Source organism: Streptomyces coerulescens (assembly GCF_042657965.1).
In the GTDB taxonomy this organism is placed as follows: Bacteria; Actinomycetota; Actinomycetes; order Streptomycetales; family Streptomycetaceae; genus Streptomyces; species Streptomyces coerulescens.
This window is the reverse complement of the sequence record NZ_JBHSKM010000022.1, coordinates 57,672-169,604: the sequence shown is the minus strand read 5'-3', so window position 1 is coordinate 169,604 and position 111,933 is coordinate 57,672. Positions and strand designations below refer to the sequence as shown.

Annotated in this window: 101 protein-coding genes, 2 tRNA genes and 1 riboswitch (2 of these 104 running past the window's edge); of the genes, 56 read left to right on the top strand and 47 right to left on the bottom strand. The window is 70.9% G+C overall.

Annotated elements, in window-relative coordinates; all coding sequences use genetic code 11:
* Positions 1–579, top strand: the 3' portion of a protein-coding gene (locus tag ACFPQ9_RS28175; protein WP_380859130.1) for a helix-turn-helix transcriptional regulator. It extends 114 nt beyond the left edge of the window; 579 of the gene's 693 nt are visible here — the last part of the coding sequence; the start codon falls outside the window, past its left edge; it ends in the stop codon at positions 577–579.
* Positions 580–719: 140 nt separating this feature from the next.
* On the opposite strand, the gene ACFPQ9_RS28170 is transcribed toward ACFPQ9_RS28175, so the two are convergent.
* Together ACFPQ9_RS28170 and ACFPQ9_RS28165 are read right to left on the bottom strand one after the other, a co-directional pair.
* On the bottom strand, positions 720–1,061 hold the full coding sequence (locus tag ACFPQ9_RS28170) for a hypothetical protein (RefSeq protein ID WP_380859127.1): 342 nt from the start codon (positions 1,059–1,061) through the stop codon (positions 720–722).
* A gap of 18 nt (positions 1,062–1,079) precedes the next feature.
* Positions 1,080–2,777: a sodium:solute symporter family protein gene (locus ACFPQ9_RS28165; protein ID WP_380859124.1), complete on the bottom strand. Its 1,698-nt coding sequence runs from the start codon at positions 2,775–2,777 to the stop codon at positions 1,080–1,082.
* A 159-nt stretch (positions 2,778–2,936) separates the two neighbouring features.
* On the opposite strand from ACFPQ9_RS28165, the gene galT reads away from it, so the two are divergent.
* From galT to galK, 3 genes are read left to right on the top strand one after another with little or no spacing between them, the layout of a single operon-like run.
* On the top strand, positions 2,937–4,022 hold the full coding sequence (gene galT, locus ACFPQ9_RS28160) for a galactose-1-phosphate uridylyltransferase (RefSeq protein ID WP_380859121.1): 1,086 nt from the start codon (positions 2,937–2,939) through the stop codon (positions 4,020–4,022).
* On the top strand, positions 4,019–4,981 hold the full coding sequence (gene galE / locus ACFPQ9_RS28155; RefSeq protein WP_380859118.1) for a UDP-glucose 4-epimerase GalE: 963 nt from the start codon (positions 4,019–4,021) through the stop codon (positions 4,979–4,981). Before galT ends, galE begins: the two co-directional genes overlap by 4 nt.
* Before the next feature lie 31 nt (positions 4,982–5,012).
* Positions 5,013–6,176 carry a galactokinase gene (galK, locus tag ACFPQ9_RS28150; RefSeq protein WP_380859115.1) on the top strand — a complete coding sequence of 388 codons (1,164 nt, stop codon included), beginning with the start codon at positions 5,013–5,015 and terminating at the stop codon, positions 6,174–6,176.
* Between the two features lie 118 nt (positions 6,177–6,294).
* Here galK and ACFPQ9_RS28145 read toward each other — a convergent pair whose 3' ends face one another.
* Positions 6,295–6,756 (bottom strand): GNAT family N-acetyltransferase, encoded by a 462-nt coding sequence (locus ACFPQ9_RS28145; protein ID WP_380859483.1) that lies wholly within the window; start codon positions 6,754–6,756, stop codon positions 6,295–6,297.
* Between the two features lie 270 nt (positions 6,757–7,026).
* Here ACFPQ9_RS28145 and ACFPQ9_RS28140 point away from each other — a divergent pair, with 270 nt between their 5' ends.
* Positions 7,027–7,800 carry a LuxR C-terminal-related transcriptional regulator gene (locus ACFPQ9_RS28140; RefSeq protein ID WP_125529549.1) on the top strand — a complete coding sequence of 258 codons (774 nt, stop codon included), beginning with the start codon at positions 7,027–7,029 and terminating at the stop codon, positions 7,798–7,800.
* A 151-nt stretch (positions 7,801–7,951) separates the two neighbouring features.
* On the opposite strand, the gene tamR is transcribed toward ACFPQ9_RS28140, so the two are convergent.
* Positions 7,952–8,449 carry a MarR family transcriptional regulator TamR gene (gene tamR, locus ACFPQ9_RS28135; protein WP_103779353.1) on the bottom strand — a complete coding sequence of 166 codons (498 nt, stop codon included), beginning with the start codon at positions 8,447–8,449 and terminating at the stop codon, positions 7,952–7,954.
* Between the two features lie 95 nt (positions 8,450–8,544).
* Here tamR and ACFPQ9_RS28130 point away from each other — a divergent pair, with 95 nt between their 5' ends.
* The 3 genes from ACFPQ9_RS28130 to ACFPQ9_RS28120 all read left to right on the top strand — a co-directional run bounded on the left by ACFPQ9_RS28130 (position 8,545) and on the right by ACFPQ9_RS28120 (position 9,957).
* Positions 8,545–9,354 carry a trans-aconitate 2-methyltransferase gene (locus ACFPQ9_RS28130; protein ID WP_380859111.1) on the top strand — a complete coding sequence of 270 codons (810 nt, stop codon included), beginning with the start codon at positions 8,545–8,547 and terminating at the stop codon, positions 9,352–9,354.
* Complete coding sequence (locus ACFPQ9_RS28125; protein ID WP_380859108.1) at positions 9,354–9,722, top strand: VOC family protein; 369 nt, start codon at positions 9,354–9,356, stop codon at positions 9,720–9,722. Before ACFPQ9_RS28130 ends, ACFPQ9_RS28125 begins: the two co-directional genes overlap by 1 nt.
* A 61-nt stretch (positions 9,723–9,783) precedes the next feature.
* Positions 9,784–9,957, top strand: coding sequence for a CsbD family protein (locus ACFPQ9_RS28120; protein WP_271664250.1), 174 nt, complete (start codon positions 9,784–9,786; stop codon positions 9,955–9,957).
* Positions 9,958–9,996: 39 nt separating this feature from the next.
* On the opposite strand, the gene ACFPQ9_RS28115 is transcribed toward ACFPQ9_RS28120, so the two are convergent.
* Positions 9,997–10,674, bottom strand: a complete 678-nt coding sequence (locus tag ACFPQ9_RS28115) for a TetR family transcriptional regulator (RefSeq protein WP_380859105.1) — start codon at positions 10,672–10,674, stop codon at positions 9,997–9,999.
* A complete protein-coding gene (locus ACFPQ9_RS28110; RefSeq protein ID WP_380859102.1) occupies positions 10,671–11,681 on the bottom strand; it encodes an acyl-CoA desaturase in 1,011 nt (336 codons plus the stop codon). Before ACFPQ9_RS28110 ends, ACFPQ9_RS28115 begins: the two co-directional genes overlap by 4 nt.
* Positions 11,682–11,988: 307 nt before the next feature.
* Between ACFPQ9_RS28110 and ppc the strand changes: the two genes are divergently transcribed.
* Positions 11,989–14,721, top strand: a complete 2,733-nt coding sequence (gene ppc / locus ACFPQ9_RS28105) for a phosphoenolpyruvate carboxylase (RefSeq protein WP_380859099.1) — start codon at positions 11,989–11,991, stop codon at positions 14,719–14,721.
* A gap of 73 nt (positions 14,722–14,794) precedes the next feature.
* Here the strand turns inward: ppc and ACFPQ9_RS28100 are convergent, their stop codons facing one another.
* The 7 genes from ACFPQ9_RS28100 to ACFPQ9_RS28070 all read right to left on the bottom strand — a co-directional run bounded on the left by ACFPQ9_RS28100 (position 14,795) and on the right by ACFPQ9_RS28070 (position 20,339).
* Positions 14,795–15,469 carry an LPXTG cell wall anchor domain-containing protein gene (locus tag ACFPQ9_RS28100; protein ID WP_380859096.1) on the bottom strand — a complete coding sequence of 225 codons (675 nt, stop codon included), beginning with the start codon at positions 15,467–15,469 and terminating at the stop codon, positions 14,795–14,797.
* A gap of 136 nt (positions 15,470–15,605) precedes the next feature.
* Positions 15,606–16,094 (bottom strand): hypothetical protein, encoded by a 489-nt coding sequence (locus ACFPQ9_RS28095; protein WP_380859093.1) that lies wholly within the window; start codon positions 16,092–16,094, stop codon positions 15,606–15,608.
* Between the two features lie 65 nt (positions 16,095–16,159).
* Positions 16,160–16,762: an aminoacyl-tRNA hydrolase gene (gene pth / locus ACFPQ9_RS28090; protein WP_380859090.1), complete on the bottom strand. Its 603-nt coding sequence runs from the start codon at positions 16,760–16,762 to the stop codon at positions 16,160–16,162.
* A gap of 97 nt (positions 16,763–16,859) precedes the next feature.
* The gene (locus ACFPQ9_RS28085; protein WP_380859087.1) at positions 16,860–17,456 is read right to left on the bottom strand and encodes a 50S ribosomal protein L25/general stress protein Ctc; all 597 of its coding nucleotides are present in this window, start codon (positions 17,454–17,456) and stop codon (positions 16,860–16,862) included.
* A 182-nt stretch (positions 17,457–17,638) separates the two neighbouring features.
* Entirely contained in the window at positions 17,639–18,619 is a 981-nt protein-coding gene (locus ACFPQ9_RS28080) for a ribose-phosphate diphosphokinase (RefSeq protein WP_380859084.1), read from the bottom strand.
* A 75-nt stretch (positions 18,620–18,694) separates the two neighbouring features.
* Complete coding sequence (glmU, locus tag ACFPQ9_RS28075) at positions 18,695–20,143, bottom strand: bifunctional UDP-N-acetylglucosamine diphosphorylase/glucosamine-1-phosphate N-acetyltransferase GlmU (protein WP_380859081.1); 1,449 nt, start codon at positions 20,141–20,143, stop codon at positions 18,695–18,697.
* A gap of 124 nt (positions 20,144–20,267) precedes the next feature.
* Positions 20,268–20,339, bottom strand: a tRNA-Gln gene (locus ACFPQ9_RS28070).
* Between the two features lie 222 nt (positions 20,340–20,561).
* Here ACFPQ9_RS28070 and ACFPQ9_RS28065 point away from each other — a divergent pair.
* Positions 20,562–21,893: a sensor histidine kinase gene (locus tag ACFPQ9_RS28065; protein ID WP_380859078.1), complete on the top strand. Its 1,332-nt coding sequence runs from the start codon at positions 20,562–20,564 to the stop codon at positions 21,891–21,893.
* A 128-nt stretch (positions 21,894–22,021) separates the two neighbouring features.
* Here ACFPQ9_RS28065 and ACFPQ9_RS28060 read toward each other — a convergent pair whose 3' ends face one another.
* Together ACFPQ9_RS28060 and ACFPQ9_RS28055 are read right to left on the bottom strand one after the other, a co-directional pair.
* Positions 22,022–22,516, bottom strand: coding sequence for an SUKH-3 domain-containing protein (locus tag ACFPQ9_RS28060; protein WP_380859075.1), 495 nt, complete (start codon positions 22,514–22,516; stop codon positions 22,022–22,024).
* Positions 22,517–22,577: 61 nt separating this feature from the next.
* Positions 22,578–23,102 carry a YwqJ-related putative deaminase gene (locus ACFPQ9_RS28055; protein WP_380859072.1) on the bottom strand — a complete coding sequence of 175 codons (525 nt, stop codon included), beginning with the start codon at positions 23,100–23,102 and terminating at the stop codon, positions 22,578–22,580.
* Positions 23,103–23,411: 309 nt separating this feature from the next.
* Between ACFPQ9_RS28055 and ACFPQ9_RS28050 the strand changes: the two genes are divergently transcribed.
* The 3 genes from ACFPQ9_RS28050 (at position 23,412) to ACFPQ9_RS28040 (ending at position 29,130) form a co-directional block, all read left to right on the top strand.
* Positions 23,412–24,407: an SMI1/KNR4 family protein gene (locus ACFPQ9_RS28050; protein WP_380859069.1), complete on the top strand. Its 996-nt coding sequence runs from the start codon at positions 23,412–23,414 to the stop codon at positions 24,405–24,407.
* 8 nt (positions 24,408–24,415) lie between these two features.
* The gene (locus tag ACFPQ9_RS28045) at positions 24,416–27,913 is read left to right on the top strand and encodes an SUKH-4 family immunity protein (RefSeq protein WP_380859066.1); all 3,498 of its coding nucleotides are present in this window, start codon (positions 24,416–24,418) and stop codon (positions 27,911–27,913) included.
* Between the two features lie 329 nt (positions 27,914–28,242).
* Positions 28,243–29,130: a coiled-coil domain-containing protein gene (locus ACFPQ9_RS28040; RefSeq protein WP_380859063.1), complete on the top strand. Its 888-nt coding sequence runs from the start codon at positions 28,243–28,245 to the stop codon at positions 29,128–29,130.
* 27 nt (positions 29,131–29,157) lie between these two features.
* Here the strand turns inward: ACFPQ9_RS28040 and ACFPQ9_RS28035 are convergent, their stop codons facing one another.
* From ACFPQ9_RS28035 to ACFPQ9_RS28015, 5 genes are all read right to left on the bottom strand, one after another.
* Positions 29,158–30,768: a sodium/solute symporter gene (locus ACFPQ9_RS28035; RefSeq protein ID WP_380859060.1), complete on the bottom strand. Its 1,611-nt coding sequence runs from the start codon at positions 30,766–30,768 to the stop codon at positions 29,158–29,160.
* Positions 30,765–31,292 (bottom strand): DUF485 domain-containing protein, encoded by a 528-nt coding sequence (locus tag ACFPQ9_RS28030; RefSeq protein ID WP_380859057.1) that lies wholly within the window; start codon positions 31,290–31,292, stop codon positions 30,765–30,767. Before ACFPQ9_RS28030 ends, ACFPQ9_RS28035 begins: the two co-directional genes overlap by 4 nt.
* 249 nt (positions 31,293–31,541) lie before the next feature.
* Positions 31,542–31,754, bottom strand: a complete 213-nt coding sequence (locus tag ACFPQ9_RS28025) for a DUF397 domain-containing protein (protein ID WP_380859054.1) — start codon at positions 31,752–31,754, stop codon at positions 31,542–31,544.
* Positions 31,726–32,565 carry a helix-turn-helix domain-containing protein gene (locus ACFPQ9_RS28020; protein ID WP_380859051.1) on the bottom strand — a complete coding sequence of 280 codons (840 nt, stop codon included), beginning with the start codon at positions 32,563–32,565 and terminating at the stop codon, positions 31,726–31,728. Before ACFPQ9_RS28020 ends, ACFPQ9_RS28025 begins: the two co-directional genes overlap by 29 nt.
* Positions 32,566–32,842: 277 nt before the next feature.
* Complete coding sequence (locus ACFPQ9_RS28015) at positions 32,843–33,337, bottom strand: GNAT family N-acetyltransferase (RefSeq protein WP_380859048.1); 495 nt, start codon at positions 33,335–33,337, stop codon at positions 32,843–32,845.
* Positions 33,338–33,468: 131 nt separating this feature from the next.
* On the opposite strand from ACFPQ9_RS28015, the gene ACFPQ9_RS28010 reads away from it, so the two are divergent.
* The gene (locus tag ACFPQ9_RS28010) at positions 33,469–34,662 is read left to right on the top strand and encodes an alpha/beta hydrolase family protein (RefSeq protein ID WP_380859045.1); all 1,194 of its coding nucleotides are present in this window, start codon (positions 33,469–33,471) and stop codon (positions 34,660–34,662) included.
* On the opposite strand, the gene ACFPQ9_RS28005 is transcribed toward ACFPQ9_RS28010, so the two are convergent.
* Positions 34,643–36,139 carry an MFS transporter gene (locus ACFPQ9_RS28005; protein WP_380859481.1) on the bottom strand — a complete coding sequence of 499 codons (1,497 nt, stop codon included), beginning with the start codon at positions 36,137–36,139 and terminating at the stop codon, positions 34,643–34,645. The genes ACFPQ9_RS28010 and ACFPQ9_RS28005 overlap by 20 nt on opposite strands.
* A gap of 483 nt (positions 36,140–36,622) precedes the next feature.
* Between ACFPQ9_RS28005 and ACFPQ9_RS28000 the strand changes: the two genes are divergently transcribed.
* Both ACFPQ9_RS28000 and ACFPQ9_RS27995 read left to right on the top strand, forming a co-directional pair.
* Positions 36,623–37,411: an ABC transporter ATP-binding protein gene (locus ACFPQ9_RS28000; protein WP_380859042.1), complete on the top strand. Its 789-nt coding sequence runs from the start codon at positions 36,623–36,625 to the stop codon at positions 37,409–37,411.
* Positions 37,408–39,999 (top strand): ABC transporter permease, encoded by a 2,592-nt coding sequence (locus ACFPQ9_RS27995; protein WP_380859039.1) that lies wholly within the window; start codon positions 37,408–37,410, stop codon positions 39,997–39,999. The genes ACFPQ9_RS28000 and ACFPQ9_RS27995 overlap by 4 nt, the downstream gene beginning before the upstream one ends.
* Positions 40,000–40,179: 180 nt before the next feature.
* Here the strand turns inward: ACFPQ9_RS27995 and ACFPQ9_RS27990 are convergent, their stop codons facing one another.
* Positions 40,180–41,637, bottom strand: a complete 1,458-nt coding sequence (locus tag ACFPQ9_RS27990; protein ID WP_380859036.1) for a DUF2079 domain-containing protein — start codon at positions 41,635–41,637, stop codon at positions 40,180–40,182.
* Positions 41,638–42,139: 502 nt separating this feature from the next.
* Between ACFPQ9_RS27990 and mfd the strand changes: the two genes are divergently transcribed.
* Positions 42,140–45,670: a transcription-repair coupling factor gene (mfd, locus tag ACFPQ9_RS27985; RefSeq protein WP_380859033.1), complete on the top strand. Its 3,531-nt coding sequence runs from the start codon at positions 42,140–42,142 to the stop codon at positions 45,668–45,670.
* 8 nt (positions 45,671–45,678) lie between these two features.
* On the opposite strand, the gene ACFPQ9_RS27980 is transcribed toward mfd, so the two are convergent.
* Both ACFPQ9_RS27980 and ACFPQ9_RS27975 read right to left on the bottom strand, forming a co-directional pair.
* The gene (locus ACFPQ9_RS27980; RefSeq protein WP_380859030.1) at positions 45,679–46,143 is read right to left on the bottom strand and encodes an SgcJ/EcaC family oxidoreductase; all 465 of its coding nucleotides are present in this window, start codon (positions 46,141–46,143) and stop codon (positions 45,679–45,681) included.
* A 137-nt stretch (positions 46,144–46,280) separates the two neighbouring features.
* Positions 46,281–46,862, bottom strand: coding sequence for a TetR/AcrR family transcriptional regulator (locus ACFPQ9_RS27975; RefSeq protein ID WP_380859027.1), 582 nt, complete (start codon positions 46,860–46,862; stop codon positions 46,281–46,283).
* A gap of 170 nt (positions 46,863–47,032) precedes the next feature.
* On the opposite strand from ACFPQ9_RS27975, the gene ACFPQ9_RS27970 reads away from it, so the two are divergent.
* The gene (locus ACFPQ9_RS27970) at positions 47,033–47,914 is read left to right on the top strand and encodes an SCO6745 family protein (RefSeq protein WP_380859024.1); all 882 of its coding nucleotides are present in this window, start codon (positions 47,033–47,035) and stop codon (positions 47,912–47,914) included.
* A gap of 119 nt (positions 47,915–48,033) precedes the next feature.
* Here the strand turns inward: ACFPQ9_RS27970 and ACFPQ9_RS27965 are convergent, their stop codons facing one another.
* Positions 48,034–48,216, bottom strand: coding sequence for an Rv0909 family putative TA system antitoxin (locus tag ACFPQ9_RS27965; protein ID WP_380859021.1), 183 nt, complete (start codon positions 48,214–48,216; stop codon positions 48,034–48,036).
* 298 nt (positions 48,217–48,514) lie between these two features.
* Here ACFPQ9_RS27965 and ACFPQ9_RS27960 point away from each other — a divergent pair, with 298 nt between their 5' ends.
* The 13 genes from ACFPQ9_RS27960 (at position 48,515) to ACFPQ9_RS27900 (ending at position 61,875) form a co-directional block, all read left to right on the top strand.
* On the top strand, positions 48,515–49,282 hold the full coding sequence (locus ACFPQ9_RS27960) for an HNH endonuclease family protein (RefSeq protein WP_380859478.1): 768 nt from the start codon (positions 48,515–48,517) through the stop codon (positions 49,280–49,282).
* Between the two features lie 43 nt (positions 49,283–49,325).
* Entirely contained in the window at positions 49,326–50,069 is a 744-nt protein-coding gene (locus ACFPQ9_RS27955) for an N-acetyltransferase (RefSeq protein WP_380859018.1), read from the top strand.
* Between the two features lie 213 nt (positions 50,070–50,282).
* The gene (locus tag ACFPQ9_RS27950) at positions 50,283–50,906 is read left to right on the top strand and encodes a hypothetical protein (RefSeq protein WP_380859015.1); all 624 of its coding nucleotides are present in this window, start codon (positions 50,283–50,285) and stop codon (positions 50,904–50,906) included.
* 38 nt (positions 50,907–50,944) lie between these two features.
* The gene (locus ACFPQ9_RS27945) at positions 50,945–52,438 is read left to right on the top strand and encodes a protein kinase domain-containing protein (RefSeq protein ID WP_380859475.1); all 1,494 of its coding nucleotides are present in this window, start codon (positions 50,945–50,947) and stop codon (positions 52,436–52,438) included.
* Positions 52,439–52,608: 170 nt separating this feature from the next.
* Positions 52,609–53,253, top strand: coding sequence for a SurA N-terminal domain-containing protein (locus ACFPQ9_RS27940; RefSeq protein ID WP_380859012.1), 645 nt, complete (start codon positions 52,609–52,611; stop codon positions 53,251–53,253).
* A 124-nt stretch (positions 53,254–53,377) separates the two neighbouring features.
* Positions 53,378–54,358 (top strand): nucleoside triphosphate pyrophosphohydrolase, encoded by a 981-nt coding sequence (locus ACFPQ9_RS27935; RefSeq protein WP_380859009.1) that lies wholly within the window; start codon positions 53,378–53,380, stop codon positions 54,356–54,358.
* 98 nt (positions 54,359–54,456) lie between these two features.
* Entirely contained in the window at positions 54,457–55,734 is a 1,278-nt protein-coding gene (locus ACFPQ9_RS27930; protein WP_380859006.1) for a cytochrome P450 family protein, read from the top strand.
* A 166-nt stretch (positions 55,735–55,900) separates the two neighbouring features.
* Positions 55,901–56,980, top strand: coding sequence for a transglycosylase family protein (locus ACFPQ9_RS27925; RefSeq protein WP_380859003.1), 1,080 nt, complete (start codon positions 55,901–55,903; stop codon positions 56,978–56,980).
* A gap of 208 nt (positions 56,981–57,188) precedes the next feature.
* A riboswitch (cyclic di-AMP (ydaO/yuaA leader) is annotated at positions 57,189–57,387 on the top strand.
* 4 nt (positions 57,388–57,391) lie between these two features.
* Complete coding sequence (locus ACFPQ9_RS27920; protein WP_380859000.1) at positions 57,392–58,057, top strand: transglycosylase family protein; 666 nt, start codon at positions 57,392–57,394, stop codon at positions 58,055–58,057.
* Between the two features lie 304 nt (positions 58,058–58,361).
* Positions 58,362–59,648: a phosphopyruvate hydratase gene (gene eno, locus ACFPQ9_RS27915; RefSeq protein ID WP_380858997.1), complete on the top strand. Its 1,287-nt coding sequence runs from the start codon at positions 58,362–58,364 to the stop codon at positions 59,646–59,648.
* A gap of 110 nt (positions 59,649–59,758) precedes the next feature.
* A complete protein-coding gene (locus ACFPQ9_RS27910; protein WP_380858994.1) occupies positions 59,759–60,232 on the top strand; it encodes an FtsB family cell division protein in 474 nt (157 codons plus the stop codon).
* 25 nt (positions 60,233–60,257) lie between these two features.
* Positions 60,258–60,776: a DUF501 domain-containing protein gene (locus ACFPQ9_RS27905; protein ID WP_380858991.1), complete on the top strand. Its 519-nt coding sequence runs from the start codon at positions 60,258–60,260 to the stop codon at positions 60,774–60,776.
* A 133-nt stretch (positions 60,777–60,909) separates the two neighbouring features.
* Positions 60,910–61,875 (top strand): Ppx/GppA phosphatase family protein, encoded by a 966-nt coding sequence (locus tag ACFPQ9_RS27900; RefSeq protein WP_380858988.1) that lies wholly within the window; start codon positions 60,910–60,912, stop codon positions 61,873–61,875.
* 83 nt (positions 61,876–61,958) lie between these two features.
* On the opposite strand, the gene ACFPQ9_RS27895 is transcribed toward ACFPQ9_RS27900, so the two are convergent.
* Positions 61,959–62,174 (bottom strand): hypothetical protein, encoded by a 216-nt coding sequence (locus ACFPQ9_RS27895; protein ID WP_380858985.1) that lies wholly within the window; start codon positions 62,172–62,174, stop codon positions 61,959–61,961.
* A gap of 547 nt (positions 62,175–62,721) precedes the next feature.
* Between ACFPQ9_RS27895 and ACFPQ9_RS27890 the strand changes: the two genes are divergently transcribed.
* On the top strand, positions 62,722–64,101 hold the full coding sequence (locus ACFPQ9_RS27890; protein WP_380858983.1) for an NAD(P)/FAD-dependent oxidoreductase: 1,380 nt from the start codon (positions 62,722–62,724) through the stop codon (positions 64,099–64,101).
* Between the two features lie 194 nt (positions 64,102–64,295).
* Entirely contained in the window at positions 64,296–65,600 is a 1,305-nt protein-coding gene (locus ACFPQ9_RS27885) for a class I SAM-dependent methyltransferase (protein WP_380858980.1), read from the top strand.
* Between the two features lie 69 nt (positions 65,601–65,669).
* Here ACFPQ9_RS27885 and ACFPQ9_RS27880 read toward each other — a convergent pair whose 3' ends face one another.
* Both ACFPQ9_RS27880 and ACFPQ9_RS27875 read right to left on the bottom strand, forming a co-directional pair.
* Positions 65,670–68,201 carry an ABC transporter permease gene (locus ACFPQ9_RS27880; RefSeq protein WP_380858977.1) on the bottom strand — a complete coding sequence of 844 codons (2,532 nt, stop codon included), beginning with the start codon at positions 68,199–68,201 and terminating at the stop codon, positions 65,670–65,672.
* Positions 68,201–68,971 (bottom strand): ABC transporter ATP-binding protein, encoded by a 771-nt coding sequence (locus ACFPQ9_RS27875; RefSeq protein WP_030950468.1) that lies wholly within the window; start codon positions 68,969–68,971, stop codon positions 68,201–68,203. The genes ACFPQ9_RS27880 and ACFPQ9_RS27875 overlap by 1 nt, the downstream gene beginning before the upstream one ends.
* Before the next feature lie 393 nt (positions 68,972–69,364).
* Between ACFPQ9_RS27875 and ACFPQ9_RS27870 the strand changes: the two genes are divergently transcribed.
* The 3 genes from ACFPQ9_RS27870 (at position 69,365) to ACFPQ9_RS27860 (ending at position 71,892) form a co-directional block, all read left to right on the top strand.
* Positions 69,365–69,448 (top strand) — tRNA-Leu (locus ACFPQ9_RS27870).
* Positions 69,449–69,605: 157 nt separating this feature from the next.
* Positions 69,606–70,781, top strand: a complete 1,176-nt coding sequence (locus tag ACFPQ9_RS27865) for a 4-hydroxybenzoate 3-monooxygenase (RefSeq protein ID WP_380858974.1) — start codon at positions 69,606–69,608, stop codon at positions 70,779–70,781.
* Positions 70,782–70,995: 214 nt separating this feature from the next.
* Positions 70,996–71,892 (top strand): Bax inhibitor-1/YccA family protein, encoded by an 897-nt coding sequence (locus ACFPQ9_RS27860; protein ID WP_380858971.1) that lies wholly within the window; start codon positions 70,996–70,998, stop codon positions 71,890–71,892.
* Between the two features lie 72 nt (positions 71,893–71,964).
* Here the strand turns inward: ACFPQ9_RS27860 and ACFPQ9_RS27855 are convergent, their stop codons facing one another.
* Complete coding sequence (locus ACFPQ9_RS27855; RefSeq protein ID WP_380858968.1) at positions 71,965–72,195, bottom strand: DUF4287 domain-containing protein; 231 nt, start codon at positions 72,193–72,195, stop codon at positions 71,965–71,967.
* Between the two features lie 92 nt (positions 72,196–72,287).
* Between ACFPQ9_RS27855 and ACFPQ9_RS27850 the strand changes: the two genes are divergently transcribed.
* The gene (locus tag ACFPQ9_RS27850) at positions 72,288–72,599 is read left to right on the top strand and encodes a hypothetical protein (protein WP_380858965.1); all 312 of its coding nucleotides are present in this window, start codon (positions 72,288–72,290) and stop codon (positions 72,597–72,599) included.
* Positions 72,600–72,602: 3 nt separating this feature from the next.
* Here ACFPQ9_RS27850 and ACFPQ9_RS27845 read toward each other — a convergent pair whose 3' ends face one another.
* From ACFPQ9_RS27845 to ACFPQ9_RS27835, 3 genes are all read right to left on the bottom strand, one after another.
* Positions 72,603–73,385 carry a hypothetical protein gene (locus ACFPQ9_RS27845; RefSeq protein ID WP_380859472.1) on the bottom strand — a complete coding sequence of 261 codons (783 nt, stop codon included), beginning with the start codon at positions 73,383–73,385 and terminating at the stop codon, positions 72,603–72,605.
* Between the two features lie 295 nt (positions 73,386–73,680).
* Positions 73,681–74,901 carry an acetyl-CoA C-acetyltransferase gene (locus ACFPQ9_RS27840; protein ID WP_380858962.1) on the bottom strand — a complete coding sequence of 407 codons (1,221 nt, stop codon included), beginning with the start codon at positions 74,899–74,901 and terminating at the stop codon, positions 73,681–73,683.
* A gap of 151 nt (positions 74,902–75,052) precedes the next feature.
* Positions 75,053–76,078 carry an SGNH/GDSL hydrolase family protein gene (locus ACFPQ9_RS27835; RefSeq protein WP_380858959.1) on the bottom strand — a complete coding sequence of 342 codons (1,026 nt, stop codon included), beginning with the start codon at positions 76,076–76,078 and terminating at the stop codon, positions 75,053–75,055.
* Positions 76,079–76,254: 176 nt separating this feature from the next.
* Between ACFPQ9_RS27835 and ACFPQ9_RS27830 the strand changes: the two genes are divergently transcribed.
* Complete coding sequence (locus ACFPQ9_RS27830; RefSeq protein ID WP_380858956.1) at positions 76,255–77,643, top strand: cystathionine beta-synthase; 1,389 nt, start codon at positions 76,255–76,257, stop codon at positions 77,641–77,643.
* A gap of 348 nt (positions 77,644–77,991) precedes the next feature.
* Here ACFPQ9_RS27830 and ACFPQ9_RS27825 read toward each other — a convergent pair whose 3' ends face one another.
* Positions 77,992–78,822 (bottom strand): helix-turn-helix transcriptional regulator, encoded by an 831-nt coding sequence (locus tag ACFPQ9_RS27825; protein WP_380858953.1) that lies wholly within the window; start codon positions 78,820–78,822, stop codon positions 77,992–77,994.
* Between the two features lie 158 nt (positions 78,823–78,980).
* On the opposite strand from ACFPQ9_RS27825, the gene ACFPQ9_RS27820 reads away from it, so the two are divergent.
* A complete protein-coding gene (locus ACFPQ9_RS27820) occupies positions 78,981–79,742 on the top strand; it encodes an SDR family oxidoreductase (protein ID WP_093746280.1) in 762 nt (253 codons plus the stop codon).
* Positions 79,743–79,764: 22 nt separating this feature from the next.
* Here ACFPQ9_RS27820 and ACFPQ9_RS27815 read toward each other — a convergent pair whose 3' ends face one another.
* From ACFPQ9_RS27815 to ACFPQ9_RS27795, 5 genes are all read right to left on the bottom strand, one after another.
* Positions 79,765–80,211 (bottom strand): hypothetical protein, encoded by a 447-nt coding sequence (locus ACFPQ9_RS27815; protein WP_380858950.1) that lies wholly within the window; start codon positions 80,209–80,211, stop codon positions 79,765–79,767.
* A 72-nt stretch (positions 80,212–80,283) separates the two neighbouring features.
* Positions 80,284–81,216: an ABC transporter substrate-binding protein gene (locus tag ACFPQ9_RS27810; protein WP_380858947.1), complete on the bottom strand. Its 933-nt coding sequence runs from the start codon at positions 81,214–81,216 to the stop codon at positions 80,284–80,286.
* 22 nt (positions 81,217–81,238) lie between these two features.
* Complete coding sequence (locus ACFPQ9_RS27805; RefSeq protein WP_380858944.1) at positions 81,239–81,907, bottom strand: ABC transporter permease; 669 nt, start codon at positions 81,905–81,907, stop codon at positions 81,239–81,241.
* A gap of 1 nt (position 81,908) precedes the next feature.
* Positions 81,909–82,550: an ABC transporter permease gene (locus tag ACFPQ9_RS27800; RefSeq protein ID WP_380858941.1), complete on the bottom strand. Its 642-nt coding sequence runs from the start codon at positions 82,548–82,550 to the stop codon at positions 81,909–81,911.
* Complete coding sequence (locus tag ACFPQ9_RS27795; protein WP_380858938.1) at positions 82,547–83,581, bottom strand: ABC transporter ATP-binding protein; 1,035 nt, start codon at positions 83,579–83,581, stop codon at positions 82,547–82,549. The genes ACFPQ9_RS27800 and ACFPQ9_RS27795 overlap by 4 nt, the downstream gene beginning before the upstream one ends.
* 141 nt (positions 83,582–83,722) lie before the next feature.
* Between ACFPQ9_RS27795 and ACFPQ9_RS27790 the strand changes: the two genes are divergently transcribed.
* The 3 genes from ACFPQ9_RS27790 (at position 83,723) to ACFPQ9_RS27780 (ending at position 86,763) form a co-directional block, all read left to right on the top strand.
* The gene (locus ACFPQ9_RS27790) at positions 83,723–85,231 is read left to right on the top strand and encodes an aromatic amino acid ammonia-lyase (RefSeq protein WP_380858935.1); all 1,509 of its coding nucleotides are present in this window, start codon (positions 83,723–83,725) and stop codon (positions 85,229–85,231) included.
* The gene (locus ACFPQ9_RS27785) at positions 85,228–86,088 is read left to right on the top strand and encodes a MurR/RpiR family transcriptional regulator (protein WP_380858932.1); all 861 of its coding nucleotides are present in this window, start codon (positions 85,228–85,230) and stop codon (positions 86,086–86,088) included. Before ACFPQ9_RS27790 ends, ACFPQ9_RS27785 begins: the two co-directional genes overlap by 4 nt.
* A gap of 87 nt (positions 86,089–86,175) precedes the next feature.
* The gene (locus ACFPQ9_RS27780; RefSeq protein ID WP_380858929.1) at positions 86,176–86,763 is read left to right on the top strand and encodes a hypothetical protein; all 588 of its coding nucleotides are present in this window, start codon (positions 86,176–86,178) and stop codon (positions 86,761–86,763) included.
* A gap of 1 nt (position 86,764) precedes the next feature.
* Here ACFPQ9_RS27780 and ACFPQ9_RS27775 read toward each other — a convergent pair whose 3' ends face one another.
* From ACFPQ9_RS27775 to ACFPQ9_RS27755, 5 genes are all read right to left on the bottom strand, one after another.
* The gene (locus tag ACFPQ9_RS27775) at positions 86,765–87,139 is read right to left on the bottom strand and encodes a roadblock/LC7 domain-containing protein (RefSeq protein ID WP_380858926.1); all 375 of its coding nucleotides are present in this window, start codon (positions 87,137–87,139) and stop codon (positions 86,765–86,767) included.
* Between the two features lie 14 nt (positions 87,140–87,153).
* The gene (locus ACFPQ9_RS27770; RefSeq protein WP_380858923.1) at positions 87,154–87,651 is read right to left on the bottom strand and encodes a roadblock/LC7 domain-containing protein; all 498 of its coding nucleotides are present in this window, start codon (positions 87,649–87,651) and stop codon (positions 87,154–87,156) included.
* 79 nt (positions 87,652–87,730) lie between these two features.
* A complete protein-coding gene (locus ACFPQ9_RS27765; RefSeq protein WP_380858920.1) occupies positions 87,731–88,525 on the bottom strand; it encodes a transcriptional regulator in 795 nt (264 codons plus the stop codon).
* Positions 88,522–88,914 carry a hypothetical protein gene (locus ACFPQ9_RS27760; protein ID WP_147999679.1) on the bottom strand — a complete coding sequence of 131 codons (393 nt, stop codon included), beginning with the start codon at positions 88,912–88,914 and terminating at the stop codon, positions 88,522–88,524. The genes ACFPQ9_RS27765 and ACFPQ9_RS27760 overlap by 4 nt, the downstream gene beginning before the upstream one ends.
* 182 nt (positions 88,915–89,096) lie before the next feature.
* Positions 89,097–90,509 carry a type III PLP-dependent enzyme domain-containing protein gene (locus ACFPQ9_RS27755; protein WP_380858916.1) on the bottom strand — a complete coding sequence of 471 codons (1,413 nt, stop codon included), beginning with the start codon at positions 90,507–90,509 and terminating at the stop codon, positions 89,097–89,099.
* A gap of 128 nt (positions 90,510–90,637) precedes the next feature.
* Between ACFPQ9_RS27755 and hutU the strand changes: the two genes are divergently transcribed.
* The 4 genes from hutU (at position 90,638) to hutI (ending at position 96,247) form a co-directional block, all read left to right on the top strand.
* On the top strand, positions 90,638–92,302 hold the full coding sequence (hutU, locus tag ACFPQ9_RS27750; protein ID WP_380858913.1) for a urocanate hydratase: 1,665 nt from the start codon (positions 90,638–90,640) through the stop codon (positions 92,300–92,302).
* A 104-nt stretch (positions 92,303–92,406) separates the two neighbouring features.
* The gene (locus tag ACFPQ9_RS27745) at positions 92,407–93,609 is read left to right on the top strand and encodes an allantoate amidohydrolase (protein WP_380859469.1); all 1,203 of its coding nucleotides are present in this window, start codon (positions 92,407–92,409) and stop codon (positions 93,607–93,609) included.
* The gene (locus tag ACFPQ9_RS27740) at positions 93,606–94,967 is read left to right on the top strand and encodes a formimidoylglutamate deiminase (protein ID WP_380858910.1); all 1,362 of its coding nucleotides are present in this window, start codon (positions 93,606–93,608) and stop codon (positions 94,965–94,967) included. The genes ACFPQ9_RS27745 and ACFPQ9_RS27740 overlap by 4 nt, the downstream gene beginning before the upstream one ends.
* Positions 94,964–96,247 (top strand): imidazolonepropionase, encoded by a 1,284-nt coding sequence (gene hutI / locus ACFPQ9_RS27735; RefSeq protein ID WP_380858907.1) that lies wholly within the window; start codon positions 94,964–94,966, stop codon positions 96,245–96,247. The genes ACFPQ9_RS27740 and hutI overlap by 4 nt, the downstream gene beginning before the upstream one ends.
* A 27-nt stretch (positions 96,248–96,274) precedes the next feature.
* Here hutI and ACFPQ9_RS27730 read toward each other — a convergent pair whose 3' ends face one another.
* Positions 96,275–97,876, bottom strand: coding sequence for a ricin-type beta-trefoil lectin domain protein (locus ACFPQ9_RS27730; RefSeq protein ID WP_380858904.1), 1,602 nt, complete (start codon positions 97,874–97,876; stop codon positions 96,275–96,277).
* A 230-nt stretch (positions 97,877–98,106) separates the two neighbouring features.
* Complete coding sequence (locus tag ACFPQ9_RS27725) at positions 98,107–99,057, bottom strand: RNA polymerase sigma factor SigF (RefSeq protein WP_380858901.1); 951 nt, start codon at positions 99,055–99,057, stop codon at positions 98,107–98,109.
* A 237-nt stretch (positions 99,058–99,294) separates the two neighbouring features.
* On the opposite strand from ACFPQ9_RS27725, the gene ACFPQ9_RS27720 reads away from it, so the two are divergent.
* The 7 genes from ACFPQ9_RS27720 to ACFPQ9_RS27690 all read left to right on the top strand — a co-directional run bounded on the left by ACFPQ9_RS27720 (position 99,295) and on the right by ACFPQ9_RS27690 (position 106,355).
* Complete coding sequence (locus ACFPQ9_RS27720; RefSeq protein ID WP_380858898.1) at positions 99,295–99,681, top strand: STAS domain-containing protein; 387 nt, start codon at positions 99,295–99,297, stop codon at positions 99,679–99,681.
* Positions 99,682–99,917: 236 nt separating this feature from the next.
* The gene (locus tag ACFPQ9_RS27715) at positions 99,918–100,520 is read left to right on the top strand and encodes an ATP-binding protein (protein WP_380858895.1); all 603 of its coding nucleotides are present in this window, start codon (positions 99,918–99,920) and stop codon (positions 100,518–100,520) included.
* 351 nt (positions 100,521–100,871) lie between these two features.
* A complete protein-coding gene (serS, locus tag ACFPQ9_RS27710) occupies positions 100,872–102,140 on the top strand; it encodes a serine--tRNA ligase (protein ID WP_380858892.1) in 1,269 nt (422 codons plus the stop codon).
* 146 nt (positions 102,141–102,286) lie between these two features.
* Positions 102,287–102,958: an LPXTG cell wall anchor domain-containing protein gene (locus ACFPQ9_RS27705; protein ID WP_380858889.1), complete on the top strand. Its 672-nt coding sequence runs from the start codon at positions 102,287–102,289 to the stop codon at positions 102,956–102,958.
* 96 nt (positions 102,959–103,054) lie between these two features.
* Complete coding sequence (locus ACFPQ9_RS27700; RefSeq protein ID WP_380858886.1) at positions 103,055–103,888, top strand: hypothetical protein; 834 nt, start codon at positions 103,055–103,057, stop codon at positions 103,886–103,888.
* A complete protein-coding gene (locus ACFPQ9_RS27695) occupies positions 103,885–104,970 on the top strand; it encodes a hypothetical protein (protein ID WP_380858883.1) in 1,086 nt (361 codons plus the stop codon). Before ACFPQ9_RS27700 ends, ACFPQ9_RS27695 begins: the two co-directional genes overlap by 4 nt.
* Positions 104,971–105,032: 62 nt before the next feature.
* Positions 105,033–106,355, top strand: a complete 1,323-nt coding sequence (locus ACFPQ9_RS27690) for a hypothetical protein (protein WP_465269586.1) — start codon at positions 105,033–105,035, stop codon at positions 106,353–106,355.
* A 105-nt stretch (positions 106,356–106,460) separates the two neighbouring features.
* Here the strand turns inward: ACFPQ9_RS27690 and ACFPQ9_RS27685 are convergent, their stop codons facing one another.
* Entirely contained in the window at positions 106,461–107,957 is a 1,497-nt protein-coding gene (locus ACFPQ9_RS27685; protein WP_380858877.1) for an oligopeptide:H+ symporter, read from the bottom strand.
* Between the two features lie 515 nt (positions 107,958–108,472).
* Here ACFPQ9_RS27685 and ACFPQ9_RS27680 point away from each other — a divergent pair.
* Together ACFPQ9_RS27680 and ACFPQ9_RS27675 are read left to right on the top strand one after the other, a co-directional pair.
* Positions 108,473–109,150 carry a response regulator transcription factor gene (locus ACFPQ9_RS27680; protein WP_107905766.1) on the top strand — a complete coding sequence of 226 codons (678 nt, stop codon included), beginning with the start codon at positions 108,473–108,475 and terminating at the stop codon, positions 109,148–109,150.
* 73 nt (positions 109,151–109,223) lie between these two features.
* On the top strand, positions 109,224–110,495 hold the full coding sequence (locus tag ACFPQ9_RS27675) for an ATP-binding protein (RefSeq protein ID WP_380858872.1): 1,272 nt from the start codon (positions 109,224–109,226) through the stop codon (positions 110,493–110,495).
* Positions 110,496–110,503: 8 nt separating this feature from the next.
* Here ACFPQ9_RS27675 and ACFPQ9_RS27670 read toward each other — a convergent pair whose 3' ends face one another.
* Entirely contained in the window at positions 110,504–111,064 is a 561-nt protein-coding gene (locus ACFPQ9_RS27670) for a GtrA family protein (RefSeq protein WP_380858869.1), read from the bottom strand.
* 171 nt (positions 111,065–111,235) lie between these two features.
* On the opposite strand from ACFPQ9_RS27670, the gene ACFPQ9_RS27665 reads away from it, so the two are divergent.
* Positions 111,236–111,933: the 5' portion of a 5-(carboxyamino)imidazole ribonucleotide synthase gene (locus tag ACFPQ9_RS27665; protein ID WP_380858866.1), read on the top strand. The gene runs 442 nt beyond the window's last position; only the first 698 of its 1,140 coding nucleotides appear in the window; the start codon lies at positions 111,236–111,238; its stop codon lies beyond the right edge, outside the window.

Here is a 111,933-nt window from a genome sequence, read left to right as displayed (position 1 = left end):
GCGGCGGAGCTGGTGATCACGCGGGCGCCCGAGGTGTGCCTGCTCGGGACGGCGACGCCCGCGGAACCGGGGATGTTCGACCCGGTGGCGAAGATCAAACGGGAACGTCCGCAGGTGGCGGTGCTGGTGCTCGGCCCGGTGCCGAGCCCGCGCGGCATAGCGGCGGCGTTCGCGGCCGGGGCCTCCGGCTATGTCCGGCACGACGAACGCATAGAGGGCGTCGAGCGGGCGATCATGAAGGCACGGGCGGGGGAGGCGGCGGTGGCGCCGCAGCTGCTCCAGGGCGCGTTCAGTGAACTGCTCAACCCCGCGGCGCAACCGGACGACGAGGGCCAGCGCCTGCTCCAGTTGCTCACCCCGCGCGAGGTCGAGGTCCTGGTACGGGTGGCCGACGGCGAGGACACCCGCCTGATCGCCGCCGGTATGGGCATCGCCCCGTCCACGGCCCGCACCCACGTCCAGCGGGTCCTGATGAAACTCGGCGTCGGCTCCCGCCTGGAGGCGGCGGCCCTGGCGGCCCGCACGGGATTGCTGGACCGGGCGGGACCGGTGCCGCAGACGGAGACACAGGGGGAGTAGCTGCCCCAGCTTCCAGCCCGTCCGGCGTTTGAGGACGAGGCCGTTCAGGCCGAAGCGGGGGTCCGGGGGCGGCAGCCCCCGGGGACGGGACGGGAAGGGGCGGCGGGGGCGAAGAGAGACCCGCCCGCCCCCACCCACCGTCAGCCCTGGGGCTCCTCCCCCGCCTCGACATCCGGCGGCGGCGGAGCCGTGGGCCGCAACTTCAGCCAGACCAGGAAGAAGAGGCCCAGCAGCAGCATCCCCAGCCCGGTCCAGAGATTGATGTTCACGCCCTCGGCCTTGTCGATCGTGGCGTCGTCATCGGTGAGCCCGGCGATCGTGACGATCACGCCGTAGAGCACGAAGAGGCCGCCGATGATGCGCCGGATGTCGAAGAGCCGCGCGGCCGTGGCCGACTTCTCCTGAAGCTCGGTGACCTCGCGCTGGACGTCCTGCTCGGAGTACCCGGAGGACCCGGGGTGTTCGGAGTGTGGGTCGGTCATGATGTCAGCCCTCCGTCGTCAGAGCGAGAACGAGAACGGGATGTAGCAGGCGGCCGCCAGCACGATCGCACCCCAGCCCAGCAACGCCGGCTTGCGGTACCACGCGTCGTCGCCCTCGGCCGGCGGCTCGGCCATCCCCGGGGAGCGGGTGCCGTAGACCAGGCCCTGGAGCTCCTTCGTCGGCTTGGGGGCGGTGAACAGCGAGACGGCGACCATGACGACCGCACCGGCCACGAATCCCGCGATCGCGGAGACGAAGTTGGCGCCCTGGTCGGAGGGGATCGAGATGATGTCCTGCTTGTAGAAGACGAAGTAGTTCACCATCGCCGCCGTCGTGCCGGCCAGCAGACCCCAGAAGCCGGACTTCATCGACGCCCGCTTCCAGAACATGCCGACGATGAAGACCACGAACATCGGCACGTTGAAGAAGGAGAACAGGGTCTGGAGGTAGCTCATGATGTTCGAGAACGACGATGCCAGGAACGCCGTGCCGATCGACGCCAGCACACCGATCGCCGTGATCAGCCGGCCGAAGCGCACGTAGTAGGCGTCCTCGCGGCCCTGCACCACGTACTTCGCCCAGATGTCCGTGGTGAACACCGTGTTGAAGGACGACACGTTCGCCGCCATGCCGGCCATGAACGCGGCCAGCAGGCCGGTCACCGCGATGCCCAGCACGCCGTTGGGCAGCAGCCCCTCCATCAGATAGGGGATGGCGTCGTTGTACTGGTAGCCCGACTCCTCCGTGCCGAAGCCGGGGACCAGGGCCGCGGCGGCCAGGCCCGGGATCATCACCAGGAACACGATGAAGATCTTCGGGAAGGCCGCGATCAGCGGGGTGCGCTGGGCCGCCGAGAGGTTCTTCGCGGACAGGGCCCGCTGGACCTCGGCGAAGTTCGTCGTCCAGTAGCCGAACGACAGCACGAAGCCGAGGCCGAGGACGATCGTCAGCCAGTTCGCGCCCAACGGGTTCGCCTCCCCGATACCGGTGCCGCCCCACGCGGTGACGAAGTTGTCGCCATGGGTCTGGGTCAGCTTGTCGCTCAGGCCGTCCCAGCCGCCGACCTTCTTCAGCGCCAGCACGGTGATCGGGATCAGCGCGGCCAGGATCACGAAGAACTGCAGGACCTCGTTGTAGATCGCGGACGACAGGCCGCCGAGGGTGATGTACGCGAGGACGAAGAAGCCGGCGACCACGATGGCCACCCACTGCGGCCAGCCCAGCAGGGCCTCGACGACGATCGCCAGGGCGTACAGGTTCACGCCGGCGATCAGGATCGCGGCGAAGGCGAACAGGATCGAACTGAGCAGGTGTGCCCATTTGTCGAAGCGCAGCAGCAGGAACTCGGGGACCGAGCGGACCTTGCTGCCGTAGTAGAAGGGCATCATCACCAGGCCCAGGAACACCATGGCCGGGATGGCGCCGATCCAGTACCAGTGGACGGTGTAGGCACCGTACTGGGCACTGTTGGCGGCCATGCCGAGGATCTCGGTGGCGGCCAGGTTGGCGGAGATGAAGGCCAGACCGGTGACCCAGGCGGGCAGGGAGCGCCCGGAGAGGAAGAAGTCGAGGGTGGTCTTCACCGAGCGGCGGGCCGCGAAGCCGATACCCAGCACCACCACGAAGTAGATGCCGAGCAGCGTGTAGTCGAGCCAGTTCGTGGGGAGCCGTAGCTCGGCTGCCAGATAGGTGGGGGAATTTGTGGGGGTTTGCATATGTGCTCGCTTCGTCTCGCGAATCGATACCCAGCGGAACCTACGCCCCTGCGTTCAGTATTTGAACACGTCAGATGGTGCTCTTTGTTTGATTGTGATGTTGACGACGGTGGTGAGTTGTGTTTCTCTGTGTTTAGTTCTGTTTGATGGGAGTCCGGTGTGAAGAAGACCTCGACCCGACTGGCCGACGGTCGTGAGCTCATCTACTACGACCTGCGCGACGACACCGTGCGGGACGCGGTCGACCGCCGCCCGCTGGAGCGCACCGTCACATCGTCCGAGGTCCGTCATGACGTGCTGCTCGGCGACGCCGTCGCCATCGCCTCGCACCGGCAGGGCAGGACGTATCACCCGCCCGCCGACCAGTGCCCGCTGTGCCCCTCCGAGGGCGACCGGCTGAGCGAGATCCCCGACGCGTCGTACGACGTCGTGGTCTTCGAGAACCGCTTCCCCTCGCTGGCCGGCGACTCCGGGCGCTGCGAGGTCGTCTGCTTCACCCCCGACCACCAGGCGTCCTTCGCCGATCTCTCCGAGGAGCAGGCGCGGCTGGTTCTCGACGCGTGGACGGACCGGACGTCGGAACTGTCCTCCCTCCCCTCCGTCGAGCAGGTGTTCTGCTTCGAGAACCGCGGCGCCGAGATCGGTGTCACCCTCGGCCACCCGCACGGGCAGATCTACGCCTACCCCTTCACCACCCCGCGTACCGCCCTGATGCTGCGGTCGGCCGCCGCGCACAAGGAGGCGACCGGCGGGGAGAACCTCTTCGACACCGTCCTGGAGCGTGAACTCGCCGACGGGCGGGTCGTCCTGGAGGGTGAACACTGGCTGGCCTTCGTGCCGTACGCCGCGCACTGGCCGTACGAGGTCCACCTGTACCCCAAGCGCCGTGTGCCCGATCTGCTCGCCCTCGGTGAGGACGCGCGCTCAGAGTTCCCCAAGGTTTATCTGGAACTCTTGAGGCGCTTCGACCGGATCTTCGATGGGCGGGACGGAGGGGAAAGCTCTGTCGGTGAGCCTCCGACGCCGTACATCGCCGCCTGGCATCAGGCGCCGTTCGGCACACTGGAGGACTTCGAGGGCGTCGTGCGGGACGATTTCGCGCTTCACCTCGAGCTTTTCACCATCCGCCGCACTTCCGGCAAGCTGAAGTTCCTCGCGGGTTCCGAGTCCGGCATGAACGTGTTCATCAACGACGTGCCGCCGGAGCGCGCGGCCGAGCGACTGCGAGAGGTAGCGAGTAGATGAGTGGGAAGTTTCTGGTCACCGGCGGGGCCGGCTACGTCGGCAGCGTGGTCGCGCAGCACCTGATCGAGGCGGGTGACGAGGTCGTCGTGCTCGACAACCTCACCACCGGCTTCCGCGAGGGTGTGCCGTCCGGGGCGTCCTTCATCGAGGGCGACATCCGCGACGCCGCCAAGTGGCTGGACTCCTCCTTCGACGCGGTGCTGCATTTCGCCGCGTCCTCGCAGGTCGGCGAGTCGGTCGTCAAGCCCGAGAAGTACTGGGACAACAACGTCGGCGGCACCATGGCGCTGCTCGGCGCCATGCGCGAGGCGGGCGTGCGCAAGCTCGTCTTCTCCTCCACGGCGGCCACCTACGGCGAGCCGGCCGAGGTGCCGATCGTCGAGTCGGCGCCGACGCGGCCCACGAACCCCTACGGCGCCTCCAAGCTCGCCGTCGACCACATGATCACCGGCGAGGCGGCGGCCCACGGCCTGGGCGCGGTCTCCCTGCGCTACTTCAACGTCGCGGGTGCCTACGGCTCCTACGGCGAGCGCCACGACCCCGAGTCGCACCTGATCCCGCTCGTCCTCCAGGTCGCCCAGGGCAGGCGCGACGCGATCTCCGTGTTCGGCGACGACTACCCGACGCCGGACGGCACCTGCGTGCGGGACTACATCCACGTCGCCGACCTGGCCGAGGCCCATCTGCTCGCGGTGAAGGCCGCCGAGCCGGGCGAACACCTCATCTGCAACCTCGGCAACGGCAACGGCTTCTCCGTGCGCCAGGTCATCGAGACCGTCCGGCAGGTCACCGGGCACCCGATCCCCGAGGTCGTGGCCCCGCGCCGGGGCGGCGACCCGGCGGTCCTGGTCGCCTCCGCCGACACCGCCCGCGACCGGCTCGGCTGGAACCCGTCCCGCGCGGATCTCGCGGGCATCGTCTCGGACGCGTGGGAGTTCGCGCAGCGGCGCGGCAACTAGAACGTAGCGAAAGGTCAGGGTGGGGCAGGGCATGAACGTCGACACGGCAGCCGCGGTCGCCGAGCGGTTCGAGGAGCTGTACGGGGCCGCGCCGGAGGGGGTGTGGGCCGCGCCGGGCAGGGTCAACCTGATCGGCGAGCACACCGACTACAACGACGGCTTCGTCATGCCGTTCGCGCTGCCGCACACCGCGGTCGCGGCGGTCTCCCCGCGCACCGACGGCGTGCTGCGGCTGCACTCGCAGGACGTCGAGGGCGGCGTCGTGGAACTGCGCGTCGACGACCTCGAACCCGAGTCGGACCGCGACTGGACGGCGTACCCGTCGGGTGTGGTGTGGGCGCTGCGCCAGGCCGGCCACGTGGTGGCCGGCGCCGACGTCCACCTGGCCTCGACGGTCCCGGCCGGGGCCGGCCTGTCCTCGTCGGCGGCCCTGGAGGTCGTCGTGGCGCTCGCCCTGAACGACCTGTACGACCTGGGGCAGAAGGGCTGGCAGCTGGCCCGGCTGTGCCAGCGCGCGGAGAACGTGTACGTCGGCGCCCCGGTCGGGATCATGGACCAGACGGCGTCCGCGTGCTGCGAGGTGGGCCACGCGCTGTTCCTCGACACCCGCGACCTCTCCCAGAAGCAGATCCCCTTCGACCTGGCGGCGGAGGGCATGCGCCTGCTGGTGGTGGACACCCAGGTCAAGCACTCGCACAGCGAGGGCGAGTACGGCAAGCGCCGCGCGGGCTGCGAGAAGGGCGCGGCGCTCCTGGGCGTGGACGCGCTCCGCGACATCGCCTACGACGACCTGGCGGCGGCCCTCGACGGGCTCGGCGACGAGGAGGAGGTCCGCCGTCTGGTGCGCCATGTCGTCACCGAGGACCAGCGTGTCGAGCGGGTCGTGGCCCTGCTGGAGTCGGGCGAGACGCGCGCGATCGGCCCGGTGCTGACCGAGGGGCACGCCTCCCTGCGGGACGACTTCCGCATCTCCTGCCCGGAGTTGGACCTGGTCGTGGACACGGCTCTGGCCAGTGGCGCCCTGGGCGCGCGGATGACGGGCGGCGGCTTCGGCGGCTCGGCGATCGTGCTGGCCGAGGCGGCGGACGTGGAGACCATCACCAAGGCGGTCGAGGAGGCCTTCGCCACCGCCGGGTTCACGGCGCCGAGGGTCTTCGAGGCGGTGCCGGCGGCCGGCGCGCGACGCGTGCGCTGACGCTCCGCCGGGAGCCGATGCCGCGTGGGGTCGTCATCCGTACGCGGCGCCGCCGTGGCCGGTCGCGCCCACGCGGCGGAGCCGCACATCGATACAGCCCCGCGCCCCTGGGGCGGCGCTACGCGCCGGCCAGATGTTTGGTCAGGGTGTACTCCGTGATGCCCGGCGGATAGTCCGGGATCACGCAGACCACGTCGTACCCCTGCTTCCGGTAGAACCCCGGCGCCTGGAAGTCCCAGGTCTCCACGCGCGCCGAGGTGCAGCCCCGCTCGGCACGGGCCACGCCCTCCGCGTGTGCGAGCAACTGCGAACCCAGACCGGCCCCGCGGGCGCGTTCGTCGACCCAGAGATACGTGACGTGGAGCCAACTGGTCCAGGTGTGCCCGACGAGACCGCCGGCCAGCGTGCCGGAGCGGTCCAACGCCCAGACCTGGAGCGGAAGTTCACGTTCACCTGGGGTTCCCCGCAGGGCGCGCAGGATCGGGGAGGCCGCGGTGTTGGCGTCCCGCAGCCGACGGCGGAGCAGATCCAGCCGTGATTTGTCTACTTCTGTCTCCAGACGAAACATGCGGCTCACCATAAACGCGTTGGCCAACCAGTTCTGCAAATTGCCTTCCACTCCTGCCCCCCGGCCGTACCCTGATGAACAGCACCGGTGGGGGCCGGTGCTGATCAGGGGGCGAGACAGGTCGGGTTCGACGCCCGAAGTGGGGGTAACTGTTTCTGCGCGGCGGCGGCCGTGCGCCATCCCCGCTTCGGGCGTCGTGCCCGCGACGGTGTTCGTCTCCCGGTGTCGTCCTTTGACGATGGGGTATCCCCTGCTCTTCGAGAGCTTGGGGAAGGGGGTTTCGTGGTTCGCATCCGAGTGCTGGTCGTCGACGACCATCGCATCTTCGCCGAGTCGCTCGCCGCCGCCCTGGCCGCCGAGCCCGACGTCGACGTCTCCGCCGCGGGCAGCGGTCCGGCCGCGCTGCGCAGTCTGGAGCGCGCCGCCGCCGAGGGGCGCCGGTTCGATGTCCTGCTCGTCGACGCCGACCTGGGTGGCAACGTGCCAGGTGTCCGGCCCGCCGTGCCCGTCCAGGAGGTGGGCGAGGACGGGCTGGTGGACGGCATTTCGCTGGTCGCCGGGGTCCGCTCCGCGCAGCCGGCGGTACGGACCGTCGTGCTCGCCGAGAAGGACGATCCGCGCCGGGCCGCGCTGGCGCTCCAGGCCGGTGCGTGCGGCTGGGTGGCCAAGGACTGCTCACTGTCCCGGCTGCTCACCGTCATCCGAGGAGTGCTGCGCGACGAGACACATCTGCCGCCCGCCCTGCTCACCGGCGTCCTGCGGGAGCTGACCGCGGCCCGCAAGCACCGCACCGAGAGCGAGCGTCTGGTGGAATCCCTGACGCCGAGGGAGCGCGAAGTGCTGCGGTGCATGGTGGCGGGCCTGGGGCGCAAGGCCGTCGCCGAGCGCCTGTATCTCTCCCCGCACACGGTCCGCACCCACATGCAGAACGTCCTGGGCAAACTGGGCGTCCACTCGACGCTGGCCGCGGTCGCGCTGGCGCGACGGGCGGGGGTGGGCCCGGTGGACCTGGGCCCGACGGGCCGAATCATCCCGGAGGAAAGCAGCAGCGCCTGACGGACGCACCCGAGCCCAACCCTCAAGGCACGGGGGCTGTGCCGACAGCCCTGACCGGCACCGCTGAGCCGCACCCCCAAGGGGCGCGGGGAACTGCGCGACCGGCCACGACGGAGCCGCGGACGGCAAATGGCAGGTCGCGGCTCTCGGCTCAGCCGGGAATGTTGTCGAACGGCGCCGTCAGCTGACGCAGCAACCCGGCCAACTCACCCCGCTGCGCCCGCGACAGCTCCGCCAGGATCGCCCGCTCCTGGTCCAGCAGCCCGGCGAGCGCCTGATCCGCCCGATCGCGTCCCTCGTCCGTGAGACGGACGAGGACCCCGCGCCGGTCGCTGGGGTCGGGAAGGCGCTCGACCAGGCCCTTCTTGGCCAGCCGGTCGATGCGGTTCGTCATCGTGCCCGAGGTGACCAGGGTCTGGGTCAGCAGCTGTCCCGGCGAGAGCTGGTACGGCGATCCCGCGCGTCTGAGCGCGGTCAGCACGTCGAACTCCCAGGGCTCCAGGCTGTGCTCGGAGAAGGCCAGCCGGCGTGCGCGGTCCAGATGCCGCGCCAGTCTGCTGACGCGGCTGAGCACCTCGAGCGGTTCCACGTCGAGGTCAGGGCGCTCCCGGCGCCACGCTGCGACCAGCCGATCGACCTCGTCCTCCATGACGATCAGTGTAGTGGTTGTGTCGACGTGAAGTCTCTTGACGTCAAGATATCTATCGGGGCAGGCTGGTGAGCGAGTCGAGACAGGAGGCCCTCATGTCCGCTGCCGCCACCCCCACCTGGGACCCCGCCCAGTATCTGCGTCACGCCGGCCACCGCGCCCGCCCCTTCGCCGACCTGCTGGCCCGCGTCCCCGGCCTGCCCGCCGAGCGGCCCCGTATCGCCGACCTCGGCTGCGGCCCCGGCAATGTCACCGCCCTGCTCGCCGAGCGCTGGCCGACCGCGCACATCACCGGCTACGACAACTCCGCCGAGATGCTCGACAAGGCCCACGTCGAGCACGAGGGGCCGACGGCCGGCGGCGGCCGGCTCGACTTCGCCCCGGCCGACGTACGCACCTTCACGCCCGCCGAGACGCACGACCTGATCATCAGCAACGCCACCCTCCAGTGGGTGCCGGGGCACGCGGACCGGTTCGCGCACTGGGTGAGCGCCCTGCGGCCCGGCGGCACCTTCGCCTTCCAGGTCCCCGGCAACTTCGCCGCCCCCAGCCACCGCCTGATGCGCGACCTCGCCCCCCGCCACGGCCTCGCCGACGTCCTGCGCCACGACGACGCCGTGCTCGACCCGCGCGACTATCTGGCCCGGCTGGCCGACCTGGGCTGTACGGCGGACGTGTGGGAGACGACGTACGTCCACCTCCTGACCGGCGATGATCCCGTGCTGGACTGGGTGAAGGGGACGGGACTGCGGCCGGTCCTCACCGCGCTCGCCGACGAACCCGAGCGGCGCGACGCCTTCCTGGACGAGTACCGGACGGCCCTGCGGGAGGCCTATCCGGCCGGGGCGCACGGCACGCCCTTCCCGTTCCGCCGCATCTTCGCCGTGGCCCGCAAGGAGGCCTGATGATCACCGCTGTCGACCATGTGCAGCTCGCGGCCCCGCCCGGCTCGGAGGAGCGGCTGCGGAGGTACTACGTGGACGCCCTCGGCATGACCGAGATCCCCAAGCCACCGGTGCTCGCCGCGCGCGGGGGCTGCTGGTTCCGGACGGGCGGTGTACAGCTGCATCTCGGCATCGAGGCGGACTTCCGTCCGGCGAGGAAGGCGCACCCCGGGCTGCGGGTCGCCGACATCGAGCGGTACGGCTCCCGGCTCCGGGCGCACGGGGCACCGGTGGAGTGGGACGAGAACCTGCCCGGGCACCGGCGGTTCTACTCGCAGGACCCGGTCGGCAACCGGCTGGAGTTCCTGGAGCCCCTGACCGCTGTTTGAGCGGTGCCACGCAGGGTCACCCGCTGGGTGACACGAAGTCGGACCTTACGGAGTGAGGAACGTGGCGAAGGAAGAGAAGACCCGGGCCATGAAGGAACAGGCCAAGGGCAAGGCCAAGGAAGCGGTGGGCCGCGTCGTCGGCAACGAGCGCATGACCGCCGAGGGCAAGGCCGACCAGATGAAGGGTGACGCGCGCCAGGCGAAGGAGAAGGGCAAGGACACCTTCAAGCACTGAGCGCGCCGGCCGAGGGCACGGGCACCGGCGGCCGGGGCGTCAGCTCTTGCGGCGCCCTATCAGGTGCGGCTTGGCCTCCAGGCCGTCCAGCCCGTGCCAGGCCAGATTCACCAGATGGGCCGCCACCTCCGCCTTCTTCGGGCGGCGCACGTCCAGCCACCACTGGCCGGTCAGGGCGACCATGCCGACCAGGGCCTGCGCGTACAGGGGAGCCAGCTTGGGGTCGAAGCCGCGGCTCTTGAACTCGCGGCCCAGGATGTCCTCCACCTGGGTGGCGATGTCGGAGATGAGGGAGGCGAAGGAACCCGTCGACTGCGGGATGGGGGAGTCGCGGACCAGGATGCGGAAACCGTCCGTGTTCTCCTCGATGTAGTCCAGGAGGGCGAAGGCGGCCTGCTCGCACAGTTCCCGGGGGTGGCCCGCCGTCAGGCTGCCCGTGACCATGTCGAGGAGCCGGCGCATCTCACGGTCCACCACGACGGCGTACAGCCCCTCCTTGCCGCCGAAGTGCTCGTACACCACCGGCTTCGAGACGCCCGCCTTCGCGGCGATCTCCTCCACCGACGTGCCCTCGAAGCCCTTCGCGGCGAAGAGGGTGCGACCGATCTCCAGCAGCTGCTGGCGGCGCTCCGCACCGGTCATCCGGGTACGGCGGGCCCGCCGCTGCTTCTCATTGCCGGGGGTGCTGCTGGAGTCGGTCGCCACGGCGTCAATCATGCCGCCTCTACGGGTTCCTTCCGGCGCCGGGAGCCGCCTTCCCCGGTGTTCCGGCGCGAATCGATACGCGAGCGTGACGGCCAGCGCACGTCATAGGCCCAGCCGAGCATCTCGCACCAGCGGATGATCCGCGCCGAGGAGTCGATCTGCCCGCGCTCCACACCGTGCCGCGCGGACGTCGGGTCGGCGTGGTGCAGGTTGTGCCAGGACTCGCCGCAGGACAGGATCGCCAGCCACCACACGTTGCCGGACATGTCACGCGACTTGAAGGGGCGCTTGCCGACCGCGTGGCAGATCGAGTTGATCGACCAGGTCACGTGGTGCAGCAGGGCCACCCGGACCAGGGAGCCCCAGAAGAAGCCGGTGAAGGCGCCCCACCAGGACATCGTCACCAGACCGCCGATCAGCGCCGGCAGGGCCAGCGACAGCACCGTCCACCAGATGAACTGACGCGAGATCGTGCGGATCGCCCGGTCCTTGATCAGATCCGGCGCGTACTTGTCCTGGGGGGTGCGCTCCTCGTCGAACATCCAGCCGATGTGCGCCCACCACAGGCCCTTCATCAGCGCCGGGACGGTCTCGCCGTAACGCCACGGGGAGTGCGGGTCACCCTCCGCGTCGGAGAACTTGTGGTGCTTGCGGTGGTCGGCGACCCACCGCACCAGCGGGCCCTCCACCGCCATGGAACCGGCGATCGCGAGGGCGATACGCAGCGGACGCCTGGCCTTGAACGAACCGTGGGTGAAGTAGCGGTGGTAGCCGACCGTGACGCCGTGGCAGGCGAGGAAGTAGAAGAAGACCAGCAGACCGAGGTCCAGCCAGCTCACGCCCCAGCCCCAGGCCAGCGGCACCGCGGCGGCGAGAGCCAGGAACGGGACGACGATGAAGAGAAGAAGCGCGAACTGTTCGAGCGACCCCTTCTTCTCGCCGCCGAGCGTGGCAGAGGTCAACGGGGTGTCGTCGTTCGCCTTCGGGGCGTCTTCGATCACATCGGAGCTCGTGGTCATGGGGCGTCCCCTGTGGGGTCGAGGGTTTTGGCAGGTGCCGGGGTTGCCGGAACCATTCCCGGATTTCGTTACGACGGTGCCTACGGTTCCGTAACCTACGGCGTCGTAAGTATGGCAGTGCGTCGCCCGGCGGCAAGAGCCCGAGAGTCTGCGCGTCCGCGTGGACACCTATCCTGGTGTCGGTCGGACAGCGCGGTCCGCTCTGATTTCTTCCCGGATGTCAGGAGCCGTATGCGGCACCCGCCGCGCGGCGCCTGCGACCGGGTTCCCTCCCGGACGAGCTTCAACACTGCAAGGAGCCGCACCTGTGAGCAGTGCCGACGACCAGAACACGACGACCGGCAGTGAGCTGCGAGCCGACATCCGCCGACTGGGTGACCTCCTGGGCGAGACCCTCGTCCGCCAGGAAGGGCCCGAGCTGCTCGATCTCGTCGAGAAGGTCCGCCGTCTCACCCGCGAGGACGGCGAGGCAGCCGCCGAGCTGCTGAGGGGCACCGAGTTGGACACCGCGGCCAAGCTGGTCCGCGCCTTCTCCACCTACTTCCACCTGGCCAACGTCACCGAGCAGGTCCACCGCGGCCGTGAGCTGCGGGCCCGGCGCGCGGCCGAGGGCGGCCTCCTCGCCCGTACGGCCGACCGGCTCAAGGACGCCGACCCCGAGCACCTGCGCCAGACGATCGAGCACCTCAACGTCCGCCCGGTCTTCACCGCACACCCCACCGAGGCCGCCCGCCGCTCGGTCCTCAACAAGCTGCGGCGCATCGCCGCCCTCCTGGAGGCCCCGGTCCTCGAAGGGGACCGCCGCCGGCACGACACCCGACTGGCCGAGAACATCGACCTCGTATGGCAGACCGACGAGCTGCGCGTCGTACGCCCCGAGCCCGCCGACGAGGCCCGCAACGCCATCTATTACCTCGACGAGCTGCACGCCGGCGCCGTCGGCGACGTCCTGGAGGACCTGACCGCGGAGCTGGAGCGGGTCGGCTACAAGCTGCCCGACGCCACCCGCCCGCTCACCTTCGGCACCTGGATCGGCGGCGACCGCGACGGCAACCCCAACGTCACCCCCCAGGTGACCTGGGACGTCCTGATCCTCCAGCACGAGCACGGCATCAACGACGCCCTCGACCTGATCGACGAGCTGCGCCAGTTCCTGTCGAACTCGATCCGCTACACCGGCGCCACCCAGGAACTCCTGGACTCCCTCCAGGCCGACCTGGACCGGCTGCCCGAGATCAGCCCCCGCTACAAGCGCCTCAACGCCGAGGAGCCCTACCGGCTCAAGGCCACCTGCATCCGGCAGAAGCTGGAGAACACCAAGACCCGGCTGGCCAGGAACATCCCGCACGAGCCCGGCCGCGACTACCTCGGCACCGGCGAGCTGCTGCAGGACCTGACGCTGATCCAGACCTCGCTGCGCGAACACCGTGGCGGGCTGTTCGCCGACGGCCGCATGGACCGCACCATCCGCACGCTGTCCGCGTTCGGTCTCCAGCTCGCCACCATGGACGTCCGCGAACACGCCGACGCCCACCACCACGCCCTCGGTCAGCTCTTCGACCGGCTCGGCGAGGAGTCCTGGCGCTACGTCGACATGCCCCGCGAGTACCGTGCCAAGCTGCTCGCGAAGGAACTGCGCTCCCGCCGGCCGCTCGCGCCCACCCCGGCGCCGGTCGACGCGGCGGGAGAGAAGACCCTCGGCGTGTTCCAGACCGTGAAGCGGGCCCTGGAGGTCTTCGGACCCGAGGTCGTGGAGTCGTACATCATCTCCATGTGCCAGGGCGCCGACGACGTGTTCGCCGCGGCCGTCCTCGCCCGTGAGGCGGGCCTGCTCGACCTGCACGCCGGCTGGGCGAAGATCGGCATCGTGCCGCTCCTGGAGACCACCGACGAGCTCAAGGCCGCCGACACGATCCTGGAGGACATGCTCTCCGACCCGTCCTACCGGCGCCTCGTCGCGCTCAGGGGCGACGTCCAGGAGGTCATGCTCGGCTACTCCGACTCCTCCAAGTTCGGCGGCATCACCACCAGCCAGTGGGAGATCCACCGCGCCCAGCGCCGGCTGCGTGACGTCGCGCACCGCTACGGGGTGCGGCTGCGCCTCTTCCACGGCCGCGGCGGCACCGTCGGCCGCGGCGGCGGCCCCTCGCACGACGCGATCCTCGCCCAGCCGTGGGGCACGCTCGAGGGCGAGATCAAGGTCACCGAGCAGGGCGAGGTCATCTCCGACAAGTACCTCGTGCCGTCCCTGGCCAGGGAGAACCTGGAGCTGACGGTCGCGGCGACGCTGCAGGCCTCCGCGCTGCACACCGCCCCGCGCCAGTCGGTCGAGGCGCTCGCCCGCTGGGACGCCGCGATGGACGTCGTCTCCGACGCCGCCCACGCCGCCTACCGCAGGCTCGTCGAGGACCCCGACCTGCCGACGTACTTCCTCGCCTCCACGCCGGTCGACCAGCTCGCCGACCTGCACCTGGGCTCGCGGCCCTCCCGCCGCCCCGGCTCGGGCGTCTCGCTCGACGGGCTGCGCGCCATCCCGTGGGTCTTCGGCTGGACCCAGTCCCGGCAGATCGTGCCCGGCTGGTTCGGCGTCGGCTCGGGCCTCAAGGCCCTGCGCGAGGCCGGCCTGGACACCGTGCTCGACGAGATGCACGAACACTGGCACTTCTTCCGCAACTTCATCTCCAACGTCGAGATGACGCTCGCCAAGACCGACCTGCGGATCGCCGGACACTACGTCGACACCCTCGTCCCGGACGAGCTCAAGCACGTCTTCGACACCATCCGCACCGAGCACGAACTGACCGTCGCGGAGGTCCTGAAGGTCACCGGCGAGGACGAACTCCTCGACGCCCAGCCCGTCCTGAAGCAGACGTTCGCCATCCGCGACGCCTACCTGGACCCGATCTCCTACCTTCAGGTCACCCTGCTCAAGCGCCAGCGCGACGCGGTCGCGAGCGGCGCCGAACCCGACCCGCTGCTCGCCCGCGCCCTGCTCCTCACGGTCAACGGCGTGGCGGCCGGCCTGCGCAACACCGGCTGACCGCAGGGCAGTCGACACCGGTGCCCCCGTGCTGCCTACGAGCACGGGGGCACCGTTCGTCATTCGTCGGGCGTCAGGCCCTGCGACGCCGGAACGCCAGGTAGCCGCCCGCGGCCAGCAGCGCCGCGGCCGCCGTCGACAGCAGGCCCACCGGGGCACCGTTGCCGGTCTCGGCGAGATCGCCCTCGGCATCGCCCTGCGCCGACGGCGACGATGACGGGGCCGCCTCACCCGCGGACGTGGACGGGCTCGGGGTCGGCTCGGAGCTTTCCCCGCCCGGCGTCTGGGACCCGGGCTCGGAGGCGGACGGCGTGGGCGTGCCGCCACCCGGCTCCTCGTCCTCGCAGTCCGTCCAGAACACCTTGTGCTTCGCGGCCCCCTTCTCGCCGTCGAAGTTCCAGAACAGCTTGTAGTGGCCGTCGGGCAGTGTCATGTCCGCCGTACGGCCATGACCCTCGCCGTCCAGCGTGATCGCGCCGGACTTCACGGTCTCGCCCTTGACGGCGGCCGTCGGGGCCCAGGCCTCGATGTGCCAGGAGACTTGCTGCACGGAGTCGAAGCCGAACGCGTCGAGGTAGAACTCGCACACGTGCGGCTCGTTCTTGCGCAGTTCTTCGCCGGTGGTGGCGTCATGGATCTTCACGGTGCCGTTGTCACCAGGAGCGGTGGCGTGCGCGGCGGCCGGGGCGGACAGCAGTGCTGCCGCGGCGACGGCGGACAGGGCACCGACGCGGTTGAGGGTACGCATGGGGCAGTAGTCCATCTTCGAGAAGGAACGGGAAGATGTGGAGGGGGCGGCTCAGCTTCCTGCCAGGACTGAACCCAGGTCAATCACGAACCGGCCACACTCAGATCCTCCACAGAATGGAGAACGCGCCGGGGCGTCAGACCATCAGGAACGCCGCCGTCAGCAGGGCGACTCCGGCTCCGGCCATCACCCACGCCGACCGCATCCGCTGCAGCCCTCCCGCGACCACGACGGACGCCAGCAGCAACGCACCGCCCAGCGGCACCCACGCGTACAGCACCCCGGCGGGACCCGACCGCACGACCTCATCACTGCCCGGCTTGATCACGACCGTGTACGTCTGCCCCTTGCGCACGGCCACGTTCTTCTCGATGACGACCGACTTCCGCGCCCGGGAACCCTCCGAGACGGGCGTGTACGGCCCGCTGCACGTGTCCGCACCACACCGCGTCACCGCGATCGTGCCGCTTTCCCGGCCCTTGGTGAGCATCACGTGATGAGCGGTGCCCCACGACGCCCACACCCCCGCGATCAGGATCAGCACCGCGACCGTACCCATCGACGCGAACCGCCCGAACCGCAGCGCCGAGGCAGCGCCCTGACTGGAGACAACGGCAGAAGGCATGGCCGCGATCCTTGGCCATGCCCCTGCGCCCGGTCAACCTCGGCCCGACCGGGCGGGCGGACAAGTCAGGAGTTGTACGTGCTTTGCGCCCGCTCCAGCCCCTCGATCACCAGACACTCCACCGCGTCCGCCGCACGGTCCACGAAGTAGTCCAGCTCCTTGCGCTCCGCCGAACCGAAATCCTTCAGCACGAAGTCCGCGACCTGCATACGCCCCGGCGGCCGCCCGATCCCGAACCGCACCCGGTGATAGTCCGAACCCATCACCTTCGTCATCGACTTCAGCCCGTTGTGCCCGTTGTCCCCGCCACCGAGCTTCAACCGCAGGGTGCCGTAGTCGATGTCCAACTCGTCATGAACGGCGACGATATTGCCGAGCGGCACCTTGTAGAAGTCCCGCAGCGCGTTCAACGGCCCGCCGGACAGATTCATGTACGACATCGGCTTCACCAGGATCACCCGCCGGTTCAGCGGCCCCGGCGGCCCGATCCGCCCCTCGACGACCTGCGCCTGCGCCTTCCCGGCCCGCTTGAACTTCCCCCCGATCCGCTCGGCCAGCAGATCCGCCACCATGAACCCGACGTTGTGCCGGTTCATCGCGTACTCGGGTCCCGGGTTACCGAGGCCGGCAACCAGCCACGGCGCGCTCGGATCGGTCGTCACGTCCATTCTCCTTGTGATACACGCCAGCCGCTGCCCCCAGCGGGAACAGCGGCTGACGAAGCGATGACAGAGCCGAGGATCACGCCTCTGCCGGAGCCGGGGATCAGGCCTCGGCGACTTCCTCGGCCTCGGTCTCCTCGCCCTCCGGGGCCTCCTCGGCCTGCGCGGCCAGGACCTGGAGGACCACCGTGTCCTCCTCGACGGCCAGCGTGGTGCCCTTGGGCAGCTCGATGTCCTTGGCGAGGACGGAGGCGCCGGCCTCCAGGCCCTCGACGGACACGGTGAAGGACTCGGGGATGTGCGTGGCCTCGGCCTCGACCGGCAGCGCGTTCAGCACGTGCTCGAGCAGGTTGCCACCGGGGGCCAGCTCGCCCTCGGCGTGCACCGGAACCTCGACCGTGACCTTCTCGCCACGCTTGACCAGCAGCAGGTCGACGTGCTCCAGGAAGCCCTTGATCGCGTCACGCTGCACGGCCTTCGGGATCGCCAGCTCGTTGGTCTTGCCGTCGATGTCCAGGGAGATCAGGACGTTCGGCGTACGCAGCGCGAGCAGCAGGTCGTGGCCCGGCAGGGTCAGGTGCAGCGGGTCCGAGCCGTGGCCGTACAGGACGCCGGGGACCTTGGAGTCACGACGGATACGACGGGCGGCACCCTTGCCGAACTCGGTACGGGTCTCGGCGGAGATCTTGACCTCGGACATGATCACTCCTCGTAGAAAATCTGGGGCGGACGTGGTCACCCGGCCACGAACGGCCTGCTACGAAGAGCGCGTCGATAACGGACCACCGCATCCCACAACGGGAAACGGCCTCCCTCGCCGAGCAACTGAAGCAGTCTACTCGGACAGGGAGGCCGGACCCAAAAGGATCTCCAGCGGCGGGCTTACTGCTCGTCGAACAGGCTCGTCACCGAACCGTCCTCGAACACCTCACGCACCGCGCTCGCGATCGTCGGCGCGATCGACAGCACCGTCAGCTTGTCCAGATCACGGCTCAGCTCGCCCGGCGTCGGCAGGGTGTTGGTGAACACGAACTCGCCCACGCGGGAGTTCTTCAGCCGGTCCGCGGCGGGGCCGGAGAGCACGCCGTGGGTCGCCGTCACGATGACGTCCTCGGCGCCGTGCGCGAACAGGGCGTCCGCGGCGGCGCAGATGGTGCCACCGGTGTCGATCATGTCGTCGACCAGGACGCACACCCGGCCCTTGACCTCACCCACGACCTCGTGGACGGTCACCTGGTTCGCCACGTCCTTGTCGCGCCGCTTGTGCACGATGGCGAGCGGCGCACCGAGCCGGTCGCACCAGCGGTCGGCGACCCGCACGCGGCCGGCGTCCGGGGAGACGACCGTCAGCTTCTCCCGGTCCACCTTGGCGCCCACGTAGTCCGCGAGCAGCGGCAGCGCGAAGAGGTGGTCGACGGGGCCGTCGAAGAAGCCCTGGATCTGGTCCGTGTGCAGATCGACGGTGAGGATGCGGTCCGCACCGGCGGTCTTCATCAGGTCCGCGATCAGACGCGCCGAGATGGGTTCACGCCCACGGTGCTTCTTGTCCTGACGGGCGTAACCGTAGAACGGCACGATGACCGTGATGGAGCGGGCCGACGCACGCTTCAGCGCGTCGATCATGATCAGCTGCTCCATGATCCACTGGTTGATCGGAGCCGTGTGGCTCTGGATCACGAAGCAGTCCGCGCCACGCGCCGACTCCTGGTAACGGACGTAGATCTCGCCGTTCGCGAAGTCGAAGGCCTTCGTCGGGACGACCCCGACCCCCAGCTGCTGGGCGACCTCCTCGGCAAGCTCGGGGTGGGCGCGGCCGGAGAAGAACATCAACTTCTTCTCGCCGGTCGTCTTGATCCCGGTCACAGCTGTCTCCTCAGAGGTGTCTCAACTGGGTGTGCACTTATCACGGTACGCCGTGTTTGGCGCACCCGTTTCCGGTCAGTCCTCGCCCTGGACCTGCCGAGACGCCGTCTCCGCGGCCTTCGCGGCGGCGCTGCCCGGACGCTTGCGAGCCACCCAACCCTCGATATTCCGCTGCTGACCACGGGCCACGGCGAGCGAACCGGGCGGCACGTCCTTGGTGATCACGGACCCGGCGGCGGTGTACGCACCGTCCCCGATCGTGACAGGAGCCACAAACATGTTGTCCGAACCGGTACGGCAGTGCGAGCCGACGGTGGTGTGGTGTTTGTCCTGTCCGTCGTAGTTCACGAACACGCTCGCGGCACCGATGTTCGTCTGCTCGCCGATCGTCGCGTCGCCGACGTACGACAGATGCGGGATCTTGGTCCCCTCGCCGATCGAGGCGTTCTTCGTCTCGACGTACGTACCGATCTTGCCCTTCGCGCCCAGCCGGGTCCCCGGCCGCAGATACGCGTACGGCCCGACGCTCGCCTGCGCCCCCACGACTGCACCGTCGGACACGGTGTTGTCCACCCGTGCCCCGGCCCCGACCCTGGTGTCCTTCAGCCGGCTGTTGGGACCGACCTCCGCGCCCTCACCCAGGTGCGTGGCGCCCTGCAACTGCGTCCCCGGCTGGACGGTCACGTCCTGCTCGAAGGTGACGGTCACATCGATCCAGGTCGTCGCCGGGTCGATCACCGTGACGCCGGAGAGCATCGCGGCGGTCAGCAGCCGGTCGTTGAGGATCCGGCGGGCCTCGGAGAGCTGCACCCGGTTGTTGATCCCGGCGATCTCACGGTGATCTGCGGCCACGGAGGCACCCACCCGGTGACCGGCCTCGCGCAGGATGCCGAGCACGTCGGTCAGATACTCCTCGCCCTGGCTGTTGTCGGTGCGGACCTTGCCCAGCGCGTCCGCGAGCAGCTGTCCGTCGAACGCGAACACACCGGAGTTGATCTCCCGGATCGACCGCTGCGACTCGGTGGCGTCCTTGTGCTCCACGATCGCGGTCACGGCACCGGAGGCGCCGTCGCGCACGATCCGCCCGTAACCGGTCGCGTCCGGGACCTCGGCGGTCAGCACGGTGACGGCGTTGCCGTCGGCGGAGTGGGTCGCGGCGAGGTGCGTCAGCGTCGCGCCGGTGAGCAGCGGGGTGTCGCCGCACACGACGACGACGGTGCCGTCGACACCGCCGCCGAGCTCCTCCAGGGCCATACGGACGGCGTGACCGGTGCCGTTCTGCTCGGCCTGCACGGCGGTGCGCACGCCGGGGTCGATCTCGCCGAGGTGTGCGGTGACCTGCTCACGGGCGTGGCCGACCACGACGACGAGATGCTCGGGGTCCAACTCGCGCGCGGCGGCGAGCACATGCCCCACGAGGCTGCGTCCGCAGAGCTCGTGCAGGACCTTCGGTGTGGCCGACTTCATACGGGTGCCCTCACCCGCTGCGAGAACGACGACGGCTGCCGGGCGAATGGCGCTCACGGTTTGCCCTTCGGATGTGGCGGGGGTGGGGTGACATCCGCAGGATACCGGGGCGTTTCGTGGGGGATATGAGAGCGGGCCCCGACTGCGCTGTCAGCAGTCGGGGCCCGCACTGGAGTATTTGCTCCCCCGCCAGGACTCGAACCCGGACAGATGGCACCAAAAGCCACAGTGCTGCCAATTACACCACGGGGGATTGAGCATGGCTAAACCGGACATTTAGTCATGCCGCCGGGCGGCGCCTCCTACTATGCCGTACCGGACGCCTTCCGTGCGACGGTACAACTCGCCGCCCCCGGTGCGGGAAGCGGACGCCGTTCGCGTCGCCGATGTCCGCGTAACCGCCTGTCGGGCGTGGTGTGGGCCGGTCCGCGAAACTCGCCGGAAAGGCGGGGCGGGCGGCCCTTAGGCTGGAGGCATGACCACGACGGGGGAAGAGCGCGCCGAGGTCCCGCCGCCGGAGGCGGGGCCGTGGTGGTGGGACAGGGTGCGCAGCGCGGTTCTGGACGTGAGTCTGGGTGTCGTGTCCGCGCTGGAATGCGGACTGGAGGGGGTCCGGTTCGCGGGGGACGCCGGGATTCCGGTGGCCGCGGGCGTGGTGTTCGGTGTGCTGGCCGGGTCGGTGCTGGTGCTGCGGCGCCGCTGGCCGATCGCGGTCGTGCTCGTGTCGATCGCCGTACTGCCCGCCCAGATGGGGATGCTGCTGGGCATCGTCGGGCTCTACACGCTCGCCGCCTCCGAACTGCCGAGGCGGATCATCGCCTCGCTGGCCGGGATGTCGTTCGTCGGCACGCTGATCGTGATGTTCGTGTGGATGCGGCAGGGCGTGGACCGGGGGGATCTGACCTTCGGCGACTGGGTGGTTCCGTTCGCGTCGGTGACCACGGCGCTCGGTGTGACCGCGCCTCCTCTTCTTCTCGGCCTGTACGTCGGCGCGCGGCGGCGGCTCATGGAGTCGCTCCGGGAGCGGGCGGACAGTCTTGAGCGGGAGCTTCAGCTGCTGGCCGAGCGGGCGGAGGAGCGGGCCGAGTGGGCGCGCGGCGAGGAGCGGACCCGGATCGCGCGGGAGATGCACGACGTCGTCGCGCACCGGGTGAGTCTGATGGTGGTGCATGCCGCCGCGCTCCAGGCGGTCGCCCGCAAGGATCCCGAGAAGGCGGTGAAGAACGCCGCGCTGGTGGGGGACATGGGCCGGCAGGCGCTCACCGAGCTGCGGGAGATGCTCGGTGTGCTGCGCAGCGGGGCCGCCACGGCGGACCGGGCGCGGGGTGCCGCCGTGCCGCTCGCCGCGGTGGGAGCCGCGGCGGCCGCAGCGGCCGACCGGGAACTGTCCGGCGGGGAGGAGAGCACCGCGGAGGGGCCCTGTCTGTCGGAGCTGGAGGAGCTGATCGGGCAGTCGGCGGCCGCGGGCATGGTCGTGGAGCTGTCCGTGGAGGGCGAGACGCGGGAGTACGCGCCGAAGATCGAGCAGACGGCGTACCGGGTGGTGCAGGAGGCGCTGACGAACGTCCACAAGCACGCCGCGGGTGCGAAGACGCAGGTACGGCTCGCACATCGCACGTCGGAGATCGCGATGCAGGTGGAGAACGGGCCGCCGCCGGAGCCGTCGTCGGCGTCGGCCGCGCGGCTGCCGTCGGGTGGCAACGGCCTGGTGGGGATGAAGGAGCGGGTCGTCGCGCTGGGCGGGGTGTTCGTGTCCGGGCCGACGGATGCCGGGGGCTTCCGGGTGTCGGCGGTGATTCCGGCGTAGGCGCTCCGCTTGGGGGGCCGATGGGGGTGCCGCGCTGTGTCGTCGTTCGTCTGCGGCGGCGTTGGGGCTGGTCGCGCCCACGCGGCGGAGCCGCACATCGATACTGCCCCGCGCCCCTTTGGGGCGCTTCAGCCCGCTGTGAGCCGTACCGGTTCTATCCCCGCGACGAGGCCGGAGAGGGCCTGGTCGATGTCCGGGCCGAGGTACCAGTCGCCGGTGTGGTCGAGGGCGTAGACGCGGCCCTCGGAGTCGATGGCGAGGAGTGCCTCCGTGTCGGGCTCGGCGCCCAGGGGGCAGACCTCGGTGTCGAGGGCGCGGCCGAGGTCGCCGAGGGTGCGGGCCATGTGGAGGCCGTGCAGGGGGTCGAAGTGCAGGTGGGCCGGGGCGACCTGGCGGCCGGGGCCGGCGGGTGCGATGTGCAGGCCGCCGAACTCGGCCCAGGCCTCGACCGCGGCCGGGAAGACGGCATGGCGGTGACCGGCGGGTGAGGTGTGCTCGCGCAGGGTGTCCGCCCAGACTTCGGCCTGTTTGATGTCCCAGCGTCCGGGCTGCCAGCCGGCCGCGCGCAGGGCGGCGTCGACGGGGACGGGGAAGCGGGTGCTGGAGGTGCGGTCGGTGTGCATCTGCCCTTCGTTCGTCGAGTGCGCCGGTGTGCGTGGAGCGCTGTGGTGCGGGTGTGGTGGGTCAGCCGTCCGCTGCCGCCGGGTCGACGATACGGACGCCGAAGTGGGCGCTCAGGGCGGTGCAGGCGCGGCAGGGGGCGGCGAAGCTGCCGTGCAGGGGGTCGCCGTCCTCGCGGATGCGGCGGGCCGTGAGCTTGGCCTGCTTGAGGGCTTTGCGGGCTTCGCCATTGGTCATCGGTTTGCGGGCGGCGCGTTTGCTGCGAGTGGCGTCGGCGGCGGCGATATGGCGCGAGATGAGGATGGTCTCGGCGCAGCGGCCGGTGAAGCGGTCGCGTTCCCCGCTGGTCAGGGTGTCGAGGAAGTCCTGCACCAGGTGGTGCAGCTCGGGGGGCTGGTCGCCGCGGGCGGCGGTGCCGGTGAGCGTGGCGCCGCGCACGGACAGGGCGGCGGCGACGGTGGGGAGTATGCCGTCACGGCGGTGGTGGAGGGCGGGCGCGTGCACGGTTTCGGTGGCACTCCAGCCGATGCGGGGGTCGCCGGACCTCGCGGCGTGCGGCCCTGTCTGCGTCGCGTTCATGATCATCATCCCCTCCCGAGCATCCCCCGGGCATGCTCTCGGACGTCACAGAGTGCCAAATGCCGTGGCGGGTGCGGAAGCTGGGGCGACGCGACACGCCCGGGTTTGGGCGGGCTGTCACGGCAGGGTGACGGCTGGTCACGGAAGCGGAGGGGGTCGTGACCGGCGCCGGTGACCGGGATCGTGGTACCGCATAGGCTGTCGGCACCGCTTTCCATGCGGTGACGCGTGGACGCAGACGAGACAGTCGATACGTGCCGTTGTGACCGAGAGTGGTCGTGGTGGCGCGTATTCAGAACGCCGCAGGGGGCAACCGCCATGACGACAGGTCGGCTCGGGCAGCAAGCCGCGCCGCCGAACGCGGCCTACGCCGGGCAGGTCGTGCATTTCCCGGATCCGGTTCGCGCCTCCCGTCACCCGAGAGGGGTACGGGTGGACGAGCGTGGTTACCCCGACTTCTCGCCGTACGCGCGTGCGGCGGCGGAGATCGCGGAGCCGCCGGAGGGTTTCGGCGTCGACGAATTGCGGCTGACGGACTACGTGTCGGCGAACGCGGCGCTGGCGGCCACGGGGCACGAGTTGTGGGACACGGTGCCCGCGGTGGCGACGCCGCACGGCTGGACGTGGCACCACGCGGTGGGCACGCGCCGACTGGAGCTGGTTCCGGTCGAGGTGAAGGCGCTGTTGCGGCATCACGGAGGCATAGCGACCTCGGCGGTGGACCACAACAAGCGTGGGACGCGCCCGTTGCAGGAGACCCGGCCCGCGCACTTCCGGCTGCCGAAGTCGGGTGTGGCGGTGACGGAGGCGCAGGCGCTGGGGGTCGAGGAGGACCTCGGGTACCGACTCCCGGGTGCGTACCGGTCGTTCCTGAAGGCGGCGGGCGGGTGCGCGCCGGTGGGCACGGCTCTGGACGCGGAGTTGGGCCTGCTGATCGACCAGCCGCTGTTCACGGTGCGGGACGAGGCGGCGGTCAACGACCTGGTCTACGTCAACAAGTGCCTGCGCGACCACCTGACCAAGGACTACCTGGGCGTCGGGTTCGTGCAGGGCGGGCTGCTGGCCGTGAAGGTGAAGGGCGACCGGATCGGTTCGGTGTGGTTCTGCGCCTTCGACGACGCCCGGGACGTGGATCCCTCGTGGCCGCCGGCGGAGCGGGTGGAGCGTCTGCTGATGCCGTGCGGTGAGGACTTCGACGCGTTTCTGTCCCGGCTGGCCGGTTCTCCGCCGGAGTTGGAGACGGTGGCGAATCTGATGGTGGACGGTGGGTTCGCGCGTGCGGTGCCCGTCGCGGCCGCGGCTGTGGGGGAGTGAGCTTCGCGATGGTGACGTTCGCACAGGCGCAGGAGCGCGCCGAGGAGTGGATCAACGGCGACCTGCCGTCGTACCAGCATCGTGAGGTGCGGGTGCGGGAGTTCGAGCGCGGGTTCGTGGTGTGGGCCGAGGACCGTGCCGACGGGCCGCGTTCGGACGGGGGTGCGCAGCGGCTGGTGATCGCCCGGGACAGCGGGGAGGCCACGCTGTGGCCCGCGTTGCCGGTGGGTGAGGTGATCCGCCGCTACGAGGAGGAGTACGGCCGCACGGACGCGGTCCCCGAGCCCGCGCCGGCGCCTCCGGCCCGGGTGGACCTGAACCAGACGTCGTTCCTGCTGACTCCGCCGGAGTGGTTGCAGGAGGCAGCGGACCGGATCGGGACACACGGCGGCCGGGGCGGGGCGTTGGCCGCGGGTGACGGGGGCAGGGACGGTGTTGGTGGCGCCGGGGCCGTGGGTGGCGCTTCGGAGGCCGGTGCCGGGTCCGTCGGTGGTGCGTCCGTGGGTGGTGCTTCCGGTGCCGGTGGTGCGTCCGCCGGTGGTGCTGCGTCTGTTGGCGGTGCTTCCGGGGCCGGGGGGCTTGCCGAGACGTTGGGTGGGCCTCCGGCGGGGGGTGGCGGTCCGGGGTCGGACGGCGTGCCCGACGGGGCGACTCCGTGGGCCGGGACGGACACCAATGCCGATCCCGGTGAGGATCGTTCCGTGCCGTTGCCGGAGACGGTGTTCGCGCCGCCGCTGAGCGGTGACGACAGCGTGCAGTCGGACGCCCAGACGGCGTTGATGTCGGGTGGCAGCCAGCTTCCGCCCACGGCGGTGTCACCGGCGCTCGGCGATGCGAACGAGCCGGGCGGTCCGGGCGGGACGCCTCCGCCGGGTGCGACTCCTCCGCCTCCGCCGGGCGCGCCTTCGTACGGGTATCCGCAGGGTGCCGGTGGGCCGGGTACGGCGCCTGCGTCTTCGTACGGGTATCCGCAGGGTGCCGGCGGGCCGGGTACGGCGCCTGCGTCTTCGTACGGGTATCCGCAGGGTCCCGGCGGGCCGGGTACGCCGCCTCCGCCCGGTGCGCCTGCCGGTGCTGCGGGTGTGCCGCACGCTCCGGGCGCTCCCGGGGCGCCGGGGCAGCAGCCCGGGTCGAACGCCGCGGACATCGCCGATGCCGCCACGAGCAAGGCGGCGCCTCCGCGGGCGCGGGGTGGGGCGACGCCGCCTCCGCCGCCGGGCGCGCCGGGGATGCCGGGTGCGCCGGCGGGCAGTACGCCTGCGCCGCCGTCGGCTCCGGCTGCTCCGGGGACCCCGGGTAATCCGGGTGCTCCCGGCTCGTCGGGTGGCGGTTACGTGCCCACGCAGCTTGTGTCCTCGCTCGGCCCCGACGGGCCGGAGGGCGTCGCGGGTCCCTGGGCCTCGCAGGACCCCGGGGCTTCACAGGGTTCTGGGGCTTCACAGGGTTCCGGTGTTCCGAACCCGCCCGGTCCCCCGAACCCGCCCGGCCTTCCGCAGCCGCCCGGTGCTCCGGGTGCGCCCGGCATGCCCGGCGCGCCGCAGCCTCCGGGCGCCCCCAACCCGCCTGGCACGCCCGGCGGTACGCCCCCCGGCGGGGTGCACCATGCCGCCACCGTGCTGGCCGACCCGAGCCGGATGGGGGATGCGCCGCCGCCTCCCGGTGCGCCGGGGGCTTCGCAGGGTTCCGGTGTTCCCAACCCGCCCGGCCCTCCTAATCCGCCCGGCGTCCCCCACGCGCCCGGTACTCCCGGTGCTCCCGGCATGCCCGGCGCGCCCCAGCCTCCGGGTGCCCCCGGCGTCCCCGGTGCGCCAGGTGCCGCCGGCCCCGGCGTTCCCCACCCGCCCGGCGCTCCCGGCGTCCCTGGTGCGCCTGGCACCGCCGGTCCGGGTGCTCCCCAGCCGCCCGGTGCCCCCACCTCTTCCGGCGACGCGCGAGGTGCCGTGCACCACGCGGAGACCGTGCTGGCCGGACCGGCGGTCGGTGGTCCCGGCGTGCCTCCGCCGCCGCAGGCCCCCGGCGCGCCGCAGCCTCCGGGCGCTCCCGGTATGCCACCGGGCGCCCACGGCATGCCTCCGGCGGGACCGGGCATGCCGCCTCCCGGCGCTCCCGGCGCTCCCGGCGCTCCCGGCGCTCCCGGCGCTCCCGGTGCCCCTGGCATGCCTGGCGCTCCTGGCATGTCCGGCGCTCCCGGCATGGCCGGCGCCGCGCAGCCGCCCATGCCGCCGGGTGCCGTCGCGCCGCCGCCCGGTCACCCTGGCCCCGGAATGCCACCCGGCCCCGGTCAGCCGGGACCCGGGATGCCACCTGGCCCCGGTCAGGCCGTCCCCGGTCAGGCCGGCCCTGGAATGCCACCCGGCCCCGGTCAGCCGGGACCCGGAATGCCACCTGGCCCCGGTCAGGCCGCCCCCGGTCAGGCCGGCCCCGGAATGCCACCCGCCCCCGGACACCCCTCTCCCGGGATGCCACCCGGCCCCGGTCAAGCCGCCCCCGGCCAGCCCTCCTACGGGTACCCGCCGCAACCCCCCGTCGGTCAGCCGACCGTCGGCCCCGGCTATCAGGCCGTTCTGCGGTATCGCGCGCAGGACGGGTCGGAGCAGCAGTTGATCCGGCGTTCGGCGCCGGGTACGCCGCACCCGGAGTGGCAGATCTTCCATGAGCTGCGCGGCATGAACGTGCCGCCGGACCAGGTCCTGGAGCTGCACACCGAGTTGGAGTCGTGCGAGCTGCCGGGCGCGTACTGCGCGCGGATGATCCGGGAGCAGTGGCCGCAGGCACGCATCACGTCCATCGCGCCGTACGGCACCGATCACGCGAGCCGGCAGCAGGGCATGCAGCAACTACTCGCCCACCAGGGCGAGTTGCACGAGGTGGCCGACGGCCCGGCCCGGCCGGCGCCGGTGCGTGCCCCGCTGCCGCAGGTGCAGGCGGCGCCGCCGATTCCGCCGGAGGGCGTGGCGCAGGAACTGGCGGGCGCGTTCGGGCCGGGGCTCTTCCGGTTCGAGCAGGCCGCCGTGTCCCGGCAGGGCGTGCCGCCGGTCGTGGCGCACAGTCTGGTCGTCGGCGGGCTGCCGATGGACATGGGCCCGTTCTTCTGGGCACAGGCCCAGCCGGGGCGGCCCGTTCCGACGCTGGCGGAGCTGGCGCAGGAGCGCGGGGTGCAGCCGGCGTCGGACGCCGGGTCGTACCTAGTCATGGGCAGCGACTTCGGCAAGGCCGTCTGTGTGCAGTACGGCACCGCGAACATCGTCGCCGTGCCGGTGGAGGCAGGGCCGGGCGGTGCGCCCGTGCCGCCGCAGTTCGTGAACACGGGCCTGCCCGAGTTCCAGCGCTGCCTGGCGCTGCTCGGCCGGATGTGGCGGCTGCGCTTCGGCCTGAACCAGGAGCAGGCGGGCCGCTGGACCGTCGACTTCCAGGCCCAGCTCGCCGCCCTCGACCCGGCGGCGCTCGGCTCGCCGGAGAGCTGGTGGTCGGTGCTCCTTGAGCAGATGTGGGACGGCTTGCTGTGACGCCACCCGACTGTTTGTGAGGACCCTCGCCCGGCTGCCGGTGACGGCCGCCGGGCGAGGGCGCTGAAAGGGCCGGATCCCGGTGATACGACCGGGTCCGGCCCTTTCGCATGCCCGCCGCCCGCCCCCCTGCCCGCCCGCGGCCAGTCCTCCGCCCGCCCGCGGCCAGTCCTCCGCGCACCCGCGCCCGTCCTCCGCGCACCCGCGCCCGTCCTCCGCGCACCCGCCCCGCGCCCGGAGTGTCGCGTTATGAGGGCCTCCGTCTGATACCTCAAGATATGCGCTAAATCATCATTTTTGCAGTCGCTCGGCGGAGAGGGGTTCTCAGGATGAGCAGCGAACCGTGTTCGCTCCACGACTTCGTGGTCGTCAAGGGGCGTGGCTACCGTCCCGATCAGGTCGACGCCTATGTCGACGCCCTCTTCCGCGACCGGGACGCCGCCTGGGAACGGGCCGCCCGGCTCACCGTGCTGGCCAAGGAGATGGAGGCGGAGGCGGAGCGGCTGCGGGAGGAGGTGGCGCAGCTCGGCCCGCAGACGTACGAGGCCCTCGGGGAGCAGGCGCGGCGGCTGTTCGAGCTGGTGCAGAAGGAGGCCGAGGCCGTGCGGGAGAGTGCCCGGCAGGAGGCGGAGAGCCTGGTCGGCAAGGCGCAGGCGTGGGCGAAGGGGCTGCGGGACGCGGCCCAGGCGCATGCCGACGCCCTGACCGCGGAGGCCGACGCCTTCACCGAGGAGCGGTTGCTCGCGGCGCGTGCCGAGGCGGACGAGATCCGGGTCGCCGCCCGGCGCACGGTGCGTGAGGAGCGCGGCCTTGAACTCCTCGCGCTGCGCGAGCTGCGGCACCGCACCACCCGCATGCTCACCGAGCAGTCCAAGAACCACGACGAGCGGTGGGCCGTACTGAAGCAGGAGACCGAGGACAAGCTGGCCGCACAGAAGGCGGCGGAGCGGGAACGGGCGAACCGGGCGGAGGTTGCGCTGGCCGAGGCGAAGGAGAGCTTCGCCGAGGCGGACGCCACCGCTCGCAGGGTGCAGGAAGAGGCGCAGGAGCGGGCGACGGAGCTGGTCACGCAGGCCAGGCTCCAGGCCGAGGAGATCGCCCGTGAGACCGAGCAGGTGCTGCGCGAACACGGCGAGGTGTGGGACGACGTACGTACGCACATCGGCCAGATGCGCAACAGCCTGACGGCGCTCACGGGCCAGGCCGCCCAGGAGTGACCCGGGCGGCCCGTTTCCGTTTCCGGCTCAGTTCCCCCTGCGTACCGCTCCCGCCAGGATCCATCCCTCCACGGACTCGTACTGCCGTCGCTGTTCCTCGGACTCCCGGCGTCCCGACCTGACCGTGCCGAGCCAGCCGAAGAGGAATCCGGCGGGCACGGACACCAGGCCGGGCGTGGTGAACGGGAACCAGTTGAAGTCGGCCTCGGGGAAGGCCGAGACGGGTGAGCCGGAGACCAGGTTGGTCCACGGCATCAGCACCAGCACGACCGCCGTGCCGCCGATCAGGGTCCACATCAGACCGGCCCGGGTGTACCGGCGCCAGAACAGGCTGTAGACCAGGGCCGGGGCGATGGCCGAGGCGCCCAGGGTGAAGGACAGGGTCACCAGCGGTTGCAGGCTGCGGTGCTGGACCATCGTCGCCAGCACGATCGCCGGGACACCGACCCCGATCGCCGCCAGCCGTGCCAGCGCCATCTCGCGGTGCGCGGACAACTCCCGCATCCGGGTGGCGAACAGGTCGTGGGCGAGGGAGTTCGCGCAGGCGAGGATCATGCCGGCGACCGAGGCGAGCACGGTGAGGAAGATGGCCGTGGTGACCGCCGTGAACAGCAGACTCTCCGCGGTCGAGACCTCGGCGCCGAAGGCGGCCCTGGAGCCCAGCAGATAGGCCGTGTTGCCCTGCGGGTCCGCCCCGGCGATCACCTCCCGCCCGATCAGCGCCGTCGCGCCGAAGCCGACGATCGTGATCACCAGCACGAACAGCGCCACGCTCGACACCGCCCAGGACATGGACCTGCGCACCTGACGCGCGCTCGTCGCCGTGTACATGCGCATGGTGATGTGCGGCAGCACCGCGCCGCCGAGGACGACCGCGAGCTGAGAGCTGATCATGTCGACGCGGGGGTAGGGGCTGCCCGCGAACTGGAGCCCGGACTGAAGGAACGCCGGGCCCACCCCGCTGTGCTCGGCGGCCGCGTTGAACAGCGCGCCCGGGTCCCAGTCGAAGCGGTTCAGCACCATCAGGGCGACCACGGCACCCGACCCGAGCAGCATCACCAGCTTCAGGATCTGGATGAGCGCCGTGCCCTTCATCCCGCCGATGGCCGCGTAGCTGATCATCAGCACGCCGAGTCCGATGACGCAGCCGGTCTTCAGGCCGTCGCTGGAGAATCCGAGGATGAACGCCAGCAGTTGGCCGGTCCCCGCCAGCTGCACCAGCATCAGCGGCAGCAGTGCGGCCAGCGTCACCCCGCACGCCGCGATCCGCACGCCCCGCCCCGGCATCCGGCGGGCCAGCGCGTCACCCATCGTGAAGCGGCCGGCGTTGCGCAGGGGTTCGGCCAGCAGGAACATCAGCAGCATGAGTGACAGGGCCGTGCTCAGCGCCAGCACGACCCCGTCGTAGCCGCACAGCGCGACCACACCGGTGGTGCCCAGTACGGTCGCCGCGCTGATGTAGTCGCCGCCGATCGCCAGGCCGTTGCGCATGGGGGACAGCGAGCTGTAGCCCGTGTAGAACTCGTCGAGGTCGTCCCGGTCCGGGCCGGTCATCACGCACAGCAGCAGCGTGACGGTGACCACGACGCAGAACGCCACCAGCGACATCGCCTGCGCGTTTCCGCTGAAGTTCGTCATCGTCCGGACCTCCGCTGTCCCGCCTCACGCTTGGCGTCCACCGCGGCCTCCTTGCGGATACGGTCCGCGATCGGGTCGACGTAGCGCCGGGCGGTGTGTTCGTACAGGGCTATCGCCAGCCAGGTGACGGGCAGTTGCAGCAGCGCGAGCAGCAGGCCCGCGGGCAGCCCGTCGGTGACCGTGCCCGTCATGAACCCGGGCGCGAAGGCGGACAGGATCAAGAACAGCGTGAAGTACCCGAGCGCGGTCAGCGTCGCCACGCGCCGCTGCCAGCGGTAGGCGCCGCGCAGGATCCGCAGGTCGCTGTGGTGTCCGAGGGGCGGATGGTCGGAAGTCTGGTGCCGTGGAGGTGCCGGTGGCTCCGGTGGGACGGGTGGCTGCCAGGGGTAGGTGGCATACGACGGGGGTGGAGATGCCGAGGGGTGGCGAGGTGGCTGGAACCTGTCGTACGGATCGTGCGGTTCACGTGAGTTGTGCGGGTCATACGGGTTGTGCCGGTTGTACGGGTCGTACGGGGAGGACATCCCGGTGCTCCTTGCGTGGCTCGGGTCCGGCGGCGGACCGCAGGGAGATGGGGGGAGGCGAGCCACGCAGGTTACTTTGGAGTACCGCTGAGCGCGAGGGTTTCTGCAAACTGAGTGGTCGGTATGCGCTAACGATGCCGAACCGTGTCTGACCTGGGGTGTTACCCGCGTTAACTCAGACTTTTGAGGCACCCGTACGGCGACTGAGGGCGACGACAGCACTACTTCAGGTGCACCGGCGCCGGCCGCCTAATGCAGTGCAGCGACGAACGCCGTCCAGGCGGACGCGGAGAAGACGATCGCCGGTCCGGCGGGGGTCTTGCTGTCGCGGACGGGGACGTGAGTGGGGCGGGCGGCGTCGTTGACTTCGAGGCACGAGCCACTGCTGCCGCCGCTGTAGCTGGACTTGCGCCAAGCGGTCAGCGCCGAGGGGTCAGGAATGGTGTGCTCGCTGCGCTTCATGCTCGTAATCCTCCGCAACGGACTTGAGCAGGTCCAGGGATTTACGGTGCGACAAGGCATCGCCCAGCACGTGATCGTAAAGATCCTGGCACTCGCGTACCACGGAGGGAAGTTCCAGAATGCGCCCGCTGTTCACGCCTTCCGCGTACGCGATGGGTGGCAGATCCTCGAACCACATCAGGGAGAGAAAGCCCTCTTGCAGAGGGTGCGCGCCCACGGAATAGGGGAGCACATGCACGCGGATGCGGCGGCTCTCCCCCAACTCCGCGATGTGCCGAAGCTGTTCGTACATCACGGCGGGGCTGCCCACGACCCGTCTCAGCACTGCCTCGTCGAGAAGCACCCAGATCTCGGGTGAGTGGAAATCGTCGAGGATACAGGCACGTTCGAGGCGAGTGGCCAGGAGCTTGTCGCGTTCCTCGTCGCACTTGCGCGGGAAGCTGCAGCTGAGCACCTCGTACGCGTAGGGACGCGTCTGCAGGATGCCGGGTACGAGGCTGGGAGCGTACTCCTTGATCACCGTCGCCCTGCTTTCGAACTCCAGCGCTTGCTTGAAGTGCTCTGCCACCTCCTTCCCGTCCAGCGTCGGCAAGAAGTTCTCGAAGAACCCGGTTGCCCCCAACACCTGATCCAACCTCCGCGCATCATCCGGATCCGGTCGCCGCCTCCCCGCCTCGATGTGCGCGATGTGCGTGCGCGACATCACCGCACGCTGGCTCAGCTGCTCCTGGGTGAGGCCCGCTGCCTCGCGTCGCCGCTTCAGTTCGGCGCCGTACTGCTCCCGCGAACGCGGATTGTCCTCGATGGCCACCCCTGCAACTCCCCTCCGTGCGGACTCCGTTGTCACGCTGAGCCACCTTCCGAGCGTACCCAGGGTGACGCCACTGTGTGCATGCAACGGCACGGAAAGTGAAAGGCGTGGGCGTGGAACAAGCTGAGCAGGAGAAAGACCCGTTCGACGAGATGGCCGTTCCCTTTCTCACCCTCCGGGTCTCCCGGGACAGCGGGCGGACCTGGGGACCCACAGTGACGTATCAGCCTTCTCGGAAGGACACGCCCTTCGACCTCGCCGGCCGGTTCCCGCCCTGTCAGTGCCCGAGGTGCTCGCGCCGGTAGCGGATGCCGGGCAGGCCGCCGACCGTCGTCTCACCGACCGCGACGAACCCGTTCCGTTCCAGGACGGTCCGGGACCCGACGTTGTCCAGCGTGGTGACCGCGACCAGGGACGTCAGCCCGTACGCCGTGGCGGACATCCGGCACATCTCCCGGACCGCCGCCGTGGCGACACCCTTGCCTGCCGTGAACTCGCCGACCCGGTAGCCGAGTTCGGCCGAGCCGCCCTCGACGTCCATCAGGTTGATCCGGCCGACCAGGCGCCCCTCGTCGTCCAGTACGACGTGGAAGTGGCAGATCCCGGCGTCCTGTTCGGCCAGCAGCGCCTTGTGCCTGGCCGCGAATCCCGCGGGCGTGAAGTACTCGTCGCCGCGGTCCGGCACCGTACGGGCGAAGTACGCGCGGTTCGCGTGCTCGAAGGCGAGCAGGGCGTCCGCGTGGTCGGCGCGCAGGCGTTCCAGGGTCGGCATGGGGACAGCGTAGGTGAGGCCGTCAGGGGTCCGTCCGACTGGGGAAGGACGCTCGTACCGCCACGCGGCACCCCTGGCCTACGTCCGCCGGGCGACGCCAGGTCAGGGGTCCGCGGCCTAGCCTCCTCGGCATGAACCGATCAACGAAAAGGCCGCGCTTATCGGCGCTGGCGGCGGCCGTCGTGCTCGTACTCGGACCCGCCCTGGCCCTTCCCGTCGTCGGCGCGGGCGCCGCCTCCGCCGCGCCCGTGTCCACCTCCTCCTCCACCACCGCCTCGGCCCAACTGCCCCGCCCCACCGGCCCGCACGCCGTCGGCCGCCGCACCCTTCACCTCGTGGACCGCGACCGGCCCGACCCCTGGGTGCCCTCCGCCGGGCCCCGGCAGCTGATGGTGTCCATGTACTACCCGGCGCGCCCCGGCACCGGCGGACCGACCGCGCCCTATATGACCACCGAAGAGGCCCGTCAGCTCCTTGAGTTGCGGGCGCCCGACGCCACCGTCCCGCCGGAGGTGCTCAGCGGTGTCCGTACCTGGGCGCACACCGACGCCCGCCCCGCGCACGGCCGGTTCCCGCTCGTCGTGCTCTCGCCCGGGTTCAGCTTCCCGCGCTCCACGCTCACCGGACTCGCCGAGGATCTGGCCAGTCGCGGGTATGTCGTCGCGCTGGTCGACCATCCGTACGAGAACGCCGGCACGACCCTTCCCGACGGGCAGACCCTGCCCTGCGCTATCTGCGACGAGTTCTCCACCATCGGCGGTGATGCCGTCGCCGAGAGCCGGGCACAGGACGTCTCCTTCGTGCTGGACCGGCTGACCGGGCGCGATGCCGGGCGGCATCCGGCGTGGCGGTACGCGCGCGTGATCGACGCGAAGCGCATCGGCATGGCCGGGCACTCCATCGGCGGCAACGCGGCCGCCGCGACGATGGCCGGCGACGCGCGCGTGCGGGCAGGCGTGAACATGGACGGCACCTTCTTCTCCAAGGTCCCCGCCGGCGGCCTCGACGGGCGGCCCTTCATGATGTTCGGAGCCGGGAACCGGCCGCCGGCCGACAAGACCTGGGACGAGACCTGGGCCGAACTGGACGGCTGGAAACGCTGGTTGTCCGTCACCGGTTCCGACCACGGCTCCTTCACGGACGTACCACTCCTCGCGGGACTGGCCGGGATACCGGACGCCTCCCCGCTGCCCTACGAGCGTTCGCTCGCCCTCACGCGCGCGTACGTCGCCGCCTTCTTCGACCTGCATCTGAAGGGCGCCCCGCAACCGCTGCTCGACGGGCCGTCCCCGGACAAGCCCGAGGTCAGCGTCCGTCTTCCGTGACGGCGTCCTTGACGGCGCCGAGGGTGACCTGGTCCGCGTCCTGATCGTCGGCCTCGTCGGCTTCCTTGAGGACCGGGAACCGCCTCGGCGCCAGCAGCAACAGCACCAGGAAGGCCAGCGCCGCCGCGCAGGACGCCCCCAGATACACGGCGTGCACCGCGTCGGCGATGGCCCTCCTGGTGGCCTCCGGTGCCGTGCCGCCGGAGTCCAGGGCACGGGTCACCGAGTCCAGGTCGTTCGCCCCGCCGAGCCGGGACGCCAGCACGCCGTTGGCCACCGCGCCGAACAGTGCCGCGCCCACCGTCTGGCCCGTCTGCCGGCAGAACAGCACCGACGCCGTGGTCGTGCCCCGCTCCGACCAGCCGACCGTCGACTGCACACCCACGATCAGCGGCAGTTGGAACAGCCCCAGCGCCGCGCCCAGCAGCAGCATCAGCAGCGTGGGCTGCCACGCTGCCCCGGGATACGGCAGGAACAGGAACGCCAGCAGGATCAGCGAGGCCGTACCGATGCCCAGCATCGCCGTGTTGCGGAAACCGATCCTGCGGTACACGTGCTGGCTCAGCGCCGCCGACACCGGCCAGCTCAGCGTCCATACCGACAGCACGAACCCGGCCGCCACCGGGGCCAGGCCCAGCACCGCCTGCGCGTAGGTGGGCAGGAACACCGTCGGCGCCACCATCAGCAGACCCAGCGCGCCGAGCGCCAGGTTCACCGCCGCGATCGTCCGGCGCCGCCACACCCACCCGGGGATGATCGGCTCGGCCGCCCGGCGCTCCACCAGCACCACGACCACCACCAGCGCGAGTCCCGTACCGAACAGGGCGATCGACGGCCCCGACAGCCACGGCCAGGCCACCCCGCCCTGCACCAGCGCCGTGAGCAGCACGCCCCCGCACGCGAACACCGCCAGCGCGCCCGCCCAGTCGACACGCGCGCGCGTGCCCGTCCCCGCCCGCTCCGGCTCGTGCAGATGGCGGGCGATCAGCCACAACGCCACCGCCCCGATCGGCAGGTTGATGAGGAAGATCCAGCGCCAGTCCGCATACGCCGCCAGGACACCGCCCAACCCCGGTCCGGCCACCGCCGACAGCGCCCACACCGTCGACAGCTTGGACTGGATCTTCGGGCGCTCCTTGAGCGGATACAGGTCGGCGGCCAGCGTCTGGACCGTGCCCTGAAGGGCCCCGCCGCCCAGTCCCTGCACGATCCGGAACGCGATCAGCGCCGCCATGTTCCAGGCCACCGCGCACAGCAGCGACCCCAGCAGGAACACGGCCGCGCCCGCGATCAGCACCGGCTTGCGGCCGAAGGTGTCGGAGAGCTTGCCGTAGACGGGCAGGGTCACCGTCACCGCGAGCAGATATCCCGAGAACAGCCAGGAGAAGACGGAGAAGCCGCCGAGGTCGCCGACGATCTGCGGTACGGCCGTGGAGACGATGGTGGCGTCGAGCGCGGCCAGCGCCATCGCGAGCATCAGGGCCGCGACCACGGCCCCGCGCCTGTCGGTTCCGGCGCGCGGTGCGGTGTCGGGTATCGCAGGTCTCGAACGGCCCACCGGGTTCCTCTCGTGATGTTTTCCCCTTGCACCTATCTGCCGCGGAACAGCTTCCCACTTGACCCTGACGCGGCGGGAGGGTGGAGGCTCGATGAGCCGAAGGGTGGAGACAACCCCGACGCGCGCTCCGTCGAAGGGTGGACAGCCCCTAGGGGGACCTCCGCATCAGGTCTCGGGGAGGGTTGGTACCGGCGGAGGACGAGACGGTGCGGCTGTCGTCCTTAACCTGGCTTTACGCCGCTGGGGGGCGGCTCACCGAACCATCGGGGGTGGGGTTTTCCCCCCGCACAAGAGGGGGCTGGGCACCAGCGCGCCGGACCCTCTCCCGCCACGAGACTGAACGCCGTAACAAGTTCTCGTGATTCACCCGCTGACCGACTTACACCTCATAGGAGATATACCGTGACATCGGCTGTGACCATTCCCAGGCACGGGGGTACTGGAGGGCGTACGGCCGTTGCCGCACGGGCGCGACAGGTCGTCAAGGCATACGGGTTGGGGGAGACCCGAGTCGTCGCGCTCGACCACGTCGACGTGGACATCGCGCGGGGCCAGTTCACCGCGATCATGGGTCCCTCGGGATCCGGCAAGTCCACCCTCATGCACTGCCTCGCCGGGCTCGACACCGTCAGCAGCGGCCAGATCTACCTCGACGAGACCGAGATCACCGGGCTGAAGGACAAGAAGCTCACACAGCTGCGCCGGGACCGGATCGGCTTCATCTTCCAGGCGTTCAACCTGCTGCCCACGCTCAACGCCATCGAGAACATCACGCTGCCCATGGACATCGCGGGCCGCAAGCCCGACCGGGCCTGGCTCGGCCGCGTCGTCGACACCGTGGGGCTGTCCGACCGGCTCAAGCACCGGCCGACCCAGCTCTCCGGCGGTCAGCAGCAGCGCGTCGCCGTCGCCCGTGCCCTGGCCGCCCGCCCGGAGATCATCTTCGGCGACGAGCCGACCGGAAACCTCGACTCCCGCGCCGGCGCCGAAGTCCTCGGCTTCCTGCGCCGGTCCGTCGACGAGCTCGGGCAGACCATCGTGATGGTCACCCACGACCCGGTCGCCGCCTCGTACGCGGACCGCGTGCTGTACCTCGCCGACGGACGCATCGTCGACGAGATGTACAAGCCGACCGCCGACGCCGTCCTGGACCGCATGAAGGACTTCGACGCCCGGGGGCGTACGTCATGACCGTCCTGAAGACCTCGATGCGCAACTTCTTCGCGCACAAGGGGCGGATGGCCCTGTCGGCCGTGGCCGTGCTGCTGTCGGTGGCCTTCGTCTCGGGGACCCTGGTGTTCACCGACACGATGAACACCACCTTCGACAAGCTCTTCGCCGTCACCTCCTCCGACGTCACCGTCAGCCCCAAGGAGGCGAAGGACGAGGACGACGGCGGCGGCACCGGCAAGCCCGCCTCGCTGCCCGCCTCGGCCGTCCAGAAGGTCGCGGCCGTCGACGGCGTCGAGAAGGCGGAGGGCGCGGTCGCCTCGATGAGCGTGACCGTCGTCAACTCCGAGAACAAGAACATGGGTTCCTCCACCGGCGCGCCCACCTTCGCCGGCAACTGGACCGAGAACGACAAGAAGTCCATGGAGATCACCTCCGGGCACGCCCCGCGCGGGCCCACCGAGGTCATGGTCGACGCGGACACCGCCGACAAGCACGACCTGAAGCTCGGTGACGAACTGCGCACCATCGCCGCCACCGGCGACATCCGCGCGCGGATCGTCGGCATCGCCTCCTGGAAGGTGACCAACCCGGGCGCGGCCGTCGTCTACTTCGACACCGAGACCGCCCAGCGCACCCTGCTCGGTGCGACCGGCCGCTTCACGCAGGTGTCCGTCACCGCGGCGGCGGGCGTGAGCGACGCACAGCTCAAGCGGAACGTCGCCGAGGCACTGGACGGCTCCTCGACCGGTACGGCCGACGCGTACAAGGTCCAGACGGCCAAGGAGACCGCCGACGAGAACCGCAAGGACGTCGGCGCGTTCATGGACGTCATCAAGTACGCCATGCTCGGCTTCGCCGGGATCGCGTTCCTGGTCGGCATCTTCCTGATCATCAACACCTTCTCGATGCTGGTCGCCCAGCGCACCCGGGAGATCGGCCTGATGCGGGCCATCGGCTCCTCCCGCCGGCAGGTTAACCGGTCCGTGCTGGTCGAGGCGCTGCTGCTCGGCTTCATCGGCTCCGTCCTGGGCGTGGCCGCCGGTGTCGGCATCGCGGTCGGCCTGATGAAGCTCATGTCGATGGCCGGCATGAACCTCTCCACCGACGACCTCACGGTGAAGGTGACGACCCCGGTCGTCGGTCTGATCCTCGGCGTCGTGGTGACGGTGCTCGCCGCCTACCTGCCCGCCCGCCGCGCGGGCAAGGTCTCCCCGATGGCCGCCCTGCGCGACGCCGGTACGCCGGCCGACGGCAAGGCCGGCTGGATACGTGGCCTGGTCGGACTGGTGCTGACCGGCGCGGGCGCCTTCGCCCTCTACGCCGCGGCCACCGCCGACAAGGCGAGCGACGGCGCGCTGATGCTGGGCGGCGGTGTGGTGCTGTCCCTGATCGGCTTCGTCGTCATCGGCCCGCTCCTCGCGGGTGCGGTGGTCCGGGTGATCAGCGCGGTCCTGCTGCGCGCCTTCGGGCCCGTCGGCCGTATGGCCGAGCGCAACGCCCTGCGCAACCCGCGCCGTACCGGTGCCACGGGCGCCGCCCTGATGATCGGCCTCGCGCTGGTGGCCTGTCTGTCCGTCGTCGGCTCCTCGATGGTCGCCTCGGCGACGAGCGAGCTGGACAAGTCGGTGGGCGCGGACTTCATCATCATGAGCCAGCAGCAGCCGATCGTGCCGCAGGCCGAGAAGGCCATGCAGCAGACGCCGGGCCTCGCCCACGTCACCCGTTACAAGGACGTCGACGCCACCCTGACCTCGCCGGACGGCAAGACCGACGACACCGGGATCACGGCCGCCGACCCCACGTACGCCGAGGACCTGCGCCGCACCACCACGCAGGGCACCCTCTCCGCGGCCTACGGCAAGGACGCCATGTCGGTCGGCTCCGACTACGCCAAGAAGCACGGCGTGCGCGTCGGCGACACCATCTCCGTCGCCTTCAAGGGCGGCGAGACGGCGAAGCTGAAGGTCGCGGCCATCACGGACGACGACACCTCCATCGACCAGGGCGCCCGCTACACGAGCATCGAGACCCTGTCGAAGTACCTGCCCGCCGACCGGACTCCGCAGAGCGTGATGATGTTCGGCAAGGCGAAGGACGGCCAGGAGGAGACGGCGTACGCCGCCCTGAAGACATCGCTCGACTCCTACCCTCAGTACCAGGTCCGCGACCAGACCGACTACAAGCAGGAGTTGAAGGACCAGGTCGGCCAGCTCCTGAACATGGTCTACGGCCTGCTGGCCCTGGCGATCATCGTGGCGGTCCTGGGCGTGGTGAACACCCTGGCCCTGTCGGTGGTCGAGCGGACGAGGGAGATCGGTCTGCTGCGCGCGATCGGCCTCTCCCGCCGCCAGCTGCGCCGCATGATCCGCATGGAGTCGGTGGTCATCGCCCTCTTCGGCGCCCTGCTGGGCCTGGGACTGGGCATGGGCTGGGGCGCGACGGCCCAGAAGCTGCTGGCTCTGGAGGGCCTGAACGTCCTCGAGATCCCGTGGCCGACGATCATCGCGGTCTTCATCGGCTCGGCCTTCGTGGGCCTGTTCGCGGCCCTGGTGCCGGCGTTCAGGGCGGGCCGGATGAACGTACTGAACGCGATCGCGACGGAGTAGCAGTCGAGTCGCCACTCGGTCGAGTCACCACTCGGTCGAGTCGCTACTTGGTCGAGTCGCTACTTGGTCGAGTCGCCACTTAATGGCCACCGCACACGGGGGTTGCGGGGGACGGGCCCGGTCCGGAAGGCGCTGCCACCTTCCGGACCGGGCCCGGTCACGTCTGCTGGGCGGCCGTGCTCAGCCCGCGGGCTGCCGCTCCAGGAGTACGACTCCGTAGGCGGTGCCCTTGGTGGTGTACCGGGCGTCGGGGTGCAGGGTCCGGGCGTACGCCTCGACGTCGCGGTGGCGCTTGCGGGAGTTGTCCAGGGCGATGAAGTCGGGTTCGACGCCGCGGGTGTTGCTGATCCAGAAGACCCGGCAGCGCGAGGTGAGCCGGCTGATCGGCGCGATGTTCGCCTCGACGGAGGCGCCGTCGGGAACCTCGGCGAGCAGACGCTCTATCGCGCTCACGCGCGCGGGCTTGCGGTAGATCTCGCTCTCGGTGAGTGCGGCCAGCGGCAGCGAGGTCGTCAGCGCGAGCGAGGCGGCGGCGACGGCGGCGGGCAGGTGGCGGCCGTACGAACGCAGCCACGCGCGCGTGCTGTCACGGGTGATCACGAGGGCGTCGATGAGCGCGAAGGTGACGACCGGCATCAGGACGGCGCTGTAGTGCCAGTCGGTGCCCCAGTACTGCGGATAGGCGGAGACGAAACGCCAGCCGAGCGTGGGCAGGGCGACGAGCAGCACCGGGGAGCGCAGGGCGAGCAGTCCGGTGGTGGGTATCAGGAGCCAGGCGAGCGTACGGAGCTTGGTGTCGAGCCCGTCGAAGGGACCGCCGCCGCCCGACTCGCTGACCTTGTTCCAGTAGTCGTAGCTGCCGGCGGAGTTGAAGCTCGGTATCACCACCAGCAGGGTCAGCGCGAGGGCCGCCGCGCCGAACACGGCGACGCCGAGCGCCCACCGGGTCGCGCGCGGCGACTCCTGCCGGGCCCGCCAGGCGACGACCAGCGCGACAGCCGTGACCGTGAAGCCCAGGTCCTCCTTGACGAGGACCAGCGGAAGCGCCCAGAGCAGAGCGGCCCGCCACCGCCGGGCGAGGAGCGCTTCGAGGCTGAAGGCGATCAGCGGTACGGCGAAGCAGATCTCGTGGAAGTCGAAGTCGACGGCCTGCTGGAGCCCCCACGACAGCCCGTAGGCGACACCGATCGCGAGCCCCCGCCGGCGTCCGAGCAGCCGTGCCGCGGCCCGCGTGACGGGGACCACGGAGAGCGCGAAGAGCGCCGCCTGTGCCACGAGCAGGGTGACCGACGAGGGGAAGATCCGGTACACGGGCGCCAGCAGCACGGTCACCGGGCTGAAGTGATCCCCCAGAATGTTGAACCCGGGCCCCTTCAGGTCGGCGATCGGCGCCTGGAGATGCGCGTACGACCGTATGACCTGCTCGAATATCCCCAGATCCCACGACTTCTGCCCCAGATGCCGATAACGCCCCACGGAGACGACCGCATACCCGACGAACAGGGCGACGGCCAACAGCCAAGGGTCCTGCCGTCCCGGTCCGGGGCGGCTCTGCCCCGGCTCCCGCGGGCTGCTCGGAGCCGGTATGTGAGGGTCCGGGGACGCGTCGGGCGTGGTGGAGGCGGCGGGGGTGGGCATGGGGGGACCTTACGCGGTGCGGACTTTTCGCCGTCGTTCAGGTTCTTTCAGCCCGTCTGGTGTGTGACGTGGGGTGGTCCGCTGGTGTGTGACGAGGGAAGGTCGGCGTCTTTCCTGGTGTGTGTCGCGGGGCGGTCGGCGTCTTTCCCGGTGTGTGCGGGGCGGTCGGCGTCTTTCCTGGTGTGTGACGAGGGACGGTCCGCATCTTTCAGCCGGTTCGCATCTTTCAGGCGGGCCGCGATCTTTCAGCCCGTCCGGCGTTTGAGGACGAGGCCGTTCAGGCCGAAGCGGGGGTCCGGGGGCGGCAGCCCCCGGGGACGGGACGGGTAGGGGCGGCGGGGGCGAGGAAGACCCGGCCCCGCGGCAACGCCGAGCACAGGAGAACGGACGTTATCCACAGGCCCCGGCGCCCGCCCGCGCAGCGACGTACGCTGGAACACCCGGCCCGTTTTCCCGCGTCGGGCCCTTCGTGTTGCCCACCCCTCGGACGGAAGCGCCCTCCATGAGTCTGCACGGTCTGCTCGACGCCGTAGTCAAGGACACCGCCCTCGCGGAAGCGATCACGGCGGCCGCAGACGGCAACCGCATGCACGTCGACCTGGTCGGCCCCCCCGCGGCACGCCCGTTCACCATCGCCGCCCTCGCCCGCGAGACCGACCGCCCGCTCCTCGCCGTGACGGCGACGGGCCGTGAGGCGGAGGACCTGGCCGCCGCCCTGCGCTCCCTCCTCCCGCCCGAGGGCGTGGTCGAGTACCCGTCCTGGGAGACCCTCCCGCACGAGCGCCTCAGCCCCCGCAGCGACACCGTGGGCCGCCGCCTCGCGGTGCTGCGCCGCCTCGCCCACCCCAGCTCCGACGACCCCGAGACCGGCCCGGTCTCCGTCGTCGTCGCACCCGTGCGCTCCGTTCTCCAGCCCCAGGTCAAGGGCCTCGGCGACCTGGAACCGGTGGCCCTGCGCACCGGCCGGACCGCCGACCTCAACGCTGTCGTGGACGCCCTCGCGGCCGCCGCGTACTCGCGCGTGGAGCTCGTCGAGAAGCGCGGCGAGTTCGCCGTCCGGGGCGGCATCCTCGACGTCTTCCCGCCCACCGAGGAACACCCCCTGCGCATCGAGTTCTGGGGCGACGACATCGAGGAGATCCGCTACTTCAAGGTCGCCGACCAGCGCTCACTCGAAGTCGCCGAGCACGGCCTGTGGGCCCCGCCCTGCCGCGAGCTGCTGCTCACCGACGACGTACGCGCACGCGCGCGTGCCCTCGCCGAACAGCACCCCGAGCTCGGCGAACTGCTCGGCAAAATCGCCGAGGGCATCGCGGTCGAGGGCATGGAATCCCTCGCCCCGGTCCTCGTCGACGACATGGAGCTCCTGCTCGATGTCCTGCCCAAGGGCGCCATGGCCGTCGTATGCGACCCGGAGCGGGTACGCACGCGTGCCGCCGATCTCGTAGCCACCTCGCAGGAGTTCCTGCAGGCCTCCTGGGCCGCCACGGCCGGCGGCGGCGAGGCACCCATCGACGTCGGCGCGGCCTCCCTGTGGTCCATCGCGGACGTCCGCGACCGCGCCCGCGAGCTGGACATGATGTGGTGGTCGGTGTCGCCGTTCGCCGCCGACGAGACGCTCGACGCGGACACCCTCAAGCTCGGCATGCACGCCCCCGAGTCCTATCGCGGCGACACCGCGAAGGCCCTCGCCGACACCAAGGGCTGGCTCGCCGACGGCTGGCGCACGGTCTTCGTGACCGAGGGCCACGGCCCGGCCGCCCGCACGGTCGAGGTACTCGGCGGCGAGGGCGTCGCGGCCCGCCTGGAGACGGACCTGGAGGAGATCTCCCCGTCGGTCGTCCATGTCGCCTGCGGCTCGATCGACTACGGCTTCGTGGACCCGGCCCTCAGACTGGCCGTGCTGACCGAGACGGACCTGTCCGGGCAGAAGGCCGCCGGCAAGGACGGCGCCCGGATGCCGGCCCGCCGCCGCAAGACCATCGACCCGCTCACCCTGGAGACCGGCGACTACATCGTCCACGAGCAGCACGGCGTCGGCCGCTACATCGAGATGGTGCAGCGCACCGTGCAGGGCGCCACGCGCGAGTACCTCGTCGTCGAGTACGCCCCCGCCAAGCGCGGCCAGCCCGGCGACCGGCTGTACATCCCCACCGACCAGCTGGAACAGATCACCAAGTACGTCGGCGGCGAGGCACCCACACTCCACCGCCTGGGCGGCGCGGACTGGACGAAGACCAAGGCGCGGGCCAAGAAGGCCGTCAAGGAGATCGCCGCCGACCTGATCAAGCTCTACAGCGCGCGCATGGCGGCGCCCGGGCACGCCTTCGGCGCGGACACCCCCTGGCAGCGCGAGCTGGAGGACGCCTTCCCCTACGCCGAGACCCCGGACCAGCTGACGACCATCGCCGAGGTCAAGGAGGACATGGAGAAGTCGGTCCCGATGGACCGCCTGATCTGCGGCGACGTCGGTTACGGCAAGACGGAGATCGCGGTGCGGGCCGCCTTCAAGGCGGTGCAGGACGGCAAGCAGGTCGCGGTCCTGGTGCCCACGACCCTGCTGGTGCAGCAGCACTTCGGGACGTTCTCCGAGCGCTACTCGCAGTTCCCGGTGAACACCCGCGCCCTGTCCCGCTTCCAGACCGACACCGAGGCGAAGGCCGTCCTGGAGGGCCTGAAGGACGGCGCGGTGGACATCGTCATCGGCACCCACCGGCTGTTCTCGTCGGAGACCAAGTTCAAGGACCTGGGCCTGGTCATCGTCGACGAGGAACAGCGCTTCGGCGTCGAGCACAAGGAACAGCTGAAGAAGCTGCGCGCCAACGTCGACGTACTGACGATGTCCGCGACCCCGATCCCCAGAACCCTGGAGATGGCGGTCACCGGCATCCGCGAGATGTCGACCATCACCACCCCGCCGGAGGAGCGCCACCCGGTCCTGACCTTCGTCGGCCCCTACGAGGAGAAGCAGATCGGCGCCGCGATCCGCCGTGAACTGCTGCGCGAGGGCCAGGTCTTCTACATCCACAACCGCGTCGAGTCGATCGACCGCGCGGCCGCCCGGCTGCGCGAGATCGTCCCCGAGGCACGCATCGCCACCGCCCACGGTCAGATGTCGGAGCAGGCGCTGGAGCAGGTCGTCGTCGACTTCTGGGAGAAGAAGTTCGACGTGCTCGTCTCGACGACGATCGTCGAGTCCGGCATCGACATCTCCAACGCCAACACCCTGATCGTGGAGCGCGGCGACAACTTCGGCCTGTCCCAGCTGCACCAGCTGCGCGGCCGGGTGGGCCGGGGACGAGAGCGGGGTTACGCCTACTTCCTGTACCCCCCGGAGAAGCCCCTGACGGAGACCGCTCACGAGCGCCTCGCCACCATCGCCCAGCACACCGAGATGGGCGCGGGCATGTACGTGGCCATGAAGGACCTGGAGATCCGAGGAGCCGGAAACCTCCTCGGCGGCGAGCAGTCCGGCCATATCGCGGGCGTCGGCTTCGACCTGTACGTCCGTATGGTCGGCGAGGCGGTCGCGGACTACCGCGCGTCCCTGGAGGGCGGTGTCGAGGAGGAGCCGCCGCTGGAGGTCAAGATCGAGCTCCCGGTCGACGCGCACGTCCCGCACGACTACGCTCCCGGCGAGCGGCTCCGCCTCCAGGCCTACCGCGCCATCGCCTCCGCCAACACGGAGGAGGACATCACGTCCGTACGCGAGGAACTCGTCGACCGCTACGGCAAGTTGCCCGAGCCGGTCGAGAACCTCCTGCTGGTGGCGGGCCTGCGCATGCTGGCCCGCGCGTGCGGCGTCGGCGAGATCGTCCTCCAGGGCAACAACATCCGCTTCGCGCCGGTGGAGTTGCGGGAGTCCCAGGAACTCCGGGTCAAGCGCCTGTACCCGGGCACCGTCATCAAGCCGGCCGTCCACCAGCTGCTGGTGCCCCGCCCGAAGACGGCGAAGGTGGGCGGGAAGCCGCTGGTCGGGCGGGAGTTGCTCGGCTGGGTGGGGGAGTTCCTGGCTTCCATTCTGGGGTCCTGAAGCCGTATCTAGCCGGCCCGGACCTCGGTGTTCTGGCAGGCGTGCAGCAGCCATCTGCCGTCGTCCTGCCTGGTCATGACGTACAGCGGGGCGCCCTCCGTGTCGCCTGCCGGTGAGTGGTAGACCTGCCGGACCTTCACGGCCGCCACGTCCGGCCGCAGGAACTGCGTGTGCACGGCCTCGTAGGTGACCTCGCCGTCCCAGGTCGCGCCGGGCAGCACGGCGCGGGTGAACTCGGCGATCGCGTCGAGGCCGATGAGGACCTTGCCGTGGGCGGTGGTCCACAGCGCGTCGGGGTGGAAGAGGGCGAGGAAGCCGTCGGGGTCCTTGGCACGCTGGGTGCGTTCCCCGGTGGCGACGACCTCGGCTATGGCTCGGAGGTCGGCCGCGCGGACGGCTGGGACGGCCGGCGCGGTGAGGGCGGCTGGCGCGGCGGGGGCGGCGGGGGCGCTGTGCGTGGGTTCGGTGGTCATGCGGATCACTCTGGGACCTCAAGTGAGCTTGAGGTCAAGCGCCGCACGGTGGTCGTCGCACGGTGGTCGTCGTGTGGTGGTCGTCGTGTGGTGGTGTTAGGGCGGTGTCGTCGTGGGGTGGTCCTCGTGCGGCTCGTTCAGTCGGTGTGGCGGAACAGCGTCGCCGCCAGGGTCCGGAAGACCTCCTCGGGATCCCGGTCGCCGACCGGGCCTTCCAGGTTGTGGCTGAGGAGCAGCGTGGCGAAGCCGTGTGCCAGCGACCACGCGGCGACTCCGGCCATACGGGCGTCGATGCCGAGCTCCTCCGGACGTACGGTGGAGACGGCCCCGCGCAGGGCGTCGCCGGCCAGGGTGCGGGCCGTGGTCAGTTCCAGATCGTCGGTGCGCAGCAGTTCGGGCGTGAACATCACCTGGAAGTGGGCGGGGTGTTCGCGTGCGAAGCGGACGTAGCGCACCCCCGCGTCCTTGAGGTCCGCCGCCTCGATGAGCGCGGTCGACAACAGTCCGAACCCTTCCGCGGCGATCGCCGTGAGCAGCCCGGTGCGGTCCCTGAAGTGATGGGCCGGCGCGGCGTGCGAGACACCGGCACGGCGGGCGAGGTCACGCAGGCTGAGTGCGGACGGGCCGTCGGTGGCGATGACGTCGAGCGCGGTGGTGAGGATGGCCCGGCGCAGGTCGCCGTGGTGGTACGGGCGGCGAGAAGAGGTCTGCTGCGTCATGGCAGCAGCGTACGCGCAATCTAGGCGGCGACAAGTTTTTGAGATCTAGGCATTGACAAGTTCTGGGGCGATCGGGCAATCTTGTCAGTGTCAAGTTATGAGGCATGGGTCTGCGGACCCATGGATCTACGAAACTGCGGAACTGCTGAAGTGCGAACTGGGGGCGCGTCATGGTGGAGCGGAACGGCGGTATGGATCGGGGCCGGGTGCGGCAGCTCTGGCATCTGCTGGAGCCACTGCACGCCGTGCTGTACTACGCACCCGAGGTGTTCGAGGAGGCGGCCGAGCTCGGGTACGCCACCGAGGAGCGCTGGCCGAGCTACTTCCCCTACCGGGCCGCGCCGTTGGGGGCAGTCGGTGCGGAGAGTGTCGCGTCCGCGTTCTACAGCTTCAGCCCGCGCATGGTCGCCGAACACGTCGACCCCGCTTGGAAGATCGCGAGCCCGGAGGCGGTGCTGCGGGCACGGATGCGCGGGATCGACCGGGCCTATCGCGCGATATTCGGCGACCGGGTGGACGGTCCCGGACTGGCCGAGCTCGTGAGCCTGGTCCGTCGCGCTGCCGAGGCGGCGAACACCGCGGGCCGTCCGCTGGCCGCGGCCAACGCCGCCCTGGACTGGCCCGAAGCCCCGCACCTCGAGCTCTGGCACGCGGCGACGATCCTGCGTGAGCACCGCGGCGACGGCCACATAGCCGCCCTGATGGTGGCCGGCCTGGACCCCGTCGAGTCGCTCGTGTCCTTCGCCGCGATAGGCGCCGCGTCCGTCGAGCGCTTCGAAAGCCGCGGCTGGAGCCCCGAGGAGTGGAAGGCGGCGCGGGACCGTCTGATCGCCCGAGGTTTGGTCGACGCGGACGGAACGGCCACGGACACAGGCCGCGAACTGCGCCGCACCGTGGAGGAGCGCACCGATCAACTCGCAGCAGCGCCCTGGCAGTCGCTCACGCCGGCTGAGGTCGACCGCCTAGTGGAACTGCTCGGCGAGTTCTGGCTGGCGGTGCTGTCCTCCGGGCTGCTGCCCTCGGAGACGACGTTGGGGATCGGGAAGGTCTGACGGGCGGTCACCCGCTCACGCGAAGCCGCCCGCGGAAGGTGGGTCTCTCCGCGGACGGCCCTGCTCCCAAAGCGCTGTCTCTCAAGCCAGGTCTCGTGGTCCTCCGTGGGCCTCCGGTCCTACCGCTGATCGGGCTTGTCGCGATCCATGCCGAGTTCGCGCTCCATCCTCTGCTGCGCGTCATCGACCTGGCCCTCGTACTTGTTGCCCGTCCTCTCGTTGACCTTCCGCTCCGCGGTGTCGGACATGTCCCTTGCCTTGTCCTGCGCCTGGCGGTTCTTGAACCTGTCGAAGATGCCCATCCAGAGCTCCTTCCCGAGGTGATTCACCACCGACGATACGCCCGAGTTGCGAAATATGCGCAGTTAGGTCCAACCGTGGTCTGGACCACCATCCGGGCCCTCGTCCGGCCCTCGTCCGGGCCCTCGTCCGGCCCTCGTCCGGGCTCCGTCCGGCCCGCGCCCGGGCCCTCGTCCGGACCTCCGTCCCGGACCTCTCGAATGCCGCCGTGCGCCGGGTCGCTACCGTGTGCGCGACGGAGTACCAGGGAAAACCGCCTGTGCGGGGCGGAACGCGCAAGCAGGGGAGGGGCGCATCGTGATGCGTCTGAGGGGCGGGGCGGCGAGGGCCGCGGCGATGCTCGGCATGGTGCTGGTACTGACGGGATGCGAGAACGTCGACCTGCCCGGGGACGACGGGCCCTCCGGCTCCGTCCCGGCCCCCGGCTCCGGCCGCGCCGTGAGTCCCCTGGACAACCCCGACGGCACGAAACCCGGGCTCGCGCCGCTCACCTCGGACGCCGACCGGTCCGAGGCGCGGACACTGATCGAGAAGGTGGCGACCAAGGGCCGAGGTCCCAAGACGGGTTACGACCGGGACGAGTTCGGCTACGCGTGGATGGACTCGGCGCCGGGCGGCGTCCCATTCTCCCGCAACGGCTGCGACACCCGTAACGACCTCCTCCAACGCGACGGCGAGGACGTCCGCCACCGCTCCGGCTCCGACTGTGTCGTGGTCTCCCTGACACTGCACGACCCGTACACGGGCCGGACGATCGAGTGGACCAAGTCCCGTGCCACGACCGTGCAGATCGACCACGTCATGCCGCTGTCGTACGACTGGCAGATGGGCGCCTCCCGCTGGCCGGAGGGAAAGCGCCAGGACATCGCCAACGACCCCCTCAACCTCATACCGGTCGACGGCCCCACCAACAGCTCCAAGGGCGACTCGGGCCCCGCCTCCTGGCTGCCCCCGAACAAGGGCATCCGCTGCTCGTACGCGGTGCGCTTCGCCCAGGTCTCGCTGAAGTACGAACTTCCGGTGACCAGCGCCGACAAGGAGACGATGCTGCGACAGTGCGGCGGCTGAAAACGGGTTTCCGGCGCGGACGCCGCACGCCTACGGTTCCGGCATGGAACTGAAGGTGTCGAGCCTGGCGGAACGCCCCGAGATGCTCGAGGCGGTCTTGGAGATGCCGGACACGTGGCCGGAGTTCGTCATCCAGGATCCCGTGGGCAATGCGCACTACGCCCGGATCCCGCGCGAGTTCCCGGAGTACGCGCTGTTCGCGGAGGACGAGCGGGGAGAAGTGGTCGCCCACGCGTTCAGCGTGCCGTTCGCGCTCGACGCCGAGGACCGTGGCCGGCTGCCCGCACGGGGCTGGGACGAGGTGCTGGTGTGGGCCTTCGCCGACCGGCGCGCCGACGTCCGCCCCGACACCGTCAGCGCCATCTCCGTCGTCATCGCCCCGCACGCCCTCGGCGGCGGCCTGTCCGCCCGGATGCTCGGCGCGATGCGTGCCAACGCCCGCGCCCACGGCTTCACCGAGGTCGTCGCCCCGGTCCGCCCCAACGCCAAGCACCTCGAACCGCGCACGCCCATCGAGGAGTACGCCCAACGGGTACGCCCCGACGGCCTGCCCCACGACCCGTGGCTGCGGGTCCACGCCCGCGCCGGAGCCACGATCGACTCGATCGCCCCGGCCTCGATGACCGTCGCCGGATCGCTGGAGCAGTGGCGCGGCTGGACCGGACTGCCCTTCGACACCCCGGGCGACATCGAGGTGCCCGGCGCGCTGGTGCCGGTGCGGTGCGAGCCGGAGCGGGGCTACGCGGTGTACGTCGAGCCCAATGTGTGGATGCGGCACCCGCTCTGAGCCGCCCGCGGCGGCCGGGGGGCCGGAAGCCGAGGCTCCGCGCGACCTGCGTCGTCGTGGGAAGTGATCAGCACGACAACGGTTCGGTACAACCGGTGACCCTATGTCGGTGTCGACCTATACGCTCGAAGCGACAATCGCACGACCGAGGTTGCCCCGCACCGGGCAAGGTCGGTCGACCCCACGCGCCCACCTCAGGCATCAGGAGCAGTCATGCAAGGCCACGGCTATCCGCAGCCGGTGAACCAGCCGCCGCCCATCGGTTGGCTGGTCTTCCTGCGCGTGGTCTTCGTCGTGATGTCGGTGCTCAGCTTCGGCCTGCTGATGTGGGTGATGATGCTGCGCCTGGCCATCGTGACCCGCAGGCCGCTCGACTGGTGGCTGTTCGCGGCGTCGATCGTGGTGGAGTTCCTCGGGCTGTATCTGATGGGCTCCGAGCCGGGCGACGAGATCCACACCGCCGGTGGCTGGACGGGCCTCGTCCTCGTCCTCGGCGGCATGGTGGCCGCGATCGCGTACTACCTCTCCGCGGACATACGCCACTTCCACCAGCTCCGCTTCGCCGGCTACCCCGGGCAGCGGCAGGCGTCCGCGGCCTACGGCTACCCGCACTCCCAGTCGCCGTACACCGCCACGACGGTGCCGCAGTCGCCGCCGATGTCCCAGACACCGCCGCCCCGCACCCCGATGCCCCGGACGCCCGCGCAGCCGCCCACGCCCCCGCAGCGCCCCGCGCCCGCGCGCATCGACCAGGTGCGCGCCGAGCTCGACGAGCTCAGTGACTACCTGCGCAAGCACGACACCCGCCAGGACGGCGACCACGAGGGCGGCAGGTGACCGTGACGACAGGACGTGTCGTCGCCGGCCGCTACGCACTGTCCGCGCTCATCGGACAGGGCGGCATGGGCCAGGTCTGGACGGCGTACGACCAACGGCTCGACCGGCGTGTGGCGGTGAAGCTGCTGCGCCCCGACAAGGTGGCCGGGCAGGAGGCGGACGAGCTGCGCCGCCGGTTCGTGCGCGAGTGCCGGGTGACCGCGCAGGTGGACCACCCCGGGCTGGTCACGGTGCACGACGCGGGCAGCGAGGGCGAGGAGCTGTTCCTCGTCATGCAGTACGTCGACGGCGTCGACCTCTCCGCGCATCTCGCCGAGCGCGACCCGTACCCCTGGCAGTGGGCGGTCGCGGTCGCCGCGCAGCTGTGCGCCGTACTGAGCGCCGTGCACGCGGTGCCGATCGTCCACCGCGACCTCAAGCCCCGCAACCTGATGGTGAAGCAGGACGGCACGGTCACCGTCCTCGACCTCGGCGTCGCCTCTGTCATGGACGCCGACACCACCCGCCTCACCCACACCGGCACGCCCATCGGCTCGCCCGCCTACATGGCCCCCGAGCAGGCGATGGGCGGCGCGGTCGGCCCGTACACCGACCTGTACGCGCTGGGTGTGCTGATGCACGAACTCCTCAGCGGGGACGTGCCGTTCTCCGGCTCGACCGCGCTCGGCGTGCTGCACCGGCATCTGTACGAGCCGCCGGTGCCCGTGCGCCGGGTCCGCCCCGAGGTCCCCGAGGCGCTCGAAGCCCTGGTCCTGCGGCTGCTCGCGAAGGACCCGCAGCACCGGCCCGCCTCCGCACAGCAGGTGTACGAGGACCTGGAGCAGCTGCTGCCCTCGCGCGGCACCCATCTGGGAGCGCCGCTGGACCCCACCCGCCCCTTCCTGCGCCCGCACGCCCCCTGGCCGGACCGGGCGCGCACCCCCGCCCCCCAGCCGGCACCCGCCACGCCTGTCACGCCCGCCGACGAGAAGCCGGATGTCGCCCGAGCCGTCGACGAGGTCAAGCGGCTGCTGGGCGAGGGCCGTATCACCCAGGCCGTGGACATCCTCGGCGCGATACTGCCCACCGCTGCCGAACAGCACGGCGAGCACTCCCCGGTGGTGCGCACCCTGCGCAAGCAGTACGCGGCCACGCTCATGGACGACGGCCAGTACCGGCGCGCGCTGCCCGAACTGCGCCGCCTCGCCGACGAGCGCGCCGCCGAGGCAGGCCAGGCCGACCCGCAGGCCCTGCGCTTCCGCTTCGACGTCGCCCAGTGCCTGGAACAGCTCGGCCAGCCGGCCGCCGCGCTCACCGAGTACCGCGCGCTGCTGCCGTACTACGAGAACCAGTACGTCTCCGGCGACCCCGAGCTCGCCCACGACGTCCGCCGCCGCATCGGTCACCTCCTGCTCGCCGTCGGCGACCGCCCCGCCGCCCACGACACGCTGGCCCGTCTGCTGATGGACGTCGAGCGTCTGCACGGCCCCGGTCACCCGGTCGCGGCGGAGGTACGGCGCACCCTGCAGTGGCTGGGGCAGGTGCGCGGCTAGGCCGACGCACCGGTGCCCCGCACGGGCCGGCCCCCGCTCGGCGGGGTGCGGCGGTGCCCGAAGTCCTGGTGAATCGTTGGTCCAATGGGTTGGCCAGAGCTTGCCCACTGCCTACCATCGATCACCGCAAGACTTTGTGCACCGCCGCACAAGCTCCCCGGGAGGCCTCCTTGCACCGCCGCCGTCGCACTGCGCTTCTCCTCTCCGCCGTGATCGCCGCGGCACCCCTGCTCACCGCCTGCGGGAACGACGCGCACCCCGGTGCGGCGGCCGTGGTCGGCGACCAGCGGATCACCGTGTCGCAGCTGGAGAACAGGGTGGGCGAGGTCCGCGCGGCCCAGCGCGAGGCCGTACCGGACGAGGCCGCGTACGCGCAGGTCATCGCGAAATCGGGCACCCTCCCGCGCGACGTCCTGCACAACATGGTTCTCGACGAGGTGCTGCACAAGGCGGCCGAGGACGCCGGGGTGACCGTCACCCGCAAGGAGATCCAGCAGATGCGCGCCGACCTGGAGGGCCAGGCCGGCGGCGCCGAGGCGCTGGAGACCGCCTGGCTCCAGCAGTACGGCATCCCGCCGCAGCGGCTCGACGAGAACCTCCGCCTCCAGCTGGAGGCCCAGAAGCTCGCCGCCTCCCTCGGCACCGACACCGGCAAGCCGGCCTTCTGGAACGCCCTGGCCGCGGCCTCCAAGCAGCTCGACATCGACGTCAACCCGCGCTACGGCACCTGGGACGTCCAGAAGAGCAGCCGCGCGGACGCGAAGACACCGTGGGTGCGCGAGGTGACGGCGGCGGGGGCACAGCCCGCGATGTGACGGCCACGGCCAGGGACGGCGCGGCGGTGCGGCTCGGCTCCACTCCCTGTGGACGACGCCCGAGCCGCCGCCCGGCCTGTGGATGACTCGGGGACTTGTGGGTCGCTTGGGTTACGTTCGGATCGTGAACGCAACCAGTCCCGAAGCCGCCGCCCCCGGCCGCATCGTCCTGCTCACCACCAGCCACCGTGTCGCCCCCGGCCTGCTGTCCTGGCCCGCATGGCAGGCGCTGCGCTCCGCCGACCACGTGCTGTGCGCGGACGGCGCCCATCCGCAGCTGCCGTATCTGCGCGAGGCCGGGATACCGGTCGACGAGCAGGCCCCGACCGCCCAGGACCTGATCGACGTGTGCGCCGGCGGCCGCACGGTCGTGGTCGTGGCGACCGGCGAGGGCGAGCCCGCGCTCACCGACGGACTCGCCCGCCTCGCCGGCACGGGCCGCGTCGCGATGCCGGAACTGGAACTGCTCCCCGCCTCCTACGACCTGCCCGGCGCCCGCCTCCTCGACCTCGTCCAGGTCATGGACCGCATCCGCGCCGAGTGCCCGTGGTCCTCCCAGCAGACCCACAAGGGCCTGGCGAAGTACGGCATCGAGGAGGCCTACGAGCTCGTCGAGGCGATCGAGGACGGCGACCGCGACGAACTCCGGGAGGAACTGGGCGACGTCCTCCTCCAGGTCGTCTTCCACTCCCGCATCGCCGAGGAGGACCCGGAGTCCCCCTTCTCCATCGACGACGTGGCCGGCGGCATCGTCACCAAGCTCATCCACCGCCACCCCCATGTCTTCGGCGACGAGACGGCGACGACCCCCGAGGAGGTCAAGGAGCACTGGCTGCGCACGAAGGCGCAGGAGAAGCGCCGGGAGTCGGTCACGGAGGGCATCCCCCTCGGGCAGCCGGGCCTGGCCCTCGCGGCGAAGCTGGCGTCCAGGGTCCGCACGGCGGGCCTGGACGTACCGCTGCCGACCGGTGAGGGCATCGGCTACGAGCTGCTCGCGATGGCGGTCCGCGCGGAGGCGGCCGGGGTGGACCCGGAGGCGGCCCTGCGTGTCGCGGCCCGGACGTACCGGGACGCGGTACGGGTGGCGGAAGGGGTGTCCTCGTAACGGGAGACCGGCGGCTTGCCGGTGCCACCGGCCGAGCCCGCCCTCCCGCCCTCCCCCACCCCGCCGCATCCCCTCCCCCCTGCGGATACCGTCAAGGAGTGACCAACCAGCCCCACCCCCCGCCCCTCACCGAGGCCCCCGAGCTCTTCACCTGGGAGTTCGCGACGGACCCCTACCCCGCCTACGCCTGGCTGCGCGAGCACGCCCCCGTTCATCGGACGCGGCTGCCCAGCGGAGTGGAGGCCTGGCTGGTCACCCGGTACGCCGACGCCAAGCAGACGCTCGCCGACAACCGGCTCTCCAAGAACCCGGCCCATCACGACGAGCCCGCGCACGCCAAGGGCAAGACCGGGATCCCGGGGGAGCGCAAGGCCGAGTTGATGACGCATCTGCTCAACATCGATCCGCCGGACCACACCAGGCTGCGTCGGCTCGTCTCCAAGGCCTTCACGCCCCGCAGGGTCGCCGAGTTCACGCCGCGGGTGCAGGAGCTCACCGATCAGCTCATCGACCGGTTCGCGGAGAAGGGGAGCGCGGATCTGATCCACGAGTTCGCCTTCCCGCTCCCCATCTACGCCATCTGTGACCTGCTCGGCGTCCCGCGCGAGGACCAGGACGACTTCCGGGACTGGGCGGGCATGATGATCCGGCACCAGGGCGGCCCCCGGGGCGGGGTCGCGCGGTCCGTGAAGAAGATGCGCGGGTATCTGGCCGACCTCATCCACCGCAAACGCGAGGCACTTCCGGCCACCCCCGACCCCGGCGAGGACCTCATCTCCGGGCTCATCCGCGCCTCCGACCACGGTGAGCACCTCACCGAGAACGAGGCCGCGGCCATGGCCTTCATCCTGCTGTTCGCGGGCTTCGAGACGACCGTGAACCTCATCGGCAACGGCACCTTCGCCCTGCTCACCCACCCCGAACAGCGCGCCCGCCTGCAGACCTCCCTGGCCGCCCATGACACCGCCCTGCTGGAGACCGGCGTCGAGGAACTCCTGCGCTACGACGGGCCGGTGGAGCTCGCCACCTGGCGTTTCGCCACCGAGCCGCTCACCATCGGCGGGCAGGACATCGCGGCGGGCGACCCCGTTCTGGTCGTCCTGGCCGCCGCCGACCGTGACCCGGAGCGGTTCGCCGACCCCGACGTCCTCGACCTCGGCCGCCGCGACAACCAGCACCTCGGTTACGGCCACGGCATCCACTACTGCCTCGGTGCCCCGCTCGCCCGGCTGGAGGGCCAGACCGCCCTCGCCACGCTCCTCACCCGCCTCCCGGATCTCCGACTCGCCGTGGACCCGGCGGAGTTGAGGTGGCGGGGCGGGCTCATCATGCGCGGACTGCGCACGCTTCCGGTGGAGTTCACCCCTGTTGGGTGACTACGTCCACCTCGGGAAACGTGACACGCACTCATGTCTGTGATCTTCACGTGATCTACGCGGCATTAACTTGTGACAAGTGATCGTCTGCCTATACGTTCACACGTCAACAAGGCGCCCAGGTTTTACGCGCCGTGCTCAGTGCTGTCTCGCGAAAGGTCCCCGCATGCTCTCCGGGAACGGTCGTCACCGTCGCCCCCGTCAGGCTCCGGCTCTTCTCGTCGCGGCAGGAGTCACCGGGTCCGCGATCGCCATCCCGCTCCTCGGCGCCACCGGTGCGAGCGCCGCCGACGGCACGGTCTGGGACAAGGTCGCCGAGTGCGAGAGCGGCGGCTCCTGGAGTGCCGACAACGGCAACGGAGAGTACGGCGGGCTCCAGTTGACCCTGGACGACTGGGAGCGCTACGGCGGTCTCGACTACGCCTCCAGTCCCGACCTGGCCAGCCGCTCGCAGCAGATAGCAGTGGCCCAGGAGATCCTCGCGGACCAGGGCACCAGCCCCTGGGGTACGTGCGCCGTGCTGAACGGCCTCACCAAGGAGTCCGGCTCGGTCGACCTCGACACCGGAGTGGAGGGCGACTCACCCTCCGAGGTGTCCGGATCCTCCGGATTGCTCGATTCATCCAACTCGTCCAACTCATCCGATTCATCCGACGCGTCGGAGGGGTCCGACTCCTCCGGCTCCGGTGACGCCTCCGAGTCGTCGACGCCGTCCGGCGACCCCTCGAAGTCGGCGAGCGACACTCCGGATGCTTCGTCTGAGTCGCCCGGAAAGTCCTCTTCTTCGCCGTCTTCATCCTCCGAGTCCAAGAAGCCCTCGAAGTCCGATGCGTCACCCGAGGCGACGGCCTCGCAGTCGCCGGAGAGCTCGCCCACCGAGGCGCCCAATGCGGACAATCAGGACAACTGGTCCCAGGATGCGGGCTTCTGGAGCCTCGTCGACACCGGTTCGATCGACGGCGCGACCGATGGTGCGGCCGACGGCGCGACCGAGGACGCGACGGCCGGGACCGGCCGGCACCGCGGTGCCAGCGCCGACGAGGGCGACACCGCCGAGGCGGCCACCAAGTCCACCGGGCGCCACGCCTCGTACAAGGTCCGCGAGGGCGACACTCTCGCCTCGATCGCCGACTCGCTTGACCTCGACGGCGGATGGCGCGCGCTGTATCAGGCGAACAAGAAGGCCATCGGCTCCGACGCGAACCGCATCGCTCCCGGTCAGACCTTGGACGTCCCTGCCAAATAACGGTCGAACAGGGTGAAAAACAGCGGCAGTTCGCGTCATATTTCGCGGCGAATGTCCGTTTTGAAAGCAGTGAGAGATAGATCTCAGAAGCCCTGATCGTCTTTGAAATTCCGCGAAACGCGTGTCTACGGTCATGACCGCTCGCCACCAGTGCGGGCCCCTACAGCCGTCACGCCGAATCCTGCCGGCGGCCGTACGGGAACAGTCGTCGCGTAAAGCGCCGTAGGCAGGAGCGGGGGACCCAAGGTTTGCGCCGGGTCCGGCAGTTGAGGTCCTACGGGACCACACGCCGGAGCCGGCTCGGGGTGAAGCCGCGCAGCGGGAGCCGAGAGGCGAACGTGCGCGGCCGGGCAACTCAACCGGCCCGAACCCGACAGCTCACCTCGTAGGCGTCGGTGAGGGGATCCAACCATGCTGTTTTCCAGCAAGGGCAAGCACCGTCGTCCGTCCAAGGCCGCCCGCGCCATCGCCGTCGTCGGCGTCACCGGTGCCGCCGCCGTCGCCGCCCCGCTGATGGCGGCCGGCAGCGCCTCGGCCGCCACCGCCTCCGAGTGGGACGCCGTCGCCCAGTGCGAGTCCGGCGGCAACTGGTCGATCAACACCGGCAACGGCTACTACGGCGGTCTGCAGTTCTCCGCCTCCACCTGGGCCGCGTACGGCGGCACCGCGTACGCCTCCACCGCCGACCAGGCCACCAAGTCCCAGCAGATCGAGATAGCCGAGAAGGTCCTCGCGGGCCAGGGCAAGGGTGCCTGGCCGCACTGCGGCACCGGCCTGTCCAGCGCCGCGTACAACGGCTCCACCGAGACCGCCCCTCGCGCTGCTGAGCAGCAGTCGGCCTCCCGCTCCGCCGACCGCCCGGCCGCCAAGAAGAGCACCAAGACCGTCACCACCCCGACCGGCAAGAAGGTCAAGAAGGGCGACGGCGAGTACAAGGTCGCCAAGGGTGACACCCTCAGCACGATCGCGGCCGAGCACGACGTCAAGGGCGGCTGGGAGAAGCTCTTCCAGCTGAACAAGGACATCGTCGAGGACGCCGACCTGATCTACCCCGGTCAGCAGCTGCACCTGAAGTAAGAGGGCGCGGCCACGGCGCGTACGTGGCCGACAGCTGAACCACAGCGCCTTCACATCCGTGGACTCCATAGTGAAGGCGTCGTGAGGGCCACCCCCGTCCCCACGAACTCCCCGCCTCGGTGCGTCTTCCCCCGTACGCACCGGGGCGGGGTTCTTTGTACCGCGTCTTTGTTCCGTTCGGAAACAATTTACTCTCGGTTCCGTCCACGGGGCGGTCGACCGCTGGTCTGATGCCCGGAGCCGGTTAGGCTCATCCCGCAGTCCCACCGCGGACCGCGTACCCGCGTCACATCCCAAGAAGGAGATGCTCGTGCCGTCCATCGACGTCGTCGTAGCCCGGGAAATCCTGGACTCCCGAGGCAATCCCACGGTCGAGGTCGAGGTCGGCCTCGACGACGGCAGCACGGGTCGTGCCGCCGTTCCGTCCGGCGCCTCCACCGGTGCCTTCGAGGCCATCGAGCTGCGTGACGGTGACCCGAACCGCTACCAGGGCAAGGGCGTCGAGAAGGCCGTCCTCGCCGTCATCGAGCAGATCGGCCCGGAGCTCGTCGGCTACGACGCCACCGAGCAGCGCCTGATCGACCAGGCCATGTTCGACCTGGATGCCACCGACAACAAGGGCTCCCTCGGTGCAAACGCCATCCTCGGCGTCTCCCTGGCCGTCGCCCACGCCGCCTCCGAGGCGTCCGACCTGCCGCTGTTCCGCTACCTCGGTGGCCCGAACGCGCACCTGCTCCCCGTCCCGATGATGAACATCCTCAACGGTGGATCCCACGCGGACTCCAACGTCGACATCCAGGAGTTCATGATCGCCCCGATCGGCGCGGAGTCCTTCTCCGAGGCCCTGCGCTGGGGCACCGAGGTCTACCACACCCTCAAGAAGGTGCTGAAGGGCCGCGGCCTGTCCACCGGCCTCGGCGACGAGGGCGGCTTCGCCCCGAACCTCGGCTCCAACCGCGAGGCCCTCGACCTCATCCTCGAAGCGATCAAGGAAGCCGGCTACGCGCCCGGCGAGCAGATCGCCCTCGCGCTCGACGTCGCCGCCTCCGAGTTCTACAAGGACGGCACGTACGTCTTCGAGGGCAAGGAGCGCTCCGCCGCCGAGATGACGGAGTACTACGAGGAGCTCGTCGCGGCCTACCCGCTCGTCTCCATCGAGGACCCGCTGTTCGAGGACGACTGGGCCGGCTGGAAGGTCATCACCGACAAGCTCGGCGACAAGGTCCAGCTGGTCGGCGACGACCTGTTCGTCACCAACCCCGAGCGCCTGGCCCGCGGCATCGAGGAGGGCACCGCCAACGCCCTGCTCGTGAAGGTGAACCAGATCGGCTCGCTCACCGAGACCCTGGACGCCGTCGAGCTCGCCCAGCGCAGCGGCTTCAAGTGCATGATGTCCCACCGCTCCGGCGAGACCGAGGACGTCACCATCGCCGACCTGGCCGTCGCCACCAACTGCGGCCAGATCAAGACCGGCGCCCCGGCCCGCTCCGAGCGCGTGGCCAAGTACAACCAGCTGCTGCGCATCGAGGAGATCCTCGACGACGCCGCGGTGTACGCCGGCCGCAGCGCCTTCCCGCGCTTCAAGGGCTGACCCCGGCTGACCTCACCTGGGTAAGGCTTAGCCAGTCGTACGTACGTCCCCGTACTCGGTCCCGTACCGTGTGCGGGGACGTATGCACGTGAAAGGGGAGGCGAGAGCCGATGGCCGTCAAGGACCGGGACCGTTTCTCCACCGCGACCAGGATCCGGTTGCTCGGCGAGCAGACGGCGGCCCGCGTCTACCGCTCCCAGACCAAGCGGCAGGCCCGGCGCTCCCGGCTCACCGGACGCGCCGCGCTGCTCGCGCTGGTGGTCTGCTCGCTCGTCGTGGCGCTGGCCTACCCGATAAGGCAGTACGTCTCGCAGCGCGCCGAGATCGCCGACCTCCAGCGGGAGAAGGAGGAGGCCGCCCAGCGCGTCGAGGACCTGCGCGACATCAAGGCGCGCTGGCAGGACGACGCGTACGCCGAACAGCAGATCCGGCAGCGGCTGCACTATGTGATGCCCGGGGAGACGGGCTTCATCGTGGTCGACCCGGACGCGGCGAAGAAGTCGCGGACCGACCAGAGCGCGGCCGACCGCCCCTGGTACGCGAACATCTGGGACGGGGTCGACAAGGCCGACGCCGCCCAGTGAGATCCGAACCGATAGAAAGACAGGCATGGAAACGCCCCCGCCGCCCACCCCGCGCACCGAGCCCACCGACGCGGACGTCGAGGCCTTCAAGCAGCAGCTCGGCCGTCCGCCGCGCGGGCTGCGCGCGATCGCACACCGGTGCCCGTGCGGGCAGCCGGACGTGGTCGAGACGGCCCCCCGCCTGCCCGACGGCACGCCCTTCCCGACGCTGTACTACCTGACGTGCCCGAAGGCCTCGTCGGCGATCGGCACGCTGGAGGCGAACGGGGTGATGAAGGAGATGTCGGCGCGGCTGGAGAGCGACCCGGAGCTGGCCGCTGCGTATCGCTCCGCGCACGAGGACTACATCCGGCGGCGCGACGAGATCGAGGAGCTGACCGGGTTTCCGAGCGCCGGGGGTATGCCGGACCGGGTGAAGTGTCTGCATGTGCTGGTCGCGCACTCGCTGGCCGCCGGGCCGGGGGTGAATCCGCTGGGAGACGAGGCGATCGCGATGCTGCCGGAGTGGTGGATGAAGGGGCCGTGCGTGGTGCCGGCCGAGTGAGTCCCGCCCCGCCGCCCCTACCCGTCCCGTCCCCGGGGGCTGCCGCCCCCGGCCCCCCGCATCGGCCTGAACGGCCTCGTCCTCAAACGCCGGACGGGCTGAGATGAGCCTCCGTACCTCTGAAAGGTGCCCCATGACCCGCGTCGCCGCCATCGACTGCGGTACGAACTCCATCCGGCTTCTCGTCGCCGATGTCGACCCTGCCACCGGCGAACTCGTCGACCTGGACCGCCGTATGACCATCGTGCGTCTCGGCCAGGGGGTCGACCGTACGGGGCGGCTGGCGCCGGAGGCGCTGGAGCGTACCTTCGCCGCGTGCCGTGACTACGCGGCGATCATCAAGGAGCACGGCGCCGAGCGGCTGCGCTTCGTGGCCACGTCCGCCTCGCGGGACGCCGAGAACCGGGACGAGTTCGTGCGCGGGGTCATGGACATCCTGGGCGTCGAGCCCGAGGTCGTCACCGGGGACCAGGAGGCGGAGTTCTCCTTCACCGGCGCGACGAAGGAGCTGACGGGGCGGGCGGATCTGCACCGGCCCTACCTGGTCGTGGACATCGGCGGCGGCTCGACCGAGTTCGTCGTCGGCGAGGAGCACGTCCGCGCGGCGCGCTCCGTGGACGTCGGCTGTGTGCGGATGACCGAGCGCCACCTCGTGCGCGACGGCGCGGTCTCCGACCCGCCCTCCGCCGAGCAGATCGCGGCGATAAGGGCGGACATCGAGGCCGCCCTCGACCTCGCCGAGGAGACGGTGCCGCTGCGCGAGGCGAAGACGCTGGTGGGGCTCGCCGGTTCGGTCACCACGGTGTCCGCGATCGCGCAGGACCTGCCCGAGTACGACTCCGCGCGCATCCACCACTCCCGGGTCGGCCTCGACCGGGTCCGCGAGATCACCGACTGGCTGCTGCACTCCACCCACGCCGAGCGCGCGGCCGTGCCCTCCATGCACCCGGGGCGGGTCGACGTCATCGCGGCCGGCGCGCTGGTGCTGCTGGCGATCATGGAGCGGACCGGCGCCGGTGAGGTCGTCGTCAGCGAGCACGACATCCTCGACGGCATCGCCTTCAAGGTCGCCGAGGAGGCCGCCGAGCAGGGCCACTGACCCGCACCTCGACGCCGAACGGCCCCGGTGCCCTTCCTGAGGGAGGGAACCGGGGCCGTCGTGCGAGCCCGAGCGGGCCGGCGTCAGTTGCAGAGGAGAACGATGAGGCCGCTGCATCCGTCGTCATCGCCGTGGCTCGGATTCGCCTGCGCGACCGTGGCCTTGGAGGAGTGGACGGGTGTCATGGCCGAGGCGGACGCTGCCGTGAACGCGCCCGTCGCCAGGGCGATGCCGAGGGCAACGCCGACCGAGACTATTCGCTTGCCGGCCCGCTTGGGGGCCTTCCGTGAAGTGATCATGGCTGCACGTTATGTGCCCTTCTGATCATTTTCGCGTGGAGAGTGGCTGGATGGGTGACGGTGACTCAGATCGCAGGCGAGGGATGGTTCGTGTCTCGTTTTGCTACCTGCCGGTAGCCATCGAGTGAGCGCTGCGGTTAGCGTGTGAGCGCTTTCGAGGGGCCTTCCAAGCCCCTTGGAGCCCTCCCGGAGCGGCCTTCTCGAGAAAGTTCGTGAAGTTCTTCACAAGGAATTCGGCCCTGTCGGAGCATGTATAGGTGTCGGTTGACCCTTCCGAGGGGTGAACAGGCCCTTGAACATGTTCAGATGGCTCGTGTAAGGGAGCTTCGGAAGCCTTCCGGCGAAGCGTGGCACGTGCCGCTCACAGAGGGCCCGTGAGGACAGAGAGGCAGCTCACGCGGCATTGACAACGGGCCGTACGGCACACCGGTTCCCGGATGTCACCATGACCTGTGTCACGCGGGCCGGGGATGGTAGCACAGGCCATGGGAGAGCTTGTGAAGGGGCGCACGAGCGACCCCCCTGAGGCAGGTGGATACTCGATGGCATGAGCACCACGGAGCGTCCCAGGATCCTCGTAGTAGGCGGTGGGTACGTAGGCCTGTACGCAGCTCGGCGCATTCTCAAGAAGATGCGCTACGGCGAGGCGACCGTCACGGTCGTCGACCCTCGGTCGTACATGACCTACCAGCCCTTCCTTCCCGAAACCGCCGCCGGCAGCATCTCCCCGCGCCACGTCGTCGTCCCGCTGCGACGCGTGCTGCCCAAGGCGGAGGTTCTCACCGGCCGGGTCACCACCATCGATCAGGACCGCAAGGTCGCCACGATCGCCCCGCTGGTCGGCGAGGCGTACGAGCTGCCCTTCGACTACCTGGTCATCGCGATGGGCGCGGTCTCCCGCACCTTCCCGATCCCCGGCCTCGCCGAGCAGGGCATCGGCATGAAGGGCATCGAGGAGGCCATCGGCCTGCGCAACCACGTCCTCGAGCAGCTGGACAAGGCCGACTCCACCACCGACGAGGAGATCCGCCGCAAGGCGCTCACCTTCGTCTTCATCGGCGGCGGCTTCGCCGGTGCCGAGACCATCGGTGAGGTCGAGGACATGGCCCGCGACGCGGCCAAGTACTACACCAGCGTCTCCCGCGAGGACATGCGGTTCGTCCTCGTCGACGCCGCCGACAAGATCCTGCCCGAGGTCGGCCCCAAGCTCGGCCAGTACGGCAAGGAGCACCTGGAGGCGCGTGGCGTCGAGGTCTACCTCTCGACCTCCATGGACTCCTGCGTCGACGGCCACGTCGTGCTGAAGAACGGACTCGAGGTCGACTCCAACACGATCGTGTGGACGGCCGGCGTCAAGCCGAACCCGGCCCTCGCCCGCTTCGGTCTGCCCCTCGGCCCGCGCGGTCACGTCGACTGCGAGCCGACCCTCCAGGTCGCGGGCACCGACTACATCTGGGCCGCCGGCGACAACGCCCAGGTCCCGGACCTCGTCGGCCGCAAGGCCGGCAACCCCAACGCCTGGTGCCCGCCGAACGCCCAGCACGCGCTGCGGCAGGCCAAGGTCCTCGGCGACAACGTGATCTCCGGTATGCGGGGCTTCCCGCAGAAGGACTACTCGCACGCCAACAAGGGCGCGGTGGCCGGTCTCGGCCTCCACAAGGGCGTCGCGATGATCGTCATGGGCAAGATGAAGATCAAGCTCAAGGGCCGTCTCGCCTGGTACATGCACCGTGGCTACCACGGCATGGCGATGCCGACCTTCAACCGCAAGATCCGCGTCTTCGCCGACTGGACCCTCGGCATGTTCCTCAAGCGTGAGGTCGTCGCCCTCGGCGCCCTGGAGACTCCCCGCGAGGAGTTCTACGAGGCCGCCAAGCCCGTGCCCTCGGCGCCCAAGCAGGAGAAGACCGAGGCCAAGGCCTCCTGACCGCTTCCGGTCAGCCGGACCGACCGAAGGACCTCCCGCCATCCGTGGTGCGGGAGGTCCTTCGGCGTTGAGAGTACGTGGTCGCTGCATGCATTTTGCCCAGCCGTAACGCGCGTGGGGGACTGCCAACGGGCCCCGCAAGTGTTTACGTGGTGTCGGACATTCCGGGATCCGTAATCACGGAGGTGTGTGCCATGGCAGACGCCGCGGTGCGGCTCAAGCGTCTTCTCGAACAGTTGCTGGGGGTTCCGCTCCCGGTGCGCATCCGCGCCTGGGACGGATCGCAGGCGGGTCCGCCGGGCGCGCCGATCCTCGTCGTACACAACCGCCGTGCCGTACGGCGGCTGTTGTTCAAGCCCGGTGAGCTCGGCCTCGCCCGCGCCTGGGTCGCCGGTGACCTGGACATCGAGGGGGATCTCTACACCGCCCTCGATCTGCTCGCGGGGCTGGTGTGGGAGCGGGGCGAGGACGCCCGGAGCCTGGCTCAGACGCTTCGGGACCCCGAGGCGCGTGCCGCCGTCCGCGGGCTCCTGAGACTCGGCGGACTGCCGCTGCCGCCCGCGCCGCCGCCCGAGGAGGTGCGCAGGCCGGGCCATCTGCACACGAAGCGCACGGACAAGCGAGCCATCAGCCACCACTACGACGTCGGCAACGACTTCTACGAGATCGTCCTCGGCCCGTCCATGGTGTACTCCTGCGCCTACTGGCCCGACCCGGACAGCACCCTGGAGACCGCCCAGCGCGACAAGCTCGACCTCGTCTGCCGCAAGCTCGGCGTGCGGCCCGGCCTGCGCCTGCTCGACGTCGGCTGCGGCTGGGGCTCCATGGCGGTGCACGCCGCCCGCGAGTACGGCGTGAGCGTCGTCGGGATCACCCTCTCCCAGGAACAGGCCGCCTACGCCCGCAAGCGCGTCGCCGACGAGGGGCTCACCGACAAGGTGGAGATCCGGGTCCAGGACTACCGGGACGTCGGCGACGGACCCTACGACGCCATCTCCTCCATCGGCATGGCCGAGCACGTCGGCGCCGACCGGTACCTGGAGTACGCCGATGTGCTGCACCGGCTGCTGAAGCCCGGCGGGCGGCTGCTGAACCACCAGATCGCCCGGCGGCCGCAGCGCGACGAATCGTCGTACGAGGTCGACGAGTTCATCGACGCGTATGTGTTCCCCGACGGCGAGCTCCAGCCCGTCGGCAGCACCGTCGCCCAGCTCGAACGCGCCGGTTTCGAGGTGCGTGACGTCGAGTCGATCCGCGAGCACTACGCCCTGACCCTGCGCCGCTGGGTCGCGCATCTGGAGGCCGACTGGGCGCGGGCGGTCACGCTCACCAGCATCGGGCGCGCCCGCGTCTGGCGCCTGTACATGGCCGCCTCCGCGCTGGCCTTCGAGCGCAACCGCATCGGCGTCAACCAGGTGCTGGCGGTGCGCACCCCCGAGTCCGGTGACTCCGGGATGCCGCTGCGCGCCCGCAAGTGGAGTGAGACCCAGAGCCGTTGAGCGGGGCGCAAGCCGAAGGGCCGGGCCCCCTGGTGGGGGAACCCGGCCCTTCGGTGCGTCGAGGCTCGGTCACTCGGCCTTGATCGCGTTCAGCATGTTCAGCTTCGCGGCGTTGCGGGCCGGCCACAGCGCGGCCAGGACGCCCACCAGACCGGCAAGCACCAGGAAGATCCCGATCCGGTCCCAGGGCAGGACCAGCCGGTAGCCCGGGATCTGGTCCGCGAAGGTCTCGCCGATCGCCCAGCCGAGGAACGAGCCGAGACCGATGCCGACCACCGCGCCGAACACCGAGATGACGACGGCCTCGAGGCGGACCATCCGCTTCACCCGGCGCCGGTCGAGACCGATCGCCCGCAGCATGCCGATCTCCTGCTGTCGTTCGAAGACCGACATCGCGAGGGTGTTGACGACGCCCAGCACCGCGATGATCAGGGCCATCGCCAGCAGGCCGTACATGATGTTCAGCAGGGTGTTGATGGCGCCGCCGAACTCGTTGCGGATGTCCTGCCGGTCCATGACCGTGATCGCGGGGTTGTCGCCCAGCGCGTCGATGAGGACCTTCTCGTTCGCCGCGGACTGGCCGCCGTCCGTCTTCACGAAGATCTGCCGGATGTACGGCTTCGCCTCGTGCTGGTCGGCGATCTTCTTGTCGATCAGGACCGGCGAGAGGAACTCGCTGTCCTTGTAGACGGCGCCGACGGTCAGCGTGGCCTTCTTCTCGTCGGCGAAGGTGAAGGGGACGCTGTCGCCGGGCTTCCAGCCCTTGCTCTTGGCCGTCTTCTCGGCGACCGCGATCCGGCCCTCGGCGAGCGAGTCGACGTTGCCGCTGACGACGTCGACGGTCAGGACCCGCTGGATGTCGCCCGGGGTGACCGCGGAGGCGGAGACGTACTCGTCGTCGGCCTGGAGGTAGGCGTCCTGCTGGGGCGAGACCGCGGAGACGCCCTTGGCCTTCTCCAGCGCGGTGAGCGCGGACTGGTCGAGGTCGCCGCCGTTGGCCATCGAGACCATGTAGTCGGCCTTGATGTTGTCCGTGGTCATCTTGTCGATGGCGGTGCCGACCGTGATGCCGAGCACCGAAAGACCGGTCACCAGCGTCAGCCCGATCGCCAGCGCCGAGGCGGTGGCTCCGGTGCGGCGGGGGTTGCGGACCGCGTTCAGGCCGGCCAGCTTGCCGGCCACCCCGAAGGGGCCGACGAGCAGCGGGCGGACGAGCGCGATCACGGGCCGGGACAGCAGCGGGATCAGGATGATCACGCCGATCAGCGCGAAGAACGCGCCGCCGCCGATGTACATCCGGCCGTCGTCGCCACCGGTCGAGGCACCCAGCACGATCCCGGCCGCGCCGAGGCCGGTGATGGCCGTGCCGATGGAGTTGCGTAGCACCAGCGACTTGGTGGTGGCCGCCGCGTGGACGCTGTTCATGGCCGCGACCGGCGGGATCTTCGCGGCCCGCCGGCCGGGCAGCCAGGCGGCGAACATCGTGATCAGCACACCGACCGCGATCGCGGCGATCACCGGCGTGACGGACAGGATCAGCGGGCCGTCCGGGATCTTCATCTCGAACGCGGCCATGCCGGAGCGCAGACCGACCGCGAGGCCGATGCCGAGGACGAAGCCGATCACCGAGGCGACCAGGCCCACCACCGCGGCCTCGGCGAGCACCGAGCGGGTGATCTGCTTGCGCGACGCACCGACGGCGCGCATCAGGGCGATCTCCTTGGTGCGCTGGGCGACCAGCATCGTGAAGGTGTTGGAGATCAGGAAGACCCCGACGAAGAGCGCGATGCCCGCGAAGCCGAGCAGGACCTGCTTGAGGTTCCCCATCCCCTGCTCGATCTGCTTCGCCTGCTCGTCCGCGAGCGCCTTGCCGGTCTGCGCCTCGGCGGTGTCCGGCAGCAGCGGCTTGACCGCGGCCAGGATCTTCGCGTCGTCCGCGCCGGGGGCGGCGGTGACGGTGACGCTCTCGTAGTAGCCCGCCTCGAGGTACTGCTTCTGGGCGACCCCGGTGTCGAAGAGGACCAGGCTGCCGCCGGCGTTCACGGCGCCGTCCTCGGTGGTGAACACACCGCTGAGGGTGTACTCCTTCACCGGACCGTTGGTCGCGACGCGCACCCGGTCGCCGACCTTGTACTCACCCTTGGTCGCGGACTCCTTGTCCAGGGCGATCTGATCGTCCTTCACCGGGCCGGAGCCGTCGGTGAAGGTGTAGGCGGAGTCCTTGCCGTCCTTGCCGGGGGCGAAGTTGGAGCCCTTGTTGGACCAGCCGACGCCGATCAGCTTGCCGTCGGGGTCGGCGACCCCGGCGAAGCCCTCGACGCGGCCGTACGCACCGGCGACGCCGTCGACGGCGGTGATCTTGTCGAGGGTCTTCTGGGAGAGACCGGGCTCCTTCTTGCTGTCGTCCGGGTCGGCGTACGAGGTGATCGAGACGGCGACGTCGTCGTAGCTCTTCGCCGACTGGTTGCGGAAGGCGTTGGAGAGGGTGTCGGCGAAGACCAGGGTGCCGGAGACGAACGCGACGCCGAGCATGACGGCGAGCACGGTCATCAGCAGCCGGGCCTTGTGCGCGAGAACGTTGCGCAGGGCGGTGCGGAACATCAGCTGGTGCGGCCCTTCGCGTCGAACTGCTTCATGAAGTCGAGCACGTTGTCCGCGGTCGGCCGGTACATCTCGTCGACGATCCGTCCGTCGGCCAGGAACACCACGCGGTCCGCGTACGCGGCGGCCACCGGGTCATGGGTCACCATCACGACCGTCTGCCCCAACTCCCGTACGGAGTTGCGAAGGAAGCCCAGCACCTCGGCGCCGGAGCGCGAGTCGAGGTTCCCGGTCGGCTCGTCACCGAAGATGATCTCCGGGCGGGAGGCGAGGGCGCGGGCCACGGCGACGCGCTGCTGCTGGCCGCCGGAGAGCTGGGCGGGACGGTGCTTGAGCCGGTCGGAGAGACCGATCATCCGGATCACCGAGTCCACCCACTGCTGGTCCGGCTTGCGGCCCGCGATGTCCATCGGGAGGGTGATGTTCTCCAGCGCGGTCAGCGTGGGCAGCAGGTTGAACGCCTGGAAGATGAAGCCGATCTTGTCCCGGCGCAACTTGGTGAGCTGCTTGTCCTTCAGGGTGCCGAGCTCGGTGTCGCCGATGCGCACCGACCCTGAGGAGAAGGTGTCCAGTCCGGCCACACAGTGCATCAGGGTGGACTTGCCGGAGCCGGAGGGGCCCATGATCGCGGTGAACTCGGCCTGCCGGAAGTCGACGGAGACCCGGTCCAGGGCGACCACCTGGGTCTCGCCCTGTCCGTAGATCTTCGACAGATCCGTGGCCCGCGCGGCCACGGTCGTGGCCCGGTCGGCGATGGGTGCGGTGGTCACGAGAAGAACGCTCCTGAAGGGACGGCGGTGTGTTCGAAGGACGTATCCATCGTCCCGGCCGTGCGGCGCCGTGTAGTCCGTCCCTGTTCCGGTTCCGAAGGCAGACTGCGGATGGACCGGAGGCGGCTGTGTCATACCTGAGGATGACGGGGACCCCTGACACCTGTTCGTGTCGGGAACAGGTGGAGCGTCCTTGTTCGGGCGGTGAAATTCCGTCATTCCGTATGCGTCGCCGAACGCCGCACGGAAGGCTATTGGCAAGTGCGGATGGCGTGTTCCGTGGGCTGATGCACCCTCAGACGTCAATAAAATAAGACAACATCGGTCCGCCCGTCCGCTGTTCGGGGGAGGTATCCCGATAGGCTCGGGATCTCGATGCGGAGCCCATGGCCTGCCCAGATGGTGGAATGCAGACACGGCGAGCTTAAACCTCGCTGCCCCTTCGCGGGCGTGCCGGTTCAAGTCCGGCTCTGGGCACTTCCGACACCCCTCCCTCCCTTCAAGAGTTGACCCCGGTTCAGGAGTTCCCGCGCAACCGTTGACAGCGGATGCATGCGCCCGGAGACTCGCTTTCGTACATGGTGAATGAATTTTCACAGTGCGAACAAGCGAACCGAGTGAAGGGAAGCGACCGATGCGCACCACCGTCGGCATCATCGGAGCGGGCCCCGCCGGCCTCCTCCTCGCGCGGCTGCTCCTGGGCGCCGGCATCGACTCGGTCGTCCTGGAGAGCCGCGACCGGGCCTACGTCGAGCACCGCCAGCGCGCCGGGATCCTGGAGCAGGGCACGGTGGACGTGCTGCGGGCGGCCGGTGCCGGGGAGCGCTTGGACCGCGAGGGCCTGCCGCACGACGGCATCGAGCTGCGCTTCGACCGCAAACGCCATCGCGTCGACTTCCCCGCCCTCACCGGCGGCCGGTCGGTCATGGTCTACGCCCAGACCGAGGTCTGCAAGGACCTCATCGCCCTCCAGCTGAAGGAGGGCGGCCCGCTGCTGTTCGAGGCGGAGGCGCTGGCGGTGGAGGGCGCGGACACCGAGCGCCCGCGCGTGCGCTTCCGGCGCGACGGTGTCGAGGACGTCCTCGAATGCGACTACGTCGTGGGCTGCGACGGCTTCTGGGGCGTGGCCCGCAAGGCGATCCCCGAGGAACTGGTGCGGGTCTTCGAGCGGACGTACCCCTTCGGCTGGCTGGGCGTCCTCGCCGATGTCGCCCCCTCCCACGACGAGCTGGTCTATGCCCGCCACGACCGCGGCTTCGCCCTGCTCTCCATGCGCTCCCCGTCCGTCTCCCGCCTCTACCTCCAGGTGCCCGAGGGCACGGAGGCCGAGGAGTGGAGCGACGACGAGATCTGGGCGGAGCTGGAGCGCCGCTTCGAAACGGCCGACGACTGGCGTCTGGAACGCGGCCCGATCACCCAGAAGACGGTCACGCCGATGCGCTCCTACGTCCACGAGCCCATGCGGCACGGCCGTCTCTTCCTGGCCGGTGACGCGGCCCACATCGTGCCGCCGACGGGCGCGAAGGGGCTGAATCTCGCCATCGGTGACGTCGTCACCTTCGCGCGGGCGCTGACGCACGAGAGGCGCACCGGTTCGGCCGGGCTCCTCGACGCCTACTCCGAGACCTGTCTGCGCCGGGTCTGGCAGGCCGAGCGGTTCTCCTACGACATGACGACGCTGCTGCACCGGGCGCCCGAGGCCACGCCGTTCGAGGACCGGCTCCAGCTGGCGCGCCTGGAGCGGATCGCGGCGTCGAGGGCGGCCGAGACCGATCTCGCGGAGGCGTACACCGGGTTTCCGTTCGGGTGACGGGGCGTGAAGGCCGGGGGAGTGATCTCCGACTGATTCCGGCCACGTCGCAGGTTGGTCATGAATGGGCCCCTTCGTGGCTGGGAATCACCCGGCCGCGTAGCGTGTTGGCCAGCACGACGAGGGAAAGATCCTCCCCAAGCACTAGGGTCAATCCTTTGCCTACCTATTACTCTTGAGCCAAGGCCGCGCACGGCGGCCATGGAGGAGTGAAATGAGGAGCAGCAACCCGGTCTTCTCGCGACGGGGGTTCAGCCGCGACAACGGCTACGCGGGCTTCAACACCGCGCCGCAGGCCGGGGGCGCCGCTGTCGGCACGCAGGGCAACCCTTACGCCCAGCCGCAGGCCGGCAACCCGTACGCGCAGAACCCTTACGCCCAGCAGGACCTGCAGTACGGCGCGCCGCCGCAGGCCCCGGCCACCACCGGCCGCATGACGATGGACGACGTCCTCATGCGCACCGGCACCACGCTCGGCATCCTGATCGTCACGGCCGCGCTCGCCTGGGCGACGCTGCCGGTCGACGACGCCAACATCAGCCGGTCCTACGGCATCGCGATCGGCGCCGGTCTGATCGGCATGGTCCTGGCGCTCGTCCAGTCCTTCAAGCGCAAGGCGTCGCCGGCGCTGATCCTGTCGTACGCCGCGCTCGAGGGCGTGTTCCTCGGCGTGGTCTCCAGCGTCGTCGACAACCGCATCGCCAGCGGTGCGGCCATGCAGGCCGTGCTCGGCACGCTCGCGGTGTTCGGCGCGGTGCTGGTGGCGTACAAGGCGGGCTGGATCCGCGTCAACCGCCGCTTCGTCGGCTTCGTGATGGCGGCCGCGCTCGGCTTCATCGTCCTGATGGCGATCAACCTGCTGTTCGCGGTCTTCGGCGGCGGTGACGGCCTCGGCTTCCGCAGCGGCCCGCTCGGCATCCTCTTCGGTGTCGTCGGCATCCTGCTCGGCGCCTGCTTCCTCGCCCTGGACTTCAAGCAGGTCGAGGACGGCATCGCCTACGGCGCGCCGCGCGAGGAGGCCTGGCTGGCGGCCTTCGGCCTCACCCTGACGCTGGTGTGGATCTACATGGAGTTCCTGAGGCTCATCTCGATCCTCAACAGCAGCGACTGATCCACCGCACAGTCGTACGCGAAGGGCCCCGGGTCGCGACCCGGGGCCCTTCGGCGTTGTCCCGGTGCGCGCCTAGAGCAGTTTGCGCGCGGCCCTCCTCAGGTCGTACTCATGGATGATCGCCTTCGCGTGGCCGTACGCGAGGTTGTGTTCGTGCCGGAGCCAGCTGACCTTCTCCTCGAAGTTGAAGAGAGCCGGGCCTTCTTCGACAGCGCGCAACCAGTCGGAGACTTCACGACCGGTGCAATGGGGGATGCGGGCGAGCAGATTGCGATGGGTCTCCTGGGAGAAGACTTGGGACATCGGCGCCTCCGGACGCATGGGATGTAAGCCGGTCCTTCAGGTCACCGTGCCTGAGCGTTCGCCCGTTGGCAACAGTCGCGTACGCTCACGGCGTGGTTGATACGACGCGTCTGACCCGAGCCGTAGATCACTTCGCCGACCGGTTGCGGGCGGCACCGCAGAGCCGGCTGCAAAGAAGCGCCGCCGCGGAGGCGCTGGCGCTGGCCAGGGAGTTCGCCCGTCGGGCGCAGGTGCTGGAGGAGCCGGGGGCGCAGCCCCGGGAGATGCCCGACGCCGGGATGTTCGCGGCGGCCGACCAAGTCACCGTCGCCGTCCATGACTTGGCCCTCGTACTCACGGACGAGGGGGAGGTCGAGGAAGCGGTGCGGCTGGTGGAGGAGGCGCAGAAGCGGGCCGGGGTGTGAGCCCTAGAGGGACGCTATGACCCGGTCGGCCAGGATGTAGACGTTCTCCTCGCCGCACGCGAAGGTCAGCGTGTACGCGCCCGAGATTCCCGAACCGCCCAGCAGTACCGGAGTCTCGCCCGCGCGCAGGGCCGTCGCCAGGCGCTCCGCCGTCTCGCGGTGGCCCGGGGTCATGCACAGGGTGGTGCCGTCGGCGAAGACATAGACGTCGAGGGTGCCCAGGGGTCCGGGGCGGACGTCGGTCAGTTCGGTGGCGGAGGCGGCCAGGTCCTCAAGGGTGGACACGGTGCGCTCATGGTCGTTCACCACCGGCGACGAGGCCGGGACGAAGTCCGGGTGGGAGGGGTGACGGCGGCGGGCCGCGGCCAGTTCGGGGGACTCCCCGGCGAACTCGTCGGGCTCGGCGGTCGGCTCGGTCACCGGTTCCAGGTGCTCCAGGCCCGCGAAGTCGGCCTGCCGGGGCAGGAAGAGCTCGCTGTCGGACAGACCGAGGAGCGTGGGCGCGTCGGAGGCGTCACGGGCCTCCTGGGCGGCCCAGAAGGCGCGCGCCTCGGCCAGCTCCCGCTCGCGCTCCTCGGCGAGCGCCTCGGCCACGGCCGCGCGTATCTCATCGGCGTCGGCGGAGACGCGGGCCTGCGGGACGAGGCCGCGGGCCGTGGCGGCGTTGTTCTGTGCCAGCTCGGTGTGCAGGGCCGCGACCTGCCGGCGCAGCCCCATGAGGGTGCGCAGGACGGCGACGCCCACGGCGCCGGTGGCGGCCGTGGTGAGCAGCAAGGCGATCGGCATGGCGCTCACTGACGTACTCCCGGTTCAAAGTCGACCCCCGACTTCCTACATCAGCTTGAAGGGCGGACTATCCAGCTGTCAGTGCGTAAGGTCACGAAACGGACAGGGATTTGGGCCTGGGGTTTGGTAGTGAAACTGTTCTGACCTGCGTGAATCCCTCCGCGAAGGGAGATAGGTCACATCCTGGGGGAGATTGGATCACAAAACGGCCCAGAACCTTGGAGTTTCCCGGGTTCTGGGCCGAAGGCTCACGCTGGGTCGTGCGACGACTACCCAGCGGTTCCGCCTCGTTGGTTCAGCTGAGGCGCTCGATCACCATCGCCATGCCCTGGCCGCCGCCGACGCACATCGTCTCCAGGCCGAACTGCTTGTCGTGGAACTGCAGGGAGTTGATGAGCGTGCCGGTGATGCGGGCGCCGGTCATGCCGAAGGGGTGGCCGACGGCGATGGCGCCGCCGTTGACGTTCAGCTTGTCGAGGTCGATGCCCAGGTCGCGGTAGGAGGGGATCACCTGGGCGGCGAACGCCTCGTTGATCTCGACCAGGTCGATGTCGTCGATGGTGAGGCCGGCGCGGCGCAGGGCCTGGTTGCTCGCCTCGACCGGGCCGAGGCCCATGATCTCGGGGGACAGGCCGGAGACGCCGGTGGACACGATGCGGGCGAGCGGGGTGAGGCCCAGCTCGCGGGCCTTGGTGTCGGACATGATCACGACCGCGGCGGCGCCGTCGTTGAGCGGGCAGCAGTTGCCCGCGGTGACGAGTCCGTCCGGGCGGAACACCGGCTTCAGGCCGCCGACGGCCTCCATGGTGACGCCGGCGCGGGGGCCGTCGTCCTTGCTGACGACGGTGCCGTCGGGGAGGGTCACCGGGGTGATCTCGCGCTCCCAGAAGCCGTTCTTGATGGCCTCCTCGGCGAGGTTCTGCGAACGGACGCCGAACTCGTCCATGTCCTGGCGGGTGACGCCCTTGGAGCGGGCGAGGTTCTCGGCGGTCTGGCCCATCGCGATGTAGGCGTCCGGCACGAGGCCGTCCTCACGCGGGTCGTGCCACGTCGTGCCCTCCTGCTGGGCGACCTCGGCGGTGCGGGCCTCGGCCTCCGCGAAGAACGGGTTGTGGGTGTCCGGGAGGCTGTCGGAGTTGCCCTTGGCGAAGCGGGAGACCATCTCGACGCCCGCCGAGATGAAGACGTCGCCCTCGCCGGCCTTGATGGCGTGCAGGGCCATGCGGCTCGTCTGGAGCGACGAGGAGCAGTAGCGGGTGATGGTGCAGCCCGGGAGGTGGTCCATGCCCATCTGCACGGCGACGATACGGCCGAGGTTGTTGCCCTGCTCGCCGCCGGGGAGACCGCAGCCGAGCATCAGGTCGTCGATGTCGCGCGGGTCGAGCTCGGGGACCTTGGCGAGCGCGGCCTGGATGATCGTGGCGGTGATGTCGTCCGGGCGCAGGTCCTTGAGGGAGCCCTTGAAGGCGCGGCCGATGGGGGAGCGGGCGGTCGAGACGATCACGGCTTCGGGCATCACGGCTCCAGGGGCTTACGGGATGGGCAGGGCTGGTGGGGAAGTTACCCGTACGTACCGGCGAGGTCACGGGCGTGGCGGTGTGACCCTTGCCGCAATTTAATAAGCGCTTGCTTTTCTCCGCTGAACTGGACCTGAGGCGCCTGTGCCCTTACTGCGACGGCGTCACCGGTGCCCGGTCCGGCTCCGGTACCCGGCGCCGGCGGCGGCGCTTGAGCAGGGCCCAGGGGCCCTTGGGGCCCGTCGGCATGGCGGCCGTGACCTCTGTGCCCGCCTCCGAGGCGGCCTCGGCAGCCGCCCGGGCCACCGGCAGGAAGCCCTCGCGGCGGGTGACGTCGGGGCGCTCCTCCTCCGCCGGCCACAGACCCAGTGTGGCGCAGACCGTCGGCAGGACCGCCATCGCCGCGGTGGCGTAGCCCTCCGCCGAGGGGTGGTAGTTGTCGGGGCCGAAGAGCTCGCGCGGGTTCGCCTCGAACTCGGGGCCCAGCAGGTCGCCCAGCGACACCGTGCGGCCGCCCTGCTCGACGGCGCCGATCGTCTGGGCCGCCGCCAGCTGGCGGGAGGCGCGCCGGGCCAGCCAGCGCAAGGGCTGCTGCACCGGCTCGATCGTGCCCAGGTCGGGACAGGTGCCGACCACCACCTCCGCACCGGCCGTGCGCAGCCGCCGTACCGCCGAGGAGAGATGGCGGACCGAGCGTGTCGCGGGCATCCGGTTGGTGACATCGTTCGCGCCGATCATGATCACGCAGACGTCGGGTGTCAGGGCCGGGTCGGCCAGGATCAGGGCCACCTGACGGTCCAGGTCGTCCGAGCGCGCACCCGGCAGGGCCACGTTGCGCAGGACCACCGGACGCTCCGCCACCGCCGCCAGTCCCGACGCCAGCAGTGCGCCCGGTGTCTGGCCCGCCCGGTGCACGCCCTGGCCCGCGGCCGTCGAGTCCCCCAGCATGGTCAGCCGCAGCGGCTGTTCGCCCGGCGTCGCGTAGAGGTGGCCGTATCGGCCGTCGGCGTTCGGCACATGGTTGCTCGTGCCGTTGCCCACGTGGCGCCTGGCCATCCGCACCTCGGCGAGCAGGAGACCCACGGCCGCCGCGCCGGCCAGACCGATGCCGCCTCCGCCGTATGCGGCGCCCGCCGCGATCCGCCGGGCCACCCTCGCCCTAGACATGCTCGTCATGCGTCGCCGCCACCTCCTCCTGGCCGGAACAGCCGTACATCAACTGCTTGCCCCGCACGGACCGTGGCCCAATCCCCACCACGAGTGAACGACTTTCGACGGCCCCGTGCAGGCCACCGGGCCTTAGGCTGGCGGAACCACTACGACCACACCTTTTGCAGCATCCGGAGACAACGGTGCAATTCCACGACTCGATGATCAGTCTCGTCGGCGACACCCCGCTGGTGAGGCTCAACAACGTGACCAAGGGCATCCGGGCGACCGTCCTGGCCAAGGTCGAGTACTTCAACCCCGGCGGCTCCGTGAAGGACCGCATCGCCCTGCGCATGATCGAGGCCGCCGAGGAGAGCGGCGCGCTCAAGCCCGGCGGCACCATCGTCGAGCCGACCAGCGGCAACACCGGCGTCGGCCTGGCGATCGTGGCCCAGCAGAAGGGGTACAAGTGCATCTTCGTGTGCCCGGACAAGGTCAGCACCGACAAGATCAATGTGCTGCGGGCCTACGGAGCCGAGGTGGTCGTCTGCCCGACCGCCGTGGATCCCGAGCACCCGGACTCCTACTACAACGTCTCCGACCGGCTGGTCCGTGAGACTCCCGGCGCGTGGAAGCCGGACCAGTACTCCAACCCCAACAACCCGCTCTCCCACTACCACTCGACCGGCCCCGAGCTGTGGGAGCAGACCGAGGGGAAGATCACCCACTTCGTGGCGGGCGTGGGCACCGGCGGCACCATCTCCGGCACCGGCCGCTATCTGAAGGACATCAGCGACGGCAAGGTCAAGGTCGTCGGCGCCGACCCCGAGGGCTCGGTGTACTCGGGCGGCTCCGGGCGGCCGTATCTCGTCGAGGGCGTCGGTGAGGACTTCTGGCCGACCGCCTACGACCGGACCGTCGCCGACGAGATCGTCGCCGTGTCCGACAAGGACTCCTTCCAGATGACCCGGCGCCTGGCCCGCGAGGAGGGCCTGCTGGTGGGCGGCTCCTGCGGCATGGCCGTGGTCGCCGCGCTGGAGGTCGCCGAGCGGCTCGGGCCGGACGACGTCGTGGTCGTCCTCCTCCCCGACAGCGGGCGCGGCTACCTCAGCAAGATCTTCAACGACGAGTGGATGGCCGACTACGGCTTCCTGGAGGACGAGGGTCCGAGCGCGCGCGTCGCCGACGTCCTCAACGACAAGGAGCACGGCGCCATCCCCTCCCTCGTCCACATGCACCCGGACGAGACGGTCGGTCAGGCCATCGAGGTGCTGCGCGAGTACGGCGTCTCGCAGATGCCGATCGTGAAGCCGGGCGCCGGTCACCCGGACGTCATGGCCGCCGAGGTCGTCGGCTCGGTCGTGGAACGGGAGCTGCTGGACGCCCTGTTCACCAAGCGGGCCTCCCTCGACGACCCGCTGGAGAAGCACATGTCGCCGCCGCTGCCGCAGGTCGGCTCGGGCGAGCCGGTCGGCGACCTCATGTCCGTGCTGGGCGCGGCGGACGCGGCGATCGTGCTGGTCGAGGGCAAGCCGACCGGTGTGATCAGCCGTCAGGACCTGCTGGCCTTCCTGGCCAAGGGCGGGAAGTAGCGGCGAACGTGCGGTGAACGGGGCGTGGCCGCGGCGAACGTGCGGTGACCGGGGCCGCTCGCACCGTCGCGGAACTGGTACGAGCGCGTCACGTTCACGCAGCACCCGCTTAACACGGGTCCGGCACATTAGTGGGTGTCGGCAGGGCGGGAGCGGCTCCCCGCCCGAGCCGACGCCGAACGTCCAAGGACCTCCGGAGCGGCTCCCGGACCTCCATGGACGCCACGGACGTGCAGGCCCGGCCCTGACCCGGCTCGCGTCCTTCGCGGGGACCGCCGTCGTCCCGCCCCCCGGAAACGGGGGTGCGGCGGTCCCCGCGCACCTCTTCTTCCGGCAGCCTCGGTCGCCTCAGCGCGCTGTCGCGGCCCAACTCCCCAGCATGGCCAAGCGTTCCGCCGTCTCCGAGCCCCGCTCCGGCGTGTAGACCACCACCGTCTGGTCCGGGTCCGTCGGCACTGTCAGGGTCTCGAACGGCAGGGACAGCACGCCGGTGAGCGGGTGGTGGACGCGTTTCGTGCCCGACATGCACGCCTTGACCTGGTGGTCCGCCCACAGCCGGCGGAAGTCCGGGCTCTTGACCGACAGTTCGTCGATGAGCGCGTCCAGCCGTGTGTCATCAGGGCGGTGGCCGGCGCTCAGGCGCAGGTGCGCGGCGGCCTGGGCGGCGATCTCGGGCCAGTCCGGGAACGTGGTGCGGGCGTCCGCGCCGAGGAAGACCTGCCGGGGGATGTTGCGCCCGGCGGGGGCCGCACGGCTGTAGCCGTTCATCGCGTCCGCGAGGGAGTTCCAGGCGAGGACGTCCATGCGGGCGTCCATGACGAAGGCGGGCGTGCGGTCCATGCCGTCCAGCAGTGCCTGGACACCGGGCCGCACCCGCGACGCCTCCGGTCTGCGCGCATCCCGCCCGCGCCGCGGCCGGGCCACCGTGCGCAGATACGTGTGTTCCGTCTCGTCCAGCCGCAGGACCCGGGCGATCGCGTCCAGCACGGAGTCGGATACGCGTTGTCCGCGGCCCTGTTCCAGACGGACGTAGTAGTCGACGCTCACGCCGGCCAGCTGCGCCACCTCCTCGCGGCGCAGGCCCGGGACGCGGCGCCGCCCGTACGAGGGCAGGCCCACCTCCTCCGGCCGGATCCGGCCGCGGCGCGAGCGCAGGAAGTCTCCCAGGTCCCCGTCCATGGGTTCGAGCGTAGCCGCGCGCCCGGCCGTGAGCCTGGTACTGCCAGACACAGGAACAACGCATCCCTGGGTAGGGCCGGCGCGGCGGCCGAGGGTGAGGGGTGTTCGCCAGTCGCCGGGGAGAGGCCCCGGCGGCTCCCTCACCCAGGAGGAGTCCCATGTCGTACGAGAACCTGACCGGCCGTACCGCCGTCGTGACCGGAGCGGCGAGCGGGATCGGCGAGGCCGTCGCCGTGCTGCTCGCCGAGCGGGGCGCACGGGTGGCGCTGCTGGCCCGGCGTGAGCAGCGGCTGGAGGAGGTCGCCGCGAAGATCACCGCGGGCGGCGGCAGCGCGCTGGCCGTCGTCGCGGACGTCACCGACGACGCGTCCGTGGCCGCCGCCGTGGCGCGGATCCATGAGGCGTACGGGCCCGTCGACCTCGTCGTCAACAACGCCGGCGTCATGCTGGGCAACCCCGTGGAGGCGGGGCGGCTCGACGAGTGGCAGCGGATGATCGACACCAACGTGACCGGGGTGCTGCGCGTCATCCGGGCGTTCACCGGCGACCTGGTGGCGGCGGCCGGCGAGGGCCGCACGGCCGACCTGGTCGACATCTCGTCCGTCGGCGCGCATCTCGCGTTCCCCAATTACGCGGTGTACGGGGCGACGAAGGCCGCGGTCACGCATCTCTCCCAGTGCCTGCGCACCGAGTTCGGGCCGCGTGACGTGCGGGTGACCAATGTGGAGCCGGGGTTCGTGGAGAGCGAGCTGCGGCTGCACACCGACAACGCCGAGGTGTCGGGGCAGGTCGACGGCATGCTGGAAGCCGTGGGCACGCTGGCCGCCGAGGAACTCGCCGATGTGGTGGCGTACGCGGTGAGCCGGCCGCGGCATGTGAACCTGCGGCAGATCATGGCGATGCCCACCCGGCAGGCGTGAGACCGTCGGTCCCCCGCCGGGCTCAGTCCTCCCAGCGGTCCTCGTCCTTGGCCGACCCGCGGCGCCAGCCCCTGAACATTCCGGGGTTGGTGCGGGCCGCCTGGACGACGTTCACTCCGACGATGCCGATCCAGGTGACCAGCAGCCCCTTGAGCCCGGCCACACCGCCGCCGATCCCGGACAGCGGGACCGCCAGGATCATGGTGACGATGCCGAAGCCGAAGCGCTCACCGAAGGAGTCCGAGTCGGTCGGCTTCGGCGACCGCGCGCCCCGGGCCACCACCATCTGCTGCTCGGCCAGCTGCCGCCGCACCCGGCGCTCGACAGCCCCGTCGATGCGCTGGTCGACCTTCTCCATGAACGAGTCGACCAGCGCGGACTCGTACTCGTCGCCCAGTTCCCTGCGTGCCTGCAGGGTGGCGTTCAGTTCCTTCTTGAGCTCGGTGTCCCGCGCGTCCATTCCGGTCATACGCCCCACGGTAGGGAGCTGGGACGCGGGCCGCACGGGGGTTAGCCCCCCTGTTCGTCAGGGGGCCAGCCGTCACTTCGCCAGGCCGTGCTCCTTCGCGTACGCGTTCGCCACGTCCTCGGGGTCCTTCTTGTCCTTGTCCACCAGCCGGTTCAGCTCGGTCAGCTGCTCGGTGGTCAGGGTGTTGCCGAGTTCGGCGAGGGCCTTGCGGACGGCGGAATCGGCCTTGCGGTCGGCGATCAGCGGGACGACGTGCTGGCCGGGGATGAGGTTCTTGGGGTCGGTCAGCACCACCCAGTCGTTGGCCTGGATGTCGGTGTCGGTGGTGAAGAGGTTCGCCACGTCCACGTCGCCCTTCTTCAGGGCGCCCTTGACCAGCGGTCCGGAGGAGTCCAGCGACTTGAACTCCTTGAACTCCACGCCGTAGACGTCCTTCAGGCCCACGGCGCCGACCTCCCGCTTCTTCACCTCGGGCGCCGCGCCGATGACCAGCTTGCCGTTCTGCTTCCTCAGGTCGGCGAGGGAGGCCAGGCCGTACTTCTCGGCCGTCTCACGGGTGACGACGAAGGCGTCCGAGTCCTCGGCCCTGCCGTACGGCAGCACCTGCAGGCCGTTGGGGAGGGACATGGTGAGGGCGTTCTGCATCTCGCCCTCCTCCGTGGCCGTCGCCTTGGGCGCGACGTAGTGCAGCAGGGCGCCCTGGTACTCGGGGAGCAGGTCGATGTCGCCGCCCTTGAGGGCGGGGATGAGGATCTCGCGGGTGCCGAGGTTGGGGCGGACGCTGACCTTCACGCCGGCCGCGTCCAGTACGGCGGCGTAGAGGTACCCGAGCACCTGGTTCTCGGTGAAGTTGGCGGTGCCGATGGTGATGCCGCCCTTGCTGGAGCCGCCCCCGGAGCCGGCGGAGCCCTCGCCCTCCAGGGAGGTGATGCCGCTGGAGCAGGCGGCGAGTGCGGGGACGGAGGCGGCTGCGAAGAGGCCGCCGAGGAGGGTACGTCGGTTCATCGGAAGGTTCATCGATGGGTCCCTAGGCAGTGCGAGTGCGGTGGCGGAAGAGGAAGCGCTGGAGGCCGGAGAGGGCGAGGTCCAGGACGACGGCGACCACGGCGACCAGCACCGCACCGCCGAGCACCTGCACGAGGTCGCGCTGGGCGAGGCCGTCGAAGACGTAGCGGCCGAGGCCCCCGAAGGAGACGTACGCGGCGATGGTGGCGGTGGCGACGACCTGGATCAGCGCCAGCCGCAGGCCCGTCATGATCAGCGGGAGCGCGAGCGGCAGTTCGACCTGGAGCAGGACCTGGTGGCCGCGCATGCCCTGGCCGCGTGCCGCGTCCTTCACGTCCGGGTCGACGGCCGTCATGCCCGCGTAGGTGTTGGTGACGATCGCCGGGACCGCGAGGGCGACCAGAGCGACGTAGACCGGGAGCATGGAAAGGCCGCCGGCCAGGAAGACCAGCACCACCAGACCGACGGTCGGCAGGGCGCGGCCGAAGGACGCGAGGTTGATCGCGAGGAAGGCGCCCTTGCCGGTGTGGCCGATCAGCAGGCCGAGGGGGAGGCCGATCGCCGCCGCGATGAGCGTGGCGAGCAGGGAGTACTGGAGGTGTTCGGCCAGCCGGTGCGCGATGCCGTCGGAGCCGGACCACTGCTCGCCGGCGACCAGCCAGGCGCCGAGGTTCTTGAAGAGTTCGTACATGTCAGGCTCGCCGCCTCCGCCACGGGGTCAGGACGTACTGAAGGCCGACCAGCAGCGCGTCGGCGACCACCGCGAGGAGCAGGGTGAGGACCACTCCGACGATCACGGGGGTCGGGAAGTTGCGCTGGAAGCCGTCGGTGAAGAGCTGGCCGAGGCCCCCGTCGCCGATATAGGTCGCGACCGAGACCAGGGAGATGGACATGACGGTCGCGATCCGCACGCCGGCCATGATCACGGGCAGCGCGAGCGGGAACTCGACGGTGAGGAGGGTGCGCAGCGGGCGCGTGCCCATCGCCTTCGCGGCCTCCTTCACCTTCACCGGGACCGAGTCGAGGCCCTCGACCGTGTTCCGCAGCAGCACCACCAGCGTGTAGACCGTCAGGCCGACCACGGTCGTGGTGCGGGTCAGACCGGACACCGGGAGCAGCAGCACGAAGATCGCGATCGAGGGGATCGTGAACAGGACGTTCGACAGGCCCAGCAGGAAGCCGCGCAGGGGGCGGATGCGGTGGGCGATCACCGCCAGCGGCAGCGAGATCACCACGCCCAGGAAGACGGCGCCGAGCGCGGCCTGGAGGTGGGAGAGCGTCAGGGTGGTGAGGTCGTCGGTGTGGTCGCCTATCCACGACCAGTCGATGGTCATGCGGTCACCCTGGCTTCCGTGTGCGCCTGGCCCGCGTGCTCGTGGATGTCGTCGCGGGAGGAGACGCCGGTGAGGTGGCCGTCCGCGTCGACGCGGGCTATCAGGCCGTTGGGGGAGGCGATGGACTCGTTGAGGGCGGCGAGGAGCGAGTCGCCGTCCGTCAGCGGGCGTACGGGGATCTCGGTGTCCTCGGACGCCCAGTGCAGGGGCTTGTTCGCCGCGTCGAGCACCAGGCTCCAGATGCCGCCCTCCGGCGCGGGGCCCTGCGGGACGTCCGCGAGGGTGCGCAGGCTCAGCAGCTTCAGACCGCGCTCGGCGCCGAGGAAGTCGGCCACGAAGTCGTCGGCGGGGCGGGCGAGCAGCTCGGCGGGGGAGGCGCACTGCACCAGGTGGCCGCCGGTGCGGAAGATCGCGATCTGGTCACCGAGCCGTACGGCCTCGTCGATGTCGTGGGTGACGAAGACGATGGTCTTGCTCAACTCCTTCTGCAGGCGCAGGAGTTCGTCTTGGAGCTGGGTGCGCACGACGGGGTCGACCGCGCCGAACGGTTCGTCCATCAGCAGCACGGGCGGGTCGGCGGCCAGCGCGCGGGCCACGCCGACGCGCTGCTGCTGCCCGCCGGAGAGCTGGTGCGGGTAACGCTTGCCCGCGTCGGCCGCGAGACCGACGGTCTCCAGGAGCTCCGCCGCGCGGGCGCGGGCCTTGCCGCGGCTCCAGCCGAGCAGCAGCGGCACGGTGGCGATGTTGTCGAGCACCGTGCGGTGCGGGAACAGGCCCGCCTGCTGGATGACGTACCCGATGGAGCGGCGCAGCTCGGCGGCGTCCTGCCGGGTGACGTCCTTGCCGCCGACCTGGATGGTGCCGGAGGTCGGTTCCACCATCCGGTTGATCATCCGCAGTGTGGTCGTCTTGCCGCAACCGGAGGATCCGACCAGGACGGTCACGCCGCCCTCCGGCATCTCCAGAGAGAGATCGTGGACTGCTGTCGTGCCGTTGGGGAAGCGCTTGTGGACCGCGTCGAACTGGATCATGAGATGTCCCTTGCCCGGCTGTATAACGTCATGCAGAGTTCTCGGTAGGTGAATAACTTGTCAACGGGTTGGTGTAAATCCGGAGTAACGGATGACTGAAGCGCGAGATCTGATGTCCGGGTTGAGGGGAGTTTGGGCTTGATGTCGTCTCGGATCGTGGACGCGTCGGGATCTGTCCATACGGGACTGGTCGTCCTCGACGGGATCGGGCTCGGCGTCGAGGACGTCGCCCGTCTCGCCGACGGGAGCGCGCGGCCGGTCCCCGCCACCGACGCGATGAAACGGGCCGAGGAGTCCTGGGACGCCGCCCGCCTCATCGCCGCGACCGGCCGCGTCTACGGCCGCTCCACCGGCGTCGGCGCCAACCGGAACGAGGACGTGCCCACCGAGGCCGCCGCCGAACACGGTTTGCGCCTGCTGCGCAGCCACGCCGGCGCCATCGGCGAGGAACTGCCCGCCCGGCAGGTGAGGGCCATGCTCGCCGTCCGCGCCAACCAGCTTCTGGCCGGCGGCGCGGGCCTGCGCCCCACCGTCATCACCGCCCTGTGCGCGGCACTGGAGAGCGGCGCCCACCCGGTGGTGAACGAGTTCGGCTCGGTCGGCACCGGCGACCTCGCCGCGCTCGCGCAGACCGGCCTCGCGCTGGCCGGCGAGCACCCCTGGCGCGGCACCGGGGCACCCGAGCCGCAGCCGCTCGACAACAACGACGCCCTCGCGTTCATCAGCAGCAACGCCCTGACCCTCGGCCAGGCCGCCCTCGCCCTGCACGAACTGCGCGGCCTGATCGCCGCCACCCAGGTCGTCGCCGCCCTGTCCCTGCTCGCCGTCGACGGCTCCCACGAGGCGTACGCCGCCCCCGTGCACACCGCCCGGCCGCACCGGGGCAGCACCGAGGTCGCCCGCCGGATGCGCGAGCTGATCGGCGCCGAGGACCGGCCGACCCCTCCACTCGGCCGCATCCAGGACCCGTACGGCTTCCGCTGCCTGCCCCAGATCCACGGCCCCGCGCACGACGCCGCCGACGCCCTGGAGGAGGTGCTCGCGGTGGAGATCAATGCCGCCGCGGAGAACCCTCTGATCTCCCCCGAGGACATGGCGGCCTACCACCACGGCGGCTTCTACCAGGCCCAACTCGCCCTCGCCCTGGACCACTTCAGGCTGGCGCTGACCCAGGTGGCCCGCCTCTCGACCTCCCGCCTCTCCACTCTCAACGAGCCCGCCTACACCCGCCTCAAGCCCTTCCTCGCCGACCAGGAACCCGCCTCGTCCGGCGTGATGATCCTGGAGTACGCCGCCGCTGCCGCCCTCGGTGACCTGCGCGCCTTCTCCGCCCCCGCCTCGCTCGGCCACGCTGTACTCTCCCGGGGCGTGGAGGAGCAGGCCAGCTTCGCCTCGCTCGCCGCACGGCAGACACTGCGCGCGTGCGGCGCGTACCGTCTGGTCGTCGGCTGCGAACTCGTCGCCGCGGTACGGGCGTTGCGCCAGCGCGGCCTCAGGCCCGACGCCGAGCTTCCGATCGGCCGGGCGATGGAGCTGGCCGAGTCGGCGCTCGACGACGACCTGGCCGACCGTCCGCTCACCGACGACGTGACGGCGGCGGCCGCACTGCTGGACCGGTTCACGGAGATCTGGAGGGGGAGCGCGGCATGAGCGCGGACAGGAACACGGGCGGGACGGACAGCCCCGCCGCGCGACTTCAGACGCTCTTCGAGGGGCACCGGCTCACGCCGACCCAGCGGCGCATCGCGCACAGCATGGTGCGGCGGGCCGCCGACGTGCCCTTCCTGTCCAGCGTGGAGCTGGCCGAGCTCGCCGGGGTCAGCCAGCCGTCCGTGACCCGCTTCGCCGTCGCCCTCGGCTTCGACGGCTACCCGGCGCTGCGCCGGCACCTGCGCGAGGTCGCGCCCGTGGAGCAGACCCCGGACGCGAGCTCGTACAACGAGTACCAGCAGGCCGTCGAGGCCGAGATCGAGAACCTGCGGCATCTGGCGGAGGTGCTGGCCGACCCGCGCCCGGTGCAGAAGGCCGGACGTCTGCTCGCCGCCTCTCGCCCCCTGCCGGTGCTCGGCCTGCGCGCGGCGGCCTCCCAGGCGTACGGCTTCTCGTACTTCGCCGCCAAGGTCCATCCGGACGTACGGCTGCTGGACGAGGGCGGCACGATGATCCACGACCGGATCGACGCCGCCGTACGGGCCGGGGCCACGGCCCTGCTCTGCTTCGCGCTGCCCCGGCATCCGCGCGAGGTCGTGGACACCCTCGCCTACGCCAAGGAGGCCGGGCTGACCGTGGTGACGGTCGCGGACTCCGCGTTCGCGCCGGTCGCCAAGGTGTCCGATCTGCTGCTGCCCGCCGCCGTCGGCACCGGCCTCGCCTTCGACACGGCCTGCGCGCCGATGCTGCTGGGGCGGGTCCTGCTGGAGGCGATGTGCGACGACCTGCCGGACGCCCAGGCGCGACTGGAGGAGTTCGACGCGCGGGCGGCGAGCCGGGGACTGTTCGTCGAGTGAGTTCCCGGACGGTTTCTTAAGGCTCGTCTCACATTGGCTGGCTAGCGTGCGCACAGCGGCTGGACGGCTCGAGACGGGAGGCGGAGCGTGGCACGCGGTGGAGGACAGGGACTGGCCCGGGTGGCCGTCGTCGTACGGGCCGGGGCGGCCCCGCTGTGGTGGCTCGGGGTGTTCGCGGCGGGCATCGGCGTGCTGGTGCCGGGCGTCACGGGCCGCAGGATCGGCGTCCTGGCCGGCGCCGCGCTGTTCATCGTCGCCCCGGTCGTGGTGGCGTCGGTGCGCCGCAGGCGCTACACCGCCCTGATCGGCTCGGCCACCCGGGCCGGCAAGCACGACGTGCTCCAGGACCGCGCGGTCGCCGTGCGCAACTGGCGCCGGGGCCACCGCTGGTGGCTGGCGGCGGCGTTCCTCGCCGCACTGGGCAGCGCGTTCGCCGTACCGGCGGCCGGCGGGATGCTGCTGGCGGGGTGCGGAGCGGGGCTCCGGCTCAAGGCGGCGTGGCTCGGGCGGCGGGAGCGGGCCGAGAACGCCCTGCTGTGGGCGCGGGTCGACTGGCTCGACGGCCGGGGCGGCCGCCCCGCGGGCAAGGCCGTGAAGGGCTACCGCACCACGGGTGTCGCCGCGGGCGACGCGGCCCCGGGCGGGGCCCGCCGCCGCACCGCGGCGCTCGTCTAGGTCAGACCTCCAGGTCCTCCTCGATCTTCCTCAACTGGTGCCGGGCCATCGCCAGGTTGGCCCGCTTGCCGTCGAGGACCAGGTACAGGAAGAGGCCGTTGCCCCCGCGCCCGGTGATCAGCCGGATCAGGTGGTACTGGTCGGAGAGGGTGATCAGGATGTCCTCGATGCCGCCCTTGAGGCCGAGGTGTTCCATCGTGCGCATCTTGGCGCGGACGACGTCGGTGTTGCCGGCGGCGGCGACATTGAGGTCGAAGGTCTTGCTGCCGCCGAGCGTGCCGAGCGCCATCCCGCTGGTGTAGTCGACGAGCGCGACCCCGGTCGCTCCCTCGATCGAGGCGAGGCATTCCTTCAGCGTGGTCTCGGTGTTGGCCATGACGTGTCTTCCTCTCAACTTTCGGTAGTGGTGCGCGCGTTGGCGGTCGTCCGTGCCGAACGCGTGGTCTTCGTACGGGTGGGCATGGGTTTGGCGGGCTCCTTCGCGGAGCTCTTGGCCGGGCTCCTGCGCGCGGGCAGCGCCTCGGCGTCGACGAGCTCCCCGATACGGGCACCGGCCCGGCGGCCCTCCAGATGCAGCCGGCCGACGTTGACGCCGTCCGTCGCGAGCAGGGTCAGCACGGCGGTGCGGCCCGCCGCGTACGTCGCGACATAGCCGCCGGTGCCGCGGACGAGCAGTTCGCGCAGGTCGCCCCGGCCGGTCGCGTCCGTCATCCGCACCGCGACGCCGAGTGCGGCGGCGGTCAGCGCGGCGAGGCCATCCGGTTCCACACCGGGCGTGTCATGGGCGAGGACGAGGCCGTCCACGCCGGCCGCGAGCGCTCCGGTCAGCTGGGGCACTCGGGCTCTGAGCCGGCGGAACTCGTCGAGTATCGGGGCCTCGGCCGCCATCAGGTTTCTCCTCTCGGCTCGGGACCGCTGCGGTGGGCGAGGCGCCCCACCCGGCTCGCGGTCCTCGAAGGGTCTGCGGTCAAAGGGCCTCCAGCGCATCCCTGACCCTCTTCAGCAGCGCGACGTAGGGATCGGCGGCGGCGTCGTCGGGCGGGGGATCCGGGGCGGGCGGCGGCTGCGGGGACACCAGCCCCGCGGCGGCCAGCCGTCTGATGTGCACCAGCGTGTGGAACGTCGGCCTGCCCAGCTCCCGGGCGATGTCCGCGGCCCTGCGCACGCCGTTCACCCGCTCCAGCACGGCCGCCTGCCGGGACGGCACCGCGGGGGCCGCGACCGGGTCGGCCCGGATCAGGGGCGCGCCGTCGGTCGCCGGGTCGGGCCAGATGTGGCGCAGCAGGGCACGGCGGCGCAGCGTCTCGCGCTCCAGCTCGGCCACCGGCACCGGATGCACCGAGGCGAGCCAGTGCGCGGTGCCGTAGCGGAAGCGGCCGGGTGTGCTGCTGGGGCCGAGCGCGAAGTACGCGGCGTCGTACAGGGCGCTCACCTGCGCCAGCTCCAGCGCGCCCGGCGTGACGCCGTGGCCCAGGAGCCGGCCCTCGTCGGCGCTGTTCTCGACGTCCTGCCAGGTCTCGGCGTCGAGGTCGCCGTGGGCCGTCAGGAGCATGCCGAGGCTGGGCGCGAGCGGGCTCTCGGCGTGCACGACCCGGCCCTCGGCCAGGTGGAGCGTGCCGTGCTCGCGGTTCAGGACGCCGGTGGCCCGTTCCTCGGCGAGCCGGGTCAGCATCGGCGAGACGCCGCCCCCGGCCTGTGTCAGGGCGACCTGCCGGTCCCGGACCGGCAGCCGCGGCGGCGGGGTGCTCGCGACCACGGTCATCCCAGCACCAGCCGTTCGGCCATCTCGCCGAGCCGGATACGGGCCAGCGCGAGATTGCCGTCCGCGCGGGCCAGCCACAGGTACAGGAACACGCTGCTGTCGAACGACGTCGGCACGAACCGCAGCACGTGATAGCTGTCCCGGTTGCTGAGGATCAGGTCCTCGACCGGCGGATCCACCGTGCCCGTGCCGTCCTCGGGCCCGAAAGCCCCCTGCTCGGCGGCCAGCCGCGCCAGCTCGGCCGCCTCGGCCGCCGCCGTCTCATGATCTCCTCCTGGTGGATCGCCCACGGTGCCCAGGGCCAGCCCGCTGGTCCAGTCGACCAGCGCGGCGCCTCGCGCACCGGGCAGCCGCATCGTCTCCAGCAGGCACTCGTCGATTCCGGGCACCGGTGCTCCCCTCCCGCCTCGGGGTTCGGCTGAGTGACGGCCAAACTACGCAACGTGTGTGCGGCGAGTGAGCGTTCGGGCATTTTCCAGTGGAACATGCGCCGGGAGGCTAACGTGGGTCAACTGGCCCTGTTTTCGGGCCAGTTGATCACGTATGGCCTACTGCTTCGCTACGGTGTGCGTCAATGGCGCCGCGGGGTGCGCAGGGTGGTGAGCGACGCGGCGTGCGCCCCGCCCGATTCGGCCACGATCTCGTCGAGCGACTGCGGCTCGCGCACCGTCGCGAAGGCGATGCCGCCTACGCCGTCCGGTGCGAAGCCGTAAATGCCGGGCCGCGCAAGGGAGTTGTACGCGTAATGGTGGGCGAAGTAGTACGCCCCCGTGTCCAGCGCCGCCACGTGGTCGCCCTGCTCCAGCAGCGGCAGTGCACTGCCCTCGGCCAGCAGATCGCCGGAGAAGCAGGCCGGCCCGGCCACGTCCTGCACCACGTCCGGACCGTCCTTCGGGTGCCCCTTGCCGTCGTACGCGGCGATCCGCAGCGGCCAGCTCCCCGGCGCGTACACCGTCCGCGTGGCCACCTGTACGCCCGCGTGGGTGACCGCCACCGGCCGCCCGCCCGCGCTCTTGGCGTACTCGACCCGCGCCACGATCGTCCCGTGCTTGGCGAGAAGCGACCGGCCGAACTCGGTGACCAGGCCGTAGCGCCCGCCGAACAGCCCCGGCACCGCCTCGCTCAGCAGCCGCGCGTACTGCGCGTACGTCGGCGTGGTCGCGTCAGACGCGAAGTTCACCGGCAGCCCGCCGCCGATGTCGAGGGTGTCGATCTGCCGCCGCCCGATCCGCCCGTTGATCTCCTCGGCCAGCGCGTACACCTGCGCGACCCCCTGGACCATCAGCGACAGCGGGATGCCCTGCGAGCCGGTGTGCGCATGCAGCCGGGTCAGCCACGGGCGGTCCCGATACGCCCCTACGACCCACTCCCGCGCCCCCTCGTCGCGCAGTGCCACCCCGAACTTCGAGGTCGCCGTCGCCGTCGATGTCGCCTCGATCGAACCCCCGCCGACCTGCGGATTCACCCGGATCCCGAGCGGTGAGCGGCTGGCGGCGGACCCCATCAGGGCGTCGATGCGCGCGAGCTCCTGCGGGTTGTCGGCGTTGACGGCGATGCCCAGCGCCAACGCCTCGCGCAGCTCGGCCGGTGTCTTGGCGGGGGAGTCCAGGACCGTCACCTCCGGGCCGAGCCCCGCCGCCCGCGCCAGCGCCAGTTCACCCGGGCTGGCAACTTCCGCGCCGATGCCCTCCTCGCGCAGCAGCCGCAGGACCGGCACCAGCGGGGTCGCCTTCACCGCGAAGGCGTGCAGCACCGGGGTGCCCGGCGCCACCACCGCGTCGAACGCCGCCCGCAGCGCCGCCGCCGACTCCCGGATGCCCGTGACGTCGAGCAGGCCGACGATGGGTGAGCCGGGTCCGAGCAGCCCCTGCTCCACGGCCGCCCGCACCGCCTCGTCGCGCCTGGCCACCCGCTGCGCGTCCTCGGCCGGGATCTCGAATCCGTCGCTCACAACATCCCCCGTCGTGTCGTTGTACGAGCCCATGCATCCAGCCAAACACCGCGGGGGCGGCAGTGCTGGCGGTCCGCTCTATTGACTAGTTCTATTCAGGAAGCCAGGATGTGAATATCCACCTCAACAGTCCGCAGTCACAGTCCGCTGGGAGGCAGACCATGTCAGGACCCCGCCCCGTCCGAGCGCCGCGCGGTACGGAACTGAGTGCCCTGGGATGGCAGCAGGAAGCCGCCCTTCGGATGCTCCAGAACAACCTCGACCCCGAGGTCGCCGAGCACCCCGACAAGCTCGTCGTCTACGGCGGCACCGGCAAGGCGGCCCGCGACTGGCGCTCCTTCGACGCCATGGTCCGCACGCTGCGCACCCTCAAGCAGGACGAGACCATGCTGGTCCAGTCCGGCCGCCCGGTCGGCGTCATGCAGACCCACGAGTGGGCCCCGCGCGTCCTCATCGCCAACTCCAACCTCGTCGGCGACTGGGCCAACTGGGAGGAGTTCCGCCGCCTGGAGGCCCTCGGCCTGACCATGTACGGCCAGATGACGGCCGGCTCCTGGATCTACATCGGGACCCAGGGCATCCTCCAGGGCACCTACGAGACCTTCGCCGCCGTCGCCGCGAAGAAGTTCGGCGGCACCCTGGCGGGCACGATCACCCTGACGGCCGGCCTCGGCGGCATGGGCGGCGCCCAGCCGCTCGCCGTCACCATGAACGACGGCGTCGCCATCTGCATCGACGTCGACCCGCGCGCCATCGAGCGCCGCATCGAGCACCGCTACCTGGACGTGAAGGCCGACAATCTCGCCCACGCGCTGCAGCTCGCCACCGAGGCCCGCGACGCCCGTCGGCCGCTCTCCATCGGCCTCCTCGGCAACGCCGCCGAGCTGCTCCCGCAGATGCTCGCCGACGGCGCCCCGATCGACATCGTCACCGACCAGACCTCCGCCCACGACCCGCTGGCCTACCTGCCCGTCGGCGTCGCCTTCGAGGACATGGCCGACGCCGCCGCCAAGGACCCGGCCGGGTTCACCACCCGCGCCCGCGAGTCCATGGCCAAGCACGTCGAAGCCATGGTCGGCTTCATGGACGCCGGCGCCGAGGTCTTCGACTACGGCAACTCCATCCGCGGCGAGGCCCAACTCGCCGGATACGACCGGGCGTTCGCCTTCCCGGGCTTCGTCCCCGCCTACATCCGCCCCCTGTTCTGCGAGGGCAAGGGCCCCTTCCGCTGGGCGGCCCTGTCCGGCGACCCGGCCGACATCGCCAAGACCGACAAGGCGATCCTCGACCTCTTCCCGGAGAACGAGTCCCTCGCCCGCTGGATCAAGATGGCCGGCGAGCGGGTCCACTTCCAGGGCCTGCCCGCGCGCATCTGCTGGCTCGGCTACGGCGAGCGCGACAAGGCCGGCGAGCGCTTCAACGACATGGTGGCGAGCGGTGAGCTGGCCGCGCCGCTGGCGATCGGACGCGACCACCTGGACTGCGGTTCGGTGGCCTCCCCCTACCGCGAGACCGAGGCCATGCTCGACGGCTCGGACGCCATCGCCGACTGGCCGCTGCTGAACGCCATGGTGAATGTGGCCTCGGGCGCCTCCTGGGTCTCCCTCCACCACGGTGGTGGCGTCGGCATGGGCCGCTCCATCCACGCCGGCCAGGTGACGGTGGCCGACGGCACCAAGCTCGGCGGGGAGAAGATCCGCCGGGTGCTGACCAACGACCCCGGCATGGGTGTCATCCGGCACGTGGACGCGGGGTACGACATCGCGGAGTCGGTCGCCGACGAGCGCGGTGTCCGGGTCCCGATGCGCGAGGGTGACGACGCGTGACGCAGCACCGAGGTGAGCCGAGCGGCAGCGGTCCGGCGGGGCTCGAAGCCTCGTCGCCGGCTGCCGCCCCGGCCGCGGCCGGCGGCCACCCCTCCTTCCACGAGATGTGGCGCGACCTGCTCCCGATCGGCCGGCACCCCGAATCCCGCGGCTATCGCCGTTTCGCCTGGACCGGCGCCGACCTCGACTGCCGGGCCTGGTTCAAGGACCAGGCCGAGGCACGCGGGCTCGGCTACGAGGTCGACCGCAACGGCAACCAGTGGGCCTGGCTCGGTGACCCCGCCGCCGGGGACGCCGTCGTCACCGGCTCGCATCTCGACTCCGTGCCGGACGGCGGCGCCTTCGACGGTCCCCTCGGCGTGGTGTCCTCCTTCGCCGCACTCGACGAACTGCGCGGCCGGGGCGCGGAGCTCGCGAGGCCCCTCGCCATCGTCAACTTCGGCGACGAGGAGGGCGCCCGCTTCGGGCTCGCCTGCGTCGGGTCCCGGCTCACCGCCGGACAGCTCACCGTGGAGAACGCCCACAAGCTGACCGACGGGGACGGGATCAGCCTGCCGCGTGCCATGGAGGCCGCCGGGTACGACCCCGAGTCCATCGGCGCCGACCCCGAGCGGCTCGACCGCATCGGCGCCTTCGTCGAACTCCACGTCGAGCAGGGCCGGGCACTGGACCTGTCCGGCGACCGGGTCGGCATCGCCAGCGCGATCTGGCCGCACGGCCGGTGGCGGTTCGACTTCCGGGGCGAGGCCAACCACGCGGGTACCACCCGCCTCGTGGACCGGCGCGACCCCATGCTGACGTACGCCGAGACCGTGCTCGCCGCCCGCCGCGAGGCAGAACTCGCCGGTGCCGTCGCCACCTTCGGCAAGATCGCCGTCGAGCCGAACGGCGTCAACGCCATCCCGTCCCTGGTGCGTGGCTGGCTCGACTCCCGCGCCGAGGACCAGACGAGCCTCGACACCGTCGTCGGCGGCATCGAGAAGGCGGCCCGGAGCTACGCGGAGGCGCACGGCATCGAGCTCGACGTCGTCCGGGAGTCCTTCACACCCGTCGTCGAGTTCGACCACGCCCTGCGCGACGAGCTGGGCCGCATCCTGGGCAAGGACACCGACATCACCGTCCCCGTCCTGGGTACCGGGGCCGGACACGACGCCGGGATCCTCTCCGGGCGCATCCCGACCGCCATGCTGTTCGTACGCAACCCCACGGGCGTCTCGCACTCCCCGGCCGAGTTCGCCGCCGAGGACGACTGCGTGGCCGGGGTCCTCGCACTCGCCGACGTACTGGAAGGGCTGGCCCGCAGGTGACATCGAAGACCTACTGGCTGGAGCACGCCTGGCTCGACACCCACGTCGAGCCGGGCGTGGCCCTCACCGTGTCCACAAGCGGCTCCGCCGCCGGCCAGGACGGTCGCATCGCCGCCGTCCGCACGGGCGTCCCCACCCCGCCCCCCGGCGCCGAGATCCTGCGTGGTCTCACCCTCCCCGGCCTGGCCAACGCGCACAGCCACGCCTTCCACCGTGCCCTGCGCGGCACCGTCCAGGTCGGCTCCGGCACCTTCTGGACCTGGCGCGAGGTCATGTACTCCGTCGCCGACCGGCTGACCCCGGAGACCTACCACGCGCTCGCCCGAGCCGTGTACGCCGAGATGGCGCTGGCCGGGGTGACGAGTGTCGGCGAGTTCCACTACGTCCACCACGCCCCCGGCGGCACCCCCTACGCCGACCCCAACGCGATGGGCGAGGCCCTCATCGCGGCCGCCGCCGAGGCCGGCATCCGCATCACCCTCCTCGACACCGCCTACCTCTCCTCCGGCTTCGGACAGCCGCCCACCACCCACCAGCTCCGCTTCTCCGACGGGGACGCCGAGGCCTGGGCCGCACGCTCTTCACTTCTCAAGGAACAGGATCACGCACGGATCGGGGCCGCGATCCACTCCGTACGGGCCGTGCCCGCCGACCAGTTGGAGACCGTGGCACGGTGGGCCGAGGAGCGGCGCGCCCCGCTCCATGTGCACCTGTCCGAGCAGACCGCCGAGAACGAGGCGTGCCTGGAGGTCCACGGCTGCACCCCGACCCAGCTCCTCGCTCTGCACGGCGTCCTCGGCCGCCGCACCACCGGCGTCCACAACACCCACCTCACCGCCGAGGACATCTCCCTCATCGGCGGCAGCGGCACCGGCACCTGTATGTGCCCGACCACCGAGCGGGACCTCGCGGACGGCATCGGTCCGGCCGTCGCCCTGCAGAACGAGGGCTCACCGCTGTCCCTCGGCTCCGACAGCCACGCCGTGATCGACCTGCTCGAAGAGGCACGGGCGATGGAGCTCAACGAGCGACTGCGCACCCGCACCCGAGGTCACTGGACGGCGGCGGCCCTGCTGCGGGCGGCCTCCGCCGACGGCCACGCCGCCCTCGGCTGGGACGAGGCGGGCACCCTGGAACCCGGCGCCCTCGCCGACTTCACGACGATCACGCTGGACACGGTCAGGACGGCAGGGCCGCTTCCGCGGCTCGGGGCCGAGACGGCCGTATTCGCCGCGTCGGCAGCAGACGTGTCGCATACGGTCGTGGCAGGTCGCCACGTCGTACGGGACGGGGCCCACACCCTCGTACCGGATGTGCCGAAGGCCCTCGCGGACGCCGTCGAAGCCCTGCGCGGATGACTCCGGGCCCACCGCCCGCCACCGCCCCCGAACCCCACACCGCCGACCAGGCAACCGAGGACGCCATGAGCAACGCGACGACTGTCAGCCCCGCCCACTCCGCGAGCACCGCAAGCACGCTCATCACCAACATCGCCGCCCTGGTCACCAACGACCCCTCCCTCGGTGACAATTCCCCCCTCGGACTGATCCAGGACGCAGCGGTCGCCATCGAGGGCGACCGTGTCGTGTGGACCGGTGATCAAAGCAAAGCACCCGCCACTGACAATCGGATCGACGCAGGTGGCCGGGCCGTCGTCCCCGGCTTCGTGGACTCCCACTCGCACCTGGTCTTCGCGGGCGACCGCACGCGGGAGTTCAACGCCCGGATGTCGGGGCGGGCGTACAGCGCGGGCGGTATCCGCACCACGGTCGCGGCCACCCGGGCGGCGAGCGACGGGGAACTGGAAGCCAACCTCACCCGCTACCTCCACGAGGCCCTGCGCCAGGGCACCACCACCTTCGAGACCAAGTCCGGCTACGGCCTGACCGTCGAGGACGAGGCCCGCGCCCTGCGCATCGCCGCCGCCCACACCGACGAGGTCACCTACCTCGGCGCCCACATCGTCCCGCCCGACTTCGCCGAGGACCCGGCCGGCTATGTCGCCCTCGTCACCGGCGAGATGCTCGACGCCTGTGCCCCGTACGCCCGTTGGGTCGACGTCTTCTGCGAGAAGGGCGCCTTCGACGGCGACCAGGCCCGCGCGATCCTCACCGCGGGCAAGGCCAAGGGCCTGCACCCGCGCGTCCACGCCAACCAGCTCACCTACGGCCCCGGCGTGCAGCTGGCCGTCGAGCTGGACGCCGCCAGCGCCGACCACTGCACCCACCTCACGGACGCCGACGTCGACGCCCTGGCGAGCGGCCGTACCGTCGCGACCCTGCTGCCCGGCGCCGAGTTCTCCACCCGCGCGGAGTGGCCGGACGCCCGCCGCCTGCTGGACGCGGGCGTCACCGTGGCCCTGTCCACCGACTGCAACCCGGGCTCGTCGTTCACCTCGTCCGTGCCGTTCTGCATCGCGCTCGCGGTACGGGACATGGGGATGACCCCGGACGAGGCGGTGTGGTCCGCCACGGCCGGCGGGGCCGCCGCCCTGCGCCGCGACGACATCGGCCGCCTCACCCCGGGCGCCCGCGCCGACCTGCTCCTGCTCGACGCCCCGAGCCATGTCCACCTGGCCTACCGGCCGGGCGTGCCGCTGGTCAGCGGGGTGTGGCGGAGCGGCGTGCGCGAGGTCTGAGCCCCCGGGGGCGCCGGGCCGACCCGGTCATGACGCCCCCGCCCGCCACCGCTGGGCGGAGTTCCCGCTCGCCGGCTCCAGCGACAGTCCGTCCCCGGCGCCGCCGTACGGTGTCACGGCCGTCCCGAAGGCGATGGCGGGGCGGATCAGTCCGGCGCCGTCCACCACGAACATCAGGTTCCGCCCGTTGCGGCCGTCCACCGAGTCGCACGACCAGATGCCGACGCCCCGGTCCGTCGAACCCCGGCTGTCCAGACAGAAGTCGGGATCGGCGGCCGACTGGAGCAATCCGCGATCCGCGTCGACCCGCCAGCGCTGGGTGTCGGACGACGAGCAGGCCGCGGTGATCACGTCGGTGCCGTCGAAGAAAGCACCGCCCACGTCCAGGCACAGCCCCGAGGCGACGTTCACGACCTGGGCGTACGTCCCGCCCGGCGGGCGCGTGGGAGGCGGCGTGGGCTTCGGGCGCGCGGTCTTCGTCGGGGTCGGACTCTTCGTCGGGGACGGGGACTTGGAGGTCCGCGACGGTGAGGGGGAGGGCGACGGCTTCGTCGGTGTCGGCGAGACCGTCGCCGTCACGGTCACCGCGACCGGCGGCACACGCGCGGGCGTGCTCGCCGCACCCACCGGGTCCTGCGACGCCGATCCGGCCTGCGCCACCAGGAACGCCACCAGGGGCAGCAGCGCCACGCCCAGCGCCGCCGACACCAGCACGACCCGACGGCGGTCCGCGGGGCTCCGGTCCGCCCCGCTGCGGCCCGCGCGACCGCGCCCCGCAGCGAGCAGCCCCTCGGTCCGCTGCCCCGCCGACTCGCCCGCGCCGCCCGCCGCATATCCCGTACCGCCCCACGGCAGCAGCCCCTCCGCCAGCGCCGTGCGCGGGGAGTCCCGCAGCGCCGACAGCTCCTCGTACGCCGTCGTGCAGTGCGGACAACGTGCCATGTGGGCCTGCAGATCGGCGCTGTCGCGAGGGCTGTCCGGACGTACGGACTCCTCGATGAGCCGGCCGAAGTCGGGGCAGTCGGGGTCGTCGGAGGCGGCGAGGCGGGCGCGCAGACAGGCGCGGGCCAGCAGCTGGAGCGCCGGGTTCGTGCCGTAGGTGACGTCCTCGCGGGTCAGGCCGAGGAGGGACGCGGTCCGCTCCGCCGGCTCCCGTTCGAGAACGCCGTACCAGATCAGGCCCTGGGTGCGCGGCGGCAGGGACTGGAACGGCGTGAGCATGGCCGGGACCGGGCCGCTGGGTCCGGCCGTGTTCAGGACGAGCAGCAGTCCCGTGTCCAGGCCGGCCGCCCGCTCGTCCGTCGCCCAGGTGCCGGCCAGCCGGGCCGTCAGCAGCAGGAGTTGGTGCCGCCAGGGGACGCCGGGGTCGATGCCGCGCGCCGTCTGACGGGCCGCCAGGGTGAACGCCTGGGCCGCCAGCTGCCGTGCCATGGAGTCGTTCGGGGTGCACAGCCGGGCGTAGGCGAGGACATGTGCGTGATGGCGGGCGCGCAGTTCCTGGAGCGCCGGGAACGCGGTGGCCGTGTCGGCGCGCAGCAGTTCGGTGAGCCGTGCGTCGGAGGCGCCCGCGTGGACGCCGTGGCCGTGCTCCTCACGCCCACGATCCCTGTCGTCGTCGGCCCGGGCCATCGCGCCGCCTCCTCGCAGCCTTGCGACCCGCTCGGATTCCTGACCTACCGGCGGGTATGACGGCTCATAGTGGAGGAAGCCGGGCCGTGGGGAAAGGGTTTCTGTGGGTAACCCGTGAGTCGTCGGTGAAAGATCCGTACGCACTGTGCCCGGTGCCCTGCCGACAGATTCGGCGGGGCACCGGGCACAGTGCGGGAGACGCGCTCCGCGGCCGGTCGCTGAGGGACCGGTCATTCCTCGAGCGTCAGTCCCTTTCTGAGCCTGATCAGGGTTCGCGACAGCAGGCGCGACACATGCATCTGGGAGATGCCGAGTTCCTCGCCGATCTCCGACTGGGTCATGCCCGCGACGAACCGCAGCGACAGGATCTTCCGGTCCCGGGGCGGGAGTTCGGCGATGAGGGGCTTGAGGGACTCGACGTACTCGATGCCCTCGATGCCGTGGTCCTCGTAGCCGATCCGGTCGGCCAGCGCGCCCTCGGCGTCGTCCTCCTCGGGCTGGGCGTCCAGCGAGGAGGCGGTGTACGCGTTCGACGCGGCCATGCCCTCGACGACCTCGTCGTTGGTCAGACCCAGGCGCTCGGCCAGTTCCGCCACCGTCGGGGCGCGGTCGAGCTTCTGTGCCAGCTCGTCACCGGCCTTGGCCAGGTCGAGCCGGAGTTCCTGAAGGCGGCGCGGCACCCGCACCGACCACGACGTGTCGCGGAAGAAGCGCTTGATCTCACCGATGATCGTCGGCATCGCGAAGGTGGGGAACTCCACGCCACGGCTCAGCTCGAACCGGTCGATCGCCTTGATCAGGCCGATGGTGCCGACCTGGATGATGTCCTCCATCGGCTCGCTGCGCGAGCGGAAGCGGGAGGCGGCGAACTTGACCAGGGCGAGGTTGAGTTCGACGAGCGTGTTGCGGACGTACGCGTACTCGTGGGTCCCTTCCTCCAGCGACTCCAGCCGCTCGAAGAGGGTCTTGGACAGGGCCCGCGCGTCCACCGGCCCCACCTCGTCGTACGGGGGGATGTCCGGGAGTCCCGCAAGAGCGTCGTCCTGATCGAAGTCGTCCTCGTGGACCACGGCGACCGATTCGCCGTCGCGCTCGATGGGATTCGGATGCTCCGGTAGGGATGCCGACGTCGCGCTCTGGGTATGCGATGCGTCGAGCCGGGGTGACATGATGTCCTCCATCGTTCTCGGCATATGGCTGCCGAAGCCTGTCGTGCACTGCGGTGTGCGGCGCCTCCAAGCCGGCCGAGTCGGTTACGTGTCTCTACTAGCCCTACCCGCTTTCCCGAGCCCACCGCAAGTGCGCTCTGGTCCGAAATGTCCGATTCTGTGTGGATGTTCGGGTGTTGGGAGGCGTAGGGAAGGCGTAGTGTTCGAGAGCGTCAGTCAGCAGCCACGACGTCGGGAGTGAGACACGGCATGGACCGCGGGACGGTCGGCAGCGCACAGTCTGGCCGACTTCTGGTCGAGGTGCGGGAAGAGGGCTCCAGTGCCGTCGTGACTCCGGCGGGTGAGTTGGATCACCACACCGCCGATTTGTTGCGTGAACCACTCGACGATTGCCTCGGCAAAGGCTTCAGCCGACTGGTCGTCGACTGCTCGCGGCTCGAGTTCTGTGACTCCACGGGGCTGAACGTGCTGCTGGGGGCGCGGCTGAAGGCGGAGGCCGCCGGTGGCGGGGTGCATCTCGCGGGCATGCTGCCCGTGGTCGCCCGCGTGTTCGAGATCACGGGGGCCGAAGCGGTCTTCACGGTCCACGACTCGCTGGAAGACGCCCTGGCCGACGGGTCCGACGGCGCCGGCTGACGCCGAGCGTCCGGCACTGCATCAGACGTCACATCATTCGGCCCGAATACAGGGGTGTTCCCTCGGCCCGGTCGGGCAGGAGACATCCTGAACCTGTCGGCTGTGATGTCGGCCACCGGGGGTGGGGGACTGTGACCGACCTATCAGGCAAGGACGTGTACCGGCGTACTGACTCTGCGTACTGACTTGTGAATCGTGTGAATGTTGAACTGGTGAATCGGTGAGGTGAAGCGCTGATGAGCACCACCCGGCCTTTCTCGCCGGGCGACCGCGGCCCTGAGCCCAGCGGCGCTTCCGGAGCGTCCGAGGGGGGCGTGCCAGGGACCGGGGCCGCCGAGCGGGGCGCGCCGGCGGCGGAAGCGTCCGGCGGGGGCGCTGTGCCGCCCCTGAGGCCCGAGGAGTCCCAGGCGTCCGCCGAGGCGTCGGCGGGGCGTCAGGTCCGCAGGCTGGACTTCGCGGACCAGAGCGGGGTCGTGCCGCTCGCCCGTGACTTCGCCCGGCAGGCGCTGTACGCGTGGGGCTGGCTGCCCGCCGCCACCGCCGACCAGCGGGCCGCCGCCGAGGACGTCCTGCTCGTCGTCTCCGAGCTGGTCACCAACGCCTGTCTGCACGCCGAGGGGCCGGACGAGATGTGGATCGCCTGCGACAACAAGGTGATCCGCGTCGAGGTCTCCGACAAGGGCACCGGTCAGCCGGCCCCGCGCACCCCGCACCGCTCGGGGCGCCCGGGCGGCCACGGCATGTTCATCGTGCAGCGGCTGTGCCTGGACTGGGGGGTCGTGCGCACGCCCGGCGTCGCGGGCAAGACGGTGTGGGCGGAGCTGGGCGCACCGGCGTAGGGCGCCCGTCCGGACCCGGAGGAAAATCGGTTCCGCCCTGTCCGGACGCTGTTCTACGCTCCCCGCAACGCGCTGACGGAGACGAGTAACCGGGTCCGCGAGCCGAGAGAGCCGCCCCTCGCTGTGAAGGCGGCCTCGCGACGCCGGTGAATCCACTCCCGAGTGCGGGGAGGAAATGCCCCGCCGGCCGGCCCCCGTCATCGGGCCCGAACGAGACCGTCGCGGCGGCCCCAGGGCCGCGTACGGCGGTGAAGGCGTGGTGGCACCGCGAGCAACCCTCTCGCCCACGCCCCGAGGGACCACCCCGGGGCGGGCCCTGCCGCTCCGGTCGACCGGACGGAGCAGAGCACCATGCTCGACGTCACCCTCATCCGACAGCACCCCGACCAGGTCCGCGCCGGCCTGCGCAAACGCGGCGCGGACGCCGACATCCCGGCCTTCCTCGCGCTCGATGCCGAGTTCCGCGAGGCCCGCACCGCGGTGGAGCGCCTGCGCGGCGAGCGGCGCCGGATCTCGGCCGAGATCGCCGTACGGCGCCGTACGGACGCCCCCGCGGACGAGCTGCGGGCCGAGGCCGGTGAGCTGGCCGGACGGCTCACCGAGGCCGAGGCGGACCTCGCCGCTCTCGCCGCCCGCCATCAGGAGTTCCTCGACGCCCTGCCCAACCTCCCGGACGAGGACGTGCCGGCCGGCGGCAAGGAGAACAACGAGGTCGTACGGGTCGTGGGGGAGCCGCCCGCCTTCGCCTTCCCGGCCCGCGACCACGTCCGGCTCGCCGAGGAGCTGGGCCTGATCGACTACCGGCGCGGCACGGCCCTGGCCGGGAACGGCCACTGGATCTACCGCGGCGAGGGCGCGGCCCTGGAGTGGGCGCTGCTCAACCACTTCCTGGACACCCATCGCCGGGCGGGCTACGAGTTCGTGCTGCCGCCGCATCTGCTGACGTACGAGGCCGGGTACACGGCCGGGCAGTTCCCGAAGTTCGCCGACGAGGTCTACCGCGTGGCCGACCGCTTCCTGCTGCCCACCGCCGAGACCGCCCTGGTCAACCTGCATCGCGGCGAGACGCTCGACGAGCGCGAGCTGCCGCGCCGGTACGTCGCCTACACGCCCTGTTACCGCAAGGAGAGCGGCAGCCACCGCACGGCGGAGCGCGGGACGCTGCGAGGGCACCAGTTCAACAAGGTGGAGCTGTTCCAGTTCGCCGCCCCGGACGAGTCGGAGGCCGCGCACCAGGAACTGCTCGGCCGCGCGCAGGAACTGGTCGCCGGACTCGGGCTGCACCACCGGGTCACCAGGCTCGCCGCCGGGGACACCAGCCCCGCGCAGGCCAAGACCTACGACGTGGAGGTCTGGCTGCCCAGCCTGGGCGGGTACGCCGAGGTCAGCTCGGTGTCGAACGCCCGTGAGTACCAGGCCCGGCGCGGCGGCATCCGGTACCGCCCGGCTGGCGGGGGCAAGGCGGCGTACGTCCACACCCTGAACGCCTCGGGCCTGGCCACCAGCCGGCTGGTGCCCGCGATCCTGGAGCAGCACCAGCGGGAGGACGGGACGGTGGCCGTGCCGGAGGTGCTGCGGAGGTGGGGGCTGCCGGAAGTCCTGGGCCCGGCCCGACCCTGAGTTACCGATGGTCACCCCCTCCACTCGGTGCACGCCGGATCGCCACAACTCCGGTGTGCACCGTGTCTTCCTTCCTCAAGTCCCCGGGCGTACCTTGACGGCCGATCTGATGTGCCGTCAGGAATTCCGTCAGGAATGAGGGGACCGTGTCGAAGCAGAAGCGAACCGCCGCGCTCGCGACCGCCGCGGCCCTGGCCGGATCGGCGGTGCTGATGGCCGCCCCGGCGGCCAGGGCCGAGGTCGTCGACGTCAACTACGCCTGCAAGACGCCGATCGGCGACAAGAGCGCCGTCTCGCCCATCGACATCAAGGGCGTCAAGAGCGGCAGCGGATACAAGATCACCATGTCGTGGCAGAAGGGCGTCTCGTCCAGCCCGGTCGAACTGGGCAAGGGCGCGATGAACCCGAGCGCCACCATCAAGCTGGGCGGCGCCGACAGCGGCACCATGAACGTGACCGGCCCGGCCAACCAGGAGGCCATCCCCGCCAACACCCCCATCAAGATCAACGACTTGACGGGCACGTACACCCCGAAGAAGACCGGCAAGGTCACCTTCACCGCGGGCATCCTCACCATCAAGGCCCTCGGCACGACCACCACGTGCACGCCGAGCAACAGCCCCGGGCCGTCACTGAGCCTCGACGTGACGGCGGCGGCCGGCGGGGGCGGCGGGACCCAGAGCGGCTCCGGCTCCGGCTCCGAACTCCCGCAGACCGGCCCCGAGGACTCGGCGATCGCGCTCGGCACACTCGGGGGGACCGTGTTGCTTGCCGGGGCGGCCGGGGTGTTGTGGGTTACGCGGAGGCAGCGGGTCTGAGGGCGTCGTTCGTCCGCGGCGCCGTTGTGGCTGGTCGCGCAGTTCCCCGCGCCCCTGACGGGGCGCTGCCGTGCTGTTGGTTTGGTGGAGCCGCCCATGTTGTTGGCCGTTCGTGTCCTGTGTCTGTCGTTGCTCGTGCTGCTCGGCGTTGCTCCGTCGGCGACCGCCGCCGAAGGGTGGTCCCTCGCGCCCGTCGGCGGTGGGCGGCCGTCCATTTACGGCGAGGGTGAGCCGGGGGCGGTCCTGCAGGACGCGGTGTCAGTGACCAACCCGGGCAGTGGCGCCGTCACCGTCCGGCTGCGCGGTCCCGGCGTCACGTTCCGGGACGGCACCATCCGTGTGCCGGGCCGCACTCGCGCCGACATTCCCTTCACGGTGACCGTGCCGGCCGCCGACCGCAGCGTCGAGATCGCCGCCCGTGACGCGGACGGCCGCGAGCGACGTGTCCAGATCCGGCTCCGTGTCGCCCTTCCGGAGCTGTCCGCGCTGACCGTCGAACATGTGGCGGTGCGCGGCGACCGTATCGCCTATGAGCTGGTCAACCGCGGTACGACGACCCTCGCGCCGAAGCTGGCGGTGCGCGCCGACGGTGTCTTCGGCCGCCTTCTGGACCGTACCGCGCGCAGTCTCCCCGTCGACCTGCCCCCGGGCAGCCGTACGAAGTTCACCGAGCCCTGGCCGGACCGGCCAGGGCTCGACGCGGTCGACGTGCGGCTGACGGTGACGGCGGCGGGCGGGGCGGGCGACACCGCGCAGGTGTCGGTGCGGTTCGTGCCGTGGGGCACGGTGGCGGGTGCCGCGGGGGTGTTCGCGGCGGCGGGCACCCTGTTCGCCGTACGACGCCGAAGGCGCCGCAGGCCCCATGACGGCGAGCCGATCGAAGTCGAACAGCCCTTGCAGCGGCCAGAGTTGACGGGAGCGGGGACGTGAGGGGCAGGGTGCGGATTCCGGCGCTGGTGACGGTACTGGCGCTGCTGTTGCTGCCGATGGCGGCCCCGAGTGCCTCGGCGGCCGACGATCCGCCCGCCGTGAAGCTGTCCAAGTCGCAGGCGGGGACCGGTGGTTCGGTCACGGTGACCGGCAGCGGCTGGCGGCCGCGGGTGCTGCTGATGCTCCTGATCTGCGGCCAGTCCGTGCCGTCTACCGGGGTGACCGGAGGCACCAACTCCTGCGCCAACGCGGACGGCCGGGCCGTGACCACGGACGGCGAAGGGCGCTTCAGCCGGAAGCTGCCGGTGGCGGAGCCGCCCGTGCCGTGCCCGTGCGTGGTGCACGTGGCCACGGCGACCGGACCGAAGGCCGAGGCCGACGCGATCCTCCAGGTCGCCGGACATGCGGTCGAGCCGCTGCCCGCGGAACCGGCGGGCGGACGTCTGTCGGTCCTCACGGACACCCGGCTGGACGGATCGAGCGGCCTGCTCACCTGGTTCGGCGCACCGCCGGCCCGCACGTTCGTGTTCACCGTGGGCAACGTCGGCACCTCCGCCGTCAAGAACCCGGTCTTCCAGGTCGGCACCTCCCACGGCGTGTTCGCCCCGCAGTGGGAGGAACAGCAGTGGCGCGGCACGATCCAGCCCGGTCGCAAGGCCCGCATCGAGCTGCCGGTCGAGCTCGCCGCCGGGGCACACGGCGACTACACGGTCTCCCTGAAGTACGGCGGCAAGGTGATGGCCGAGCAGCCCTGGGGCGTGGGCCGGCCCTGGGGCGTGACCCTGTTCTGGATCCTGGTCTGTCTCGTCGTACCGGCGGCGCTGTTCCGCGTCGGGATGGCGGTGGTGGACCGGATACGGCCACGGCGGTCGGCCCGCCGCCGGGGCCTGCGCCTGCCCGAAGTCGCCCTTCGCCTCCCGGGGCTCAGGCCCCGCGAAGAGGCGAGGCACGCGGCTCCACCCCCTTCGGCCCTGCCGTGGTTCACCCCGGACAGCGATCCGGGCACGGCCGGCCGGCTCTCCGCACCGCACGACGACACCCCGACGAGTCCTACGGCTCCGACCAGGAAGGGACCCCCGTGAGCAAGCCAAGGAGAGCCATACCGGCCCGGCCCAGGAGAGCGAGTGCGGCCGGCGCCGCCCTGATGCTCGGCGGTGCGGGCGTCCTGCTCGGCGTGAGCGCCGGGACCGCCCGGGCGGCGGAGGTGGCGTACGCGACCGAGTGCATCCCGCCCGCCATCTCCGGGCTGCCGCCGGTCCAGGGCACGACGAAGGTGGAGATCACCGCGCCCGCCGAGGCGAAGGTCGGTGACGAGGTGGAGGTCGTCTGGAAGTTCGTCCAGGCGGCGTCCAAGAATCCGAACATCCTCGACCTGGAGGCGAACACGGTCCAGCCGACGGGCACCCTGAAGGCGGCCGGCGCGCAGACCGGGGACATCGCCATGCAGGGCCCGCGGGAGAACCCGCCGATCCCCAAGAACACCGACATGAAGCTGTCCGACATGAAGGGCAAGCTGAAGCTGACGGCGCCGGGCGAGGTGACGCTGACGCCGGACGCGTACAACATCAACGTCAACAAGCCGATCTCCACGGACACCAAGTGCGCGCCCAAGGAGACGGTGAACAAGGCGGCGACGATCAAGGTGAAGGTGACGGACGGGGGCGGGAACTCCGGCGGTACGACGGGAGATCTGCCCACGGTGATCCCGACGCTGCCGACGAGCGTGCCGACCGGCCTGCCCACCGGGTCCTCCAGCCCGACGCCGAGTGAGAGCGAGACGGGCGGGGACGACGGCGGTACGAGCACCGGTGGCGGAACCGGGGGCGGTGGCGGCCAGACCGACTTCACGGGCAAGGAGGTCCAGGTCCCCTACGAGTGCAAGACACCCATCGGCGACAAGAACGCGACCTCGCCGGTCCAGATCAACGCCAAGAAGAGCGGCGAGAACTTCGACCTGACGGTCCAGTTCAAGAAGTCGGTGATGGACAGCCCCGCCGACATCCCCAAGGACTCGGTCAAGCCGTCGATGGAGGTCGCGCTGGGCGGCGCCGACAAGGGCACGGTCCATGTCGAGGGCCCGACCAACTCCGAGGACATCAAATCGGGCGAGCCCATCGAGATCCCCGACCTGACGGGGACGTACAAGCCTGGCGCGAGCGGCGAGTCGACACTGTCGCCGGGCGTCCTGACGATCGAGGCCCTGGGCACGACGACCACCTGCACGCCGGCGAAGTCGGAGGTGTCCCTGACCCTGGACACGACCGAGCAGGCGAGCGGGGCGTCGGGCGGCGGCTCGGCCGGAGGCTCGGCGGGCGGTTCCGCCGGCGGCTCGTCGACGAACGGCGGCCTGGCGGCGACGGGCGCCGAGGACCACGGCGCCCTGAAGGCCCTGGGCCTGGTGGCGGGAACGGCACTGCTGCTAGGGGGAGCGGTCTTCACGTTCATGCCGAGGCGTCGAGTGCGCTGAGCAACCGCTTTGTCTGGGGGTGCGGGGAACCGCGCACAGCGGCAAAGCCGACGGGGCCGCTCCACCCACGTGGGTGCAACGGCCCCGTCCGGCCAAGGCACAGCGCTAGCGCACGTCGCCCATGAGCGACTTGACGTTCTTCCGGTACATCCACACGGCCGCACCGGCGATCACGGCAAGCGTCGCCTCCAAGGTCACGACGCCCGTCTTGTTCAGGTCGACACCGGCGATGGAGAGCAGACCGGTCGTGGCGTCACCGGCGGTGACGGCCAGGAACCAGACGCCCATCATCTGTGAGGCGTACTTCGCCGGCGCCATCTTCGTCGTCACCGACAGACCCACCGGGGACAGCAGCAGCTCACCGACGGTCTGGACGAAGTAGATCGCCACCAGCCACATCGCGGCCGCCTTGTGACCGCCCTCGGCGATCGACAGCGGGGCCAGGAAGAGGAAGAAGGACGCGCCGACCAGGACCAGACCCGAGCCGAACTTCACGATCGTGCTCGGCTCCTTGCCGCGCCGGTTCAGCGCCAGCCAGAACCAGGCGAAGACCGGGGCCAGCGCCATGATCAGGACCGGGTTGACCGACTGGTACCAGGAGACCGGGAAGTCCCAGCCGAAGACGCTGTTCTCGGCGGAACCGTCGGCGAAGATCGACAGGGTCGAGCCGCCCTGGTCGTAGATCATCCAGAAGACGGCCGCGGCCACGAAGAACCAGATGTACGCGGACATCTTCGACTGCTCGCCGCGGTCCAGGTCCTTGTCGCGCTTGATGCGGATCAGGACCATCGTCGGGACGATCACGCCGAGCAGGGTCAGCGGGACCAGGATCCAGTTCAGCGTGTAGTGGCCGGAGAAGCCGACGATCGCGTAGAAGACGACCGCGATACCGGCCCAGATCGCCGCCTTGCGCAGGGTCGAGGACTTCTCCTCGGCGGACAGCGGCGTCGGGACGACGCTGGAGCGCTCGGACAGGTGGCGCGAGCCGATCAGGAACTGGGCCAGACCCAGCGCCATGCCGAGCGCTGCGAGTGCGAAGCCCAGGTGCCAGTTGACGTTCTCACCGATGGTGCCGATGATCAGCGGCGCGGCGAAGGCACCGAGGTTGATGCCCATGTAGAAGACGGTGAAGCCACCGTCGCGGCGCGGGTCGGACGGGCCGTCGTAGAGCTGGCCGACCATCGTGGAGATGTTGGCCTTCAGCAGACCCGAGCCGATCGCCACCAGGCCGAGGCCGGCGTAGAACGTGCCGGAGGACGGCAGGGCCAGCGTGAGGTGGCCGAGCATGATGACGCCGCCGGCCACGGCGACGGTCTTGCGCGGGCCCCAGACCCGGTCGCCGAACCAGCCGCCGGGCATGGTGAGCAGGTACACCATCGACACGTAGACCGAGTAGATCGCGGTCGCCGTCGCCGGGTTGAGGTGCAGGCCGCCCGGAGCGACCAGGTACAGCGGGAGCAGTGCCCTCATGCCGTAGTAGGAGAACCTCTCCCACATCTCGGTCATGAAGAGAGTGGCCAGTCCGCGGGGGTGGCCGAAGAAGGTGCGCTCGGAGCCGGGGGTGCCCGGGCGGGCCGAGTCCTTCGTCAGGCTGGACGCCATGGTCGTTCCTTGCTGGTCGGGACGCGTACCGACGTAGATCGTCCACGCGCCCGGTGGGGGCGGCCGGCACCGGCGGACACGGCCGTCCGCCCCACGCCCGGGGGCAGTCCGCTCCGGATCACGGAGGGGATGACGGCAACCGTCGGGATCCACGCCCCCGCCTTCGGGGGCCCGGCCACAGGTCATTCCTGTCGGGACCGGCGGGGACCGGTCCCGCACACAAAAGAGACCCTCGGCGTCAAGTGAGCCGAAGGTCCCCGCAGTGCTACGGGCGTAGATTCACCATACGTCAGGACACCGCCTGAATTGGAAGGACTTGAGATGCGGATCACAGGTGTCGAGGGAACCGCGGACACCCTTTCCAAGGTCCTTCCCACGGTCCTCTCCAGGATCGCATCCCGGCGGCACAGGTCTGTACCAGAGCAGCCGAAGGTAAGAGACACGCCCGGGACGGGTGAGAATCGGGGCGGTCGATCACCCTCCAGCTCTTGTCATGGGCGGACTACCATCACCTCATGACCCGAGTACTGCTCGCCGAGGACGACGCGTCCATTTCGGAGCCGCTGGCCCGCGCACTGCGCCGGGAAGGGTACGAGGTCGAGGTGCGTGAGGACGGCCCCACCGCGCTCGACGCCGGCATGCAGGGCGGCATCGACCTGGTCGTGCTGGACCTCGGCCTGCCCGGCATGGACGGCCTGGAGGTGGCCCGGCGACTGCGTGCCGAGGGTCACACCGTGCCGGTCCTCATCCTCACCGCGCGCGCCGACGAGGTGGACACCGTCGTGGGCCTGGACGCGGGCGCCGACGACTACGTCACCAAGCCGTTCCGGCTGGCCGAGCTGCTCGCCCGGGTCCGGGCCCTGCTGCGGCGCGGGGCGGCCGAGCCGCAGCAGCCGCCGGCCACCCACGGCGTACGGATCGACGTCGAGTCGCACCGGGCCTGGATGGGCGACGAGGAGCTCCAGCTCACCGCGAAGGAGTTCGACCTGCTGCGGGTGCTGGTGCGCGACGCCGGCCGGGTGGTGACCCGGGACCAGCTGATGCGCGAGGTCTGGGACACGACCTGGTGGTCCTCGACCAAGACGCTCGACATGCACATCTCCTGGCTGCGCAAGAAGCTGGGCGACGACGCGGCCAACCCCCGCTACATCGCGACGGTGCGCGGCGTGGGCTTCCGTTTCGAGAAGAGCTGAGTCCCGGTATCCAGATCCAGGCCGTACAGGTAGTGATTCCCGGTATCCAGGCCGTACAGGTAAGTAGCAGGGCATGCGCCGTCGACTGATCCAGTCCACCCTCGCCGTCGTTCTCGTCGTGATCGCCGTCTTCGGCGTGTCACTGGTGATCGTCGAGACGCGGACCATCACCAGCACCGCGCAGGAGCGGGTGGACACCGAGGCGGTACGGCTCGCCAGCATCGTGGACAGCCGGCTGCTCGGCGAGGAGACCGTCGACGCGAAGGTGCTGCGGGACCAGATCCAGGGGGACCGCTACGCCGAGATCCGGATCCCGCGGAAGCCGGTGATCGAGGTCGGCACCAAGCCGACCGGCGACGTCATCAGCGCCACGGAGACCGGCGAGGAGGGCGAGACGGTCACCGTGCAGGAGCCGCGCTCGTCGGTGACCCGGGAGGTCGGCCGTACGCTGCTGATCATCGCGGCCGTGGCCCTCCTCGCGGTGATCGCGGCGGTGCTGCTCGCGGTACGCCAGGCGAACCGGCTGGCCTCGCCCCTCACCGACCTCGCGGAGACGGCGGAACGCCTCGGCTCGGGCGACCCCCGGCCCCGGCACAAGCGGTACGGCGTGCCCGAGCTGGACCGGGTGGCGGATGTGCTGGACTCCTCGGCCGAGCGCATCGCGCGCATGCTGACGGCGGAGCGGCGGCTGGCCGCCGACGCCTCCCACCAGCTGCGCACCCCGCTCACCGCGCTGTCCATGCGCCTGGAGGAGATCACCCTCACCGACGATCCCGACACGGTGAAGGACGAGGCGACCATCGCGCTGACGCAGGTGGAGCGCCTCACGGACGTCGTCCAGCGCCTGCTGACCAACTCCCGCGACCCGCGCACCGGCTCCGCCGTCACCTTCGACCTCGACGAGGTCATCCAGCAGCAGCTGGCGGAGTGGCGGCCCGCCTACCGCAGCGTGGGCCGGGCCATCGTCAGCTCCGGCAAGCGGCACCTGCAGGCGGTCGGCACGCCCGGCGCCGTGGCGCAGGTGCTCGCCGCCCTGATCGAGAACTCCCTCATGCACGGCGGTGGCACGGTGGCGCTGCGCACCCGGGTGACCGGCAACCAGGCCGTGATCGAGGTGACGGACGAGGGCCCCGGCGTCCCCGGCGACCTCGGCGCCCGCATCTTCGAGCGCGCCATCAGCGGCCGTAACTCCACGGGCATCGGCCTCGCGGTGGCCCGGGACCTGGCCGAGGCCGACGGCGGCCGGCTGGAGATGCTGCAGGCCAAGCCCCCGGTCATGGCGTTGTTCCTGTCCCGCACCCAGCCCCCGAAGAAGGCGCAGGACGCGGGGCAGACGGTCAGATAGCGGGCCGTTCAGGCCGCGCGCTGGCCGACCCGGCGCTCCTGCGGTGCAGGCCCGCGCGGGGGCTCCAGGAACGATTCGGCGGACGGCGCCGGCTCCTGCGCCGGCAGCGCACGGAACACCCACGTGCGGTACGACCAGAAGCGGAACAGGGTCGCGACGCCGATGCCGAGGAACTTGAAGATGTTGCTCTGCAGCGGGCTGTCCCAGCCGAAGCCGTAGGTCGCCGCGTACAGCACACCGTTCTCGATCACCAGGCCGGCCGCGCTGAACACCAGGAACAGGCTCAGTTCCTTGGTGCGGCGGCTCTTGTCGCGATCCCGGTAGGTGAAGTACCGGAAGCCGATGTAGTTGAAGATGATCGCCACGACCGTCGCGATGACGCTCGCCCGCACCACCTGGAGGTCGGTGACATGCCGCACCAGGTTGAACACGAGGAGGTTGACGAGGAGCCCCGCTCCACCCACCGCACCGAACTTGGCGACCTCACGCACCAGCAGGTCGAAGCGCTGCCGTACGGATTTCCCGGACACCGGAGGCGACGCATGAAGCCCCGAGGAACCACGTCCCATGGTTGTGAAGGCTCCCTGTCGGTCGGTTTCGTCGACGTCGGTCGTTTCGTCAACTCAGCCATGCTAACCACCCCCCTCCGCGATTGCCTGTGGGTGAGCTCATACGACGGGGAAGAGACCCGGAAAAGTCCGGTAAGAGGGTCGCCCCGGAGCGGCCGATACCCTAGGGGCGTGACGTTCCCGGTAGTCGGCATGGTCGGCGGGGGCCAGCTCGCTCGTATGACACACGAGGCAGGCATCCCGCTCGGCATCAGGTTCAAGCTCCTCAGTGACACCCCGCAGGATTCCGCGGCGCAAGTCGTCAGCGATGTCGTCATCGGCGACTATCGCGACCTCGACACGCTGCGCGAGTTCGCCCGCGGGTGCGATGTGATCACCTTCGATCACGAACATGTACCCACCGAGCACCTCAGGGCTCTGGAGGCGGACGGCATCCCCGTCCGCCCGGGCCCCGACGCGCTCGTGCACGCCCAGGACAAGGGAGTGATGCGCGCGAGGCTCGATGCGATCGGTGTGCCGTGCCCCCGGCACCGCATCGTGAGCGACCCGCAGGACGTCGCCGCGTTCGCGGCCGAGGGCGACGGCTTCCCGGTCGTGCTCAAGACCGTCCGCGGCGGCTACGACGGCAAGGGTGTCTGGGTCGTGGACAGCGTGGCCGAGGCGGAGGACCCCTTCCGCGCCGGTGTGCCCGTCCTCGCCGAGGAGAAGGTCGACTACGTCCGCGAGCTCGCCGCCAACGTCGTACGGTCGCCGCACGGCCAGGCCGTCGCCTACCCGGTCGTGGAGTCCCAGCAGGTGGGCGGCGTCTGTGACACCGTCATCGCACCCGCCCCCGACCTCGACGAGGCCCTCGCGCTGAAGGCCGAGGA

Excerpts from the sequence above, each read along its gene's own strand:
- ACFPQ9_RS27745 (WP_380859469.1), top strand. The coding sequence starts at position 92,407 with ATGTGGCGCGACCTGCTCCCGATCGGCCGGCACCCCGAATCCCGCGGC.
- ACFPQ9_RS27895 (WP_380858985.1), bottom strand. The coding sequence starts at position 62,174 with ATGATCACTTCACGGAAGGCCCCCAAGCGGGCCGGCAAGCGAATAGTC.
- ACFPQ9_RS28030 (WP_380859057.1), bottom strand. The coding sequence starts at position 31,292 with ATGTCCTCCCCGTACGACCCGTACAACCGGCACAACCCGTATGACCCG.
- ACFPQ9_RS28055 (WP_380859072.1), bottom strand. The coding sequence starts at position 23,102 with ATGATGATCATGAACGCGACGCAGACAGGGCCGCACGCCGCGAGGTCC.
- mfd (WP_380859033.1), top strand. The coding sequence starts at position 42,140 with ATGAGTCTGCACGGTCTGCTCGACGCCGTAGTCAAGGACACCGCCCTC.
- ACFPQ9_RS27920 (WP_380859000.1), top strand. The coding sequence starts at position 57,392 with ATGCTGTTTTCCAGCAAGGGCAAGCACCGTCGTCCGTCCAAGGCCGCC.
- ACFPQ9_RS27995 (WP_380859039.1), top strand. The coding sequence starts at position 37,408 with ATGACCGTCCTGAAGACCTCGATGCGCAACTTCTTCGCGCACAAGGGG.
- ACFPQ9_RS27700 (WP_380858886.1), top strand. The coding sequence starts at position 103,055 with ATGTTGTTGGCCGTTCGTGTCCTGTGTCTGTCGTTGCTCGTGCTGCTC.
- ACFPQ9_RS27820 (WP_093746280.1), top strand. The coding sequence starts at position 78,981 with ATGTCGTACGAGAACCTGACCGGCCGTACCGCCGTCGTGACCGGAGCG.
- ACFPQ9_RS27835 (WP_380858959.1), bottom strand. The coding sequence starts at position 76,078 with ATGACGAGCATGTCTAGGGCGAGGGTGGCCCGGCGGATCGCGGCGGGC.
- ACFPQ9_RS27970 (WP_380859024.1), top strand. The coding sequence starts at position 47,033 with ATGGTGGAGCGGAACGGCGGTATGGATCGGGGCCGGGTGCGGCAGCTC.
- tamR (WP_103779353.1), bottom strand. The coding sequence starts at position 8,449 with ATGGAGGACGAGGTCGATCGGCTGGTCGCAGCGTGGCGCCGGGAGCGC.
- ACFPQ9_RS28145 (WP_380859483.1), bottom strand. The coding sequence starts at position 6,756 with ATGGTGAGCCGCATGTTTCGTCTGGAGACAGAAGTAGACAAATCACGG.
- ACFPQ9_RS27795 (WP_380858938.1), bottom strand. The coding sequence starts at position 83,581 with ATGATCCAGTTCGACGCGGTCCACAAGCGCTTCCCCAACGGCACGACA.
- ACFPQ9_RS27790 (WP_380858935.1), top strand. The coding sequence starts at position 83,723 with ATGTCGTCTCGGATCGTGGACGCGTCGGGATCTGTCCATACGGGACTG.
- ACFPQ9_RS27840 (WP_380858962.1), bottom strand. The coding sequence starts at position 74,901 with ATGCCCGAAGCCGTGATCGTCTCGACCGCCCGCTCCCCCATCGGCCGC.
- ACFPQ9_RS28050 (WP_380859069.1), top strand. The coding sequence starts at position 23,412 with ATGACGACAGGTCGGCTCGGGCAGCAAGCCGCGCCGCCGAACGCGGCC.
- ACFPQ9_RS27770 (WP_380858923.1), bottom strand. The coding sequence starts at position 87,651 with ATGGCGGCCGAGGCCCCGATACTCGACGAGTTCCGCCGGCTCAGAGCC.
- ACFPQ9_RS27670 (WP_380858869.1), bottom strand. The coding sequence starts at position 111,064 with ATGGGACGTGGTTCCTCGGGGCTTCATGCGTCGCCTCCGGTGTCCGGG.
- ACFPQ9_RS28060 (WP_380859075.1), bottom strand. The coding sequence starts at position 22,516 with ATGCACACCGACCGCACCTCCAGCACCCGCTTCCCCGTCCCCGTCGAC.
- ACFPQ9_RS28130 (WP_380859111.1), top strand. The coding sequence starts at position 8,545 with ATGTCCGCTGCCGCCACCCCCACCTGGGACCCCGCCCAGTATCTGCGT.
- ACFPQ9_RS28010 (WP_380859045.1), top strand. The coding sequence starts at position 33,469 with ATGAACCGATCAACGAAAAGGCCGCGCTTATCGGCGCTGGCGGCGGCC.
- ACFPQ9_RS27975 (WP_380859027.1), bottom strand. The coding sequence starts at position 46,862 with ATGACGCAGCAGACCTCTTCTCGCCGCCCGTACCACCACGGCGACCTG.
- ACFPQ9_RS27720 (WP_380858898.1), top strand. The coding sequence starts at position 99,295 with ATGGACCGCGGGACGGTCGGCAGCGCACAGTCTGGCCGACTTCTGGTC.
- ACFPQ9_RS27950 (WP_380859015.1), top strand. The coding sequence starts at position 50,283 with ATGCAAGGCCACGGCTATCCGCAGCCGGTGAACCAGCCGCCGCCCATC.
- ACFPQ9_RS28165 (WP_380859124.1), bottom strand. The coding sequence starts at position 2,777 with ATGCAAACCCCCACAAATTCCCCCACCTATCTGGCAGCCGAGCTACGG.
- ACFPQ9_RS28095 (WP_380859093.1), bottom strand. The coding sequence starts at position 16,094 with ATGCCTTCTGCCGTTGTCTCCAGTCAGGGCGCTGCCTCGGCGCTGCGG.
- ACFPQ9_RS27910 (WP_380858994.1), top strand. The coding sequence starts at position 59,759 with ATGGCCGTCAAGGACCGGGACCGTTTCTCCACCGCGACCAGGATCCGG.
- ACFPQ9_RS27955 (WP_380859018.1), top strand. The coding sequence starts at position 49,326 with ATGGAACTGAAGGTGTCGAGCCTGGCGGAACGCCCCGAGATGCTCGAG.
- ACFPQ9_RS27865 (WP_380858974.1), top strand. The coding sequence starts at position 69,606 with ATGCGCACCACCGTCGGCATCATCGGAGCGGGCCCCGCCGGCCTCCTC.
- pth (WP_380859090.1), bottom strand. The coding sequence starts at position 16,762 with ATGGACGTGACGACCGATCCGAGCGCGCCGTGGCTGGTTGCCGGCCTC.
- ACFPQ9_RS27715 (WP_380858895.1), top strand. The coding sequence starts at position 99,918 with ATGAGCACCACCCGGCCTTTCTCGCCGGGCGACCGCGGCCCTGAGCCC.
- ACFPQ9_RS27825 (WP_380858953.1), bottom strand. The coding sequence starts at position 78,822 with ATGGACGGGGACCTGGGAGACTTCCTGCGCTCGCGCCGCGGCCGGATC.
- ACFPQ9_RS28040 (WP_380859063.1), top strand. The coding sequence starts at position 28,243 with ATGAGCAGCGAACCGTGTTCGCTCCACGACTTCGTGGTCGTCAAGGGG.
- ACFPQ9_RS28005 (WP_380859481.1), bottom strand. The coding sequence starts at position 36,139 with ATGCTCGCGATGGCGCTGGCCGCGCTCGACGCCACCATCGTCTCCACG.
- serS (WP_380858892.1), top strand. The coding sequence starts at position 100,872 with ATGCTCGACGTCACCCTCATCCGACAGCACCCCGACCAGGTCCGCGCC.
- ACFPQ9_RS28100 (WP_380859096.1), bottom strand. The coding sequence starts at position 15,469 with ATGCGTACCCTCAACCGCGTCGGTGCCCTGTCCGCCGTCGCCGCGGCA.
- ACFPQ9_RS28125 (WP_380859108.1), top strand. The coding sequence starts at position 9,354 with ATGATCACCGCTGTCGACCATGTGCAGCTCGCGGCCCCGCCCGGCTCG.
- ACFPQ9_RS27785 (WP_380858932.1), top strand. The coding sequence starts at position 85,228 with ATGAGCGCGGACAGGAACACGGGCGGGACGGACAGCCCCGCCGCGCGA.
- ACFPQ9_RS27815 (WP_380858950.1), bottom strand. The coding sequence starts at position 80,211 with ATGACCGGAATGGACGCGCGGGACACCGAGCTCAAGAAGGAACTGAAC.
- ACFPQ9_RS28045 (WP_380859066.1), top strand. The coding sequence starts at position 24,416 with ATGGTGACGTTCGCACAGGCGCAGGAGCGCGCCGAGGAGTGGATCAAC.
- galE (WP_380859118.1), top strand. The coding sequence starts at position 4,019 with ATGAGTGGGAAGTTTCTGGTCACCGGCGGGGCCGGCTACGTCGGCAGC.
- ACFPQ9_RS27755 (WP_380858916.1), bottom strand. The coding sequence starts at position 90,509 with ATGGGCTCGTACAACGACACGACGGGGGATGTTGTGAGCGACGGATTC.
- ACFPQ9_RS27925 (WP_380859003.1), top strand. The coding sequence starts at position 55,901 with ATGCTCTCCGGGAACGGTCGTCACCGTCGCCCCCGTCAGGCTCCGGCT.
- ACFPQ9_RS27685 (WP_380858877.1), bottom strand. The coding sequence starts at position 107,957 with ATGGCGTCCAGCCTGACGAAGGACTCGGCCCGCCCGGGCACCCCCGGC.
- ACFPQ9_RS28015 (WP_380859048.1), bottom strand. The coding sequence starts at position 33,337 with ATGCCGACCCTGGAACGCCTGCGCGCCGACCACGCGGACGCCCTGCTC.
- ACFPQ9_RS28170 (WP_380859127.1), bottom strand. The coding sequence starts at position 1,061 with ATGACCGACCCACACTCCGAACACCCCGGGTCCTCCGGGTACTCCGAG.
- ACFPQ9_RS27965 (WP_380859021.1), bottom strand. The coding sequence starts at position 48,216 with ATGGGCATCTTCGACAGGTTCAAGAACCGCCAGGCGCAGGACAAGGCA.
- ACFPQ9_RS27690 (WP_465269586.1), top strand. The coding sequence starts at position 105,033 with ATGCTCGGCGGTGCGGGCGTCCTGCTCGGCGTGAGCGCCGGGACCGCC.
- ACFPQ9_RS27900 (WP_380858988.1), top strand. The coding sequence starts at position 60,910 with ATGACCCGCGTCGCCGCCATCGACTGCGGTACGAACTCCATCCGGCTT.
- ACFPQ9_RS27725 (WP_380858901.1), bottom strand. The coding sequence starts at position 99,057 with ATGGAGGACATCATGTCACCCCGGCTCGACGCATCGCATACCCAGAGC.
- ACFPQ9_RS27990 (WP_380859036.1), bottom strand. The coding sequence starts at position 41,637 with ATGCCCACCCCCGCCGCCTCCACCACGCCCGACGCGTCCCCGGACCCT.
- ACFPQ9_RS28065 (WP_380859078.1), top strand. The coding sequence starts at position 20,562 with ATGACCACGACGGGGGAAGAGCGCGCCGAGGTCCCGCCGCCGGAGGCG.
- ACFPQ9_RS27890 (WP_380858983.1), top strand. The coding sequence starts at position 62,722 with ATGAGCACCACGGAGCGTCCCAGGATCCTCGTAGTAGGCGGTGGGTAC.
- ACFPQ9_RS27980 (WP_380859030.1), bottom strand. The coding sequence starts at position 46,143 with ATGACCACCGAACCCACGCACAGCGCCCCCGCCGCCCCCGCCGCGCCA.
- ACFPQ9_RS27730 (WP_380858904.1), bottom strand. The coding sequence starts at position 97,876 with ATGGCCCGGGCCGACGACGACAGGGATCGTGGGCGTGAGGAGCACGGC.
- ACFPQ9_RS27675 (WP_380858872.1), top strand. The coding sequence starts at position 109,224 with ATGCGCCGTCGACTGATCCAGTCCACCCTCGCCGTCGTTCTCGTCGTG.
- ACFPQ9_RS27765 (WP_380858920.1), bottom strand. The coding sequence starts at position 88,525 with ATGACCGTGGTCGCGAGCACCCCGCCGCCGCGGCTGCCGGTCCGGGAC.
- ACFPQ9_RS27845 (WP_380859472.1), bottom strand. The coding sequence starts at position 73,385 with ATGCCGATCGCCTTGCTGCTCACCACGGCCGCCACCGGCGCCGTGGGC.
- ACFPQ9_RS27880 (WP_380858977.1), bottom strand. The coding sequence starts at position 68,201 with ATGTTCCGCACCGCCCTGCGCAACGTTCTCGCGCACAAGGCCCGGCTG.
- ACFPQ9_RS28115 (WP_380859105.1), bottom strand. The coding sequence starts at position 10,674 with ATGATTGACGCCGTGGCGACCGACTCCAGCAGCACCCCCGGCAATGAG.
- ACFPQ9_RS27805 (WP_380858944.1), bottom strand. The coding sequence starts at position 81,907 with ATGTACGAACTCTTCAAGAACCTCGGCGCCTGGCTGGTCGCCGGCGAG.
- ACFPQ9_RS28110 (WP_380859102.1), bottom strand. The coding sequence starts at position 11,681 with ATGACCACGAGCTCCGATGTGATCGAAGACGCCCCGAAGGCGAACGAC.
- ACFPQ9_RS27810 (WP_380858947.1), bottom strand. The coding sequence starts at position 81,216 with ATGAACCGACGTACCCTCCTCGGCGGCCTCTTCGCAGCCGCCTCCGTC.
- ACFPQ9_RS28035 (WP_380859060.1), bottom strand. The coding sequence starts at position 30,768 with ATGACGAACTTCAGCGGAAACGCGCAGGCGATGTCGCTGGTGGCGTTC.
- hutU (WP_380858913.1), top strand. The coding sequence starts at position 90,638 with ATGTCAGGACCCCGCCCCGTCCGAGCGCCGCGCGGTACGGAACTGAGT.
- ACFPQ9_RS27960 (WP_380859478.1), top strand. The coding sequence starts at position 48,515 with ATGCGTCTGAGGGGCGGGGCGGCGAGGGCCGCGGCGATGCTCGGCATG.
- ACFPQ9_RS27885 (WP_380858980.1), top strand. The coding sequence starts at position 64,296 with ATGGCAGACGCCGCGGTGCGGCTCAAGCGTCTTCTCGAACAGTTGCTG.
- ACFPQ9_RS27775 (WP_380858926.1), bottom strand. The coding sequence starts at position 87,139 with ATGGCCAACACCGAGACCACGCTGAAGGAATGCCTCGCCTCGATCGAG.
- galK (WP_380859115.1), top strand. The coding sequence starts at position 5,013 with ATGAACGTCGACACGGCAGCCGCGGTCGCCGAGCGGTTCGAGGAGCTG.
- ACFPQ9_RS27680 (WP_107905766.1), top strand. The coding sequence starts at position 108,473 with ATGACCCGAGTACTGCTCGCCGAGGACGACGCGTCCATTTCGGAGCCG.
- ACFPQ9_RS27800 (WP_380858941.1), bottom strand. The coding sequence starts at position 82,550 with ATGACCATCGACTGGTCGTGGATAGGCGACCACACCGACGACCTCACC.
- ACFPQ9_RS27855 (WP_380858968.1), bottom strand. The coding sequence starts at position 72,195 with ATGTCCCAAGTCTTCTCCCAGGAGACCCATCGCAATCTGCTCGCCCGC.
- ACFPQ9_RS28025 (WP_380859054.1), bottom strand. The coding sequence starts at position 31,754 with ATGAAGCGCAGCGAGCACACCATTCCTGACCCCTCGGCGCTGACCGCT.
- ACFPQ9_RS27860 (WP_380858971.1), top strand. The coding sequence starts at position 70,996 with ATGAGGAGCAGCAACCCGGTCTTCTCGCGACGGGGGTTCAGCCGCGAC.
- eno (WP_380858997.1), top strand. The coding sequence starts at position 58,362 with ATGCTCGTGCCGTCCATCGACGTCGTCGTAGCCCGGGAAATCCTGGAC.
- ACFPQ9_RS28085 (WP_380859087.1), bottom strand. The coding sequence starts at position 17,456 with ATGTCCGAGGTCAAGATCTCCGCCGAGACCCGTACCGAGTTCGGCAAG.
- hutI (WP_380858907.1), top strand. The coding sequence starts at position 94,964 with ATGACTCCGGGCCCACCGCCCGCCACCGCCCCCGAACCCCACACCGCC.
- ACFPQ9_RS27905 (WP_380858991.1), top strand. The coding sequence starts at position 60,258 with ATGGAAACGCCCCCGCCGCCCACCCCGCGCACCGAGCCCACCGACGCG.